Origin of the sequence: Tangfeifania diversioriginum (genome assembly GCF_900141875.1) — a bacterium.
Lineage (GTDB): Bacteria > Bacteroidota > Bacteroidia > Bacteroidales > Prolixibacteraceae > Tangfeifania > Tangfeifania diversioriginum.
In genome coordinates, this window is the sequence record NZ_FQZE01000008.1 from 1 (window position 1) to 115,343 (window position 115,343).

A 115,343-nucleotide genomic window follows, 5' to 3' on the forward strand; every position below is an offset into this window, starting at 1 on the left:
CAACTTTCGAAAGTTAGCAATGAGTCTTTTATAGGCAAACCCGTAAAACGACTCTGACCACGTTCAGAGAACGTGGGTTTCTAATTTGAACTAAAATATTAATCACAAACAATCCTGCAGATTTCAGCAAGCCCATCCAGCGTTAACAGCAGCTCCACGTGTTTAATGTTTTTAGTTAGCGGAGCTATTACCGAGCTTAATCCGCCGGTGGCCACGACGGTAAGCTTTTCATCCAGTTCGTCCTGTGTGCGTTCAATCATGGAATCGACCAGACCGGTAAACCCGTAAACAATACCCGATTGGATGGCATGTACCGTATTTTCGCCCAAAACCGAGGGTGGCGGCGTTAAATGAATCTGCGGCAACTGGGCAGTTCCGCCAGACAAAGCCGCAACGGCAGTTTGCAAACCGGGTGCAATGGCAACTCCTTTAATCTCAGCATTTTTGCCGATTGTAGTAAACGTGAGCGCAGTGCCAAAATCAATGATCGTGGTTAGTTTTCCAAATTTTTGAAAGGCTGCAACCGCGTTGGCTACCAAGTCGGCACCAATCTCGTAGGGATTCAAAATTTTGATGGGTAGTTGCGGGTAAATATCGGGATCAACAACTGTAATTTTTGTTCCGTCGAACAATCCCGGAAGCATTTCGGTGAACGGACGAACCAGCGACGGAACCACGCTGCTCAAAATAATGTCATTCACATGAGCGCGGCAAATTTTACCTGCCGAAAGCAACGAACGAAAAATAACTTCATACTCATCGGCCGTTTTTTTATGGTCGGTTTGAATGCGCCAGTGGTTTTGCCACTTCCCGTTTTCATTCACTCCAAAAACGATGTTGGTGTTGCCTATGTCAATTGCCAGTAACATGCTGCTTTTATTAAATCTCAAATATCAAGTGACAAAATTCAAATAAATTTCAATATCCAAACTACAATTATCAAAAAAATCCAAGCTGTAAATTTTTAAAATCAAACAAATAACAATATCGTACGTATTCAAATCTCTAACAAATAGGAAGGTTTAGAAAATTGAGGCTTTGAAGTTTGATTATTATTTGTTTTTTGGAATTTGATTGTTGGAATTTTCATTATTCGTCAAAACAAACTTAACTGATTATCCTTCTCCTCCGGCTTTTTATGTGGTTTATTTTTTATTTGCTGAATAAGCTCCTGCTGAATTGAACCAAGAAATGGGCTTTTAGGCAAATTGAACTTCCGTCCGCGCAGGGTTCGGCTCCGGGCATGAGTGAGGTACAACAGTTTTTTGGCGCGGGTCATTCCCACGTAAAGCAGGCGCTTTTCTTCCTCCTCATCCACTTCAGTTTTATACAAATTGTAGGGCAGCAGGCCCTTTTCGCAACCGGGAATAAAAACACATTCAAATTCCAGTCCTTTGGATGCATGCAGCGTCATCAGCGAAACAGCTTCGAGGTTTTTCCGGTGAATATCTGCGCCGGAACCCAGCTTCACATAATTGAGAAATTCACCCCAATTTTGCATATTGCCGGCCATACCGGTAAACCGCTCCCAGTTTTGGTTATCAAATTTTTGACCAGCGAAAAACGAATCTTTCAGGTAATTCAAAAATGAAACAGCATCCAACTTTTTGGTCTCCTCCTTTGCCATTTCAAACTGCAGTTTTGAAAATGCTCTTTTCTTCAGGTTAAAAACAGGGGCAGCTTTTTCAAAATTGCCGGATAAAAAAACACTCAGCAAATCGACGAAACTTTGAAACGGTTCTTCCCTGAAAAACGGCACTGTTCCCACATCCTGATAAGGAATATGATGGTCATTCAATGCTTTGGCGATGGCCTCAAACTGGTTGCGGGTGCGGCACAACACGGCCAAATCGGAAAGGCTGGAAATACCTTCGTTTTTTTCGCCGCGGGTAACAGAGCTGTCGATGGAAAAAAAGCTGACCCCACCCACCAGTTCCACAATTTGCCGGGCAATGAATTCAGCTTCAGCAGCACCTGTAGGTTGTTCCGAAACAGAAACCTGAACGCCTTCTGTGAGGCCCTGCAAAAATCCGGAAGATTGCGAAAGCACATCTGACGAAGCAGATAAAATGGTTTGCGAGCACCGATACGATTGTTTCAGCCTGAAAACTTTTGCACCGGGATAGTCGTCGGTGAATCGTTGAATGTAGCCGGCATTCGCGCCACGAAATCCGTATATCGACTGATTGGCATCGCCTACCACACAAAGATTCGAAGATGGATCCGGGGCAAGTTGCCGCAACAAGCGGTACTGTGCATCGTTGGTGTCCTGATATTCATCCACAAAAATGTACCGAAATCGCTTTTGATAAACGGCTTTCGCTTTTTCATTTTTATTGAAAAGCAGCAAAGGTTTGGCAATCAAATCATCCAAATCGAAAGCATCGAGCTTCTGCAATTCTTTTTCATATTTGGTGAAACTGGAAGTTTCCGGTTTGGTGCCATTTTTTATTTCCGAAATTTCGGCGCTCAATTTTTTGGCTTCTCCGGATTTCAATTCTGAAAAGGATTTGATAATTTCCAGTTTCAATCCCTCATCGGCCAAAATAAAATCTTCACTTCGGCTAAATTCCGTGTGGTATTCTTTTAAAACCGAAAGACCGAATGCATGAAAAGTAGCCACAGTAACCTGACTGGCTTTCGTTTTATTTTTCAGCAGAACCTCCAGTCGCTCCCTGAGCTCGCCGGCAGCTTTGTTGGTAAATGTGATGGCCAGGATTTCTTCGGGTTCTGCCTTATGATTGCCCACCAGCCAGGCAATTTTGCTGGTAAGGGTTTTGGTTTTGCCCGTTCCGGGGCCGGCAATAATAAGTGATGGTCCTTCATTGTTTTGAACTGCGGAAAATTGCTCAGGATTTAAATTGTTGAAAACCGGCTTTTCTGTCGTTTCTGCTTTGTATTGCTCTTGCTTTTCCGCAGCCAGGTTTTCAATCTGCTCTTTTTGATGCAGCAACTTTTGAATGCCTTTTAAATCGAATTGAATCAGTGCCCGTTTTTCAGGCGGTGCCGGTTTTTCCATCTGGAAAAGAGAGCCCGTTGCCTCGAAATTTTTTACTTCGCCGGGCCTAAAAACACTGATAATTCCGTATTCCCCGTCGTATCCTTCCTGAATGTAAATCTCGCGGTTGCGCATCCGGCGAACCGCTTCAGCGAGTGTTTCCGATGTTTTTGATTTAATTTCTTCCAACGGAATTTCAAGTAAAATATCCAGTTCTTTTCCCAGTTTTTCCAGGGTTTGTTTGTATCCGGCTTCCACCTTTTTCGATTTCGCACCAACGCCTTCAATTTCTGCAAGCATTTCCTTTAGCGGAATAATGGAACGGAATGGCAATTTATTGGGACGACTTTCAATATTTTCCCTGTCGGATAATTGAATCACGCGGTTCATCACGCCAATTGTCACCGGCTTCCCGCAAACCGGACAAATAGACTTGTTGCGCAGGGTTTCGGCCGGATCCCAGCACACATTGCATTTGCGGTGACCGTCGTAATGGTACTTTCCTTCCTGCGGAAACATGTCGATTGTTCCGAGGTATTTTTCCGGATTACCGGTTCGAAGTGCTTCTGTGATACTCTGATAACTAAGTTCGGTATTAAAAATATTTGCATTTCGTCCCAGCCGGTCGGGCGAGTGAGCATCGGAGTTGGAAACCAGCGTGACCTTGTCGAGAAACGAGCAAAGCCAGTTCATGGGCGGATCGGTGGAGAGCCCGGTTTCAATGGTGTGGATGTGTGGCGACAAGTCGGCAAAACACTCTCCCAGCGAATTGAAACCCGATTTGGAACCCAGCATGGAAAACCATGGTGTCCAGATATGTGCCGGGATAAAATAGTTTTTTTCGCTGCAATCGAGCACAATTTCGAGCAGATCGCGGGAGTCTTGCCCGAGGATTGGCCGCCCGTCGGAGGTGAGGTTTCCGCCCAGATTTACCAGTTTTTGGTTTATTTTTTCGGCTTCCTCAAATCCGGGAGCCAGTACCACATTGTGTACTTTACGAACTTTGTCTCCGCGTTTGTAAATATTGCTGATTTCAGCGGTGAGCAAAAACCGCGAATCATTATCGCAAAAAGGTGAATCGAGCCGGTACTCCTTTTTCAATTTAAACAACCCGTTGCCGTCGGGTTCGGTTTTTTCTTTCAGCTCGGCCAGCCACCCGGGATGTGTAAAATCGCCGGTTCCAACTACTTTAATCCCTTTCAGCCCAGCGTAATAATCAAGGTATTCTGGTATGAGCGTTTTACTGGTTGCCCGTGAAAAATGCGAATGAATATGTAAATCGGCTATAAATTTCATGATTAATTTTATTCCTTAAAAGATAACAGATTTAAACTGCGCCAAAGAAAAATCCGGTAATTATTTTCAAATTTAGTCATACCCTCACTTTAAATGGGAGTATGACTACCTGAACCAGATATGATTTTGATGAATTATAAAACTGAAAAAATTGCTATCTTGCAGGTTCAAAGAAATCTAATTCAAAACAGATTATGGCAAGTATTAAAGATTTGAAGAAAGACATTGACCTGCTGATGTCGTTGGTATTAAACGATTGTTTTTACGTATTGGAATATAATCAGAAAGTAAATCAGGACGCTGTAATGAATATTGCCACGGAAGTGGTGGAGAAGCATCGCGATTTTCGCAAACGGGCCAACCATCCTGACGGGAAAGACAATCCCAAACTTGTAAAGAAATATTACAAAGAGCTCAATACCGAATTGCTTGCTACAGCCGACAAGGAGCTCGAAAAGCTTTCAGCCGAAGTTAAAAAAGTGAGTTAATTTTCTTTCTTAACCACTTTAAACAGTTTTTTTGCTACTGCTTTTCCGTTGTGGTAGGTGGTTAACTCCCAATCGCCCAGTTTATCTTCCAGCGGTTCCCAAATGCAATCGCCCAGGTAAAACCGGTAGTCGTTAGTTCGGATAAACTCCCAACCTTCAAAAGGTGGCACAATTTCTCCGTTTTCATTTTTGAAAGGTGGGTGTTCAATCTTATATTTTATATTTTCACTTTTCCCATTCTTAATGTGCAAAACGTATCCAAACTCAGTTCCGATTTCAGCCTCAATGGTGGTAGTAAAATTCAGAATTTTCGGGATTTCCTTGCTCTCCCGGTTCCACCTGGAATATTCACCGTAACTATAAATTTTAAATATTGGGTTTTTTCGTCTCATGGTTAATTATTAATTCAAATGTTTAAATTGTTGTTTCTATTTACCTCAACAATATTATTTTTACGAAACTTAAACCAAGAAGTGATTTTTATCCGAAAAAATATCAATTTTTTGTTTGTTTTCATTTTGCCGATATATTTTTATATCGTTCAGAATTCCATTCAAAACAAACATACCCACTTTTATTCCAACGGAATTGTGGTTACCCACTCTCATCCGTTAAATTCAGAAAATGAAAATCCGGTTGAGAACCACCAACACACCAAAACTGAAATCTGTTTATTCAGCCAGTTAAATTTCGATTATTATAACTTCTCGCAGGAATTGCAAATACTGGCTGTTGAGCCACCAGAATTCATTCTACCTTTTCTCCCAAAAGAAGGTAACTACAATTCAGTCTCACTTTTTCAACCCGCCCCCCGTGGGCCACCTCCCCAAAAATCCCACCCAATTCTCCGGGCAGCATAAATTGGTCAATGGTAGAACAAAATCACCACAAATGGGGATTTTACACCTGGAGCCTGACACCTAATTTTGCCCGCAATTCAAATTAATTTTTTAAAAGGGGTTAAGACCACCTCTGGCAAAGTTTAAATAACCAAAATGAGACTGATTTCTGTAATTATTTTAAGTGCACTATTTATTTGCGCCAGCAATTCTGTATATTCTGATGAACCCTTAAAAAGGCCTAAAACCGATGCCATGCTCTTCGGGCACGTAACATCGGGCGAAGAACACATTCCGTTTGCAACCATTGTTATTGAAGGAACTACAATTGCATCGGCAGCTGATGCTACAGGACATTTTAAAATGGCCAACCTGCCGGAAGGCAAACAAACAATTGTGGTTTCAGCCGTTGGATACAAAACACTTAAGGAAGAAGTAATGTTGGAAGCCAACAAAAGTACAACATTTTTTGCTGAGCTTGAACCTGACAACATTGGCATTGAGCAGGTTGTGGTGTCGGCCGACAGGAATGAAAAGAACCGGAAAGAAACGCCCACCATTGTAAACAGTATTAACCCAAAGCTATTTCAGCGTACACAAAATGTAACACTAAGCGAAGGATTAAACTTTTCGCCGGGGTTGCGCATGGAAAACAATTGCCAGAACTGCGGTTTTTCGCAGGTCAGAATGAACGGGCTCGAAGGGCCTTACTCCCAAATACTGATTAATTCGCGTCCTATATTCAGCGGGCTGGCAGGCGTTTACGGGCTGGAACTTATTCCTTCAAATATGATTGAACGCGTTGAAGTTATTCGTGGTGGTGGTTCATCGATGTATGGCAGCAACGCCATTGCCGGAACCATTAACCTGATTACAAAGGATCCGATCACCAACCGGTTTTCAGCAGGTGTTTCGCAGAGTTTTACCGGCGTGGCTAATAATTATGAAGCTTCAGACGACTACAATATAAAGTTAAACGGATCGCTGATTAGTGACGATTTTAAAACGGGGTTGAGCATCTTCGGATTTCACAGGAAACGCGATCCGTTCGATGCCAATGACGACGGATTTTCGGAATTGTCATCCATCGAAAATGTAACCCTGGGGGCACGTATATTTCAGCGTGTTTCCTCCCGCGGAAAAATCACCTTCGATTATTTTCATATCAATGAATTCAGAAGAGGAGGGAATAAATTCGACATGCCCCTGCATGAAGCTGACATTGCCGAAAGTGTTGAACACAAGATTAATTCGGGGGCACTAAATTTCGATTTACTCTTGCGCGAACACGACAAATTTTCGGCATTTCTCTCGGCACAAGGCGTAAACCGCGACTCCTATTATGGCGCTGAACAGGATCCTTCTGCGTATGGTTTAACAGATGATTTAACTTATTCCACCGGAATACAGTATATCAGACACCTGCACAACTTAGTTTTTTCGGAAGCTGCAATCACTGCCGGCCTGGAAGCGAACGGCAGTGTGCTCACCGACGAAAAACCGGGCTACTACGATCCGGAAGAAAACCTTCAGCACAGCAGCACGCTGGTTGCTGACCAAAAAATGGAAACACAAGCCGGGTTCCTGCAATCGGAATGGGAAATAGACAAAGTAGTGGTTAGTGCCGGAGTGCGGTTCGATCATTATAAAATTGAAGACCAGACCCGCGACAGCCAGTCAATCACGGGTGATGTATTAAGTCCGCGGATTAATTTCATGTATAATATATTTGATAATTTCCAATTCAGGGCTGGCTATGCACGCGGTTTTCGTGCCCCGCAAATTTTTGACGAAGACCTGCATATTGAAACCTCCGGATCGCGCCAGGTGCTGCACCGAAATGCAAACGACTTGAAACAGGAATCTTCAAACAGTTTTACTGCTTCGCTCGATTTTTCCAATTTTAATGGTGGATGGCAATACCAACTTTTAGTGGAAGGTTTCTACACCCACCTCAACAATCCGTTTGCCAACGAATACGGCACTCCGGATGAAAACGGGGTGGTAATTTATACCCGTGTGAATGCTGAAAAAGGGGCAAAAGTTCAGGGTGTTAACCTTGAATTCAATGCCTCTCCCTCCAACTGGTTCCAGCTGCAGTCGGGGTTCACTTTTCAGAAAAGCCGGTATGAAGAGCCGCAGGAATTTAACGAAACACGTTTTTTCCGCACACCAGACACTTACGGCTACATCAGTTTAAATTACAGCCCGGCACCCTATTTTAATGCTGCAATTACCGGAAATTATACAGGCCCGATGCTCATCCCCTATTTTGGGCCGCAGCTTGAAAATCCGGAAGAAGGAAAGCTGAATAAATCCGGTTCGTTTTTCGATGCGGGAATTAAATTAAGCTACGACATAAAAATTACCGAAAACGTAATCGTTCAGTTAAACAGCGGGATAAAAAACATTACCAACAGCTATCAGAACGATTTCGACTCAGGAATTAATCGCGATCCGGCTTATATTTACGGGCCACTCAATCCACGCACATTTTATTTTGGGGTAAAAATCGGAAATATGTAATTCAAAATAATAATTATCTCCTGCTGAGGTTGCTATAAAAAAGGCAACCTCTTTTTATTTGTGGCACACAAAAGATTTGTAATTTTACGCCGTTCTTGAATAAAAGACAGGCTCTTATATATAAAATATCGAAAATGAATGATTTGGATGCCCAAAAAAAAGTGAATGCAAAAGACCGTAGGAACAATATTATTGTAATTGCTCTTTCGGTTCTCCTTGTGGTGGTTGTGGTTCTCTACTTTTTACAAAACCGAGAGCATAAATCAATTTTAAATGAATTGAATGCCGAAAAAGACTCCATACGACTTGAATTAAATCATTTAGTTACCAGTTACGACTCGCTTGAAACTGCCAGCGACACGCTAAGTGAACAACTTTTTGTGGCACAAACCAAAGTAAAAGACCTTTTGGTGGAAGTGGAACAAACCAAGAAAGTCAGCCTTGAAAAAATTAATGCCTATCAAAAACAGGTAACTACGTTAAGAGGAATCATGCGCGATTTTGTGGTTCAGATTGATTCATTAAACCGCCGCAATGAAGAACTGATGGCCGAAAACCTTGAAGTAAAAGAGCAGTACAAGCAGGCTGAATCAGAAAAACAACAACTGAGTAAAGAAAAACAACAACTGGAACAAAACCTTCAGCGTGCCTCCAGGTTGCAGGTAAGAGAATTAAGAGCCGAGCCGCTTAACACAAGAAGCCAGACTACCCGGTTTGCCCGGCGGACTGATAAAATCAGGATTTATTTTATTTTGGGCGAAAACGTGGCAGCCAAACGCGGGCCAAAAAATATTTACGCACGCATAATGCGTCCCGATGAGCTTTTAATGAGCAAATCGGAAAACAACCTGTTCAGGTACGAGGACCTGGAAATTCAATATTCCGCCATGCGCGAAGTAGTTTACGAAGGACATGACCTGCCTGTTGCTATTTTCTGGGACAATTCCAACGAGCCCGAGTTAATGACAGGCGAATACACCGTGGACATTTTTGCCGACGGTTACAACATTGGAACCACCACCTTTGAATTGAGATGACACACCGCTTAAGCGTGCATAAAAACAGGTTCGGTTACTTTCGACAGCGATAAAAGCTTGTCGGTTTCAGCCCCGGAAATTGGCTCGTAGTTGTTCATAAATTCGAGCGCTTTCAAAAACAAAGTATTTTTTCCCGGAGGAATGGCAGCAGTAATATTTTTCGACAACGTATATTTTAACGCCATCTTCATAATTTCCTCATCTTCAATGGGGCGGTACCACACATTTTTGTATAATTTTTCTTCTCCGTCTTTCAGCCGGGTGAGTGCCATTGATTTAAGGGCCAAAACGCCCATTCCACGTTTTTCGGCTTCGGCATATACCTGCGGCCCAAAATCGCCGCCATGCCAGCAGGCAAAATTAATGGGGAACAATACTGAATCGAAATCATAACTATTCATTGCCATGAGTGCTGACTCAACCGAGTGTGCTGAAAAGCCGAGGTTCCTGACTTTCCCATCGCGTTTGGCTTTTACAAACGTTTCCATTGCACCGCCGGGAGCAAACACTTTTTCAGTTTCTTCAACAGAGGTAATTGCATGTAGCTGGTACAAATCGAAATGATCGGTTTGCAAAAGTTTTAAAGAATTTTCCAGTTCCTCCTGGGCACCTTTGGCATCACGCTGGGTTGTTTTGCAGGCCAGGAAGCAATTTTTCCGATAAGGCTTCAGTGCCGGCCCCATGCGTTCTTCGGCATTCCCGTAAGTGGGCGCAACATCGTAATAATTTACACCCAACTCGTATGCTTTGGCCACCAGCTCGTTGGCAAAGTCCTGCGGGTTATCGTTCAGCATAATTCCGCCAAACCCGATAACCGAAAGTTTATCGCCTGTTTTTCCTAAAACCCGTTTAGGGATATGGTAATCGGCCGAAAAATCGTTGCCAAAACTGCGAATACCGGGAATGGTAAGCGCCAGTCCCCCGAGGGTACTGTTACGTATAAAATTTCTTCTTTTCATTTTATTTTGATTTTTTTGATTTCTACCAAGTTAAGAAAAAATCAAATAACTAAAAAAAATAACAAAGGGCGCTTAAAATTACGCCCTTCAATAAAATCTTAACTACCTGCCATTATTCGTTCCCCTGATATTTAAACGAAACTTTCAGTTTTACGCGGTAAAATTCAATTTTCCCTTCATTCAGGTGTAAGTCCATTTTTTTCACTTCGGCAATTCTCAAATCGCGTATCGATTCAGATACACGGTCAATTGCATTTTGAGCTGCTTTTTCCCATGATTCGGGACTGCTGCCAACCACTTCAATAATTTTATAAACACTGTCTGACATAACTTAAAATTTTATGGTTTTACATTATAACTACTAATATGTACGATAGAATTTTTGTTTTGTTTAATCGGAAGCTGAAAGAATTCAATTAATTTCGGGGTTCAGAAAAATAACATTATGGATTTTCAGGAATTAATCAAATTAAGGCAAAGTGTACGCCGTTATCAAAATAAGCCGGTTGAACGAGAAAAAATTGAAAAACTTATCGAAGCAGTTCATCTGGCGCCGTCGGCTTGCAATTCACAACCCTGGAAATTAATTATTGTTGATGAACCGGAGCTTAAAAACCAGGTGGCCAAAGCCACGTTCAACAAAGCAATTTCGTTTAATAAATTTGCCACCGAAGCACCGGTGATTGCTGTTTTGGTGATGGTAAAAGCCAAACTGATTGCGCAAATTGGCGGCGGGATCAAAAACAAGGAATACCCGCAATACGATATTGGAATTGCCGCCGCCCATTTTTGTTTGCAGGCAGCAGAACTTGGACTGGGAACCTGCATGATGGGCTGGTTCGATGAAAAGAAGATTCAGCAGTTGCTAAATATTCCGAAAAAACGGAAAATCGGATTGTTGATAACGTTGGGTTATCCGCCGGAGGATTATAGTTTGCGCAAAAAAATCCGCAAACCAACGGATGAGATTTGCGGATTTAATTCCTACTGACTTAGACTGGTTTTTGAGGTAAATTAGATGACTTACTCAAAATTTATTTCGGCCAGAATGGCACTTACGAAAAACACCAGCAGTCCCAAATTATGATTGGACTGCTGGTTAGCAATCATGGCTATCCTATCGGATATCAAATATATTCTGGGCAGACAGCTTAGAAATGAAACCGAGGCAATAAAGCCAAAAGTGATTAAACTTGGTGTTGAAGAAGGTAGTCCCCGGGAACTAAAAAGCAGAAACGGCCGGTTAATCGTCAGCTATTCTCAAAAAAGGGCCCGCAATGACAGAAAAAAACCGGGAAAAAGGATTGAAACAATTGGAAAAGAAACTCCGAACTGGGTAACTGACCAAAGATCACATCAACAATCGCGGATACCATTCCTGAATTTTCTCAAGAGTAGCAGGGGCTATATCGGAACCGGGGATGCCGTGGCAGTTTAAACAGGCAGGCATGGCTGTTTTTATGGTTTTGTAATAAACCAGCGCCTCATCGTTCAGTATTAACGTATCACCGGCATTTCCGGATTGCAGCTTCTTCTCGTATAAATTCCACAACACCTTTTCCTGTTCATAGCCAAGGGCATTCCCAGGATTCCGGTTTTTGGAAGAACCCCTTGAAATAGTGCAGTTATTGGCAGTACTCAGGCTGTCAATCAGTGCGGAAGCTTCCAGGTTGCAAAATGCTATGGCATATTCGGGGCCGCCTTTTTGCATGGCGCTGCTCACATTCGCAAGCAAAACACCCTGCGCCTGGTTCAAAATGGTATTCCCTTTTTCTGTAAAATCAGCATAAGTTTCAAAATCAATTCTTTTGATTTTGATTTGAATTGCAGGCAATTAACCCTGAAATAAAATATCAATTCATAACTCATAATTTTGAAAATTTAATAACAAGTTATGAAAATGGTTTGAGATTTGAGGTCTGAGTTAAAATTTTCTATTCAAAGAAACCGAGGCTCCATTCGTCCATCCACTCCAGGTAGGGCATTCCGTTTTCTTTAAACTGAACAGGCAGCCAGACATATCTTCCGTCGATGGCATTTTGCGGCCTCCAGCGATCGGCCATGAAAATGAAGGCATCCTCTTCGCCCTGAACCGGAAAAACATAGGTACTCTGCGAATCGAAAGTAATGTCGGCATCTTCGCCCACACACGGATTTTCAACATATTGCCATTCGCCCATTACGGCATCGGACACCAGCAGGCGTGCGGCATTGGGATCCCAGCCGGTACAGCCGGAGGTAATCATGTAATATTTCCCGTTGCGCTTAAAAATTGAAGGGGCCTCGTTGTGGCCGGTAGGCAGCACCCTGATGTATTTCCCGGTAAAACCCGTGTAATCCTCGTTCAGCTCCGAAATATGCAGCGTCAGGTTTTCTTCTGCCGCGTGAATGTGGTAAGCCGTTCCGTCATTGTCGATGTAAAGTGTCATATCGCGCGACATTTGCCCTTTTTCAAAATCGCGGTGCACAAAAAGCCCGTCTTTTACGGCTTGCAACCACTCCTCCGACCACGACTCCAGATCATCAGAGAACGTTTTATTTTTCAACTCACCGGGATAATTTGCCGGCCAATGGCCTGCATTCGGGTTCAGGGCTTCTAAAAAAGTGTATGGCCCGGTGACATTGTCAGCCACAGCCACACCGGTTTTTGCGGCGGTGTATCCCTGTCCTTTCAACTCGAGATGAAACCATAATACAAACTTACCTGTCTTTTCGTTGTAAATCACTTTCGGCCGTTCGAGCACACAACCTTCCACAATGGGACTTTCCGGGTCGTCGCTCACTTCCAGGGCAATGCCCTCGTCTTTCCAGTCGGTAAGGTTTTCCGATGAATAGCAGTGCACTCCTACCCAGGCAGCATTTCCTCTCCGGCCTTCGGTTTTATGCTCGCCAAACCAGTAATATTTCCCGTTGTGAATAAGCATTCCGCCGCCATGAGCATTGATGTGAACGCCGTTATTGTCGGGCCATATTTTGCCCGGTTTTATGGTTTGCGCCTGGTTTTTAAACGAAAAGAACAGTAACAAAAAAGCAGCTGCGAGGAAAGATGGAGTCTTCATGCGTTAAAATTATTTACGGTTTCCATGGCCAGTTTACACAATCTTTTATTTCGGGGAAAAGCACAAAATCAGCTTTTCCTTTCATGGCAAGGGTTTTCACATTCAATCCTTTCAGCTGGAGGAGTGCGGTTTGCATGGTTTTTCCTGAAACCGAAACATCGTCAACCAACAGAATTCGCTTGCCCTGCAGGTCGCCGCCGGGTTTTTCCAGCACTTTGGGTTCGTTGTAGCGGGGATTGTTTTTTTCGTCGCGGTAATTCAGTACCATTACCCTGAGCTCGGCGTTGAGGTGAAAAGCCACCACGCTGGCCGGTACAATTCCTCCCGAGCCAATTCCAATAACCAGATCGATTTCAGGCAATTCAGTTTGTTTCAGTCGTTCAGAAATTTCGCGAAATGAAAGCGGGACCATAATTCAATTTTTAAGGAACAAAAATTTATTTCAATGCAAGAATAGCAGAAATCGGCGTTTTTTGCAAAAAATTACTCTTCATACACCGGAATTTCAATATAGAAAGTAGTGCCTTTGCCTTGTTGGGTTTCAAACCATAGTTTTCCTGAAAAATTCTCCACAATATTTTTCACAATTGAAAGTCCCAGGCCCATGCCACTGGTTTTTGTTGTGAAGCTGGGACTAAACAGTTTGTCGCGTACTTCAGGTGAAATGCCTTCGCCATTGTCGGATATGGCAATCACTGCCATGTGTTCGCGCCGGCTGAGATTAATTTTTATTTTTCCCTCCTGGTCTTCAGGAATAGCCTGGATGCTGTTTTTCACCAGGTTGATGATAGCCCGCGAAAGCTGTTCCCTGTCGGCGTTTACTTTCACATAATCGAGGCCGTTCGTATTAAAATCGATGGTTACCCGGCTGTGGGTTTCAAATAGATCGAGCACTTTTTGCAGCTGCTCACCCAGTTTAAAAACCTGGTTGCGTGCATTGGGAATTTTGGCGAAGTTGGAAAACTCGGTAGCAATATTCGAGAGGTTCTCAATTTGCTCAATCAGCGTCGATGTGACCCTTTCAATGTATTCGTTGTACTCTTTCCCCTCGCCTTTGGCCCGCTGCAGGTGCTGAATATTCAGCTTCATGGGGGTAAGCGGGTTTTTAATTTCGTGGGCAATTTGTTTGGCCATTTCGCGCCATGCCGACTCGCGTTCCGAGCGGGCAAGCAGTTCGGCACTAACGGCCAGCTCCTCTACCTTTTTGTTGTACTCTTTTACCAGGCTGCCAATTTCGTCGTTCCGCTTGTAAAAAATGGGTTCGTTCCGTTTCCCCAGCTGCATTTTTTTCAGGTTTTCATGAATCAGCACCAGTGGGTGGGTAATTTGATTGGCAATAAATATTGCCACAATAACACTGGCCAGCAACAGCAACACATACAGGTTAATGAAAGCCACAATTATTGTGGAAAGCTCCTGGCTGTATCTGTCCTGCTTCACAAAATAGGGCAGGTTGATAACCCCGAGGTAACTTCCCCGGTTATTGATAATAGGCTTATAAGCTGAAAGGTAGGACATTTCGCCAATTTGCTCGGGCTGGAAATAACTGATCTGGAAATTATTCAGGATTTCGTTATAGGCTCGCGCATTGATGCGGTCGGAAACCAGCCCCCGCTCGAAAACTTCGGGGCGCGAGGAAGCGACCAGGTTGCCATTGGTTCCGTAAACATTAATATCGGTACGGAAAATATTTGAAAGTTTGGACAGTTCGCGCTGCAGCCAGTCAGCCAGATCGTACGATATTTCATCTACATTTTCTAACCGCATGTCAATTTCCTCGGCAATTGAAATCATTTTTTCATTCAGGTCGTTCTGATGCTTTTCTTTGTATTCTTTTACATTGTACCAGATGGTTCCTGTGGCTACCACCAGTAATGAAACAAAAACAATGGAAATAATTGAAGCCTGTATTCTGAATTTAAGATCGAAAGTAACCGGGCGTTTTCGCAACGAAGGATTGATGACAAAAAGAAGGATTAAAACCGAAAGGAAATAAAACACAAACAAGTAGGGGAACGAAATAAGGTAATCAATTGCCGTAAACAGCTCGCGCGAAACAATTACATAGTTGTAATCGCGGGTGTGATAAATGAGGTGTTCCATGCCGTCCCAGCGGTTGAACTCGAACTCTTTATCGCTTGTAATGTAGGAGTTTACATAATTGTTATAATTGTAATCTCCGTGTTTATCGGTAAGCTCTCCCCCAAAATACTTGGCATAATCAAACTTTTTGTAATTGTCGGGTTTGGTCATCGATTTGTCGATGAGCAGTTCCGGAAAGCCAATCCCTTCGAAAAGCAAATCGGAGTTCAATTCAATAAAAATGGAAATACCGCGTTTTTCGGATGAAAGCGGATAATGGAGGCACCCTGTGTATGAAATCCGGCCGTTCATATTATCCATAAAATAAAAACTGGTACCCGGAATTTTCACGCCCTGTGTTTCAATCATATTTTCAAAGAAGTCCATGCAGAGGGCAGTGCGGTTTTCCGATTCAATATCGAGGCTGTCGGTTCCCGAACACACAAAAAAGCGAACTTCGTATTTTCTGAAATAGGTGTTAAAATATTGTTCTTCAATGTATTTCTCCAATCCGTCATCTTCAATCAGCAAATTTGGAATATTCGGGTCAGTATTAATATCTTCCTGAATTTCAGTGAGAAAGACCTCGGCAGCGGGGTCGCGTTCGGCCACCAGTGTAACGGCCATCAGTTTCTGATCGCCGCGCTGTTTTTCTGAAATGGAGGTGTAAAAAACCACCAGCGAATAAAGCGATGCCGCCGAAATAAAAATTATAAGGTAACTGAGTGTGAAATTTTGCAGGTAGTTTTTGCTGAAGAGCGAGGCCAGCACCGATGCTGTAATAAAAAGGACCAGTACAGCAATTGCTACGTACCCAACCGAAATGAATTGTACCACCGCCAAAAACAATGCAATTAAAGTTACAATCCCCGCCAGTTCGCCCAGTCTAAAATCGTTGCGCGAGCATTCCACAATTTTAATGGTAAAATAAAAACCGGCCAGCAAAAACATTCCCACCGAAAAAATACCCCACACGCTTTGAATGGTGACACTGGTTATCTGGTTAAGCGAAAAAGAGATAGTGGAATTAAATATGAGCTCGCGGATGAGAAAATGAATTAAAAGATAAATGCTGCCTGAAAACAAAAACAGCAACACGGCAATTGTTCTTCGGGGCAAAAAAGAATTTTTCTTTATTTCATCAATATCGAGATGCTGCCCAAAATGGTATATCCAGAAAAGGAAAAAGAGCGCCAGCAAAAAGTAATCGCCGAGCGACGGCAGCCAGCTGTTAAGGGCAAAAACCGAAGGGCTGAAAAAGTCGAGATGAAAGAGGACCCTGGGAATATGAAAAATAAGATGCAACCAGTAAACCAGGAACAGCGCAATGGCCAGTCCAAACAATTTGATAAAATAGGGAGCATCTGATTCAATAAATTCACGTCTCAAATACACCAGGAAAATTAACAAGCCTATAAAATAAATTATTCCCGGAAAATAGAGCTGGTGGGTGGTACACAAAAAGTTTCCCCGCGGCTCCAGGGTGAAAAGGTAGTTACCGTTGTTGCTGTGCACAGCATATTCGTCGTCGCTTTCGCCTTCGGAAATCAAATAATCATCGGGTATATCGTAACATTCAAAAAAGTTTTTTTTCAGGTAATTGTTTTCGTAGGTATAACTGCTTTTTATGAGGTGGAACCCGTAAATATGAAAATCGTCAGTTTCTCTTTTTTCGGCAAAATAATGCCCGTTTGGCAATTTTACCAGCCCTTCATTTTGGGGCAACATTTCTTCATAGTTAAAAAATGAGATGGAACGGTTAGACCAGTAAATTAGTTCCCCATTTTCATAGACCAAAAAGCCAAAACCATTTTCCCGGAGCATTTGGCTGTTTGCTGTGATGTAGTTATAAAAACCGGATTCCATGTCGCCTTCAGCCATTGCCGAGGCAATTTCGCCTGTGCATTCAGCCAATTTTTCCTCGTACCCCCACAATTGTTCCCTGAAGTCTTCAACAAGGTGAATTTCAGGATGCTTTTTCAGCAATCCGTTTTCAATGATTGCCGCAACCACAAACAAGCTGATGGCAAAAATGAGGAAAGTGTATTTATTTACTTTTTGCAACACGTTAATCGTGATGATATGGTTCGCCTTTTAAAATTGTAAATGCCCTGTAAATCTGCTCAACACACAAAAGTCGCGCCAATTGATGTGAAAAAGTCATAGGCGACAACGAAATTTTCGAACTGGCTTTTTGGTAAACGGTGTCAGAAAATCCGTAGGGCCCACCAATTACAAATACCAGCTCTTTCAGGCCGCTAAGCATTTTCTTTTCCAAAAACCCTGCAAACTCTCTCGACGAATAATTTTTACCCTTTTCGTCGAACAAATGGAACTCTTTTGACGGGGTCCATTGCGCAAGAATTTTTTCTCCCTCCATTTCTTTTTGCTGTTCCGGGGTGGTTTTCCTGGATTTTTTAATATCCGGAATCACCACAATATCAAAATCAACATAATGCTTTAAACGACTGGAATACTGCTTAATACCTTCCCTCATAAATTGTTTGTCGGTTTTTCCCACTACCAATAAAGTCACTTTCATCCGGCCAAATGAATTTTAATTTTTTAAATTTACAACTAAAATAAAGGTTCAACTTGTTTTTGCATAGTTTTTGCTACTAATTTGGCGCTAAATATTTGAAATTAAAAAAGTATGCCATCAATAAAAAAAATTGTAATTATAGTTTTCCTGTTTTCAGGAATTCTTTTAAGCGCAATAACTACCGGAGCACAGGTTCCCCAGGAAATTACAAAAAGCCTGAAAACCGGTAATTCAAAAGTGTTGTCGGAGTACTTCAACCAAAATGTTGAACTTGTAGTGCTTGAAAACGATAATGTTTACAGTAAAGCTCAGGCCCAACAAATTGTAGATAATTTTTTCAGTGCCAACTCGCCAATAAACTTTACAGTTTCACACGAATTAGGAAGAGAAGGTTCCAAATCGGTTATCGGCAACCTCTCAACCAAAAGCGGGACTTTCAGGGTTTATTTTTTGCTGAAACAAAACGACGGGAAAAATTATATTCACCAACTCCGAATAGAAAAACTGGAAGAGTCTGATGAATAAGGTTTTATTAAACCGCAGAAAATTCAGGACAATCAGGGACAAACTGATTGAGCGGGCGGAAAAAGTTTCACTGCCTTTTTTTGATGGAGTCCCACTCTACGATGTCGCGTTGTTTTTTTGGAGAAGTATTGTTAACGGCTCCATTACCACGCGGGCATCGGCCATTGCATTTTCCTTTTTCATCGCTTTTTTCCCAACCGTGCTGTTTTTGTTCACGCTCATACCTTACATTCCCATCGATAATTTTCAGAACGAACTTTTTCGCATTATTCAGGAGCTGTTGCCTGAAGGAACATTTGTGGTTGTGGAAGATACTATTGCCGATATTTTAAAGAACCCAAGAGGCGGGTTGCTTTCACTGGGTTTTTTAATGGCGTTAATTTTTTCTACCAACGGCCTGGCTTCCATGATGAGTGCCTTCGATGCTACGGTGCACAGTATTCACCGGCGTTCGTGGCTGAGCCAGCGCATTGCGGCCACGTTTCTTTTGGGAATTCTTGCCGTGTTGCTCACCCTGGCCATTACCCTGCTCACCGGCGGCGAAATTGCGTTGAGTTACCTGAAAGAAAACGATATTTTGCGCGACAGTTTTACCATTTTCCTGCTCAATTTCGGAAGGTGGATAGTTATTGTGCTACTTCTTTTCTTTGCCAACTCTTTTTTATACTACATGGCGCCGGCAAAAAAAACAAAATGGCGGTTTATTTCGGCAGGAAGTACTTTATCAACAGTATTAAGTGTAATAGCGTTAGGCGGATTTACTTACTATATCAACAATTTCAGCCAATACAACAAACTCTACGGTTCAATCGGAACCCTGCTGATAATTCTTTTTCTGATGTATATTATGTCGTTGATTCTCCTGATAGGGTTTGAGCTGAATGCCAGCATTTACCAGGCCCGAACCGAAAAGGAGGATTGAAACTGCCACAGAATTACTGTTACTTGCCCTGCTTAAAAAGTATCTCTTTTTCTTTTTTGGAAAGGCTTTCGTACCCCGATTTGGCAATTTTATCCAAAATCCGGTTGATTTCTTCCTGCTTGATATTTTGCTGGCGATTGTATTCATAATCGTCGCGCGGCGGATGCTTGTAGGTAACCCGCATGTTGTTTTTGGGTTTGAACCAATCCTGTCTTTTTATAAACCAGCCTTCCATTTTGTTGAGAAGTGTTACGATTCCGGAGCCCCAGTCTTTTCCACGGCGCAGCTGGTAAATATAAAACCAGCCCCAGGCAGCTCCTCCAAGGTGGGCCAGGTTCCCTCCCGGATTTGAAGCAGAAATGCCAATTATGGAAAGAAGCACATAGAATGCAGCAATGTATTTGAGCGGAAAACGCCCGATAAAAAACAAGTGGATTTCGCGCTGCGGGTCATAAACGGCAACGGCCACCAAAATAGCCAGTACCGAGCCCGATGCCCCCAGCAAAATTGCCCTTACCGAATCGAATACCGGAAAAACATTATAGGCCACCACGTAAAACAGCGCCCCGCTGATACCTCCCAGCAGGTAAACACTCAGCAGTTTATCGCCTTCAAAATGATAGAGAAAAAGTTTGCCGAACCAGTACAAACCCAGAATATTAAAAAGAAGGTGCAAAAAACCTGCATGCATAAACATGTAGCTTACGGGAGTCCAGGGACGACGTACCAGCACATCTAAATCTGAAGGCACCGAAAGCCATTCAACAAGCACTTGCGGCTGGCCTGCAAAGTAAAAAAACAAGCCAATGATTTTCACCACCAGAAAAACCCCGAGGTTAATGTAGATCAACCGGGTTAATACAGAACCTTCTTTGAATGTACGTTTTATGTCGGCTGCAATATCCATTTTCTTAAAATTCCAAATAGCAAAATTCAATTGGCAAACACAAGTCAGGTTCGGTTTTTTTTATCGGGTTAGTAAAATCGGTTGGATGTTTTGTTCCAGTATTTCAAAAGAATATAACCAAACAGCATGCCACCGAGGTGTGCAAAGTGTGCCACATTACTTCCGGGCCGCGAAAATCCGAGATAGAGTTCAATTAATCCGTACCCGATAACAAAATATTTAGCTTTAATTGGGATGGGCGGAAAAAGCAGCATCAGCTGGGTATTGGGAAACAACACACCAAATGCAAGCAACACGCCAAAAACAGCGCCCGATGCCCCAACGGTGGGAATATCCATTTTCATTTGCAGGATCCGTTCCATCAGTTGCTGGCCTTCAGCGGCAAAAGCCGAATTTGTTGGCTCGTCATACCAGGTGTTCACAAAATCGCGCACCTGCACCGATGCATTCGATAAGTGTTTATTCACAAACTGATCGAGAATTTCGGGCGATGGGGTATTCCTGAATGCTTCGATGGTATTTTGCATCGATGAAATTTCAAGGTAATTCACAAACATGTGCAGCGCCACCGCGCCCAGTCCGGTTACAAAATAATAAATGAGAAACCTGCGCGATCCCCAGACGCTTTCCAGCACGCGGCCAAACATCCAAAGTGCAAACATGTTGAAAAAAAGGTGGGCAATTCCGCCATGCATAAACATGTGCGTAACAACCTGGTGCATCATAAACTTATCGGAACCGGGGTAGTGCATCCCTAAATAGTTTACTAAATCAATTCCACTTGCCTGCAAAACCCAGGTGGCCAGCAATAAAATTACATTAATGATAATCAGGTTTTTTACTACCGGCGGAATATTACTCATTACAGGTCGATAATTCATATCAAAATATTTTGGTGGCCTTTCAGCAATTGGCAGGCCAATTTTTTATACGCCTAAAATAACGACAACTTGTCATTTATTAAACATTTTTTCGATGTCTTCCAGCGGCTGAATGGTCAACACCTTTTTTCCTTCGGGAGAGTAGTTGGGCGTTGCACAGGCAAAAAGATTATCGATGAGATGATCGATTTCCACTTTTCCCAAATCAGTTCCGTAGTCGAGTGCTGAGGCTTTGGCCAGCGAAATAGCCACCTGCTCTTTTGCTTTTGCCCGGGCATCAACAGGCGAATTTTTGTATTCTTCCAGCAATTTCTCTACTATAATTTCGGGCGATGAAACATCCAGTACGCCGGGTGTCCCGTTTATAACGAACGTGTTTTTACCAAATTCGCGTATATCGAAACCCAGTGAAAGCAAATCATCCAGAATATTTTTCAGCAGCTCGGCATCGCCTGCATCCAGTTCAATTTTTTGCGGAAACAGTTGTTGCTGGCTGGCCACCGATTCAGATTTCAGCACTTCCATAAACTTTTCAAAAAGAATACGCTCGTGCGCCCGTTTCTGGTCAATAATCATCACACCCGATTTAACCGGAGTAAGAATATACTTTTGTTTAAGCTGAAGTACTTTTTTTCCGGTAAATTTCTCTTCTGTCTGCCTGTTTTCCGGTTCAACTCCTTTAAAACTCAGTTGCGACTGCTCTTCCCTATAATTCGTTTCTGCCCCGGAGTACAAGTCTTCCCAATGTTCCCGGTTTTGGCTGTCGCGACTGCTTTGTCCCCAGTTCCCCGTCGATATTTCTTTTTCCTGATCAAAAGGATTGTAACCGGGGTCAACTTTTATTTCCGGGTAAGAACGGTCACCACCCTCTTTTTCGGGAACCGGAATATCGATGCTGCCACTTTGGTCGAAGTCGATGGAAGGCACCACGTTGTATTTGCCAAGCGATTCGCGAATGGAGGCATGAATGATTTGCCAGATGGTGCGTTCATTCTCAAACTTAATCTCAGTTTTGGTAGGATGTACATTAATATCGATTCCCGACGGGTCGAGATCAAGAAATAAAAAGTAGGATGGAAAAGTTTCGGGAGGCAACACTTTTTCGTAGGCCTGCATTACGGCCCTGTGAAAATAGGGATGCCGCATGTAACGTTTATTAACAAAGAAAAACTGCTCGCCTGTTGTTTTGCGTGCAAATTTTGGCTGACCAATAAATCCTGTAATATTTACCAGGCTGGTTTCTTCTTTCACCGGCACCAGGCTCTGATTTATAGTTTTCCCAAAAACATCGACAATGCGTTTTCTGAAATTGGTTTTAACCAACTCATAAAGTGGCGAGTAATTATGATAAAAGGCAAATTTAATCTCCGGATTTGGCAGTGCAACCCGCTGAATTTCGTTGATAATATGCTTAAGCTCGGTAGTATTGCTTTTTAAAAATTTACGCCGTGCCGGCACATTGTAAAAAAGATTTTTAACTGTTATGGTGGTTCCATTGTTGCAGGCCACGGGTTCCTGCGTTTTAACCTCCGAGCCCACAATGTGGATTAGTGTGCCCACTTCGTCTTCCACCCTTTTGGAGCGCAGCTCCACATCGGCAATTGCCGCCACCGAAGCCAGTGCCTCGCCCCTGAACCCCATGGTGCGGATACAAAACAGATCGTTGGCCGAAAGTATTTTTGACGTGGCATGCCGTTCAAAAGCCATTCGCGCATCGGTGGGCGACATGCCGCAACCATTATCGGTAATTTTAATCAGGGTTTTTCCGGCATCTTTAATATGAATAACAATGTCATCAGCACCGGAATCGAGCGCATTCTCGACCAATTCTTTCACAACAGAGGCCGGCCTTTGAATGACTTCGCCGGCAGCAATCTGGTTGGCAACAGCATCGGGTAATAACTGGATAATATCACTCACTAGCCTAGGAAATCTGAATAAAAAAACAAATAGAAAATTAACACTAAAATCATAACCAATATGATTAACCGGGTATTTGAGGCCCTTCGGGCTTTCTCGGTTGTTTTGGAATACCCGCCCTGTGTTTTGCGAAATTGTCCTTTCACATTGGGTTTGTAAGGTTTTCCATCATCTTTCTTTTCATCAAATATTCCCAGTTCTTCTTTTATTCGCCTTTCTCTCTCCTCACGTTCCTCTTTTTCAGGATCGTAAAACCGCGGAGTAATATTAAATCTTTTTGCTGCAGGTGTATGAAAAAACCTACCAATCATATTTTTAAATTTTTATCTGCTACAAAGGTAACGTTTATTCTGCAAAATTTATTTCAGCCGGAAAGAGAGTGGCTTCAGATCGATTTCTCCAAAATCAGCATCAGGCTCTCATCGCTTAACACCACCGGATTTCCTTTCATGCTACTGGCTTTTTTGGCTTTCTCCACCAGGACCGGAAAATCATCCGGTGTTAACCCAAATGCTGATAATAAAGGAATATTCAGTTTTTCAACCATTTGCTGGGCCCACTGAACTCCTTCTTCTGACCGGGCATTTGATTCACCCGTCAATAGTTGTGCCACTTCATCATATTTTGAAATAATGTACTTCAGATTTTGTGATTTTGCACTTTTCAGGTTGGCCTCCATAACTGCCGGAAGCAAACGGGCACAAACCGCACCGTGTGGTATAGGAATCATGCCGCCCATGGGGCCTGCAAATCCGTGCACTGCACCCAACTTTACGTTGGCCAGCGCCATGCCGCCCAGCAGGGCAGCGTAAGCCATATCTTCACGGGCTTCCAAATTAGAACCGGTTTCGTAAGCCTTTAATAGCGAACGCGAAACACGCTGCATTCCCTCGCGGCCAAAATTGTCGATAAACGGGTTGGCCTGGTTAGAAACAAAAGTTTCGAGCAGGTGGGTCAGGGCATCCATTCCTGTAGTTGCTGTAATCTCAGACGGCATGGAAAGTGTCAGTTCCGGATCAACCACTGCCACATCGGCAAACATGAGCGAACTGCGCAGACTTACTTTCACTTTATGCTTTGCAGAATAGATAACCGAATTTTTACTGGCCTCGGCACCTGTCCCTGCCGTAGTTGGAATGGCAATAAACGGCAAGGGCTTTTCAGTCAGCTTTTTCCCTTTACCAATCACCTCCAGGTAATCTAAAAGCTCTCCTGCATTGGGTGTTAATGCTGCAATGGCTTTTGCGCTGTCGATGACGCTTCCGCCACCAAAACCCACAATGGCTTCGCAATGGTTTTTCCGGGCCAGTTTCACTCCCTCATCAATTACTTCTACAGAAGGCTCCTTTTCAACCCCGAAACGAAAAATTTCAGAAGTTGAAGATAAAAGATCTGTTAACGGTTTTGCCCGTTCCGAATTTTTTCCGGTCACAAGCATAATCTTCCTCCCGTAGGTATTCAGAAGCTCCGGCACTTTTGCAACGGTTCCGTTACCAAAAAGTATTTGTGTTGCTGTTGAAAAATTAAAATTTAATCCCATCCTTCTTCGTTTGGAAAAACGTTTGAAAACTTAATACTGCTCCTGGGTTCAGCCATCATGCCGGCCACGGTGTCACGCCATTTTTTGTAATGTGCCGTTTCTTTGTGCTTTGCCGGATCACCGGGTGTGCGATACACTTCAACCAGCACAAAACGTGTGGGATCATCCTGTTGCTGCACCACATCGAACCGGGCAACTCCGGGTTCCTGAAAACTCTGGCGGGCATTTTCAAGGGTGGCTTTCTTAAATGCTTCAACCTCCTCTTTTTTTACCTGAACAAAAACATGAACAATAAACATAGCTTATCTTTTTCTTCAAAATTAAAAAAATGTGGTTGAAATTTGGAAAAGAGTGATGCATGTTTGAAAATTTTAAACTGGTACTTACTTTTATTTTGATAAAAAAATGCACTTTTACTTTATTTCTGAAAAAATACTCTATTCAGACTTGCAGAATAAAACGCTAAAATTAAACCAATGAACGGCAGAAATTTTCTATACAAAAGTGCGATAGTTGCCTCACTGGCGGGCTTTCTTTTTGGGTTCGACACTGTGGTGATTTCAGGTGCCGAACAAAAAATTCAAACGCTTTGGGGACTGAACAGTTCGTTGCACGGACTGGCCATCAGCATGGCTTTGTGGGGAACAGTGCTGGGTGCGTTAACAGGTGGCTGGCCTGCACAATTTTTTGGCAGAAAAAAAACTTTACTTTGGATTGGCGTACTTTATCTGGTTTCTGCCTTTGGCTCTGCAATGGCGCCCGGTGTTTATTCGTTCATGGTTTTCAGATTTATCGGCGGATTGGGAGTTGGCATTTCAACGGTGGCAGCGCCCATGTTTATTTCCGAAATTGCACCGCCGGCCATGCGTGGCCGCCTGACCGGTATGTTCCAGTTTAATATTGTATTTGGAATTTTGGTGGCTTATCTTTCCAACTCGCTACTTGGCGGAATTGGTGAAAACGCCTGGCGTTGGATGCTGGGCGTGGAAGCCATTCCGGCGTTGCTGTTTACCACATTCTGTTTCGGACTGCCCGAAAGCCCGCGGTGGCTGATTGTGCAGAACAAAAACCGGGAAGCAGGATTAGCCGTTTTAAAAAAGGTAAATCCGGATTTTTCAGAAAAAGAATTGGATTCCCTGGTAAATGAAATTGAAAACTCCGGAAATCAAAAAAGCAAGCACCAAAAATTCTTTACCCGAAAACTGCTAAAACCGGCTTTTCTGGCTTTTTTTATTGCTTTTTTCAACCAGCTTTCGGGCATTAACGCCATTCTCTATTTTGCGCCGCGCATTTTCGAAATGACCGGTCTGGAATCGCAGGCTGCCCTGTTGCAATCGGTGGGCATCGGCATCACCAACCTGATTTTCACTTTCGTGGGATTGTGGCTGATTGACCGGCTGGGCCGCCGGACGCTGCTATATATTGGATCCTTTGGGTACATTGCTTCACTGGGTCTTACCACGTGGGCTTTTGCCTCCGGAAACCCCGGGATTGTGCCGGTATGTATTTTTGCATTCATTGCTGCCCATGCCATTAGCCAGGGAGCCGTCATCTGGGTTTTTATCAGCGAAATATTTCCCAACCGGCAGCGGGCATTCGGACAGTCGCTCGGGAGTTTCACCCACTGGTTTTTTGCCGCGGCACTCACGTTGGTTTTTCCGCTGATGGCCGAAGCCTGGAAACCACAATTCATTTTTGGTCTGTTCCTCGGAATGATGGTGCTGCAACTGGTTTGGGTGCGATTTTTTGTACCCGAAACCAAAGGCGCCTCGCTCGAAGAACTGGAAAGGGAGTTGTAGAAAACAGTTTACTTCTGCCTGAAATACACCTGAATAGGCACGCCCTTAAAATCGAAATTTGCGCGAATCTGGTTTTCGATGTACCGCCGGTAGGGTTCCTTAATGTATTGCGGCAAGTTGGCAAAAAGTGCAAATGACGGTGTTTGAGACGGCAACTGGGTTACATATTTAATTTTAATGAATTTCCCCTTTACCGAGGGTGGCGGATAATTCTCAACAGCTTCCAGCAGCACTTCATTCAGCTTGGAAGTTTTAATCCGGTTTTTGCGGTTTTTATAAACCTGAATGGCAAAATCAAGTGCTTTGTGCACCCGTTGTTTTGTTTTTGCTGAAACAAACAAAATGGGAACATCGGTAAACGGGGCGATTCGTTCGCGGATTTGTTCTTCCACTTTCCGGGTTGAGTAACCATCTTTTTCAATAATGTCCCACTTGTTCACCAAAATCACCACCCCTTTTTTATTTCGTACAATCAGGTTAAACACATTCACATCCTGGGCCTGCATGCCGCGGGTGGCATCAACAAGCAACATGCAAACGTCCGATTTTTCGATGGTACGTACCGAACGCAGCACGGAATAAAATTCGATATCGTCGTGAACTTTCCCTTTTTTGCGCAGGCCGGCGGTATCTACAATCACAAAATCGTGCCCGAACTTATTGAAGCGGGTGTGGATGGAATCGCGAGTGGTGCCTGCCACATCGGTTACAATGTAGCGATCCTCGCCGAGCAGGGTATTGATAAAAGAAGATTTCCCCACATTGGGGCGGCCCACCACTGATAAATAGGGTAATTCATGCTCTTCTTCCTCTTCTCCGGAAAAATCGAAAGCTTCAATTACCTGATCGAGCAAATCGCCGGTGCCGCTGCCGGTCATGGATGAAATGCAAAATATTTCGCCCAGACCGAAACCATAAAATTCCTGTGCATCTAAAATGCGCTGGTTGTTGTCCACCTTGTTGACAGCAACAATTATTTTTTTCCTGCTTTTCCGAAGAATAGCTGCAATGGCATCGTCGAGGTCGGTAATTCCCGATTCCACGTCCACCACAAAAAGAATTACATCGGCTTCATCGATAGCCAGGTGGACCTGTTTGTTAATTTCAGCTTCAAATACATCGTCGGAATTCACCACATAACCGCCGGTATCGATTACCGAAAACACTTTGCCGTTCCACTCGGCCTTGCCGTAATTGCGGTCGCGGGTAACGCCCGACATCTCATCTACAATAGCTTCTCTCGATTCGGTCAACCGGTTAAAAAATGTGGATTTGCCCACGTTGGGGCGGCCTACTATCGCTAATATTTTGTTGCTCATTTTTCTTAAAATTAGCACCGTGCTTTAGCGCGGTGTCATGATATTCAACTCAGTTGCTTTATCCATTTTTGAAAAAATGGATTCGCATAAACATTGATGTTTTATTTTCACCGCGCTGAAGCACGGTGCTATATTTAATACGCATCGTACCCAAAATTTTTCAGGGCACGGTCTTTATTTCGCCAGTCTTTGGCCACTTTCACAAAAAGTTTCAAAAATATCTTTTTGCCGAAGAATTCCTCGGCATCGGCACGGGCTTCGGAACCCACTCTTTTCAGCATTTTGCCTTCTTTGCCAATTATAATTCCTTTCTGGCTTTCGCGCGACACATAAATTACGGCTTCAATATGAATAATTTCCTCCATCTCTTTAAATGACTCCACCTCAATTTCAACCGAATAAGGGACTTCTTTCTGATAGGCCAGCAATATTTTTTCGCGGATAAATTCCTGCATAAAAAACCGCTCGCTGCGGTCGGTGAACTGGTCTTTTCCGAAAAACGGGGGATTTTCGGGCAGCAGTTCCAGGATGCGGGCTAACACGGGTTCCAGGTTAAATTTTTCGCGGGCAGAAACAGGAAAAATATCGGCTCCGGGAAATACCTCGCTCCAGTAGTCAAACAGGCGGGTTACCTCATTCTGGTCCGACAAATCAATTTTGTTGATGAGCACAATTACCGGCATATTCGATTTGCGGATGCGTGCAATGTACTCCGGATTTTTATCGGGCTGTTCCACCACATCGGTCACAAACAAAATCACATCGGCATCGGTAAGTGCCGAATCCACAAATTTCATCATGGTTTCCTGCAGCTTGTAACCGGGCTTCAAAATTCCGGGTGTATCGGAATATACAATCTGAAAATCATCGCCGTTTACAATTCCTTTTATGCGGTGCCTTGTGGTCTGCATTTTTTTGGTAATAATCGACAATTTTTCTCCCACCAATTCATTCATTATAGTGGATTTACCCACGTTTGGATTCCCGATTATATTTACAAAACCAGCTTTATGTGCCATATTTTTATTGTATCAAATTTCTGTTTCAAATCAATTTTAACCGCTCCCCTGTTTTCTTTTTCCCTTTGTTGAAGGTGTAGTTTGGATGGGATGTCACAATTCACTAAAAATCAGCGCAAAGATAATTGAATTGTGTTACCTGTAAAGAATTTCAATAACCGATTTTAAAAAACGAAGCAGTTATTAATGTTAGTGTGCTATTTTTCTTGTTAAAAGTATTTAAAAAACATGCCTCAACGCCCTTGTGGTTTGACGCTTCCCATTTTTTTGCTATTTTCAAAACAAACGTTTGATTAAAAAATTCGGTAATGGATACAAAACACCTTGATAAAATAGCAATTAATGTTCATGCTCGCAGAATTCTACTTTCAATTCTGAAAGAAAACCCGGTACTGGAAAAAATTCTGCGCAGTTCGGCTAACGAAACAGAGGCTATGGAAGCCATAAAAGAGTGGGTGCGTCCGATGTTGAAAAAAAACCCGGCAGCAGAGGCATTCTACAAAAAAAAGGACCATAGCCATGAGCTTTTTCAGCAATTGAACTGGGAAGATTTTGCAGCCATCCGTTTGCTGGATTATATTGAACATGCCGGAGAAGCTTATCCCGACCAGAATATTCACGGTGAAATGGCGGTTACCAACCCCATAAAAATGATGTGGCTGGCTACCAATTTCGGAATTGGGGGCGCCAAACCCGATTTTTTTCACGATATGCTTCGCCTGTTCCGCCAGCTGAATGGTAAATTAAAACCTGAAATTCCGCAACGCGCGGAAATTGAAAAGTGGATGAAACGCTACCCCGCCGGAACGGATAAAAACATTGCCGAGCTGAGAAGACAAAACCGCGACCGGATTATAAAAATATTAATTGAAAAAATTGACAATGGCGAGATAACTACAGGCCGCTACAAGTTTGATCCCAATCTTTCGCCGAAAGAAAAAAAGGAACAGATGCTGGAGTGGTGGAACGAAAGCCGCTTTCACCTGAAATTTGCAGTTCGCTCACCCGGGCTGCTGAACGAAATGCTCGATTACTCCCTCGACCCCGACACAATGGACATTTTATACGAAGCTGAGAAAAAAGGCATTCCGTTTTTTGTTAATCCATATTATCTGTCGCTTTTAAATGTTCAAACCCCTGGGTTTGCGGTGGGCGGTGATTTGGCTATTCGCTGTTACATTGTTTACAGCAAACAGCTGGTTGAGGAATTTGGCCTCATCGAAGCCTGGGAGAAAGAGGACAAAGTGCAACCCGGCAAACCCAACGCAGCGGGCTGGCTGCTGCCGTCGTCACATAACATTCACCGGCGCTACCCCGAGGTGGCCATTTTTGTACCCGATACCGTGGGCCGCGCGTGTGGCGGGTTGTGTGCCAGCTGCCAGCGGATGTACGAGTTCCAGAACGGCCACTACAACTTCAACCTGAAAAACCTGAAGCCTGAAAAATCGTGGAGCGAACGGATGCCCAATCTGCTTGACTATTTTAAAGACGATGCCCAGTTGCGCGATATCCTGATTACCGGCGGCGACGCGCTGATGAGTTCTGACAAAAGCCTGAAAAATATTCTGGATGAAGTGTATAACATGGCCCTCCGGAAAAAAGAAGAAAACAAACAGCGGCCTGACCGCGAAAAATATGCAGAGATTGTACGAATACGAATTGGCACACGGCTGCCTGTTTACATTCCGCAACGGATTACTCCCGAGTTGGTGGATATTCTGGCCGATTTCAAACACAAAGCTGCTGAAATAGGAATAAAACAGTTCGTTATTCAAACCCATTTTGAATCGCCAATGGAAGTAACACCCGAAGCAAAAAAGGCTGTTGAAATGTTGCTCAGCGCTGGCTGGTCGGTAACCAACCAGCTGGTTTTTACAGCACCTGCCTCACGAAGGGGTCATTCAGCAAAATTGCGTAAAGTACTGAACGATATTGGCGTTCTCACCTATTATACATTTACGGTGAAAGGATTTAAGGAAAACAGCGCCAACTTTACTCCTAATGCACGTGCTGTGCAGGAAGAGCTGGAAGAAAAATACATTGGACAGCTTCCGCAGGACGAAATGGAAACACTGCGCACACTTACCCACGACGCTGAAAAATTAACCGAAAATATCGATGCTTTGCGCCAAAAACACGCAATACCTTTCCTTGCCACCGACCGCAACATTATGAACCTCCCTGGTGTTGGGAAAAGTCTTACATTCCGTACCATTGGAATCACCCGTTACGGGAGGCGCATCCTGGAGTTCGATCACGACCGCACACGTAACCACAGCCCGATTATCGACGATATGGGAAAAGTTATTGTTATCGAGTCGAAATCAATATCGGAATACCTGCGGCAGTTGTACGATATGGGTGAAAAAACAAAAGAATATGAAGGCGTTTATGGTTACTCACTGGGCGAAACGGAACCGCGCATGCCCATGTACGAATACCCGGAATACGATTTCGAAATTTCAGATGAATTAACTCATTTGGAACTGGAGGTATAAGCAAAAGTCCGGTTTTCATTTCCGTCAATCGCTTTCAGCAAAGTGCTTGCTGTTCTCAATTCGGTCAGCAATTGGTCAATGGTGTATTTATTCAGATCAAATTCAGGTTTTACCCAATCAAACTGTTCCCCGTTACATGGATGAAAAAGCGTGTGGTTGCCCAGCTCGTAGCCGTTTAGGGCAATTTTGCGCCAGTTATCCGTCCGGTTGTACAAACTTTGGGAATTGCCGGTGCAGTAAAACGTTCCTTTAAACCCGAATTCATCCAGTTGCGGAACAGCCACATCAAGGTGGCAGTCCAGCCCGTCGTCGTAAGTAAAAACAACCGCAGCTTTGGCGTTGGGCCAGGAGAACTGGGCAACAGTCATTTTCGAAACAGAAATTATCAGAAGAATAAAAAATGCAAAATGACAAAATTTCTTCATCGTGTTTTTATTTGATCTTCAAAAATAAGAAGTTTTAGCCCAAACCACTCACCAGCTGAAGTTGATTTATTGTAGGTGATAGAAAATAACCTGTAAGTCAGGTTTGACAGAATGGTCAGGAATACAAACATGAACCTGTGACTGTTATGAATCTTATATTTCATCAAAAGGTTTTACCTCTTCCAGTTTATTGGAAATTCCCACATTTTCATGAGCCGAAGCAACTCTTAACGCAATTACCTTGGCATTTTTCTTCCAACGTATTTCAGCGTTCATTTCTATAAGAGCAAAAACTTTATCTTCTAAATCTTTTTGGCTACTACGTTGTTCTATTATTTCTCTAATCTTATTTTCTTTATAAAGGTCAATTACAGAAGCATAAATTTTCTTGTCAGGTATTATTTGTTCCCTTTCTTCAAATTCTTCTTTTAAATCGTGAATTGGCTCATTAAAGACTAACTGAGGTAAATCCGATTTTCTAAGAATAAAAAATGTATTTCCAACCAAGTCTGAATTACATGGCCAGTAATGCTGAATCTTTACTTTTCGATAATTTCCAAAAGTCAGATGAGAGATTTTTAACACTTCAATGTAGTAGTTTAGATTTATTTTGAATGGAACAATAATAAAATCAGATGACTCTTTGAAAATATTAAGTCTGTCGATAGCAGGAAATAAATCGTTTTCATCTAATAAGTATTTTTGAGTAGTTACAAAAGCAAAACTTTCTGATATCCTGATTTGGATTTTTCTTTTCATTTTTTGTGGAAGGAAAGTATCATAATTCAAATTTGTATATTCTTGGTCATCTGCAAAATCACTTTTTTCAAACAATTGTGATTCTCCATTAATTAAAACGGAATTAAAAGAATCCTTAATGTCTAAATTATTTAGAATTGAACTGTACTCCTTAAAGGTTTTATTAATAGTATTTCTGCTGCTTTCTAAAAATGCTTTTTTCTTTTCAGGTGAAATTTGTTGTTGCTTTTTCGCTCTATTAAAATCATGTTCCAATTTTTGTTTCAATGTGTCTAAAAATTCAATGGGATAAAGATTTTTGTGTTTTTCGCACCATTCAGGATTAATATGGTCCAATCTTAATATTTTTAATTGCTCTGTATTATCCAAAATATCTCTTAAGCTATTTTTAAAATTCTGAATATTATCTAACCAATGTTTTTTTTCTGCTTGTGTTTCTGGCAAATCTGGTATTCTTAAAAATTCCTCATAGACATAATACCGAGGTAAAGTATATTGCCTAAGGAAAAGCAAAATTAAGTATTTGCGAGTCCAGCTATGAATAATCCAATCAAAGTTTACTGAATCAACTCTGGGAAATCTGAACCTTAAGGCTTTTTCCCATAATTTCTGATCAAACGTTTTGCAAAATTCAAAATAACGGTTAAAAATTTCATCCATTGTCGATGGCAATAAAGGATATCTTGGAGGTTGACTGTTTGTATGGTCCCAGATTTTTCGGATACATTCAATCCGGTTTTCGTAAAGTAATAAACCACCCAGATAATAATGAAAATTAATAAACTCAACTCTTTCCTTGTCTCTATTATCTATTTCTTCCTGATTTGCGTGCTTAAAACTTCCCTGAATGTAGGTGGGACTGATTCTACGGAGATTGTATTCAAAATGGCGAAATGCACGTTTCCAATAATAAAAAATCATTTCATCTTCCCCATTTTCGACAATTGTTATTAAATTTTGCCATAGCCAATCATAAGTAGTATCATCTAAATTGTCAAATAACCAAAGATAATCTATCGTAAATTTTTTAAATAAAATGAAATCTCTATCCTTTTCTGTTGCTAATACTTTCGTGATTTTATATCCGGTTTCATAAAACTTTTCGGGTATTTGCCTTTGTGCAATGAAGGTCTTATTATAAACATCAATAAAATGATTAATCAATTTTTGAAAATTAGGAAAATCTTTCCTCTGAATTGTATTTATGGAAAAGTCTGTAATTAATCCAAAAGAATCTATATCTGCTTTACCAAATAATCTTCGGCGAGTTGTTGTCCTATTTTTAGGATCCAAACTCATAGTATTTATTTCAATAAGTAGTTTTTGCAAAGACGTCGGCCTACTAAACTTTATTGTCGTGAATGTAAAATGAATAAATAAACCCACAAGTACACATGACAAAGTAAAAATCAAATAAGAAAACCATATAATTAAAAGATTTAAAAATTGAACCCTTGAGTAAATAGCAAAAATTGAAATGATTATGTATATACCAATCATTATTACAATCCAAACTAAAATTATTTGAAATACTTTTTTCTTACTCTTAAATTCAAAAAAATCAAGAATTTCTTCTGAGCGATATTTATCATCAAATTTTGAAATTGCATCAAATACCAAAGGTGTTCCAATACTCACAATGGCAACTATAAACGCAATACAGATTTCAATAAGATTCATTAGGATAACTGTTAAATTTTATAAAACTACAAAATTTATAATAAGAAATATCTTTCATTTATTTGGTAGTTCCTGCAAACCCCATTGCCGCTTTAATCCCATCCGCAGCACTCGAAATAATTCCGCCTGCGTAACCGCTTCCCTCGCCAATAAAGAACAGATTTTCAAATCCGGTGCACAACCCATTTTTTTCGCGCAATACCTGGATGGGCGATGATGTTTTGCTTTCCAATCCGATTAAATTACCGGTTTCAAAACCACGCATTTTCCGGATAAAATCAGTTAACCCAGTCTGCATCGATTTCACAACCGTTTCTGGCAGCAGTTCCCACAACGGCGCTGCCACCAATCCCAGCGGGTAACTGCTCTCGAACGACGATTGTTTGTTCTGGTTTTTCAAAAAACCGGAAATGCTACAGGCCGGGGCGCGGTAACTTCCGGTGTGCCGGTAAAAAGCCGTTTCCAGATTCTCAACAATTTCAAGCGCTTCCAAAGGCGAAACGGTTTTTCCGGCCAGTTCGTCTGGATGCACACCGGCTACGCAGGCGGCATTGGCAAATTGCCCGCCTCGGCGGTAGTAACTCATGCCGTTTACTATGTTGGTTTCGGGGTAGGCAGCAGCCGGTACCACGGTTCCGCCGGGGCACATGCAAAACGAAAAAACCGGGTGGTTGCCGTCGGCCTGTGATGTGAGCCGGTATTCCGCCGCTTTTACACCGGGCAATTTTTCTTTGCCCCATTGCGCCAAATTAATAATCTCCTGCCGGTGTTCCATCCGGCTACCTATCGCAAAATTTTTGGTTCGAAACTGAATGCCACGCTGCATTAGCATTCGGTAAGTTTCATAAGCCGAATGACCCGGAGCAACAAACAGTGCATCTGCAGACAAATTCCCCTTTGTTGTGCTGACTTCAGTAACGTTGGAATTTTTAATGACGATATCCTCGAACAGCGTTTCAAAAAGAATTTTACCTCCAAGATTTTCAAATTTCACCCGCAGGTTTTTAACTATTTTTCTTAGATTGTCGGTTCCGAGGTGGGGGTGCGCCATGTAAGCAATTTCTGCCGGTGCGCCGGCTTCAATATAATTGTCTGTAATAAATTTTTTCTCTTTTGAAATACGTTTGGAACGGGAAGTGAGTTTCCCGTCGGAGAATGTGCCGGCACCGCCTTCGCCAAAAGCATAATTGTTTTGAGCATCGAACTTTCCGTTTTTTTCGAAAGCAGCAATAGATTTCGCACGTTTACCCACTTCCGAACCACGCTCAATTATGGTTACATTGAAACCTGCTTTCTGTAAAACCAGGGCAGCAAAAAACCCGGCCGGGCCGCTTCCGGTTACAACTACCTGTTCTCTTCTTTTCCGGAACGGAATTTCTAATTTTTCATCTGCCGGTGCATCACCTCCTTTTATTTCGGGCGAATTAACAACTACTCTTACCTGCCAGAAAATGTTCGATTTTTTGCGTGCATCCAGGCTTTTATGCTCCATCTGAAAAGAAAAATCACGAATACGTAATTGCCTTCCGATTTTTTCCCTCAGTTGCTCTGGTGTAAAATTAGTTGGCAGTTTTAAAGAAAGTGTTTTAAATCCCATCTTGAAAAAGTTTCAACTCAAAAGTAAATAATCAAACTGTTTTACAAAAAGAAGAATTTTTTATTCCCTGAAAAAATGAATCGTTTTACCTTCGTTAGGCAAAAACACCTGTCTATCAGGCAAATATTACTACTCACTCTTTTATTGTTGATTTATCATTTTATTCAGGCAATTTACTTCCGAAGCAGAAAATTTGTAACTGTTCGCAATATAGCACGTCTCACAAATTAATTAAGGAAAATTGCTTCAAAGCCATAAAAAGAAATTGCTTCAATTTGAAAAACTGATAAAACCTGTTTTTCACATAAAAGAACAGGTTGTTTGTCGAATAAATTAAGCCAATTGACAGGAAATTAGGAATTTTAAAACAGAAAACAGAACCTGTTTAGCCGCAGGAAAAAGCCACGAAGGAAATCTTCAGTGAAAGAGCTCCTTCAGAAAAACAAAAAACAATTAAAGCTATGATTAGTCTTAACAATGTTCACAAGTCTTATGTCACCGGCAACAGCCCGCTGCATGTACTAAAAGGCATCGACCTTGAAATCGGGCGGGGAGAGTTTGTATCGATCATGGGTTCGTCGGGTTCGGGGAAATCAACCCTGCTGAATATTCTTGGCATCCTCGACAATTACGAAGAGGGTTCGTATTATCTGAATGGGACGCTGATTCGGGACATGTCGGAAAAAAAGGCGGCAAAATTGCGGAACGATCTGCTGGGTTTCGTATTTCAGTCGTTTAACCTGATTTCGTTTAAAAACGCCATGGAAAACGTAGCACTTCCCCTTTACTACCAGGGAGTTAACCGGAAAAAACGAAACAAAATTGCGCTGGAATACCTCGAAAAAATGGGATTGCTGCAGTGGGCAACCCACATGCCCAACGAACTTTCGGGCGGCCAGAAACAGCGGGTAGCCATTGCACGCTCGCTGATTACCCGGCCCAAAATTATTGTGGCCGACGAGCCCACCGGCGCGCTCGACACCACTACGTCCTACGAAGTGATGGATATTCTGAAAGAAATTAATGAAGATGGAATAACGGTGGTGATTGTTACGCACGAGCACGACATTGCTGCCATGACCCATAAAATCGTCCGCCTAAAAGACGGAGTTATTTCCGAAATCATTAAAAATGGTGACCTGAAAGAGTGGAAACATCAGTACAGGAAAGAACTGGAAATTGCATGAAGAAGCGGGAAGCGGGAAGATGGAAGCAGGAAGAAAGAAGACCGGTGGCTGTCAACCTTGTTCAGGGATCTTCAACCTGAAACCTGAAACTCGGAATTCGAAACGCGTGCCGAAGGCATTCCTTCGGGAAAACTTGAAACTTGAAACAACATGTTCGATTTAGATATTTGGCAGGAAATTATTGCCACCATCAAAAAAAATAAAATGCGGACCTTCCTCACCGGATTTTCCGTGGCATGGGGGATTTTCATGCTGATGATTTTGCTGGGAGCCGGAAACGGACTGAGCAATGGAGTGGCTGAAAATTTTATGCGAGATGCCGTAAATGCCATGTGGTTGTGGAGCGGGCGGACAAGCGTGCCGTACCAGGGGATGAAAGAGAACCGCGAAATCAGGTTCACCAACGCCGACTATGATGTTATCAGCGACCTGGAAGGCATCGACAAAGCGTCGGGCAGGTATTTTATTTCGGGCAACCTTTTTTCGTACAACAACGAATTTGGAGAATACACCGCAGTTACCTGCCACCCCGATTTAAAAGATGTGGAATCGATAGAAATAACCAACGGACGGTTCATCAACCCGGTAGATATCAACCAGGCCCGCAAGTCGGTAGTGCTTGGAAAAGACATTTACGATGCGCTGTTCAAAGGGAAGGAAGCCATTGGCGAATATGTAAAAATTAATAACATCCCTTTCAAAGTGGTTGGCATTTGCCGCGAAGGTGGCAGCACACGCCACCGCAACGCGTATCTTCCGGTAACCACCGGGCAAAAAGTGTTTAACGGTGCCAACCGGCTGCACAATTTTGCACTTACCATCAATGCCGGTTCAATTGAGGAAAGTAAGGTTATTGAAGAAAAAGTGCGGACTGCCATGGCACGCAAACATAAATTCGATCCGGAAGATCGTTCAGCGCTTGGCTCCTACAACAAACTTGAAAACTACCTGGAGACAATGAAAATTTTCCAGGCCATTAAAATATTCATCTGGATTATTGGCACCGGAACTTTGATTGCCGGAGTGGTAGGCGTGAGCAACATTATGCTGATTGTGGTAAAAGAACGCACCAAGGAAATTGGCATCCGCAAGGCAATAGGTGCCAGCCCCCGGTCGGTAGTGGGTTTAATTCTGCTCGAATCGATCCTGATTACCACCATCGCCGGATACATTGGACTGGTGCTGGGAACCGGACTAATGGAAGGAATCAATTTTTTGGTTGAACAGCAATTTGCAGCCTCGGCAGGCACCAACGGCGGAAACGGCGATATCATTTTCCGCAATCCGACTGTCGATTTGAATGTGGCTGTTTCAGCCACGTTACTGCTGATATTTTCAGGCGCACTGGCAGGGTACATTCCCGCCAAACGGGCTGCCCGAATAAAACCGATTGAAGCACTGCGTGATGAATAGAGGAGTGGAGCCTCCCCTAACCTCCGCCGCTGGCGGAAGGAGAACTGGAGAAAAAGAATGATTAAGATTAATTAGTCACATCGGGAACCTGAACCCGAAACTTGAAACATGGAACTTGAAACTTAAAGATATGTTCGATTTAGATCTTTGGAAAGAAATAATAAGCGCCTTAAAGAAAAACCGGCTGCGCAGTTTTATGACTGCATTCGGGGTGTTTTGGGGAATCTTTATGCTTATCATCATGTCGGGGGCAGGCAAAGCCCTCGAAAACGGAATTATGGACGGCATCAAATCATTTGCCACCAATTCGGCATTTTTCTGGACCGAGCGTACCAGCAAACCTCACAAAGGATTTCAGCGCGGCAGAAACTGGAATTACGAAAATTCGGATATGGAATACATAAAAGCCCATATAAATGATGTGGAATATTTGTCGCCCCGGCTTTTTGGCCCCAACACTTACAGCGGCGACAATACCATCAGGGACGAAAAAAGCGGAGCGTTCAATATTACTGGCGATTACCCCGATTATTTTAAAATTGATCCGTGGACCCCGGTGAAAGGCCGGTTGCTGAATGAAATCGATATTTTGCAAAACCGCAAAGTGTGCATTATTGGTAAACGGGTGGAAGAAGTGCTTTTTGAAAAAGAAGAAGACCCGATTGGGGAGTATATCAAAATCAATGGCGTTTATTTTCAGGTAGTGGGTGTGGTGCATCCCGAAACCCGGATCACATTCAACGGCGGCCAAAAAAACGAAGCCATTATGATTCCGTTTTCAACCATGCAGCGCACTTACAATATGGGAGATGTGGTTCATTTCTTTTCGGTTACCTCGCAATCCGGCGTACCCGTGAGCGGGCTCGAAAACCGGTTGAAAGAATTGCTGAAAGCCCGTCACCATGTGGCACCCGACGACATGCAAGCGATCGGGTCGTTTAACCTCGAAGTGGAATATATAAAATACAAAGGCTTGTTTAGCGGCATCCAGATTTTAACCTGGATTGTGGGAATCGGGACCCTGCTTGCAGGAGTTATTGGCGTTAGCAACATCATGATGGTCATTATCCGCGAACGTACCCAGGAAATTGGTATCCAACGCGCCATAGGGGCCACTCCCGGCAAAGTGATGCTGCACATTGTAACCGAAAGTGTCTTCCTGACCGTAATGGCAGGTTATGTGGGCCTTACGCTGGGAGTAGGTTTGCTCGAACTGCTGAACATGGCGCTCGAGTCGGGCGGCGATGAGATATTTTTCCGCCGTCCTGAAATCAGTTTCAAAATGGCCGTTTCAGCGCTTACCGTATTGGTTTTCTCAGGTATTTTTGCCGGATTTATTCCTGCCCGGCGGGCCGTAAGAATTAAACCAATCGATGCCATTCGTGAAGAGAAAACGTAAAAAAATCAGAATAAAGAATTCAGAAAACAATTAAACTACAAGGAGATGAAAAAAGTATTCAAAATTATCGGAATTGTGCTGTTGATAGGCGCATTTGGAGGAACGCTGTTTTTCCTCTATACAAAATCGAAAAAGAAACCGGAAGTTTACGAAACAAAAAATCCGTTTGTGAGCGATGTCGTAATGAAAACCGTGGCAACCGGCTCGGTAGTGCCACGTTTCGAAATTGAAATTAAACCGCAGGTTTCGGGCATTATCGATGAACTGTTTGTTGTGCCCGGCGAACGGGTAAAAAAAGACCAGGTAATTGCCCGCATCAAAATTATACCCGACATGGTAACACTCAATTCGGCCGAAACACGCCTGAACAGGGCAAAAATTAGTTTTGAAGATGCCAAAACCGATTATGAACGTCAGCAAAAACTTTTCGACCAGGATGTAATTTCTTACGAAGAGCTCCGAAATGCAAAGGTGACGTACGATTCAGCCAGAGAAGAACTGACTGCTGCGGAAAATAACCTCGAATTAATTAAAAACGGTGTAACAAAAAAGGCTGCCGAATCGACTAATACGCTGGTGCGTTCAACAATTAACGGAATGGTGCTCGATGTTCCGGTAGAGGAAGGCAATTCGGTTATCCAGTCGAACACGTTTAACGACGGCACAACCATTGCCACCGTGGCCGACATGAGCGATATGATTTTTGAAGGCAAAGTGGATGAAACCGAAGTGGGAAAAATCAGTGAAGGAATGCCCATTGAAATGGAAATTGGCGCCATCGAGAAAGAAAAATTTCAGGCCATTCTGGAATACATTTCGCCCAAAGGTGTGGAAGAAAACGGCGCCATTCAGTTTGAAATTAAAGCGCGCGTTCAGCTGAAAGACAATCAGTTTATCCGCGCCGGGTACAGTGCCAATGCCAACATTGTTCTCGATCAGAAAGACGATGTGCTGGTGATACCGGAAGGATTGCTGAAATTTGAAAACGACTCATCGTTTGTTGAAGTTCAAAACGGCGAGGAACAGCAATTTGAAAAACGATATGTACAAACCGGCTTGTCTGATGGCATTAACATTGAAATTAAAAGCGGCCTGACAAAAGACGACAAAGTAAAAGGAGAAAAAATAGATCCGGCAAAGGCAACAGAAGAAGAAACCAGCCAGGGTTAACGTAGGTAGTTCAGTTTGATTTATTTAAATTAGCTCAAAATTACGAAAGAAGTACTGCAAAACATATTTTTGAAATCATCGGAAAAAATCGATAGAAAAATGAACAGGATTATAATACTTTTTACCGCCGTACTGTTTTTCGGCGCTTCAACTGTTTCGGAAGCCCAGGAAGAGTGGACGCTCCAAAAGTGCATCGATTATGCACTGGAAAATAACATTCAAATAAAACGGCAGGAACTGAATACCCAATACAGCCGCAACCAGGTTAACCAGGCACGGGCCGACAGGCTACCCAACCTGAATGCCGGTGCGTCAAACAATTTCAGTTACGGGCGTTCGCTGAATAACGACAACGTATATGAGAATGTAAACTCAACACAATTAACCGGTTATGTGAACTCAAACATCACGCTGTTTAACGGGTTTACGTTGCAAAAAACCATTGAACAAAGCCGGCTCGATTTACAGGCTGCCATTCAGGATTTGGAAAAAACCAAAGACGATATTATCCTGAATATTGCCGCTGCCTACCTCGAAATATTATTTGCCGAAGAGTTGGCACAGATTGCCGAGGCACAAATTGAAGTGACCAGTCAACAAATTGACCGCACTCAAAAACTGATTGAAGCCGGAAGCCTGGCTCGCGGCGCCCTGCTCGAAATTGAAGCCCAGCTGGCCCGCGAAGAGCTGCAACTGGTAAACGACAAAAACCGGGTGAAGCTCGCTTACCTGAATTTGTACCAACTGCTTGAACTGCCTGTTGAAAAAAGTTTTGAAATTAAAGCGCCCGTTTTGCCTGAGGTAAAAGCCAATGTTACCATGGCCCATTCGTTCGATGTATTTTCGGAAGCAGTGAAAATACGCCCCGAAATAGAAGCCGCACGGCTCAGGGTTGAAAGCGCCAAACGCCAGCTCGATATTGTGAAAGGAAATCGGTACCCCAGCCTGAGTTTTGGGGCAAATTACAACAACCAGTATTACAATATTATGAACAGCGACTTTGAACAGCTGCCATTTGGCGAACAACTAAAAAGTAACAGCCGGTATGGATTTGGATTCACCCTGAACATCCCAATTTTCAATCGCTTTCAGGTAAAAAACGGCGTCTCCAATGCCAAACTGCAAATTACCGATTACGAATACCAGCTGCAAACTTCCCGAAATTTATTGCGAAAAGATATTGAACAGGCTTATACCAATGCGCTGGCAGCACTCAACCGCTATGTGTCGAGTGAAAAAGCCGTTGAATCAACCCGCGAAGCATTTCGTTATACCGAAGAAAAATTTAACGTGGGAATGGTTAATTCCGTGGAATACAACCAGAGTAAAAATAACCTCACCACAGCGCAGTCGGAACTGTTGCAAGCCAGGTACGAGTATATTTTCCGCGCCAAAATCCTGGACTTCTACAACGGCGTGCCTATCGAATTGTAAACGAAAGCCCGGTGGTTTTCTGAAATGAATAATTTTATAGACCCGTGCAGAAAGTGCGGGTTTTTATTTTTCTTCAACTGCTTTTGCTTCGCGTCTCGAATAAATATCAGCCGCCACAATCATGGCGGTAAACCCCCAAAACGGAACCGACAATTTATCGGTATCCAGGAAGTTATTTAAGAATCCATGCACGTAATAAGTAACTAACCCGATAATGGCTGCCAGCACAATTCCTTTCAGTCTTGGATCCTTTAACCGGCCATAGGCATGAATTCCGGTGTAAAGGACAGTAATCAAAATAATCAGGAAAGTGACCAGCCCCAGCACCCCCGATTCTGAAAGCGGCCCGAGGTATTCGCTGTGGGCATTTCCTCTATCGCCGGCATTGGTACTTATTATTGTACGTTCTTTTTTCAGCTGAAAAGGGGCATACTGAAACATGTAAGTGCCCGGTCCGAAACCAAACACCGGCTTTTCTTTGAACATTCTGATGGCGCATCCCCAGCGGTTGAGCCGTTCCAGGTTTGAGGCATCGGATGAAATATTTGATATGGAAGAAAAATGCTCGGTTAAATTGGACGACGATTCATCGGAATTGCGTTCGAGATGCATTACAATCTGGTGTTGAAATGAAAAAACCAGCGCAATCACAATAATGGCAGTAATAAAAATGGGCTGAAACCGGATTTTCAGCTTAATAAAACCCCAAACCATAAGGGCTGCAATCATACTCACCCAGGCTGCACGGCTGTAGGATAAAATGAAAGCCATAAATAATATTCCCAACACTACCAGTGCTGCATTTCGTATTTTTTTGGAATACTGTTTACTAAAGGCAAACAACATGGCAAATGGCAGGTACATGGCAATTGCAGCGCCGTATGAAGTATGATCGTTATAAAACGGTGAAACCACATAATGTGCGGCCTGCTTGTCCCACAATCCGTAACCCCAGTGCCGGTAGGTTGCGTAAAAAATAACCACTAAAAATGCAATAATATACAACCAAACATATTGTTCCATTTTTTTGCCACCCTTAAAAATTTTGGCTGTTAAAAGGTAAAGGCAAACCACAAACCAGATTCTGGCCAGCAAAAACTTAATGGAAACAACCGGCATAGTGCTGGTCAGGCTGGTGAGCAATATCCATATCAAATTAATATAAATGGCCAATGAAACCGGATGTGTAAGGATATCGCGGTCGAAATTTCGTTCATGAATAATTTTCAGCAGAAAAAGAATCAGCAAGCCAAACAAAATAGGTTCGGTTGGGAGAAACATATCGAAACTCAACCCGGGCATTACTTCGCTAAGCGGGAGCGAAAGCGGGGCAAAAAATACAACGAGATAAATCAGTTTATCGAATGAAAAGATTACCAGCAAAAAAACAGCAAGCAATGCCGGAAGTGCATTGATTATCAGCGAATCTCTTTTTACCACAAAATAGATATTCAACAAGATAAAACTTATTGAGATGAGGTAAAAAAGGGTAATTTTTATGGCATTACTGCGAAACAAAAGTTAGTCTTTTTTGCGGTAATCGAGAACAAGAAAAACCAGCAAGGCAACAAATACGGCCGAAAACGCAGAAAAAGCCACAATCAGCCAACGCACCGGGTACGATTTTTTGTCGGACGGAACAGGGTATTCAACCACATGAGCGTAGGTAATATCTTTTTCATATTCACTCAGGTGCGTTTCATATTGGGTGGTCAGCGAATCGATGGCATTTATTAAAAATTCATGCCTGTTCTCCAGCCATTCAGCTTCACTTCCCTGTTCAGCCAGATTATCATACAAATCTCTGATTTCCCGGGTATTTGAACTGGAAGTCCGTCCGCTGGCAAGCGCTTCCATATAGCCTTCAGTCACTTTTTCTACCTGGCTTTTATAATCCAGTATTCCGTATTCTTTACGTACCAGGTTAAGTTGAGCTGTCAGTGTATCTAACTCGTTATATTTTTTCTCCAGGCCGTTTTTTGAAATTTTCACCATTTCCCAGTCTTTGGCCTTATGTATTTCCCTCACTTTCTTGTTGTAAAACGCGACAATAGAATCACACATATCACTGGCTCTTTGTGGGTTATAATCCAGTACCTGTATTTCAATTGTCTCAAATTTGGTTTTGGCTGCACTCACATTCTTGTTGTAAATGTCGAGCATATACGTAAGGTAATGCGGGTCGTCGCGGTTAATTTTATACACCTCATCCAGCTGAAAAGCATCGAACATTTTCAGCTTGATATCGCGCGAGTTGATAATTTCAAGCATTTGCTCCGATTCCGACTCTTCGCTCAGCACCCAAAGATTGGTGGGGTAAATTCGCGCGGTGGATTTATACTTGGGTTTGATAAATGCCGGGCCCGAAAAAATGGCCGCCAATACAATGGCAACAACTCCAACAATTACAAAATGAAATTTCCGCCTCCAAATCAGTTGAAGGATACGCTGATTATCAAAAAAATTATTCATAAATGTGGTTTCTATTTGATAGCAATTATGGAACGAACCGGAGCCATTTTTAGTATTGTTTAACGCATTATTCGGCAATTAGGAGGAAATAATTCTTTTTCCCTTTTTGAGCTAGGATATATTTATCGCCAATCAGAAACTCTTTCCCAATAACCACTTCGGCATCGGTTACTTTTTCTTTGTTGATACTGAGGCCGTTCCCTTTAATTGTCCGGCGCAATTCGCCTTTCGATGGGAAAACCTGTGTTTTTTCGGCCAGCAAATCAATCACATTTGCTCCGGCCTCGATTTCGCTTTTAGAAACTGAAAACTGTGGAACTCCCTCAAAAACCGAAAGGAATGTACTCTCATTCAGTTTGCGGAGCTGTTCGGCAGTGCCTTTCCCAAAAAGAATTTGCGAAGCTTCCACGGCCATTTCATAATCCTCTTTCGAATGCACCATGATGGTAATTTCCTCGGCCAGTTTCTTCTGAAGCAGCCGGCGGTGGGGCTCTTCGCGGTGTTCCCTGGCCAAGGATTCAATTTCTTCCTGATTTAGCAGCGTAAAAATTTTAATGTAGCGTTCGGCATCCTCATCGGAAGTATTGAGCCAGAACTGGTAAAATTTATAGGGTGACGTCCGCTCCGGATCGAGCCACACGTTGCCCGATTCGGTTTTGCCAAATTTGGTGCCGTCGGCTTTGGTAATCAGCGGGCAGGTCATGGCAAAAGCTTCGCCACCGGTTTTACGGCGAATCAGCTCTGTTCCCGTGGTAATATTCCCCCACTGGTCGGAACCGCCCATTTGTAGTTTGCAACCCTGGGTTTGGTACAAATGCAGAAAATCGTATCCCTGAACCAGCTGATAGGTAAATTCAGTAAACGACATTCCCGATTTCGACTCCTCGCCCAGCCGTTTTTTTACACTGTCTTTGGCCATCATGTAATTCACCGTAATGTGCTTGCCAATATCGCGGATGAATTCCAGAAATGAAAACTCTTTCATCCAGTCGTAATTATTCACCAAAGCTGCGGCATTAGGCGCATCGCTTTTAAAATCGAGAAATTTTTCGAGTTGATTTTGAATACATTGCTGATTGTGCCGCAGTGTGGGTTCATCCAAAAGATTGCGCTCCTGCGATTTTCCCGACGGGTCGCCAATCATTCCCGTAGCACCGCCAACCAGTGCAATGGGCCTATGGCCCGCCAGCTGGAAATGTTTCAGCATCATTACACTTACCAGGTGCCCAATATGCAGCGAATCGGCAGTGGGGTCGATTCCCACGTAGGCTGCCGTCATTTCTTTGGAAAGTTGTTCTTCGGTCCTGGGCATCATGCCTTGCAACATCCCGCGCCATTCCAGCTCTTTAACAAAATTCATTCAACTATTTTTTTGCAAAATTTGCGCAAAGATATAAAATGTCGCCCTTTTACAGGTTACTTTATTTACAAAATAAGAAGGAGACTAAATAAGATTCAGGGCATTGAGAAAAACCAACCCCACAGCTGCCCAGAATATAAAATTGTAGATTACTGAAATACCGGCAAATTTGAGTAGCAGTTTTCCAACTCCCTGTCCGTAAAACCGTTTAAGAGCCAGTAATAAATAAACCGGAATGGTAAAGAGCAAAATGAGACTTATCAACCCTGTGTTTCGCTCAAAAATCATATAAATGATGGTCAGCAGAATAAAAATGATAAAAATGAAGGAGTGCACGTGGATGGAAAAAATCAGGTGCCGGATGTAATACTGGTTTCGCCGGAAATAGAAAAGCCACAAAATAAGCGCAAAAACCGGCAGCAGCAGGAAAAATGCCCACGACATGTACTTCAGCCCGCGGGCCAGGAACTGTTCCGGCGAGCGGCACAATCGGATATAGTTTATGAGCCTTGCCCTTTTTTCAGGATTTTCTTCTGTTTCCAGTTGTTTTTCAAACTGAAGCGCCAGGTTATTGAGTGCGGTTCTTAAATCGGGAGACTGAAGAACTTCATCAAAATTAACGGACGATAAAATATGGTTGGAAGAATCGGAAAAGGTGAAATTTCCCAACACAGCCGGATCGACTTCTTCTCCCAAATCAGAAAAAACTGAATCGGCCACAACAACCGAAGCAGAGTCGAGTCCGAAAACAGAACCGCCTCCTTTAACAGGGCTATTTAGTGCAGAATTAAGGCCTCTGCCCGTATGAATCTGAAGCAGCAAAAAAAGAATAAAACTGGCAAAAATGAAAAACCGGATAGGTGTGGCATACCTGACACGGTGACCCGCAAAAAACTCTTTGGTCAGAAATCCGGGGCGGATAATCAAATTCAAAAAAGTTTTCCAGAAACGGGTGTCGAACGCAAAAACATTGCCCAGAAAATCGTAAAAAATGATGGAAAAAGGTTGGTCAACTTCTTTTACCGACTGACCACACATCGGGCAATAATGGCCGCTAAACCGGGTGCCACAGTTCCTGCATTCAATATTCTGTGCAGGTTCTTCACGTTTTTTATCCATTAACCGCTTTCTTAACGCTTTCAAAAATATTTTCATCTTTCTTGCCGGGTTCATCAGAATCATCCCAAATATTTATGAACGGGAAAAGCGCGGGGGCAAAATTTCGAACTGGTTCATATAGCTGTGATTTGGCTTTTGCTTCCTGCGAAAGGATTTCAACATCTTCATCAATTTTTTCTAAAACAATTAATATGATGCTGAGAATGAGTGCCGAGCGCAAAATGCCAAATGCCAGGCCGGCCAGCTTATTAATAAACCCGAGCATGGCGGCTTCAATGAATTTATTTACTGCACTGCCCACAATGTGAACCAAAATAACAATTACTATAAATGTGATTATAAACGAAATGATATTGAGGTACTCCGTTTCAAAATTGAAATTTTCGGTCAGAAAATCGGTGGTAATGTATGAAAATTCAATGGCACCCCAAATGCCAAGAATCAATGCAGCCAGCGAAGCCAGTTCGGCCACCAGTCCTTTCCGGAATCCCGAAATGGCGGCAAATAACAATAACAGCCCGAGGATGATGTCGATGTAGTTCATCGTTTTAGTTTGTTAAATTGGTAAAATGTAAAAGTAGAAATAATTTTTTTGAAGTACAGCAAATAAATATTTCTACCTTTGAATAAAAATAATAATTGACAGGAATGCCACTACTCAACACTGTTATAAACTGGATTAACTACAAACGAAATTACCAGATAGAGTTATTTCGCGAACATCCGAATGACATTCAGAAAGAAACATTGCTGAACCTGCTCAGTAAATCGAAAAACACCGAGTGGGGGAAACTGCACAAATACAACGAAATACGCTCAGTTCATGATTTTCAGGAAGCTGTACCGCTTCAAACGTACGATGAAATTCGTCCGTATGTGGACCGGCTGCGCGACGGGGAAAACGATCTTCTCTGGCCGGGCGAGGTAAAATGGTTTGCCAAGTCGTCGGGAACCACCAGCGACAAAAGCAAGTTTATCCCAGTAACCAAAGAGGCGCTCGAAGACTGCCACCTGCGCGGGCCAAAAGATGTGTTTGCCATTTACATCAACAACTATCCCGAAACAAATGTACTTTGGGGCAAAACGCTCACCCTGGGCGGCAGCCACGAAATCAACAACTTCAGCAATAATTCGTATTACGGCGATTTGTCGGCCATTTTAATTGAAAACGTCCCTTTCTGGACTGATATCATCCGCATCCCCCCGGCCAAAATTGCGCTCATCCCTGAGTTTGAAAAAAAGATTGACCACATCATCGAAAATTCACTCGATCAGAATGTTACTTCGCTGGCAGGTGTTCCGTCGTGGTACCTGGTACTGTTGAAAAAAGTGCTTGAAAAAACCGGCAAAAGCAACATCCTGGAAGTGTGGCCCAACCTGGAAGTTTTTATCCACGGGGGTGTGAAATTTGAGCCCTACCACGAGCAGTACCGGAAACTCATTCCTTCGGACCAAATGCATTACATGGAAACTTACAATGCATCGGAAGGTTTTTTTGCCATTCAGAATAATCCTGAAACCAAGGATATGCTACTGATGCTCGACTATGGAGTTTATTATGAATTTATACCCATGGAAGAGTTCGGAAAAGAGAACCCGAAAGTGTTAACGCTCGAGGAGGTGGAGCTGAATAAAAACTATGCGCTGGTTATTTCAACCAATGCAGGTTTGTGGCGGTACGTTATCGGCGACACCATTCAGTTTACTTCAAAATATCCTTACAAATTAAAAATTACAGGGCGCACCAAACATTTCATTAATGCATTTGGCGAAGAAGTAATAATTGACAATGCCGAAAAAGCACTTCAAACAGCCTGCAATGAAACCGGTGCAATTGTTAATGAATACACCGCGGGCCCGGTTTTTATGGGCGACAACCAAAAAGGGGCGCACCAGTGGATTATTGAATTTGAAAACGAACCTGCCAACAAAGAACAGTTTACCAAAATACTGGATGAAACGCTCCAATCGCTCAACTCCGATTATGAGGCCAAGCGCTACAAAGACATCACCCTTGAAATGATTCATCTGGTTGCGGCTCCAAAAGGAACATTTTACAACTGGATGAAAAAACGAGGTAAAATTGGCGGCCAGAATAAAATACCACGTCTGGCAAACGATCGCAAATACCTGGATGAAGTTTTGGAAATACTCCAGAAATAAATTTTTTATATTTACTTTTTAATTCATAAAACAGATTAAAATGCATATTGCAGTAGCCGGAAATATTGGCGCCGGAAAAACAACCCTTGCTCAGTTGCTGGCGAAACACTACAACTGGACGCCCCACTACGAAGATGTGGACGAAAACCCCTACCTGAACGATTTTTACAACGACATGCAACGATGGTCGTTTAACCTGCAAATATATTTTCTGAACTCCCGTTTTCAGCAAATACTGGACATCCGTAAATCGGGGAAAACGATTATTCAGGACCGTACCATTTACGAAGATGCCGAAATATTTGCACCCAACCTGCACAGCATGGGACTCATGAGTACCCGCGACTTTAAAAACTACAAGGCGCTGTTCGATTTAATGGTGAGCCTCATCCAGCCGCCCGATTTATTAATCTACCTCCGATCTTCAATCCCCACGCTGGTGAACCAGATTCAGAAACGCGGCCGAGAGTACGAAAATTCGATCCGGCTCGATTACCTGAAACAGCTGAACGAGCGCTACGAAGCCTGGATCGGGGGCTACAAAATGGGACAACTGCTGGTAATAAATGTGGACAACCTCGATTTTACCGAAAACAAAGAGGATTTAAGTTCCATTATCGACAAAATCGACGCACAAATTCACGGGTTGTTTTAATCCATTTCGCTGATTTGTTTCAAAATACCGGGCCACTGTTCATCTGATAGTTTGGCGCCAATTACTTCCACCACTTTTCCGGAAACCAGGGTGGCAATCCGTCCGCATTTTTCGAGGCTGAAATTATTGGCCAGCCCGTAAAAGAAACCTGCGGAATAATTATCGCCGGCGCCGGTTGTATCGATTGGGTTGGCCTCAATAGTGGCTACATTTACCCGTTCATTGCCGCGTTGAATGATTGACCCTGCCTTGCCAATTTTAACCACAGCAATGTCGCAAACTTTTGCGATTTCGGCTATGGCTTGCTGCGGCTCTCTGCCGGTAAAAGCCAGGGCTTCTTCTTCGTTGGCGAAAACAATATCTACCTTCCCGGTAATCAGTTTTTGCAGAAAGCCAAGGTTTTCTTCCACGATGTTGAAACTGGAGAGGTCAATCGCAATTTTCAGCCCTTCGGCACGCGCCAAATCAATGGCTGTTTCAATTAATTCATGATCCTGAACCAGGTAACCTTCAATGTATAAAATGGAATAGCTGCTGAAAATCTCGCGGGTAAGCTCCGTGGGTTTCAAATCGGCTGCCGCGCCAAGGTAAGTGGCCATGGTGCGTTCCGAATCGGGGCTGACCAAACTCATCACCCGGCCGGTGTCTTTGTCACTTTTCAGCAGGTGCGTGCCAATATTTTTTTGTTCAAATTCTTCCCTGAAAATCTTTCCCAGTTTATCGTCGCCGATTTTTCCGAGGTAACCACAACTCCCGCCAAGACTGGCAAGTGAATATATGGTATTGGCTGCCGAGCCACCGGTGGTAATTTCGCGTTTGTTGAAACGGGTAGTTTCATATATTTTCCGCGACAACTCCGCATCCACCAGGGTCATGCTGCCCCGGGGCAATCCAAACTCTGTGAGCACAGCATCGTTTTCCAATACATTAATTACGTCAACCAGGGCATTTCCAATCCCCAAAACTGCAGTTGTTTTTTCTTTATTATCCATGAATTATCTCTGTTTTTCTGAAATTAAACCGCAAAGATAAACGAAAACTTATTTTTTATTCAGCCATTAATAAACTTACTTTGCCCGGTGAAGCCGGAGTAGCTTCAATTTAAAAGCAGGACTGAAAGTACAAGCGCCAACTCCTGTTGGTGCTTTCCCGTAAGTTGCAGTACCGCTTAACACGGATCGGCAACTTACTCCACATATAACAAACCGCTTTTGTACGCAAGGGCGGTTTTTTTACCTCTAATATTTGTGGGGAAATTTATCTGTAAAATGGTATGATTTTGCAAAGATTTAATTCGACCCCGGCCGGTGTCACAGGCTTATAGAAAACAATATTTCTATAAACATATGACTCCGGAGTCATATAAAATCTTATTTATGCAATTACAAGTACAATTACCAGCAGTAACAGCAACATAAACAGCACAAACTGGTTGCGGACAAACAACCCGAGCAAAATCAGCACTTCCACCTCTTCGCTGAGGGTGGTGTAAAGTTCGATTTCGCCTTTGTCTTTCGAAAGGAATTCACTGGAAGTGTACGTAATGATTTCGGCGCCGTTGAATTTCCACGACCAACGCGACTGCCAGAAGTTCTGAATTTCCAGCTCGAAACGTTTGCCGTTAACAATTACGTCGGTGCGCGGATTAAACAGGTTCACCATTACCATTCCCAGCAACGACTGGTCGTTGGCATCGTAAATTTCCAGTTTCGAGAGGAAAAATTCGCGGTTGAGCGCGAACAGCCGGCCATTTATCATGGCCTGCGCTTTGGAGCTGAACATGTTCTCCCACCGGATATTCCCGATGAGCTCACTCCCCCGCCGAATCTCCAGTTTCGAACCAAAAACCTGTTTTGTCCACTGCAGTTTATCCATCGTCACATTTTTCAAAATCCGCGATGCAAGTTATGAAAATCTGAACCGAAGTAAAAGAGGAGAAAACCGATTTTAGAAACTTTAACGAATCGTAAAGCAAGTCATAACCTCACTCAGAGTGAGGCTATGACTAACAGTTATCAATTTAAATTCTATTTTATCGATCCTGAATTATTCACAATATCAATAAAGCCTTATATTTGTTAAAAAGATTGATTATGAGTTTAATATTAACAAATAGTACCATTGATAAGTATTTTGGTTTTTTAACCAGATTAGATAATATCTCCAAGAAAAAGTTAATTGTAAAACTAACTGAATCAATTGAAGTTAAAGAGGAAACAGATTTTGATTTGGCAAGTTTGTACGGAGCATGGGAAGACTCTAGAAGTTCGGATGAAATAATTAAGGGTATTAGAGATTCGAGAGTTGAAAAAAATAACATACTCAATTTCTGATGGAATATTTACTCGACACAAATATTTGCATTCACTTTTTTCGTGGAAAATTTGGAGTGATTTACAAGTTAAACTCAGTGGGATTAAGAAATTGTGCTATTTCAGAAATAACTCTGGCTGAGCTGGTATATGGAGCAGAAAATAGTGACAACCCGGAAAAGAACTATGGAATAATTGAAAAATTCATTAATCAGTTGACGATAATACCCATTTTAGATTCTGTTCGAATTTACGGCAAAGAGAAATCCAGGCTTCGAAAAAGGGGCAAAATGATAAGTGACTTTGACCTGCTAATCGGATGTACGGCCGTTGAAAAAGACCTGATTTTGGTAACCGAAAATGTAAAGGAATTTAAAAGGATTTTAAATCTTAAAATCGAAAACTGGATCAAGAGATGAATTTTGATCCTCAAAAAGTCAAAGCCTCACTTTGAGTGAGGCTTTGACTGGCGATGAGAACAACTTTTTTATTCAGACTAATTTCAAATTATCCCCCTCCATAAATTTTATTGAAATCCGGAGTTACCTTTTCCTGTTTTAACCGAATAGTATTATAAACACCTGGGCATTGCCCAAATGCAAATAAATCATGAAAAATACTTTAACCAGCAAAAACAAATTCATTGGGTAAGCCTCCCCGGAATCAGTTCCACGTCTTACTTTGTTCCCTTCCGGGGATGTTTATCCCGTGAAATGCAAAACAAATTTCACAGGGGCAGGTAGTTTTGCAACTACCCGTGCAAAACTACTAAACCGGGAGCGACTTATGCAATGTAAAAGTGATCTATGGACATTAAAGTCGTTTTAAAAATTAATCATAAAAATGAAAACAAAAAATTTAAAAAAAGTTATAAGCGTTACCACTGGATTAATCCTATTATTTTCAGTTGTGACTTTTGGTCAAGATCAGTCTCTTATCGAAATTTCAAATGAAGCAGAGCTTTCTTTGAAGAATGAACACTCTAAAAAAGTTGAAAAACTTAAGTACAGAAGCGTGGAATTAATTAAATTAGGAAATGTGTCAAAACTTTCAAAAACAAATAATGGAACGCTTCCGGTTAAAATACCCGGCACAAATAAATTTTATGTAGCACGACCGGTTGATATTGTAACTTCTTCCGACGGGCAAACAGATGTTGATTATCATTCCGTAATTAACATGGATGCAGGATTTGGTTTAAAATCAGTTGAGATTACAACTGATAGCGAAGAGATGAAAGTCATCGCACAGAACCAAAACATAGAAATATTTGAACTTTCACCGGATTTGACAATTTATCCGAATCCTGTTCAAAATAATGCAACAATCAGTTACTATGTGAAAGAAAAATGTAAGGTGTCAATAGAAGTATTTGATACTAATGGAAGAAAAGTGGAAACTGTTATAAATAGCATTCAGGATAAAGGTAAATATTTCGCTCAGATTAATATTTCAATTTATAAAAGTGGTGTATATTTTTGTAAATTGTCATTAAAAGGCCAATCTTTTTCACAAAAAATTGTTATAGAATAATAACCAGAAGCCGTCCTTCAACAAGGGCAGCTTTTCTAAACTCATATAATCATGAAATCATATTGTACTTTTTTCCTAATTGTTTTATTTCTCCAAAGGAAAACATTGAAAGACAAGTCCCGGAATGGTCGAAAGTAAAGGCACAAAAGGATGGGCAGTACTGGGAAGCGGAAGCAATTGCATATCGTGTTGAAATTGGAAGCAGCTATAAAATAGGTGAAATACAGGCAAATATATTCAATGAATATGGATTCCTTAGAGAAAATTTATCTACAGGAAATATTGATCCTTTGATAGGGAAACAAAAAATACCAGGTTCCCGGACTGATACTTTGTATTCCAGATATATAACCATCATGGCAGATGGCGATGTGACCGAAGACCAGTTTATTGTGCTTGAAGATGAAGATAATTTCATCGATATTCAACAGTTAGATATGGATAAAATGGAAATGTCAGGAATTTTTCAGGTAACTTTTGTAAGGGATGCAAATGACCGGATAACCAACCCAAGCCTGCCTGATACAATCCGCTTTACTGAAGGTGAATTTCACCTGAAAATAGTTAACAGAAACTAAGTACTATATATTTTACTTAGGGCAGTACATCGGGATTGATTAAAAAGTTGATTCGCCAAAAACTGTTTATTACACATAAAACAAGCAGGGGTGGAATGATTCGTTTTGGCGAAGCTGAACCACTGTTAAAAGGCAAGGCTTCTTGGGAATTTGGTGTATTCTAAATATTGAAATTGAATAAAATGCCGGCTCCTTTCGGGCCGGCATTTTCATAGCGTATATTTTGAGTCAAGTCATAGCCTCACTTTGAGTGAGACTATGACGAACAAGCTATGGAATCAATACTTTGTCGATAACATGTACCACACCGTTTGCGCCCTGAATATCGGCAGCAACTACTGAACTCTCGTTAATTTTCACACCTGAGCTCAAATCAACAGTCAGGTTTTTATCGGCGTTCAATGTTCCCACTTCTCCTGATGTGAGTTCAGTTGAAACAACATTGCCGGGAACCACATGGTATAAAAGAATCGGAGTAAGTTGTTCGGCTGTCAGGTCATTGATTCCCGACACACCCAACTGGGCAAAAAGCGCATCAAAAGCATCGTTGGTGGGAGCAAAAACCGTAAACGGACCTTCGCTGCTCAGCGCATCAACCAACCCGGCTTTTACAACCGCCTGAACCAGCGTGGTAAAATTTTCGTTGGCCAGCGCAATATTCACAACCGTTGGCGGAAGTATCACTTTATCAACTACGTGAATCACGCCGTTGCTGGCTTCAATGTCGGCGGTGGTTACCAAAACTGAGTTGTTAATCATTACTCCCGATTCAGTTTCGATGTACATGGTAATGTTGTTGTTGTCGTAACTCGAAAGCGTTGACACATAACCTGTACTCAAATCTGACGACATGGCTTTAGTGCCAATCACGTGATAGGTAAGAATACTTGCGAGGTCAGCCGTGGGAATATCATCCAGCGATGAAAGACCGAGGTCGCTCAGCAATGCAGCAAAGGCATCATCGGTGGGAGCAAAAACTGTGAGATTGTTTTCAGTGCTTAAAAACTCAGCAAGACCCGCTTTTTGGGCGGCTTCGATTAAAATACTGAAACTTCCTGCATCAACAGCTACTTCCACAATGTTTTTTTCGTCCACTTGCGGTGCGTCTTCGTCATCGTTGCACCCTGTAAATAGTACAACACCAAATAGTAAGAGTAACCCCGGAATAAATTTCAATTTTGTTTTCATAATTCTGTTTTTAATAATTGTTTCTAAAGTTTTCTGAACTGTTTAATTGTTTTCAAAATGTTTAACACAAACACTAAAAGGATTAAACATTAATTTTGTTTAGAGTTAATTAAATTATTTTATTCAAAATAAATATTTTTAGATTAATATAGTTGTAAATCAATTAATTAAATTAATTGTTAAAATTTGTTAATTAAATTAAAGTTGAGTCATTAGTGCCCGGGAGCTAATGAATTTGTGCAAATTACCAAAGATTTGATTTTTAATTTTTTATGCCATAGAACAGGTTTTTAATCCACTTTAAAACATTGGCTTAACATTACCCGAAAACTGATGATTTCTAATGTTCAATCTTTTAATTCAACTAATTTTGTACCTCCAATTACTTATAAAACAATTTTCAACATGGTAGAAAAAGATAAAAAGCTTTTCACCGATTTTGCCCCGGTTACAACAAACGACTGGGAGGCAAAAATCAATGCTGATTTAAAGGGAAAAGACTACAACAAAGCACTGGTATGGAGGACGTACGAAGGATTTGAAGTGCAGCCATACTACCGAAAAGAAAACCTGGAAGAACTCGATTTCCTCAAAAGCCTGCCCGGCGAATTTCCGTTTGTGCGCGGCAATAAAAAAGCCGGAAACGATTGGTTTATCCGCCAGGACATTTATGTGAAAGATTTCAAGGAAGCCAACAAAAAAGCGCTGGAGGTTTTAGGCAAAGGCGTTACTTCGCTCGGGTTTTATTTCGATTGCCAAAACAAAATTACCCGCGCCGATCTGGATGTTCTTTTAAAAGACATCTGTCTCGAAGCCATTGAAACCAATTTTGTTTGCCCTTGCGAAAACTGCAACGGGGCGCTGGCTTTTGCCGAATATGCTTCTGAAAGCAAAACGGAAAACAACAGCATCCTGGGATCATCTCCCATCGATCCAATCGGTTCGTTTGCTTTGAAAGGGAAACTCGACGATGCCGCTTTTGACGAACTGAAAGACATTGTGGAGAAAACCGCCGGACTTCCCTATTTCAAAGTCATCGGCGTTCACGGAAAATTCTTTGCCAACAGCGGCGCTTCGCTGGTTCAGGAAGTGGCTTTTTCGCTGGCACAGGGAGTGGAATACCTCACCCTCCTAACCGAAATGGGATTGACCATCGACCAGGTGGCCGGCAAAATGAAATTCAACTTCGGAATTGGCAACAACTACTTCATGGAAATTGCCAAACTCCGCGCTGCCCGACTGCTTTGGGCACAAATTGTAAAAGCTTACGGCCCGAAAAACGAGGAGTCACTGAAAATGATTACCCACAGCGAAACCAATTCCTTCAACAAAACTTTTTACGACCCGTATGTAAACATGCTGCGCACACAAACCGAAGCCATGTCGGCTGCGTTGGGTGGTGCCGATTCGATTACAGTTCAGCCGTTCAATACCATTTTTGGCGAAACCAATAAAATGGCCGAGCGCGTTGCACGCAACCAGCAGATTTTACTGAAAGAAGAGTCGCACCTCGATAAAATTGCCGACCCGGCAGGCGGCGCTTATTACATCGAAAACCTGACTGCCTCGCTGGCCGAACATGCATGGAAGCTGTTCCTCGAAGTGCAGGACAAAGGTGGTTTTGTGAAAGCTTTCCGTGATGGATTCATCCAGTCGGAAATAAAAGCAATGGCCGCCAAACGCGACCAGAAAATTGCCATGCGCCGCGAAAATATTTTGGGAACAAATCAGTTTCCAAATTTCACTGAAAAAGCGGAAAAGGAATTTGACGAATCGATTTTCTATCCCACCGATTTAACCAAAGAAGGTGCGGAAGCGGAAACACTAAAAATGTACCGCGGTGCCCAGCCATTTGAAAGACTTCGCTATAGAACTGACCAGTACGCGAAAAACAACAAGCGCCCGGTGGCATTTATGTTGCCCATGGGAAATCTTAATTTCCGAAAAGCACGGGCCCAGTTTAGTACCAACTTTTTTGCCGTGGCCGGTTTCGACGTTATCGACAACAACGGATTTAAAACCGTTGAAGATGGCGTTGCAGCCGCCAAAGCCAAAGATGCCGATATTGTTGTGGTGTGCAGCTCCGACGATGAATATGCTGAAATTGTTCCACAGGTTGCCGAACAACTCGATAACGAAATTCTGGTAGTTGCCGGACACCCGGCCTGCAAACCGGAACTGGAAGAAAAAGGAATTACCAATTTCATTCATGTGAAAAGTAATATTCTGGAAGATTTGAAAATGTATCAGGAAAAACTGGGAATTAAATAATTCTGAGATACAATCAGAAGCTGTCATTTCGAATCCGCCAAAAGGCGGATGAGAAATCTGCCAATTTAAGATGGAGATTTCTCCTCGGATACTCGTCGAAATGACATCAAAAACAAAAAGTTAATATACTGAAAAACAATAGATATGAAACCTGATTTCAAAAACATCAACATAAAAGACATCCGGGCCAAACAAACGCCCGGAAGCGTTGCTAACAACGCACAAAACTGGCTGACTCCGGAGCAAATTCCGGTGAAACCGGTTTACACGAAAGACGATTTGGAAGGACTGGAGCACCTCGATTTTGCAGCAGGTCTGCCACCATTCCTCCGCGGACCTTATTCGGCGATGTACGCTATGCGCCCGTGGACAATCCGCCAGTATGCAGGTTTTTCAACGGCCGAGGAATCGAACGCATTCTACCGCCGCAACCTGGCCGCGGGCCAAAAAGGTTTATCGGTGGCATTCGACCTGGCCACTCACCGCGGCTACGACTCCGACCACCCTCGTGTAGAAGGGGATGTGGGAAAAGCCGGCGTGGCCATCGACTCCATTCTCGACATGAAAATTCTGTTCGACGAAATTCCGCTCGACAAAATGTCGGTTTCAATGACCATGAACGGCGCTGTGTTGCCCGTGATGGCCTTTTACATTGTAACAGGACTCGAGCAGGGTGCCACACTCGAACAGCTTTCGGGAACCATTCAGAACGATATTCTGAAAGAATTCATGGTGCGGAACACCTACATTTACCCACCTGATTTTTCAATGAAAATTATTGCCGATATTTTCGAGTTCACTTCGAAATACATGCCGAAGTTCAACTCCATTTCCATTTCGGGCTACCACATGCAGGAAGCCGGTGCTACTGCCGATATTGAGATGGCCTACACTCTGGCCGACGGACTGGATTACATCCGAACCGGAATGAAAGCCGGTCTCGATATCGACGCTTTTGCTCCCCGGTTGTCATTCTTCTGGGGAATTGGCATGAACCATTTCATGGAAATTGCCAAAATGCGCGCAGCACGAATGTTGTGGGCGAAAATTGTGAAAGAATTTGGTCCGAAAAACCCAAAATCGATGGCGTTGCGTACGCACTCGCAAACTTCGGGCTGGTCGCTCACCGAGCAGGATCCGTTTAACAATGTGGGAAGAACTGCAATCGAAGCCATGGCCGCAGCGCTGGGACACACCCAGAGTTTGCATACCAACGCGCTGGATGAGGCGATTGCATTGCCAACCGACTTCTCGGCACGAATCGCTCGTAACACGCAGCTGCACCTGCAAATGGAAACTGAAATTACCCGCTCGCTCGATCCCTGGGCAGGTTCCTACTATGTAGAATCGCTGACCAACGACCTGGTACACAAAGCATGGGAACGCATCGAGGAGGTGGAAAAACTGGGGGGTATGGCCAAAGCCATCGAAACCGGCGTGCCGAAAATGCGCATTGAAGAAGCAGCGGCGCGCGCACAGGGAAAAATCGACAGTGGTTCACAAACCATCGTGGGTATCAACAAATACCGCCTCGACAAGGAAGACCCGATAGACATTCTCGACATCGACAATACCGCAGTGCGTAAATCGCAGGTTGAACGACTTAAAAAACTGCGTGCCGAACGCAACGAAGATGAAGTGCAGGCTGCACTAACTGCCATCACAAAGGCAGCAGAAACCGGCAAAGGAAATTTACTTGAATTGTCGATTGAGGCAGCCAAAAAACGTGCATCTTTGGGAGAGATTTCAGATGCCTGCGAAAAAGTCGCAGGAAGATATAAAGCAGTAATCAGAACAATTGAAGGCGTGTATAAATCAGAAGCACAAGGAAGAGACGAGTTTAAAGAAGCGCAGGAGCTGGCCAAACAGTTTGCCGAAATGCAAGGCCGCCAGCCGCGTATTATGGTAGCTAAAATGGGCCAGGACGGACACGACCGCGGTGCCAAAGTAGTGGCTACCGGTTACGCCGACCTCGGATTCGACGTGGATGTGGGTCCGCTTTTCCAGACTCCGGAAGAAGCAGCCAAACAAGCCGTTGAAAACGACGTGCATGTGTTAGGCGTTTCTTCGCTGGCAGCCGGGCATAAATACCTGGTTCCCGCCGTGGTAGAAGAACTGAAAAAGCTCGGCCGCGACGATATCATGGTGATTTGCGGGGGAGTAATTCCATCGCAGGATTACAAATTCCTGTACGACTCAGGTGCAGTTGCTATCTTTGGCCCCGGAACCAGCGTTGCCGCTGCCGGAAAAAAGATTCTGAGCATTTTGATTGAAGCGTATAAAGAAGATTAAAGGTGAAGCGATTTCTAAATCGCTTTTCGGCGAATTGGAATTCGCCGAACCACATTATAAAATACAGAAGCCGGTTCCGGGAAGAGCCGGCTTTTTGTTTGAAAAATTCAAATTCACTATAATACATCCCTTTAAATTACTGTCAGGAAAAAAATTACCCCCTGTATTTACGCAGCGCTTTTCTCGAAGCCCGGTCAACCAAAGTAAAAAGCCGGTGGATTTTATCTTTTCCCCTCGTGGGCTGGTGTCCAGTCACTTTTACAAATTCGCATTCGAATTCATCGATTACCCGAAAAAATTCCCGGTATAAATCGTGGTTGTTCATCAGCCGGTTGTTTTTCGATCGAAAGTCGTTTTTTTCGAGTCTTTCACGACGGCGAAGCAGTCCGGTTATATTTTGTGAATCAGTATAAACAATGATTGCATTTTCGGAGGAAGCCATTTCGCCAAGTGCCCACAATAAGGTTTCCAGCTCCAGGCGCGTGGAAGAAGTATTTTCAAACTGTTTGATTTTTACCTCTTTTTTAAGTTTTTCAGACGAAATTTCAGAATTTTCAACAGCCAGGCATGCACCAATTCCAATTTTGGTTTTGGTGTTTACGCTCCCATCGGTAAAAAGTAACAGTTCTTTCATTAGAATAAGATTACAGCAAATATCTGATTTTTTCAGGATATTGTAGAATAGTGAAAAGTCGTTTCTCTATTAGTAGAATTATCAGTTATCAACTCTGTTATTTATTCGTTTTAAAATAATTTCAGGTAACCGTTAAAAAACATATAGCTTATTTCATTGTGCTCCTGTAATTTCTTTCAAAACATTCATCTTTTTCAAGCTCATTGAGTAGCATGTAGTGGGTAACTCTCTATTTCATATTTCCTTATTGTTGAATTTTGAGTTAATTTAAGAATAAAATGTGGCTAAGTTTAGATTTTGGCATAAAAACTAAATTAAGGTATTCTTTTGCGGCATGACTAAGTGTATGACCAAACAAAAAGGCCGCTGGTAACCAGCGGATTTTGTAGCCCCAACCGGGTTAGTATCGAACTTTTTGAAAGAGGATTTTGATGCTTTGTTAGAATTTATGGATGCTGAGAAATCGAAGAAGAAACTCAAATTATCACAGATTAAGCGATAAGTTTTTCTAACGTAAGGCGATAGAATTTTTTTTGCAAATTTGGTTATGGAATTTGATATGGCTTATACAAATAGGGGGGCAATAGGGGGGCAAGGAGAGGGTACAAACCACGCAATCCGAATAAAATATCCCATCGCCCGGACATGACTTTTGTAGCCGATCTGAAGCAAACCAATTTTAAATTTTTATAATTTAAAGTATTGATACTTTTTTATCGACGAAATTATGGTGTGAAGGGAACCGTTCTTCTTTTGGAGAAAACGGTTCCTTTTATTTTTAAAACGCATCATCCAGTGTTCGCACTGTAAGCACCTCGTTGAGATCTATTTCTGAAATTTCAGTTTTGAGATGAATGGTTTTAGTTTCGCCGGGCAGCATGTCGAAATAGTTATCCGAGAAGAATCCCCCTTCACTTCCCATCTGGAAGTAAACATTTTTTGCCAGCTTGTCGGTGCTGACTTCAATATTAAAACCATCGCTGGTTTTTGTAACAGAATAGTCAACTTCGGGCGAAGGTACATTCAACTCTTTAAACGGGCGGAAAAAGAAAATATTCCGCGAAATAGTTTCGCCGTTTTCAACCAGTTCGGCGGATAAAAGCAAGTTTCTCGTATCTTTTCTATACAAAAATTCGTGGCGATTTTCATTGAAATAATTATCGCTAGTATTGGCAGGAACTTCCACCAGCGAGGCTTTTTCCCAAATTACGCGGCCATCAAAATCCATCAATTTCAGTTTAAGTTGCGCATTAACATTTTCAAGCCGGTCATTCACGATTCCCACCTTCAGTTTTACCCCGTCGATGTAAGGACTTACCAATACCTGCTCAAAACCTTTTTTCACGTAATACTGCAATGCTTTCCACTTCTGGTAATAGTCGGTTGAACTCCATGATGCTACCGGCCACACATCATTCAACTGCCAGTAAAGGCTGCCCATGGTAAATGGCATGGCGCGGCGGTGACCTTCCAGTCCAAACTTAATTCCTTCGGCCTGCAACACATGATTTACATACAAAAACGACTCAAAATCCTTTGGTTGGTCGTACTCTTTCAGCATGTAATATTCAATGGTTTCATTTCCGATGGATGAACGCTGGTGCGACTTCATCACTTCCGAATAGATATCGTAATCCTGCGGTTCGGCATATTTTTTCACCGTGCTCATTTCAGGGAACGACTGGAACCCGTACTCACTCATAAACCGTGCGAGGTGTGTGGCGTAAGTTTCAAAGGGTTCTTTGCCCCACCAAACGCCCCAGTAATGTTCGTCGCCGTTCACCAAATCAGCCTGTACGCCCAACCCTGACGACGGGCTCGATCCCCAATAGCTGCGCTGCGGGTCGAATTCTTCCACCACTTCGGGCAGTGTTTCATGGAAAATATCGACGTAGGCCTGCCACACTTTTTCAGGAACATCTTCGCCCTGTTTTTCAGCAATTCCTTTCCAGCCCCAGGTATTCCAGGCGGTGAGGATTTCGTTATTGCCACACCACAATGCTATGCTCGGATGATTGTGCAATCTTTTCACATTGTCGATGGCCTCCTGCCGGATGTTCTCGAGGAACGGTTCGTCGTTGGGGAACATGGCACAGGCGAACATAAAATCCTGCCACACCAGGATGCCGTTTTCGTCGCACAATTCATAAAACAGATCATCTTCGTAAACACCGCCACCCCAAACACGCAACATGTTCATGTTCGATTTTTTGGCGGTTTCAATCATGGTGTGGTAATTTTGGTCGGTAACCCGCGGCAGAAACATATCGTTTGGAATGTTGTTGGCACCTTTCATAAATACAGGGTGCCCGTTCAGTTTGAAATAAAACGACGTGCCATGTTCGTCTTCTTCGCGAACCAGCTCGAGCGTGCGAATTCCGATGCGGGTATCTTCAGAAAATGTTTGCTGACCAATTTTCATTTTCCCGGTGATGTTATACAAATGCGCTTCGCCCAATCCGTTTGTCCACCACAATTCAGGGTTTTCAATTTCAAAATCCACGGAGTATTTATTTACGCCTTCCTTTATCTGAACTTTATTGCTGGCAAGCGTTGTTCCGTCGTTCAAAACCGAAAGAGTGGCTTTCTCGTTTCCTTCGGCTTCCACTTCAAAAATAGCGGTGAATGTGGCTTTTTCGTCCGAAACTTCGTGCTGCACAATTTGCAGGTTTTCAATGCGGGCTTCGTCCCAGGCTTTTAAAAAAACCGGCCGCCATATTCCGCTGGTCACCAGTCGAGGGCCCCAGTCCCAGCCGTAATGATAACCTGCTTTCCGGGTGTAAATGCTCACACGTTTTCCATCTTCCACTTCGCCCCTTTCGGCCTGGTCGTTTTCGGCACCGGGGTAAACAAATTCATTGGCATCGTATTTTTCCAGACCAATTTTTATGGGTGATTTGAATAGTATCCGCAGTTCGTTTTCGCCTTCTTTCAGAAATTCTTTTGCATCCACCTGCCACTCGCGAAACATGTTGTTGGCAGCCAAAATCTGCTCTCCGTTCACAAAAACATCGGCATACGTGTCGAGTCCTTTAAAATCGAGTTCCACACGGTCGTGGCTGAGCATGTTTTCATGCACGGTAAAAGTGGTTTTGTATTCCCAGTCTTCTTTGTCAATCCACTGTATATTGAGCTCATTTAGCCGGTAATACGGGTCGTCGATTACGCCATTGTCCATTAAATCGGTGTGGACTGTTCCCGGAACGGTGGCATCCATCCAATCCGCTTCACCTGCTTGGCGGAATTGCCAGTTTTCGTTAATTTCGTTTTGCACCATGAGGTTGGGATTTTTCTCTTTTGGCTGACAACCAAAGGCAAAGGCAATCACCATATTCAAAAACAGCACTTTTTTAATTGACATTTTTTGGATTTTTAGAGGGGCTAAATTTCGAAAAATAGCTGCATTAATCAAATATTTCCACAAAAAAAGCGGCAGGGGTTCAGTCTCTGCCGCTTTCCTTCGTTTCATTGTAAACTACTCTTCTTTTTTTGCGGTTGAAATATTGAATGGCATGTACAGCAAACAACATTTAAACAAACCGGTTGCAATGAGTGGGATTCCAAGAAGCCCCCACCAGCTGTTAAATACTACTCCAACTATGGCAATTATTAAACCTAAAATAATTCTGATTAACCTGTCAACCGAACCTACATTACATTTCATATACTATTGATTTTTTGATTCTAATTTGTTGAACGTAAATTTCCAGTATAGGTTTAGAATTCATCTTGCAAAATATCGCATGCTGTTTTGATGAATGCCGTGCATTTCGTTTGAAAAACCGCATCCTCATGAGCTGCTGAAGCTCCTTCAGGCGTTGAAATATCGTAGCCGGTGAGTTTTTTGCAGATGAGCGAACCATGTTCCTTTTTAAATTTTTCGTTGAATCGCTGAATGGCCTGTTTTGTACGGGCTTTTGCATCGGGGTGGCTGGAATCGTGCCCGTGTTTCATGCCAATTACCATGTAGGAACCGGTAACTGCCCCGCAGGTTTCGGCACAGGCCATGCCGCCGCCAAATCCACTGGCAATTTTCAGGGCTGTTTTTTTATCGAGCCCCACCTCTTCAGCAAACAGGCTGAAAACGGTTTGGGCACAGTTGTAACGAGAAAATTGTTGTTCGACAAGTACTAATTTTCGTGTCATTTTTTTCTTTTAAAAGTACTTGATTTTTGGGAAAAAATAAAACCCGGAATCCAAAAACTCCGGGCTTCAATTATATTATGTCCTCTTTTCTTCAAGTCTCCCCCTTTGGGAAGATTTAGAGGGGCTTCTATTCTCCTCTCACCGCAGCCACACCCGGAAGCGTTCTTCCTTCGAGGTATTCGAGCAGTGCACCGCCGGCAGTTGAAATGTACGACATACCGTCGGCCATGTTGAATTTATTGACACATGCCACTGAGTCGCCACCGCCAACCAGCGAGAAAGCACCTTTTTCTGTGGCTTTTACAATAGCTTCGCCAACTGCTTTTGAGCCATCGGCAAATTTATCCATTTCAAACACACCCACGGGACCATTCCAAAGGATGGTAGCCGAGTTTTCAATCACTTCTTTAAATTTGGCAATGCTGTTGGGTCCGGCATCCAGTCCCTGCCAGCCTTCGGGAATTTCGTTGGCCTGCATAATTTTAGTATTGGCATTTTCGTCGAAGGCATCGGCAGCAAGTACATCGGTAGCCATAATCAGGTTCACCCCTTTTTCTTTGGCCAGCTTTTCAATATTTTTTGCAGTTTCCAGGTAATCGTTTTCGCAAATTGAATCACCCACTTCGCCGCCGTTGGCTTTCACAAAAGTGTAGGTCATTCCACCGCCCAAAATCAGGTTGTCCACTTTGCTGAGCAGGTTTTCAATAATGGTAATTTTTGACGATACTTTGGCACCGCCCATAATAGCTGTCAGCGGGCGTTTGGGTTCTTTTACCACTTTGTCGAGGCTTTTTACTTCGCTCTCGATGAGGTAGCCGAACATTTTATCGTTGGGGAAGAATTTTGCGATAACTGCTGTTGAAGCGTGCGCACGGTGAGCGGTTCCAAATGCATCGTTTATCCAGCAGTCCCCAAGTTCGGACAGTTTTTTGGCAAATTCTTCGTCGCCGCCTTTTTCTTCGTTATGAAAACGCAGGTTCTCGAGCAACAAAACTTCTCCCGGTTTCAATTCATCGGCTATTTTTTTCACTTCATCGCCAATGCAATCCGGTGCTATTTTCACAGTGGCTCCATCTAACAGTTTCGAAAGATGATCAACCAAATGGCGCATTGAAAATTTATCTTCCGGCCCGTTTTTCGGACGTCCGAGGTGAGACATAACCAGCGGAGAGCCGCCGCCTTCAATCACTTTTCGGATTGTAGGAAGCGCTTTCTGCATGCGGGTATCGTCTGTGATTTCAAATTTATCATTTAAAGGCACGTTGAAATCGACGCGAATCAATGCCTTCTTTCCTGAAAAATCGTAGTTGTGAATTGTTTGCATAGTATTTTATTTTTTTGGTTTTCTAAAAAGTAATCAAAGATAAAAAATTAATTCCGCAAGAAACAGTCCCATTTTCAACCACCTGATAATTTAATGTTCGGGTAAAATAAAAACACACCAATTCATCATCAAATTACAGTCCTGAATTTTTCGAATCGTAAATTCGATTATCAATTGCAGAAAGCTTATTTTTGGGGAATGTTTTTCAACGATGTAATAGGCCAGGAGGAGATCAAAAAGCGGTTGATCCGCTCGGTAAAAGAACAACGGATAAGCCATGCACAACTGTTTACCGGCCCCGCAGGAACCGGCAAGCTGGCTTTGGCGCTGGCATTTGCACAGTATGTTTCGTGCCGTAACCGTGGCGAAACCGATTCGTGTGGGGAATGCCCCTCGTGCCGTAAATACCAAAAAATGGCGCACCCCGACCTGCATTTTGTCTTCCCGGTTTTTCCCACCAAAGAATTCAAAAAACCTGTGAGCGATGATTTTTTGCCCCGCTGGCGCGAAATGGTTAAGAAGAATCCCTATTTCACCCTTAGCCAGTGGCTGGGTTTTATTGAAAATGAAAATGCGCAGGGATTGATTTACGAGCGGGAGAGCGATTCCATTATGCGCAAACTCAACCTGAAATCATTCGAGTCGGAATACAAAGTTATGATTATCTGGCTGCCCGAAAAAATGCACCAGGCTTGTTCCAACAAGCTGCTCAAACTGATTGAAGAACCGCCCAACAAAACACTTTTTCTGCTGGTTTCCGAAGATGAAGAGTCGATTATCACCACCATCCGCTCGCGGGCCCAGTTGTTAAAGGTTCCGTTTATCGATAAAAACTCGATGAAAAGCGCGCTCGAAAAAATCGAGGGAATCGATAAAGAACAAATACCAGAAGCCGTGCACCTGGCCAGCGGAAATTACATCAAGGCGCTGGAATACCTGAACCCGGACGAAGACACGCAGTTTTATTTCACTAAATTTCAGGAAATGATGCGTTTTGCTTATAAACGTGAGGTGAAAGAGCTGGTGGATTGGGCCGAGGAAATGGGCCGTATTGGCCGCGACCGCCAAAAATCGTTCTTCAGTTTTGCACTGCGGCTGGTGCGCGAATATTTTGTGATGAACATGAAAAAACCCAACCTCGTTTACCTGAACAACAAAGAACGAAATTGGGGAAAAAATTTCGCGCCTTTCATTAACGAACGAAACATCGTGCCGTTTGCCAAAGAGTTTGAGCGGGGCATCAAACACATTTCCATGAACGGAAATGCCCGCATTATTTTTCTCGATACCGCGCTGAGAATGGTGCGGTTAATAAAAAGATAATCAGCGCATCGTTTATTTTTAATAGACTACAAATCAATACTTCGTTAAATAATTAAGCGGCAATAGTGCCATAATATATAAGTTCATTGACAAGGTTTCGATTTTTAGCAGAGTATGCATAATAACTTTCCCGGCATATTTACATGGTCGTCCCTTCTTCCCGGTTGAAGGCCAGGTATAAATACTTCAGGTCGGCATCATCGCGCAAACGGCTTATCAGGTGCATGTCCATTTCTATGATTTGATCCACAAAAGGCTTTTTGGAAAACCAGGCATCGGCAACAAGGTATTTTGAAATGGAGCAAAGTGTTTCTTTGCGTTCTTTTATAATGTTTGCATACCAATCAGTCAGACTGGTTACCTTTATCTTCAAACAGGGTTTGAACAGCCTCAAGGTGGAACGCAGTGTGGTTGTCCAAATCGATGGCTGCAAGGCCGCCAATTTCAAGGCCCCATTTTGCCTGTCCTGCACAACCAGACCAATACCAACCCAGTCCTGGTGTTTTCTTCCCTGATTTATTGATGTAGCTCGAGTCAAATGCGATTACAAACCGGCTGCCACCATGCGAAAGGGCAAGTTCTATGTTAAAATCGAGCCAGGGAAAGGTTTTTTAAATTGTTGTCGGTATCTTTGTTCTTTGAAATTTCCATAGCGGCCAAGCTGTAAGAAGTTGACACGCCCTTTAATGGAAAGCAAAAGGATAACGACTTCGCAGAAAAAGTCTTTCCTGCATTTGTTAAAAACTGATATTCTATTTAATATTCTGATAATTAATAAATTGTAGTTATTATATCCCCTGATAGTCATTCTGTAACAGATTTGTGGCAAAATCCATTAAGATACTGATTGCCATGGGGTTTGTGCAAGCACTTTAATAGTTTCGAACTTGCAGTTCTGCAGCCTGTTTTCATCGAAACCAAAATTAAAATATATGAATGCCTGCATATATACCTAAAAAGTAAATCTCCCGCTACTGCCAGACGCAGGCTGGGATTACACAGATTTTCACAGAAATTTTATAAAAAATCAGCGTTTATTTGCGGAATCTGCGGGAATACAATATAATACTTGATACATACGGATAACCATTTTAAAATAAAACCTTACTGAGACCGGGAAGCTCCGAATATATGAGGAGATCACCCAGCCGAAGTTAAGTTTTGTGAAAATGGAGGTTGAAGATGAAAATCAGCCTCGAATTTTCTGCTTCGTCTTTGCTTCCCCGCCTGACCAGACGGGCAGGAAGGCAAAGATGAAGGCTCCCGGCAGGGAAAAGCGAATCATTATTAAAATTCATGATTTCTTTTTTACTCCACCTACTTTTTGAAGCCTTCCACAAAGGAGCGCAAAAAAAGAGTGGAGCCGAAATCGTGTCGAAAATCACACTCCACTCGTAAGTGTTTGGCTATCAATAGCCTAGTAGCCCCACCAGGAATCGAACCTGGATCTACGGTTTAGGAAACCGCTATTCTATCCGTTGAACTATGGGGCCATCCTTTTTTCAGGTCTGCAAAAATAGACAAAAACCTATTCTCCGACAAATCATTCAAAAAATTATCTCAACAACAGCAGGCTGCATTTTTAACGAGGTTAAAATAACGGTGGATTTTTTTCATTCAACTGCAACAAAATCCCTTCCTGCGATTCAAAAAACCAAAAAAACATTAAATTTTCATTCCCGTATTAATTTTAAAATTTGAACTGTTTGATTCAAGAAAAAATAGTATTAGTTTTACCACCCTGAAAAAAAGAAAGATATGTACACCATGCCATCATACGGAAAAGAGTGGAACTGGCGCAACGTGAAAATGGAAGCGCGGGAAATAAATAATAGTAAACGGATATAATACCGAAAAGGGATTTATTGTTAAAGCAGTAAATCCCTTTTTTCGTATAAAATAAACTTCAAAAAAATAAAAATCATGACTCATCAAAAGAAAATTTATCTCGAAGAATCGGAAATGCCCAAACAGTGGTACAACCTGGCACCCGACCTGCCCACTCCTATGAATCCGCCGCTGGGGCCCGACGGGAAACCTGTTACACCCGAAATGCTGGCACCGGTATTCCCCATGAACCTGATTGAACAGGAAGTAAGCCAGGAACGCTGGATCGACATCCCGGAACCCATCCGTGAAATTCTGGTGCAGTGGAGGCCAAGTCCGCTCGTCCGAGCTTACGAACTGGAAAAAGCACTGGATACACCGGCCAAAATTTATTACAAAAACGAAGGCGTTTCGCCGGCGGGAAGCCACAAACCAAACACGGCAGTTGCCCAGGCCTGGTACAACAAGGAGTTTGGAATTAAAAAATTAACCACTGAAACCGGTGCCGGGCAATGGGGCTCGGCCCTTTCGTTTGCCTGCGCACAATTGGGTGGCATTGAATGCAAGGTTTTTATGGTGAAAGTGAGTTTCGACCAAAAACCTTTCCGTAAAATGATGATGGAGACCTGGGGTGGCAAATGCATTTCCAGTCCAAGCAACGAAACTCAGGCAGGGCGTGATATTCTGGCTAAATACCCCGATACTCCGGGAAGTCTGGGTATTGCCATTTCGGAAGCCATTGAAGAAGCTGTAACTGACCCAAAAAAAGAGACCCGTTATTCACTGGGGTCGGTACTGAACCATGTGATGCTGCATCAAACCATCATCGGGCTGGAATCACAAAAGCAACTGGCAAAAGTGGGCATTAAAAATCCGGATGTGGTAATCGGATGTTGCGGCGGCGGCAGTAATTTTGCCGGTATTTCATTTCCGTACATGTATGAAAAAATTCATGGTGCCAACATACAAATTATTGGGGTGGAACCTTTTAGCTGTCCAACCTTAACAAAAGCGCCATTTATTTACGACCACGGCGATGTGGCTAAAATGACACCTCTTCTGGCTATGAACAGCTTGGGACACAATTTTGTGCCGGAACCTATTCACGCGGGCGGATTGCGTTACCACGGAATGTCGCCCCTGGTAAGTGCCGCGCTGAGAGACGGATTGATGGAGGCACAGGCCATCCACCAAAGCGAGTGTTTTGAAGCCGGATTGCTGTTTTCAAAAACCGAAGGAATTATTCCTGCCCCGGAAACCACTCATGCCATTGCATCAACCATTAGGGAAGCTAAAAAGGCGAAAGAAGAAGGCAAGGAAAAAGTCATCTTATTTAACTTTAGCGGACACGGACTGATGGATTTGGTTGGATACAACAAATACTTAAACGGCAATTTACACGATCATGAATATCCGGAATCGGAAATCGCGAAAAACCTGAAGGAACTGGAAGATTATCCGATGCCGAAATAAGGGCCCCCTCCGGCTCCCCCAAGGGGGAGAGGTTGGAAAATATAAAATTTACCCGTGATATTACTCAGAGTGTTATCACGGGTATTTTTTTTAAAAGAAAGCAAATACCAACTCATCCGGAACATCGGGTTGAACTTCATTCAGCATCTCTTTTATGTCTTCAAAACAGTGCCGTTTGCCGGAAATTTTTTGATTCAAAAAATCAGCTTTTTGTTCAGAAAAGAAATCGCCCGAAACAGCGGCTTCAGTAATCCGGCCCTTTTCGGCATTCAATGCTATTTTTATAGTTCTGTCTCCCAATTTAGCTTCATTCTGAAACGCATATTTGGGTGAATATCCGAAATTCCACTCCCAGGTTTTAAACTTTTCATCGGCAAGTTTTTGAATTGCCAGGTTATCTACTTCGGTCAATTCATACACTGAATTTTCTTCATTTTCGAGTTGAACACCAAGCAGAAACCTTCTGAATTCTTCAGTCGTAATTTTATTCTTCAGAAAAGGTTGAATGTTGGCAACAAAACTCCGGTTCGACTGCACAGCTTTGCCGGTGTACTTTCCGGGAGCCACTTTTATAGAATGCCCCAGACTGCTTAAGTCAGAATCAAAAAGTAGGGTTCCGTGGTGCAGCACCCTCTTTTTGAAAACGTGCTCGGCATTCCCCGAAATTTTTTTATCGTTCACCAGCAAATCGTTCCGCCCTGAATTTACAGCGGTTACACCGAGCTCTGCCAGCGCCTCAACTACAAATTTTGTAAATTTTTTGAAATTGATTTCAGCAGTGTCGTTTACATTTTTGATGTAAGCAAAATTTACATTCCCGGCATCGTGGAAAACAGTTCCGCCACCGGAAATACGACGGGCAACAGTAATATTATTCTCCCGTACAAATGGGTAATTGATTTCCGCCAGGGCATTTTGGTGCTTGCCCACAACCACTGTGTCGTAACTTTGCCAGAGCATAAAAATATCCTTACTGAAATTTTTCAGCAGGTACTCTTCGGCAGCCAGGCAAAAATACGGGTCGCTATTTTCAAGCTGAATACAAAGCATTGTTCTGGTTCGTTTTTCAACGTGCGATTTACAAATTGTAATTCAAAAATTATCACAAATCACCTAAATTTTTAGTGCCTCGTGCTTCTGAAATCACATCCTTTTAAAATTCACGGGTTTTCATTTACTTTAACTCAAAATACTTGTAATGAACTGGCTCAAAATTTTTCCATTTCTCGGATTCATGATTCTCACTGCTTTAATTTCGGGAAAAATATTCCTGCTGCAAAAAAGAGGTGTAAAAGTTAGCTCCGGCAATGAAAATCCTCCCCGGTTTATGTTCATCCTTTACCCGGTCTTTTTTATTCTGCTGCTGGCCTGGGTTTTTGAGCTGGCAAAACCGGTGTTTCACTTTCAGTTTTCCATTTTGAACAGCCTTTTAACCACGCCGCTTGCCGATTATCTTTTTCTTGAAATTGCCGGCGCTTTGCTGATTTTTATTTCACTGATTTTCATGGGTCTAACACTGCATAATTTTAAAGCCTCGCTGCGTTTTGGACTGAATGAAAACAACCGCGGTGAATTGATTACCAACGGTATTTTTTCATTTTCGCGCAACCCGTTTTTTTTGTCCATCATGATTTATTTCCTGGGCACAGCGCTCGTTTTCCCCAGCTGGTTTTTCATCGGATTTGCCGTGTTAGCCATTTTCAGCATCCATCTTTTCATTCTGAAAGAAGAGAAATTTATGGATGAACATTTTGGCGAAAGCTACCGTGAATACCGGAAAAAAGTAAGGCGGTATTTTTAATTTTAGTTCGACTAGTTTTGAAATTTAGCACCGTCCTTCAGGGCGGTGTTTTAAAATCATTTTACATCACGGGAATTTTTGTAAAATATTGTAATTTATTATTTTACAATATTTTACAAAAATTCTTCATAAAATAAAGTCATCTACTTTTCACCGCCCTAAAGGACGGTGCTGTTTTTAAATAAAAAAATTTGGTAAAGCAAAATTACTCGAACTATTTAATTCGCACCAGCCGTTTGCCTTCGTATGTAAACCAGTCGTCGGCCGATTTTATCTGAATATGATAAACACCCGGCTCAATGTTCTGATTCACTTCGGCTTCCCAAATGTGCTGCGAATCGGCATCACCTCCCATTTTTCGCCAAGGTACTTCGCCCAGCTGGTTTTCCCGTTCTTTTTCGGTCAGTCGCACCGGATCTTTCTGAGGAACCCGTTTCATCTCCATCCACGAGCCGTCCTCCCCTATTTTCATTTTTACATCGGCATCGGGCAGGGCGTTGTAAATGTTGGCAATTACTTTAAAAGCGTCGTCTTCAGCAGAAACCACATCGGGTGCAGCAATGTGCATCTGCACATTTTCAGGCACGCCGGCGGTTTTCCATTTCAGGTTCCAGCTGTTTCCATCGATGTTTAAAAACGCATAACCGTTGGGGGTTCCGTCCGACATCATGGTGTGCGGAATTCCATATTCATCGGGAGCTCCAGTCCACCAGGCTCCGCAAACGGTTCCCATACTTATCATGTGGTGCGGTTCATTTCCCGGAAATCCCTGTTCTTTATCTATAAAATGATGATAGTGCCGGTGCGTGTGCGCCGCCAGCGAAACGGTATTGGGATGGGTGGCAATCAATTCGTAAAACGCCTGTTTTTCGGCCTCGTCATACCAGGGCGTTGAACCTTCGTAAGGAATATGCGCCATTAATACAAGCAGTTGGTTGTCATCCAGCCGTTCCATTTCATTTTTCAGAAATTCCATCTGTGCTTCACCAAGGCCGGTGCGGTAGTAGCGGTCGTCGTCTTCAACAATCCAGCGGATATTATCGAGCACCACAAAATGTGCCGGACCATGGGTAAAAGAGTAATAAGAAGGTCCGAACTTGTTAAACCATGTACCGCGGGCTTCGGTGCTGTTGTTTCCTGTATAATCGTTATCGTGATTACCGGCCACGTACCACATTGGCGTTCCTACATTTGAAAGGCTTCCAATAAGATGGTCGTAGATACTTAAATCATCAAAGACCACATCGCCGAGGGTAACGCCAAAATCGGCATCCACACCAACCAGTTCGGAAATTACCTCCTCCGACATGTAATAAATTTCCTTATCGTCGCGAGGCTGGGTGTCGCCAAACACAAGCACTTTCAGCTTATCCGGCTCCTCAGATGGGGAAAGCGAAAAATCAACTGATTCGGGCAAAAGACCGGTGGCTTCCAGTCCTTCGTATTTTGTTCCCGAAATACCGGTTGCGCTAAACATTTTGTAAAACTGCGGAACATTTTCATCATCCACCGGAACAGCCCAGTTGCGGGGCTTGATCACAAAAATGGCCGCATCGTTGCGCAGCGGAAGCTCATATTCGCCTTTGCGGTTGGTTACCGCCACTTCGCGGCCGTTGGACACGGCAACTCCTTCGAGTGGGTCGTCTTCTTTGGAATCATAAACGGCATTCCCGTTTTTATCGTGATATACAATGCCTTCAACCGTGGTGCGGGCCTGCGCTTTTACTTCTGAATAATTACTTAAAACGGGCAGCAGAAAAAATGCTGCTGCAAGCAAAACCGGTAATTTTATCTTCATAATTCTTCTATTTTATAACTGAAATTTTTCTGTATTTTCAAAAATATAAAATAAAATTCAGGCTAAAGGATATCTGCCATAAAATTAACTTCTGCAAACGGTTTGTCATCGAGATGTCCGGACTTGGTTTTGAGGATTAAAATTTTACCATAACCGCCGGAGTTTGTTTTTACCAGCCAGATTTGATTGGGTTTTACATTCACTGCCGTAAAATAAAGATTCCCTCATCGGAGCAAAACCAGATGTTATTTTGATGGTCCACACTTACTCCTTTTATAAAGACTTCCGGGATTTGTCCTTCTGCAGAGCGGAGCCAATTCTGGCCGTCGTAAACAAAATAGCCGGGATAATCGCCCTCAACAGATCCATATCCGTAAACCCAGACATAATCACGTTTGTCGATAGACATTCGGGGTAATATTGAAAAATAAAAATCCGCTTCAATTTTTTCCCATTTCTTTCCATCGAAAAAAGCCAGATAATTTTCATAACCAGAGTAAGATGACAAAGAGTAATCTACAACCACAAACGCCTCACTCTCAGAGTTTACGACAAGACTTGAAATCCAGTAAAAACTCGCATCTCCCCCGAGTTGTTTCCATTTGTTTTGGTTGTCAATACTGTAAACTGCTGCATTTCCAACGGTGCTCAGGGTCACAAAATAAACCCGGCTGTCATGGTCAATTTTCAGGTTCTGAACGACATGCTGATTCAGCATAGAGTTTTCTGGAGTATAAAGGCTGAATGTGCCGTTATCGTAACACATCAGTCCACCCAGATTGTGAGCGCAACTGCCAAACCAGACTTTTCCGTTGGGGGCAACTTCCACTTCATTTACATAATCCCTCGGCAGCCCGGCATTTTCAGATGTATAAAACGTGAATTCGCCTTTTGAAAAACGCGCCAGGCCTTTTTCTTTGGTTCCCAGCCACACTTTGCCGTCGGGCGCAACCGAAACATCCTGAATGACCGTACCGGCTGAATAGGATTGCGTATTCAAACCATCGTAAAAAATCAAATTGTTTCCCGAAGCAACCCAGGCATTGCCATCGCTGTCAAAATCAACGCAAGTAATATTTTCGCCCTTCAACACCCATTCCGAAACATCGAAATTAATTTCCTCTGAAAAAGGATTTAGTGCAACTTCGTCGTCTTTGTTGCAGGAGAAAAGAAACAATAACGGGATAAAGAATATAGGTAGCGTTTTCATGATGAGTGATAAATATAACTTTGATTTTTACTTATTGATTCAAAACATAAATACCGTTACTGGTTCCCAACCAAATGTTGTTATTTTCATCTACATCAATCCAGTTTGGTGGTCCAAACGCTAAATCAGTTTCAGGCTCGTGCCATTTTTCACCATCAAAAACTGATAAATTTCCACCTTCGCCAAGTCTTGGGAATTTACACATCCACATATAACCTCTTTTATCGGGTGTAAACTGGGTGTAAATATATTCTACTCCATCCGGTTCGGGTGTAATTGTCTTTGTTTCACCATTTTTGAAAAGAATCATTATTTCTGATGCAAAATGGCCGAAAAGCAAATATACATTCTCGTTTAAATCAACCCCAATATCATAAAAATAGCCTTCACTTATAATTTCTTCCCAGGTATAATTATTCCCAAATTCCTTTTCTATTTTAAAAACTTTATGTGTTGCCTCTGTTCCGCCTGTAACAATAAATATGGCTGAATTCCTGCAACAAATTCCCCGGATTAAATCGTGATGCAAGGGAGAATTTTCTGTTGAAAAATGAATAAATTCATTCCCATTGAACCGATACAACCCACCAGCCCCATCATTTGATGAAGCTATCCACAAATTTCCATCGCTATCGATATCCATCTTTGCGATAACAAAACGTGGAAGCATTGAGTTATCGGGAGAAAAATAATTTATAGTGTTCCCCTTTAGTACACCCAGACCGGAGGATTTTGTCCCGATATACAGTTTTCGAAACCTTCGATCGTAAACCAAAGCTTTTACATCTGATTCTGTTTGTATTGACATGGTATCGCCTGAAAAAGTGGAAAAGTAAATCCGTGGTTCTTCATAGCCGGAATAATAAAAACCGTTGGGCGTTAATTCAAAATTAAAAACCGGGATTTGTGTTTCAATAAATTGTGAAACTTCAAAACTAATTTCGGGAGAAAGTTCTTCCGGGATTTCATTACGGTCACACGAAACAAATGCGATAAACAGAAATACAAACGGGATTAGCGTTTTCATTTTTTTTCTTTAAAGGTATTGAATCTCAATAAGAAAAAAAAACTAGAAAACCTTCTCTCCCCCAACCCAGGTACCTTCAATTTTTGCATCCAGCACTTCCTGTGGAGAGGCGGTCATCAAATCGGTATCGAGGATGACAAAATCCGCCCACTTGCCGGGCTCGAGGCTGCCTTTTTCATTTTCTTCGAACGAGGCTTTTGCCGGCCAGATAGTAATGGAACGCAGCGCCTGCTCGCGCGAAAGTGCTTCATCTGTCAGAAATCCACCTTCGGGCCAGCCGTCGTGGTCGGTGCGAAAAACCGAAGCGTAAAACGTAAACAGCGGTTCGATGTGTTCCACCGGAAAATCGGTGCCGTTGGGCAGCCAACCGTTTTGCTGCAGCAACGTTTGATAAGCGTACGAACCATTGCTGAGCCGTTTTTCGCCCAGCCGCTCATCGGCCCAGTACATATCGGAAGTAGCGTGGGTTGCCTGCACCGAGGGAACTACAGAATACCGGGCAAATTTTTCCATATCATCCGGATGAATAATCTGCGCATGTTCAATGCGCCAGCGCCGGTCGTTTTTACCTTTAAGAAATTTCCCGTAGGTATCCAAAATCAGCCGGTTGGCACCATCGCCAATGCAGTGGGTGGCCAGGGCAAAATTATTGTCGTACGCCAGCTGGCAAATGCTGTCGTAATACGCCTGGCTTTCAATCTGAATTCCTTTGTTGCCGGGGTCGTCTGAATAATTGTCAATCAGCAGCGCACCGCGTGATCCCAAAGCACCGTCGGCATAAACTTTTATGGTATTTATTGAAAGGCGACTGGTTTGAACCGGGCCCTTTTTGACAAAATAGTCAAAATTCTCTTCGGTGGGGTTCAGCACAGCGTTGATACGCATTTTCAGTTCATTTGCCTGTTGCATCTCTTCCATCAGCCCGATGGTATTTTTATTGAGACCGGCATCCGTTACTGAAGTGAGGCCCACGGCAAAACAGTTTTTCTGGGCTTCCAGTAACCCGAGATGTTGCTGCTCTTTTGTAATTTCAGGAATTAGTTGCGAAACCAGTTCCATGGTTTTATCGATTAAAATTCCTGTGGGTTCCCCGTTTTTCATCACCACCTGGCCGCCGGCAGTTTTCGTTTCAGCTGTAATTCCGGCCATTTCCAGAGCTTTTGAGTTGCACCAGCCCGCGTGCCCATCCACACGAACCAGGTAAACCGGTGTGTCCGGAAACATTTCGTCGAGCTTCGTCTTATCCGGAAATTCAGTCCCTTCCCAGTCGTTTTGATCCCAGCCGCGACCAAGTACCCAGTCGCCGCCAAATTTTTTATGGTGTTCTTCCAGAATGGCATAAATCTCATCTGGTCCCGATGTTCCGCGTAATTCGGCATATTGCATCAGGTTTTCTCCGTAGCCGTTAAAGTGCGCGTGGGCATCGTTAAATCCGGGATAAATAAATTTCCCTTCGGCATCCACACTATTTTCAGCCGAATATTTCGACCTGATTTCTTCACTGCTTCCGGTGGCCACAATTTTTCCATTGGTCACGGCCATACTCTCAGTTTCCGAAAAAGTGGTGTCAACAGTATATATTTTGGCGTTGGTTACAATTAAATCAACCGTTTCTTTTTTCATACATGAACTCATTATCAGGGAAAATAATAATACTAGAACTCCATTTATTTTCATTGTAAGTAGTTTAAGTTTAGGAAAAAGTAAACCCAAAAAAATTAAGCTGAAGCCCTGGGTGAAATGACAGAAGCTTCCAAGTGTTCGAGCATTTCGTTGATTGCCACAGTTTGAATAAATCCCTTCATGGAAAGATTTTCATTCAAATTTTCCCAGGAAATACCTACACCATTCCCAATCAGGTTCCATTTTTGGAGATCCTTTTCTGTAGCATTTTTTAAACGCGGATAAAGAGAAATTTTTGTTTCCAGTATTTTCCCAGTATTTAAAATTATACCTATAAGGTCCAACTCTTCATCAATAATTACATTTTTAATCCGCAACCCTTTTTCAAAAATTAATTTATCCAGAGGGTCATCTGATCCAATATCTGCTATTTTATTCTTCGAAGTATTCATCCCATGCTTTTTTGAGAAAATCCAAATTTTCAATTACAATCTCATTTACCTCTTTCTGCTCTTTTGTTATAAATCCATAAAAATACACCGTTTCAATCAAACGGTTCCAACCAAATTTTTCCATTCGCATCTGCTTTATTTACATGGATGTGTTTTGGTTCTCCACTTTCATTGCTAAAGAAATAAAACCGGTATCCTTTAATCCTTAACACAACTGGCATAACAAATTCAAAGTTAATGATAAAATTTTTATATTGTTTTGAACACAGCATATTCCTCCATAAATAAGCGACAATACAAACTGAACCCATTCCCCTGACGAAAATTGACATATCTCAATACACGGGTTGATGTTTAACTGCAATCTTGTTATAAATAAAAGCGTTAAACAATTATCAGTTATATTTTTTGTATTTTAGCGGTTTGAAAAGCAAATAATCGAGATGTTTACAATAGGCATATTTTCCACACATATTCCCTACATAGCACTGGTAGCGTTCTATGCCTACTTTTTGCTTTTCGGAATGGAAAAAGCATCGAAAGGAGAAATTGTTGCAGAAAATGCAACTTCTTCCCTTTACGAGGTTCAGGTTGCTGACCACTTCGATGCTAAAAATACATGTTGCTTTTATTACCAAACTACTGATTCATTTGCAGCGCAGGAAAAATTCGAAGAATTTATTTTTAAAAGAAAAATCAGCCGAAAGGCGTTGACAGATAATCTTTATTATCGGTTTCATTTCATTCCCGGCACATCAAACAGACCGCCACCAACTTTATGTTAATATTCCTTTCTTCCGGAAGGAGTCTAATGCGAAGGACTTTTCGTTTTCTCATCTTTTTATTCAACAAAACAGAAATAACAGGTGTTGTGGATGCGAGGAGATAACCTTTAAGTTAAAAATCTCAGTTAACCAATTCGAAAAAAAAATTTATGATAGGCTTGATTGGCATCAGCCATAAAACATCTCCCCTGGAAATAAGGGAAAAATTCGCAGTGGCACAGGATGAAATTGTTCCTTTTTCTGAAATGTTGCAGAAAGAAACTGACATTTCAGATATAGTTGTACTGTCAACCTGCAACCGCACCGAAATTTATTTTTCGCAAAACAAGTACGATTTTCACCTGGCAGCAAAACTGGTTTACAAAACGCTGAAGCAATTTAAAGGAATTCAGGAAAAATACTGGCACACGTTTTACAGTTACACCAAATCAGATGCAGTGCGACATTTATTTGAAGTGGCATCAGGTGTCGATTCCATGATTATTGGTGAGGATCAAATCATCGGGCAAATAAAAGATGCCTACGTTTTTTGCACCGAAGAAGCCCTGACTGACGCGGTGCTGATGCGACTATTTCAAAAATCATTCGAAACCAGCAAAAAAGTACGCAGCGAAACGGAAATCAAAATGGGAAACGCTTCAATTAGCAGCGCTGCCGTGCAAAAATGCATCACACTTTTTGAGAAGCTGTCGGACAAGCGCGTGTTGCTGATAGGTGCCGGCGAAACCGGAAGCCTCGTTTTGCAAAACCTGCATAAAAACGGCGTTTACCGGATTGCTTTAACCAACCGTACACAGGAAAAAGCCGAAAAACTGGCAAAAAAACACAAATGCACTCCACTGCCATTTGAACACATGCCTTCCCATTTATACTTATATGATATTGTGATTGTTGCCACCGGTTCCAAAATTCCGCTGGTAACCACCGAAATGGCCCGCGAAGCAGCCGAAAGGAGGGAAGGCCGGAAACAGGTTTACATCGATATTTCAGTGCCGCACAACATTGAAACAGACATTGGAAAATTGGGAAATGTCAATTTATACACCATCGATGATCTGGACAAAATTGTGAACACCACCATGAAAAAACGCAAAGGATGCATCGATTCAGCAACCCAAATTATCGATGATATGGTGGCCGATTTTGATGAATGGATGGCCAGTCGTTCGCTGCGGCCTGCTATAAAAGCCATTACATACAACATGCAAAAAGTGACCAAAGAAGAACTTTCGGGCTACAACAAAGTGAATTCAGAAGACATGCAACTGGCCATCCGCGATTTTTCGAAACACCTCACCCAAAAATATACCCGGATGTTCATTAAAAACCTGAAAGAACTGACAGCCAACGGGAAAAACACCGAGGCGCTCGACATTGTAAACGAACTTTTTAATATCAGCGAAGAGTAACAAGACATGGACAAAAACACCATCCGCATCGGCACACGGGGCAGCCAGCTGGCCTTGTATCAGGCCGAAAGAACTAAAAAAGAACTGTCTGAAAAATTCTCCAACCTCTCAGTTGAAATTGAAATTATAAAAACCCGGGGCGATAAAATTCTTGATGTGGCGCTGTCAAAAATTGGCGACAAAGGATTGTTTACCAAAGAAATTGAAAATGCCCTGCTCGACGAAACTGTGGACATTGCCGTGCACAGTTTGAAAGACCTGCCCACCGTTTTGCCCGAAGGCTTAAAACTGGGAGCCGTTTTAGAAAGAGGTGAATATCGGGATGCACTGGTGAGCAAAGACGGACGCAAACTCAGCGAACTCACTCCCGGTGATACAATCGCCACCTCGAGCCTGCGGAGAAAAGCAGCTTTGCTCAAAATCAACAAAAATTTTAACATTGTGGATATCCGCGGAAATGTGAACACCCGCCTCCGCAAAATGGAAGAAGGCCACTGCGATGCCATGATTATGGCCGCAGCGGGTTTGCAGCGCCTGGAACTCGACAATTACATCACCGAAATTCTGGATCCCGATGTGTTGATTCCGGCCACCAGCCAGGGAGTAATTGCCATAGAATCGCGCGAGAATGATACCCGGATAGATGAAATCCTAAAAAAAATAAACCACAATAAAACCTGGAATGCCATTGAAGCCGAACGCGCATTTTTGCATACCATTGAGGGTGGCTGCCAGGTGCCGGTGGGGTGTTTTACCCGTTTTGAAAAAGAAAAATTTACCATTACCGGATTTGTGGCCTCGGTTGACGGAACGCAATTCCTGATTGATGAAGAAATCGGAACAGTTGAGAATGCGCATGAAACAGGCAAAAGGCTGGCGCAGAAACTTCGTAAAAAAGGAGCCGCCGAAATTCTGGCAAACATCAGAAAGTAACCATGGATCTTCCGCTGAAAAATAAGCTGTTTATTTCCACCCGTCCGGCAGGCCGCTCCGACGAGATGAAAAACCTTTTTGAAAGTGCGGGAGCAGAATTACTGGAAATGCCGCTGATAAAAATTGAACCGCTTTCTATTTCAGCAGAAGAAAAAATGTTGGTGAAAAACATTGAAATGTTTGATTGGCTGATTTTGACCAGCGCCAACGGAGTACACTACTTTTTTGAAACTTACAATAATATAACAGACAAACAAAAACTCCCCGGCCATCTTAAAATTGCAGTCATCGGCAATAAAACCCAACAAAAGCTGGAAGAATACGGTTATTCGCCCGATTTTGTAAATCCCGGAAACACAGCCGAAGATTTTTCGGAAGCATTTTTAAAACACCTTCAAAAAGAAAAACAACACCCGGATATTTTGCTGGCGCTCGGAAAACTGGCGCGCACGGTTATTCAGGATGCGCTGACAGACATCGCCAACTGTACCCGCATCGATTTTTACACCACGGTTATTCCTGAAAAAGTTGACCCAAATATTTTGAAACGAATTGAGGAAGACCGTTACGAAATGCTTATTTTTACAAGTCCTTCAGGAATTAAAAACTTCCTGAAAATTAGCGGTACCCAACAACCGGAAAAACTGCGTGTGGCCTGTATCGGAGAAATTACGGCCCGCACGGCAATAGAGAATAAAATTGAACCGTTTGTGGTTGCTGAAAAAGCAACGGCAAATGGTTTGGCAGATGCGATAATTAATTATTACAACTAAAAATCAAAAAAATATACAACTATGCAATTTCCTGTTACACGACTTCGCAGATTACGCAAAAACGCCGCCATCCGCAACATGGTGCGCGAGACGATACTAACCCGCAACGACCTAATTATGCCGCTGTTTGTTTGCCCGGGAGAAGGAGTTGAAAACAAAATCTCGTCCATGCCGGGAAATTCGCAGTTCTCGGTGGATTTGCTCGTGAAAAAATGCCGTGAATTGTACAACAAAGGAGTGCAGTCGGTTTTGCTTTTCGGGATTCCTGAAACAAAAGATGAAACCGGCGATGTGGCCTGTCAGCACAATGGAATTGTACAACAGGCCGTACGCGCACTGAAAAAGGAAGTGCCCGAGTTGTACCTGATTGCCGACGTTTGCAATTGCGAATACACCACGCACGGACATTGCGGAACCATTGTGGATGGCGATGTGGACAACGACCTGACACTCGATACGCTGGCCCGGCAGTCGGTTTCGCTCGCCGAAGCCGGTGTGGACATGGTGGCGCCAAGTGATATGATGGACGGCCGCGTGGGAGCCATTCGCACTGCGCTCGACGAAAACGGGTTCAAAAACACCCCAATTATGGCTTATTCCGCAAAATATGCGTCCGCTTTTTACGGTCCGTTCCGCGAGGCTGCCGAAAGCGCTCCGCAATTTGGCGACCGCAAAACTTACCAGATGGACCCTGCCAACGGCGACGAAGCGCTGCGTGAAGTGGAGCTCGACATCCAGGAAGGTGCCGACATCGTGATGGTAAAACCGGCACTCAACTACATGGATGTCATTCAAAGCGTGAAAGCCAACTTCAATGTTCCGGTGGCAGCTTACAACGTGAGCGGCGAATTTTCGATGGTAAAAGCCGCTGCCGAAAAAGGCTGGATCGATGAAAAACGAATCGTACTTGAACTACTCACCGGCCTGAAACGCGCCGGCGCGGATATAATTATCTCGTACCATACGCAAGATATTATTGAAGAATTGTAAATAGCTCTAATATCATTTTAAATATATATTGTCATTTCGACGAAGAATGAGGAGAAATCTGTTTCAAAGTTCTGGATTTCTCACCCGGAATACCGGGATTCGAAATGACAATTCACAATTGACTTACTTCATATTAAATTGACAAAAAAGACGATTGAGTTATGAATTACGAAAAAAGTATAAAAGCATTTGCAGAAGCACAAAAACACATTCCGGGCGGGGTGAATTCGCCGGCACGTTCGTTTAAAAGCGTGGGCGGCGACCCGCTGTTTTTCGCCAGAGCCAAAGGCTCGAAAGTGAGAGACATCGACGGCAATGAATTTATCGACTACGTAGGTTCGTGGGGCCCGATGATCCTGGGGCATTCACATCCGAAAGTGGTGGAAGCCATTCAAAAAACTGCCGAATCGGGAGCCAGTTTTGGCGCCCCCACGCTGGTAGAAACCGAAATGGCGGAACAGATCAAAAAAATGGTTCCTTCCATCGACACGGTGCGGATGGTGAATTCAGGAACCGAAGCCACCATGAGTGCCCTGCGCCTGGCACGTGGCTACACACAACGCGACCTGGTCATCAAATTTGAAGGCTGCTACCACGGCCACAACGATAGTTTCCTGATTGAAGCCGGCTCGGGCGCGCTGACACTCGGAGTGCCCAACACACCCGGAGTAACCAAAGGAACTGCCCGCGATACGCTCACTGCAAAATTCAATGATCTTTCTTCAGTAGAAAACCTTTTTAAACAGCATAAAAATGAGATTGCCGCCGTAATTGTGGAGCCGGTTACCGGAAACATGGGCGTTATTCAGCCTCAGAAAGCATTCATTGAAGGGCTGCGGAAACTTTGCGACGAGAACAAAACAGTACTGATTTTTGACGAAGTGATGACCGGTTTTCGACTGGCAAAAGGCGGCGCGCAGGAAATCCTGGGAATCACGCCCGATTTGACCACGTTCGGAAAAATAATCGGCGGCGGCCTGCCCGTGGGTGCTTACGGTGGAAAGCAGGAAATTATGGACATGCTGGCACCGGCCGGTCCGGTTTACCAGGCAGGAACACTTTCCGGAAATCCGCTGGCCATGGCTGCCGGGTTAACAACATTGCGTTTGCTCGATGAAACCGAAAACTTCTACGAAGAACTTGAAAAATCTTCGGCCTATTTGGAAGAGGGATTAAAAAACAACCTGAAAGAATTAAATCTCAACGGCGTAATTAACCGGGTTGGCTCCATGCTCACGCTGTTCTTTACTGACGCTGAAAAAGTGCAGTCGTTTGCCGATGTAAATACTTGCGATACTGGTTTGTTTGGCCGCTATTTTAAAACAGCACTCGATAAAGGCGTATATTTTGCACCCTCGCAGTTTGAAGCCTGTTTTGTTTCGGCAGCGCATTCCAAAGCCGATTTGGAAAAAACAGTTGAAGTAAGTTACCAGGCGTTGAAAGCGTTGAAATAGAGGCCCCTCCTAACCTCCCCAAGGGGAGGAAAAAGGAGTGAATGCGCTAAAGCCAGTTCTATCATTGATAACCTTAGGCAAGAGGATGAGAAATCTGTTTTAAAAAATTGAGATTTCTCCTCCTACGTCGTCGAAATGACAATTAACATGAAATAAAAATTAATCAGGATAAAATAATGCAGGAACCCATTTTATTAGAAACGTTGAGAGGAAAAGCCACCAGCCGGCCGCCGGTGTGGTTTATGCGGCAGGCGGGCCGGGTGTTGCCCAATTACCTGAAGCTGAAAGAAAATTACACGTTCTGGCAGATGATGCAGCAACCCAAAGTGGCAGCCGAAGTCACGCTGATGCCGGTTTACGATTTGGGCGTGGATGCGGCCATTCTGTTCAGCGACATCCTGGTAGTTCCTTACGCTATGGGAATGGGCCTCGATTTTACCGATAACGGCCCCGTGTTTGAAAAACCGCTGGCTTTTCGCGATAATCCGCTGGAAGGATTGAATCCTGATCCCTCCAAACTCAACTACATTTACGATGTGGTGGATGAAATCATCAAAACCCGGCCGGCTAACACACCGCTCATCGGATTCTGCGGTGCGCCGCTCACCGTGCTGCTTTTTATGCTGCAGGGGCTGGGCCGCAAAGGCGATTTCCCCGATGCCACCAAATTTATTTATCAGCACAAAAAAGAGGTGAAAGCCCTGGTAAATGAATTGACCGACCTTTCCATTATTTATGCTGAAGAACAAATTAACCATGGCGTGGAAGTATTCCAGCTTTTCGATACCCATGCCGGGTTGCTGCCGTTCGATCTTTACAACGAACTGTTTCTGGAACCGGTGAAAAAAATGGCCGATGCCGTCCGGGCGAAAAATGTGCCGTTTATTTTCTTTCCGAAAGGACTGGGAACCGGCATCAAAAATATTACACCGGAATACTGCGACTTCTTAAGCATCGACTGGCAAACTTCGTTGCCCACTGCGCGTGAACTTGTTCACGACGATATTGGATTGCAGGGAAATATCGACCCGCGATTGCTGTATGCCCCGCAGGAAGAGATGGAAAGAGTGCTGGAAAAGTACATCGATTTTGGCAGCAAAAACACCAACTGGATTTTTAACCTCGGCCACGGCTTTTTGCCGGGACTACCTTACGAAAATGCAAAGTTTCTGGCCGACTGGGTGAAAAACACCGACTGGAAACGATGACAGATTAAATATTGCTGTCATTTCCCGCGAAGCCCACGAAGTGATGCCTATGGCAGATGCCTTTGGCAGAAGATGAGGTACGAAGATGAGAAATCTGTTATTAAAGGAAAAGATTTCTCCTCCTGCGTCGTCGAAATGACATTTCATAGATGATGATATTTCAATAAATGATTAAATGGGGAAATAGCCAATTAAAAGGCAAAAAATGGACAGAATCGAGCGAATAGCAGACACCTTCAGCAAGCTTCAGCAGGAAATTTGCCAACAGTTGGAAGAAGCTGACGGAAAAGGAAATTTCAATCACAACAGTTGGGAGAAAAACCTTGGCAACGGCGTAACTTCTGTATTGGAAAACGGTGAGGTGATTGAAAAGGGGGCTGTTAATTTCTCATTTGTGAAGGGTGATTTTTCCGAGCGCATGGAACGGATTCTGGGCGAAAAAGGTACAAAATATGCCGCCACCGGAATTTCTTCCATCCTGCATCCCGAAAACCCGTGGATGCCGATTATTCACATGAATGTGCGCTATTTCACGTTAGACAGTGGAGTTTCGTGGTTTGGCGGCGGTATTGATCTCACGCCTCATATCATTGTTCCACGTGAAGCCGCCAAATTTCACCAATCGTTAAAAGAAGCCTGCGACACTTTTGACAACCAGTTTTACCCGGATTTCAAACAGTGGGCCGACGATTACTTTTATTTGACCCATCGCAAAGAAACACGTGGTGTGGGCGGGATTTTCTTCGACCGACAACGTCCCGGAAATCCGGAAGAACAGGAAAGGTTATTCGGTTTTTGCGTGGCACTGGCCAAAAAATACCCGGAAATCTATATTGAATTTATGAACAAAAACGGTCGGAAAAAATACACTGAACGTGAAAAGAAATGGCAACAACTGCGTCGTGGCCGGTACGTGGAATTCAATTTAATTCACGACCGCGGAACCAAATTCGGTTTGGAATCGGGGGGAAATACCGAATCGATACTGGTGAGCATGCCGGCAAACGCTGGCTGGGCATACAATTACCAACCCGAAGCGGGCGGTTTTGAAGCAGAAACACTCAGCCTGCTCAAAAAAGGAATCGACTGGATAAATTTTAAAGCTGATTCCCAATGATATTTTCATCGCACATACCGCTGTTTTTCACCAACCTGCTCAGCTTAGAGTGGCGTATTTTTTACACCTGCCTGGCCACGATCATCATCAACCTGCCGTTTGGCTACCTGCGTGGCGCACTGCAAAAATTTTCGCCCTGCTGGTTTCTCGCCATTCATGCACCGGTGCCACTCGTTATTCTAATTCGCGATTTTCATGGGTTGGAATTAACCTGGTCGCTGGCCCCGTTTCTGCTGGGCAGTTTTTTCATCGGACAGCTTGCCGGCCGAAAAATCTGGGCAGCCTGGCCTTTGCGTGAGAAAAAATATTCGTGCGCGCTGAGCAGGTTTAAGGGTTGAAGTTAATGGCTATTTACCAGCTGAACTTAGAGTCAGCAGGTGAATCTACACAAATTGAGCAGGTGGACTTTAAGCCACCAGCTCAATGGAACCTGCATAAATTTCAAACTTTTGTTTTCAATAATAAATATTGTACCTTCAAAACATCAACTAAAAAAAAACAAATATTATGGAAGCTATTGGTGGAATTATTGCATTTGTAAGTGCTGTTTGGGTGATTTACCATGTGTGGACGGTAAACAAAGGATTGAGTACCGGCTCAAAAATAATCTGGACCATTTTTGCTGTGCTCTTCAGTATTATTACTGCTATTGTTTACCTGATAGTGAAGAAAAAGTAATTTCCGGGTAATTAGGGTAGCATCTTTGAAGTCATACTATCAATTTAAGCCCGTTTGAAATTCACAAGAATGTATTTGAATTATGCCGGGCAAATCCAAATGCCTGGCACAGTTTATTTCACTGCCACGGTTTTCACGTTCATAAATTCTTTGATACCGTGCGATGAAAGTTCGCGGCCAAACCCGCTCTCTTTAATTCCACCAAACGGGATGCGCGGATCGGATTTCACAAAATCGTTCACAAAACAGCAACCGGCCTGTAATTGCGTTTCGGCAATTCTTTCTCCTTTTTTCAGGTCGCGGGTAAAAACAGCAGCTCCGAGCCCAAATACAGAGTCGTTGGCTACGCGAATGGCTTCTGTTTCATTTTTCACCCGGATGACCGAAGCCACGGGACCGAACAGCTCCTCATCGTAGGCGGGCATGCCTGGGTTCACATTTTCAAGAATGGTTGGCGGGTAGAATGCCCCTTTCATGTTGGGTTTTTCGCCACCAATAATTACTTCGGCACCCATTTTCACTGAATCGGTAACCTGACGGTGAAGTTCGTCGCGTAAATCAATCCTTGCCAGCGGCCCCATTGTAATTTCGGGTTCGCACGGATCGCCATATTCTGCTTTCATCATTTCCTGGGTAAAATATTCCAGAAATTCGGGATAAACCGTTTCGGTTACAATAAACCGTTTAGCACCAATACAACTCTGTCCGGCATTTACCAGCCTTCCGGTGGCGCAGGTTTTTGCAGCCGAAACCAAGTCGGCATCTTCCAGAATGAGGTACGGATCGCTGCCGCCCAGTTCGAGCACGCATTTTTTCATTACGCTTCCGGCAACCGAAGCCACACTTTTACCGGCAGGAGTGCTCCCGGTAAGGCTAACCGCTTTTATTGCATGATGTTTAATTACGGACTCCACCTGCTTGCTTCCAATCAACAGTGTACGGAACACATTTTCGGGGAAACCGGCTTCGCGAAACAGATCTTCAATGGCCAGGGCACAACCGGGTACGTTACTGGCGTGTTTTAACACCGCAGTGTTGCCGGCCATTACAGTTGGTGCCGCAAACCTGAAAACCTGCCAGAACGGAAAATTCCAGGGCATCACAGCGAGAATAGTCCCAATAGGCTGGTAACTCACATACGATGAAGAAAAATCGGAATCGATGATTTCATTCTCAAGAAAACTTTCGGCATTTTCAGCATAATACTCGCACACCCAGGCGCACTTTTCAATTTCAGCTATTCCTTCGTGCAAAACCTTCCCCATTTCGTGGGCCATCAGGCGGGCCAATTCTTCTTTTTTACTTTTTAAAAGGCTGGCCAGGTTTTGCATCATCTGGCTGCGGTGAAAGAACGATGTTTTGCGCCAGCTATGCCAGCTTTTATCCACCGAGTTAATTATTTTTTCAACTCCTTTTTCTGAAAAAATCTCGTAGTTCTGAAAAGATTCACCCGTAACGGGATTTACTGATTTCATCATATTTTGGTAGTCATTTATTTGATAAACGAATTTATAAAAATTACTACGAAAAAAATGGAATCAGGTTTTTGAAAATTTCAATTAATGCATGGGAACTTCTATGGCGAGCAGCTTTGAGTTTTCACTCATTGCAATTTTAAGCGGTCCGTTGACTGGCCCGAAACCGGCGGCATCGCGCTTTTCGAGCTTGGTGCCTTCAATTTCTGCCTGTCCTTCAATCACCATGAAATAAACTCCGTTTTTTTCTGATTTCGGTTTATATTCGGTTACTCCTTCCCTTTTAAAATCGATTACCGATATAAAAGCATCCTGGTGAATCCACAGCGATTCGTTGCGACCATCGGGTGAAACCAGCAGCTGCCATTTCTTTTGGCGGCCTTCCGGGCTGAATTTTTTCTGATCGTAGCGCGGTTCATGGCCTTTTTCATCGGTGAAAATCCAGATTTGAAACAGGTTGACCGGCTCTGAGTCGGAGGCATTAAATTCGGAATGAAGTACTCCTGTGCCAGCCGACATTACCTGCACTTCGCCGGTGGTAATCACGCCTTCGTTTCCCATATTGTCGCTGTGTTTTAATGCCCCCGAAAGCGGAATGGTAATGATTTCCATGTCTTCGTGCGGGTGCATTCCAAATCCTTTGGAAGGGGCTACAATATCGTCGTTCAGCACTCTGAGTTTGCCGAAATGAATTTTTTCGGGATTGTAGTAATTGGCAAAACTGAAGGAATGGGCTGCTTTTAGCCATCCGTGGTCGGCAATTCCTCTGTCGGAAGCCTTATGAATTAATTTTTCCATTGTAAATAATTTTAAAAGAAAAAGGGTATCCAAAAAAGATTGAAATCTGCTAAATGCCATTGTCCTGAACTTGTTTCAGAATGACATCACAGATTACTTTTTTTGGACACCCTCCTTCAGGGTTATCAATTTTATTCCATTACTTCGTTTCCAACATAGCGGTACCAGATGTTTCAGTAGCCACTACATTAAAATCGAGCGTAAAAGTGTCGTAAATCATGTTATCACCCAAATTATCGAAGAATTTACCAGAGCCATAACGAACATCGTACAAGGTGCGATCGACTTCAATTACTCCCCCTGACACCAACCTGTCGTTACCTATGGTTACTTCAGCAGTAAAACTAACGGGGTGGGTTACTCCTTTTATGGTTAAATCGCCGGTAAATGAATAATCATTCCCGCTTTTATGCTGAACCTTTTTCACCACCAGGGTAGAAACGGGATATTTATCCACCGAAAAGAAGTCATCGGATTTCAGGTGGCCCTCCAGTTTCTGCTTTGAAGATTCATCTTTTATATCTGCGTTCTCAATTGTAGTCATATCAATTTTGAAAGTACCTCCCTCTATTTTATTATCTTTTACTTCGAGCGATCCGCTTTTAAAATCGATTGTACCGTTGTGTTGCCCGGTTACTTTTTTGCCGGTCCATTTCACTGTGCTTTTGCTATTGTCCACCTCATAGTTTCCGGCAAATAACTGAACTCCCAAGAAGGTGCTTAATAAAATTGTTGCTAATAATTTCCCTGTTGTTTTCATGTCTTTTTAATTTTTTATTCTACTTTTTTCTATCTGTAATTATATTTTCGACAATTAAAGACAAATTTGTCTTTAATTTGTTCAAGGCCAAAAAAAAGCAACAAATTTTGTTGCTTTATCTATCAGTAAATAATAGAATTATCGATTTACTCCACAATTCTGATTTCACTTTTTATATCCATCGCCTTTTCATAAACAGCGGTAACCCCGCAGTATTTTTCCTCGGAAAGTTTAACTGCTTTTTCGAGTTTCGCTTTGGGTAAATCTTTCCCTTTAAACTGGTAAATCACCTTCATTTTGTTGTAATGCTTTGGATGTTCGTCGGTCACATCGGCTTCCACAATTACATTAAATGCTTCGGGTTCCACTTTCATTTTTTTCAGGATCATAATCACATCAACGCCTGTACAGCCGGCAAGTGCGGTAAGCATTAATTTTTTGGGACGAGGGCCCAAATCGCTGCCACCTGCTTCTTTTGTGGCATCAATAACTACTTTGTGGCCATCCATATCCGTTTCAAACGCAACTTTGTCGGTCCACGATAAATCAACTACATGTTTCATATTCATTTCTTTTACTTGTGTTTCAATTCATTCCGCTGCAAATATACAACATCGAAATATCTATATAAATAGTTTTTCAAATATTCATTGAAATTGTATCTTTAACTATTTTTGAACAAAGTTGTTATTTAAGGTAATTAACAGAGCAATAGGAAATGAGAAGTGTTATAAAAAGACCCACGGAAGCGGAAACTGATTTAAGCGGATTTCATTTGTTTAAAAAGCTGGACGAGAACGAATTTAACCGGTTGAATTATGAGAAAACCTGCTCGCTTTACAAAAAGGGAACCATTATTTACCGTGAAGGCAGCAGGCTGACGGGTTTCTTCTGTGTTACCCGCGGTATTGTAAAAGTATTAAAAACCGGTATCGACGGGAAGGAACAGATTATACGCTTTGCCAAAAAGGGTGAAATAATTGCCTACCGCTCGCTTTTAAGCCAGGAACTGGCCTGCACAACTGCAAAAGTAATAGACGAAGCCGTGTTGTGCCACGTTCCGTATCAAACATTACTTTTCCTGATTAAAAACAACTGGCAATTTTCGCACCACATGCTGCAGATAGTTTGCCGCGAGCTGCGCGAAGCCAACGATTACATTACCGATATTGCACAAAAAACAGTGCGCGAAAGACTGGCTGAAGTGCTGCTTCTTTTAAAAGAAAATTTTGAAGTGGACAACCAGAATACCCTGCAGATTTCGTTAACCCGCGAGGAGCTTGCCAACATGGTGGGAACTGCCACAGAATCGGTTATTCGCTTGCTCTCGGAATTTAAACAGGATGGGCTAATCGAATTGCAGGGAAGAAAGATTAAGTTTTTGGATATACCCAGTTTAAGGCGAGTGGCCAATATTTAAAACCCGATGCAGGAACGTCATAAAAACAAAAAACGCTACTTTTCTGAACAGGCAAACACTACCCGGAAATATGTAATCCCCTATATTTCGGACCAGGTAAAAATTGATCCGCAAACCACAGTTTTGGAAATTGGGTGTGCCGAGGCCGGCAATCTGAAACCATTTCTGGATTTGGGTTGTAAAGCCACCGGCATCGATATTTCGTGCGGACGCATTGAGCTGGCAAGGGAATTTTATTCCAATCATCCCAAAAAGAACAACCTCACCCTGATTTGCGAAGACATTTACAACGTGAATTTAAAGGGAAAAACCTTCAATATTATCATCATGCGCGATGTGATTGAACACATTCCCGATCAGGAAAAATTTATGCATTACGTGAAAAAATTTCTTAACCCGGAAGGGAAATTTTTCCTGGCTTTTCCGCCCTGGCAAAACCCGTTTGGCGGACACCAGCAGGTTTGCCAAAATAAAATTCTGTCGAAATTGCCTTACTTTCACCTGTTGCCCCGTTTTCTTTACCGGTTTATCCTGAATAGTGGTGAAAGCAACAAAAAGAGGATTGACGAACTGCTTTTCATTAAAGAAACCGGCATTTCCATTGAACGGTTTGAACGAATTCTGAAAAAGGAATTTTACAGCACCGATAAGCGAACCTTCTTTTTTATTAATCCGAACTATGAAACCAAATTCGGACTGAAACCCCGCAAACAATCTAAAATAATTGCTGGTATCCCGTGGTTGCGAAATTTCTTCACTACCGCGGCTTATTACGTCATTTCAAAATAGAAGTCTTTTTTAATTCACCCTGATTTGTTCGTATCTATCGGGGATTCGCAGCGTGAGTTCATCAATTTTATCGGTTGAAAACCCATTCATTCTAAGTTTCAAATTAATGCGTTCTCCGCGCGAAACCATGTTCATTTCAATGGTTCCGGGGTAATCTTTCTTCTTCACCTTTTCAAAATCTTCAAAAACCATTTCCAGTTCCCGGGCATTCAATTCATCGTTAACAATCAACTTTGTTAGCGCATAATTCAGCGGACTGAAATACATTTTTTGTTCTTCGCCTGACTCAAGTAAAAACAGGCCCTCTTCTACCGATGAGTTGAAATGCGTGAAATTTGCTCTGCTCTCGTAATCGTGGTAAGAAAAAGCGTTATTTGAAATGATGGACTGAACGATTTCAAAATTGAGTTTTGTGTTTAAAAAGCGGCTCAAATAGGAGTAATCGTCCACAAAATAGTTGCGATCGATGTAATTCACATATTTCACACTGTCGGGTGTCAGCAGAACGCGGCCAACCGGTATATTTATTTTACTGATGGAAACCAGTATTTTTTCATCTTTTATGGCTTTCAGGTTGACACGAAAATTGGTATTATTTTGATTACCAGAAAACCGACAATTAATCCGTCTGATAGTAAGGAAATCATAATCGAAGGCATTTTGTTCCACCTTTTTTACCAGCCTCCGTGTGCTCAGTGGTTTTATGGAGTCGTCAGTCAAATTGCGGGTTGTCCGGCACGACGATATTCCCAAAGCCGCAATCAGAACAAGAAAAATAACTAACCTTTTTCGTCTCAACACATCTTCTTTCATCTACTCTTCCAGGTATTGCTTTTCGTCAATTTTCCGCTGCAGCAGTTCGGATTCACCACCAAACTCAATGGCTTTTTCCCAGTATTTAAGCGCTTCGTCGGTTTCCTCCATTTTAATCAGAATATCGCCGTAATGCTCCAGCAGAGTTGGATTTTCTTCTCCTCCGTTATCAAGGGCCGATTTCATGTAGAATTTGGCCAGCGAATAGTCGCCTTTCTTAAACAGCACCCAGGCGTGTGTGTCGAGGTAAGTGGGATTTTCGGGGAACCGTTCAATTACTTTTCCGCTCATGCGTTCGGCCTTGTCAAGGTTCTTTCCGTCCAGCGAAAGGTAGTAGGCGAAATTATTCAGGGCGATATGGTTATCAGGATCTAAATCAACCGATTCGTCGAAAATTTCGAATGCCTCCTGCACATTTCCCATTTTATAAAGTGCTTCGCCTTTGAGCATCAAAAACTGGCCTTCCATTTGTTTGTTTTCAACCACATACATTAATCCTTCTTCGGAAACGGAGACTGCTTCTTCAAATTTTTCGAGCTGAACACATGCCACAGCATTTAAAAAATAGGTTTGTGGCTGGTTGGGAAATAAATCTGTTGCTTCGCGGCTGTGCTCGTACAATGCTTGCCAGTCTTGCAAATCGTTGTCGATAAAAAGCAACCGCTCCCAAAGCATATAATCGTTTTTTTCAATTTCAAGCGATTTCAGTAACTCTTCGCGGGCTTCTTCAATCCTGTTGTTTTTAAGCATTTTTTCAGCACGGATTGTGTAAACAAGATGTTCGTCAGGGTGCGTTTCGGCCAGTATTTCAGTTAGCTGATCTTCCTGTTCGGGTGTTAAGTTCGATTCTTCCGGATTGGAAGTAAGCATCATATAAAGCTGCAGTTTGGTCTGAATATCAACCTCTTCGCTTCTGAATCCTTTTTTGGTTTCTTCGAATGATTTTTCCGGCTTCCCGTTTTGCAGGTAATAGTTGGCGAGCGAAAAATGCACGAATCCGTTTTCAGGGTCAATTTCTTTAATTTTCTGATAATATTTCATGGCACTCACCGAATCACCCTGGCTCTGGAATAAATCGGCCATCAACCCGTAATATTTAGGTTCGTCAGGATTGTGTTCAATCAGCTTTTCTATTTCGTTAAAAGCTTTTTCTATCTGCCCGGTTTCTTCGTAAAGCTGTTGTTTGGCCACCGAAATTTGTTCGTTAATCCCGGCTTGTTCTTCCAGTTTGTCGTACGTTTCAATGGCTTGTTCAAATTCTCCCTCGTTCGACAATAAAAGGGCCTTCCGATAAAGAAAATCCAAATTTTCGGGTTCAGCTTCGAGCAGATCATTATAAACCTCTGCAGCTTTGCCATAGCGGCGGGTTTGCTGGTAAATCTGTGCCAGCAAGATTTTATACCACTTGTTTTCGGGATTCAGGCTAATGGCTTTTTCAAGTAAAAGCGATGCACTGGTAAAATCGTTATTGGCCGCATGAATACTGGCCAGCTCGTACATTGCCGCCGAAGAATTAGGATCAAGATCCAAACAACCCGAAAAGAGCTGAATGGCTTTTTGCGGATTTCCAAGTGCTTTTTCCTTCAGGGCCTCCACAAACAAATATTCAAACTTTTTTTGATCTTCCTCGGCTAAATCAACTGTATCCTGAGCGGCACTGTTTGATTGATTTTCTTCCTGTTCTGCAACTTTTTTAACTCCTGAACACGAAAAAATTATTCCGATCAGAAGCAAAAAAGTCAGCCATTTTATAGTAATATTCTTCATTTTTCAATTATTTCCGGTATGTCCAAAACCTCCTGCGCCACGTTGTGTTTCGTTGAGTTGTTCTACCAAATTCCATTCCACTTGTTCGTGCGAGGCAATCACCATCTGGCAAATGCGTTCGCCGTTCTCAATCACAAATTCCTCGTTGGAAAGATTAACAAGAATGACCCTTATTTCCCCCCTGTAATCGGCATCGATGGTTCCGGGTGTGTTTAAAACCGTAATTCCTTTTTTAATGGCCAGCCCGCTGCGTGGCCTAATTTGCGCCTCGTAGCCTTTGGGCAATTCAATGAACAATCCGGTGGGTATCAGTTTTCGTTCCAGTGGTTTCAACACAACCGGTTCATTCAAATAAGCGCGTAAATCTACTCCTGCCGACATTTCTGTGCTGTATTCCGGCAGCGGATGATTGGATTGATTAACTATTCTAACCTGCATTTATTCCTGTTTTTTAAAAGACCGCTAAGATAAAGTTTTTCACAGAGACGGCACATGCGATTAACATTATTTATTAATTCGGCTGTTGATTCAACCATTTGGTTAACAATCAAATAATCATCAGGTTCGCCATTATGTCATCTGAAACAAATAAACCTGCACGTGTTAGAGTGAAAATCCCGTTTTGCTCAGTTATCTTCTTGTTCTGAATGTATTTTTCAATTTCGCGGGTAAAAAAATCAGCCCTGCTTTTACCAAACCGCTCGCTGATAGTTTCCTGAGAAAGGCCCCACTTAGTGCGAATATTTGTTAAAATATACTCGTTGAACTTGTCATTTTCTGATAACTGTTCTTCCTGAAAATACGACGTTTTATTTTCGATGGCATTGCAGTAAGCTTCAACATGAGCAACATTCCAGCGGCGTTTTTCACCATCAAACGAATGGGCCGACGGGCCCAGTCCGAGGTATTTACCACCCGTCCAGTAGGCTGTATTGTGTTTCGAGTATTTTTTATCCCGGGTAAAATTGGAGATTTCGTATTGCTCGAATCCTGCATCTAAACAACTGTCCAACAAAATATTAAACTGTTCAACACTTTTATCTTCCGAAAGTTCAGTCAGCGTACCTTTCTTCAGCCAGGTATAAAAAGGCGTTCCTTCGTGGTAGGTTAAATGGTAGGCCGAAAGGTGTTCTGCCGGAAGTTGAAATGCATCGTCAAGGTTTTGTTTCCATTGTTGGGAAGTGAGTCCGGGCAAGCCATAAATCAAATCAATGCTGATGTTATTGAAACCTGCCTTCACTGCATTTCCAACGGAATTTACCGCCTGTTTTGCGGTATGCCGGCGATTCATTTTTTTCAGGTGTTCGTCATTAAACGACTGAATTCCAATACTGAGACGGTTTACTCCGGAACTAAAAAGTGAATTAAGGTAAGCCGGATTTAAATCATCGGGATTGGCTTCGAAAGTGATTTCGGCATCTGATGTAACTGTAAATTCTTTGTGCAACAGATTCAGAATTTCTACCAGTTCATTTTCTGTTAAAACCGAAGGAGTACCGCCACCAAAATAAATAGTTTCAACAGGTTCGCTGGACAAAAAATATTTTCCGGAAACAATTTCGTTGGCTAAAGCATTGAGAAATATAGACGTAAAGTTTTGATTTACAGTTTTATAAAAATTGCAATAGTAACATTTTTGGCGGCAAAAGGGGATATGAATATAAATTCCTGCCATACTTTTTGTTACTTTGCTTCCGTTACAAATTCAGAAAATTAATGAAAATAAAACTTTTTATAAAGCCTTTGGTCTGGCTTGCTCTCATTTGTTATGGTCTGTTTATTCCGGCCAGCGATCTGCCAACCAAACCATTTTTAAACATTCCGTATTTTGACAAAATCGTTCATTTTGGATTGTTTTTTGTATTTTGTCTCCTGCTCTTCAGACCTTTCCGCAGATTAAATGTTAACCCTTATATTTTTGCACCGGCCGTTTCAATTATTTTAGGTGCTTTGCTCGAAATTACACAACACATCCTGTCTTCAACACGAAGCAGCAATTTATACGACTTTATGGCAAATACCGCCGGAATAGTAGCTTCCATCTTCTTTTTCCATTTTTTTGTTTCAGGAAAAAAATGGGAACCAATGTTTTAGCGGACTGTTGAAGCTAATAGCTTCTAAAGCTTTATAAGATCGTCATATTTTTCGATATCCTTCCCAATTATTTCCAGCGATGTTTCCTTGTAAAATTTGGCAATTTCGGAACGCAGTTTATCGTATTGAGAATGAACAGGGCACAACGGTTTTGAAGGATCGTGGGTACGGCAGGGTTCCAGCCTGATTAAGCAGTTGGTAAAAAACTCTTCACCATCAACTTTGGTTACAATATCCCAAAGCGAAATGTCCTGTGTTTTTTTGGCCAAAGCAAATCCTCCGTTTGGCCCTTTTGTTGAAACCAGCAGTTTTTGTTTCACCAGATTTTGCAAAATTTTACCCAAAAAAGGAGAAGACAAACCCAAATCTTCGGATATTTTTTTGATCCCAATCATTTGATCTTCCTTTGAAAATTTCGCGAGATAAATCAATGCCCTTAAAGCGTATTTACATGTATTAGACAGCATAATTCCTGTGTTTTAATTTAACTTCTTTTATTTCTTATATTCTATTTTAGCGGAATTTTTGCAATTCTCCGGGCATGGCGTCCGCCTTCAAATTCGGCATTTAAATAAGCCTCTGCAATATCGATAGCTTCCTGGTTTGTAACAAACCTGCCGGGAATAGAACAAATGTTAGCATCGTTGTGTTGTTTTGCCAAAGCTCCAATTTCGGCATTCCAACAAATAGCCGACCGGATATTCTGATGCTTATTGGCAGCTATACTAATTCCCTGGCCACTTCCGCAAAACGTTATCCCTTTTTCATACTCACCTTTTTCAATGGCCTCGGCTATTGCATGAGCAAAATCAGGATAATCGCAACTCTCAGGGGAATAGCAACCAAAATCTTTGTAAGGAATTCCTTTCTCCTGAAAATATTTTATAATGACTTGTTTTTTTTCAAACCCCGCATGGTCGCTTGCAAGTGCTATTACAGTATCATCTAACTTCTTCATATCTGCAAAATTAATACTTTTTGATATTTATTTCATTTTTTCTTTTTGTTAATTTAAAACTGTGAGGAGAAAAAAATTAAATTCTTGATATTCAAATAATTAAAAATAAAAATACTTTTAATTCTTATTTCGTCTTAATAAATTTTTTAGGTCTCTTTTTTCAATTTTATATACAGTAAAAACAAAAATGGCCAAAAATAAAGTGTGAAACGGATATTTTACTGCCGGTTGCAAATTATTGGTAAACTGAGAACTACCAAAAAGCAGGACGGCAACCAAAAAATAAATTCCTATTCGTTTTAAATTGTAAGGAACAGGGTAATACTTCTGCCCCAGAAAATAGGAAATCACCATCATAATAAAAAAGCTGATTAACAAGGTTGCTGCCGAACCTTTGTAGCCATATAACGGAATCAAAATAAAATTGAGGGTGATGGTAATTACTGCCCCGGTTATTGAAATATAGGCTCCGTAGCGCGTCATATCGGTGAGTTTATACCACAACGAAAGCGTGAAATAAATACCGAAAAACAGGTTGGCCAGCATAATAACCGGAACAATTGAAAAACCTTCTTCGTAATCAATTGGAATGATAAGTTTTATGATATCGATATAGAACATCATTCCCAAAAAAATCAGCAAGCCGAAAATCACAAAATACTTCATGATGTCAGCATTAATTTTTTTATCGTTTTTGCTTTCGGCCTGCGAAAAAAAGAAGGGTTCAAAAGCATAACGGAAAGCCTGGATAAACATGTTCATTAAAACGGCAATTTTTACTCCTGCCCCGTAAATTCCCAACTGCTCCATCGGATTTTGATCTTCCGGAATCAGAAAAGGAATCAGAATTTTATCGATTTGCTGAATTAAAATACCAGTCATTCCTACTACCAGAATGGGAAAAGAATAACTCAGCATTTTTTGAAGCAGTGCCCTGTCGAAAAAGAATGAAAATTTGAATATCTCGGGCAGCAACAGCAAAAGTGTTACAATGGATGCCAGCAGATTTGAAATAAAAACATAGCCCACGCCAATGTCTGCGGAATACACCAACTGCACAACCGAATCGGGATTGTTCTCCATCAACCTGGGACAAAGCAGCAGAAAAAACAGGTTAAACGCAATGTTAAAACCAATGTTAATCAATTTAATCACTGCAAATTTCACAGGCCGGTTGTTTAGCCGCAGCCGGGCAAATGGAATAGCGGTAAAAGCATCAATAGCCAGTATAAAACCGAACCATAAAATATACTCCGGGTGTTCAGGATATTGGATGAGCGCCGCCAGTTCGTTATTAAAAAGCAGGATTAAAACCAAAAACAGCGACGAGGAAAAAAACAGCGATATCAATGCGGTGGAATAAACCTTTTCGGATTCGGAATTTTTGGAGGCAAACCTGAAAAAACCCGTTTCCATTCCGTAGGTTAAAAACACCATTAAAAAAGCAACGTAGGCGTATAAATTGGTTACAATTCCGTATTCACCGGGCACAAACAAATTGACATAGAGCGGCATCAGCCACCAGTTTAAAAACCGGCCGATTATACTGCTCATGCCATAAATTACTGTTTCGCCTGCTAATTTTTTAAATGGATTCAATACTGATAAATTTTAAAACAAAGATAGTATTCATCTTTGAAATGATTTACTTTTAATGAGGTAATAAGGTTTTAAAGTTGATACGGTTTCTTATTGTTACTAAGGTTGTTAATTAAAATAAGGTTGATTTTTACCGGAATTTGTTATTTGCTTTTTAAACTCCCAAAACCTTATTTCTCTATACAACCTTAGTAACAAAACCAAACGTGAAACTTCTCGAACCTTATTACCTCATTTATTTTGGATGAAAGCGTACTAGTAATTCTTGTATATTAATTTTCAATCATTTACTTTTATTGTGTAAAAAATCAATATAAACTTTAACCTCATGGTTTTCAACATTTCCAAAATCCAATATCCTCATTTTATCACCTCATTTTTTATCATTGTGATTTTTTCGTTTCACGGATGCCAAAAAGAAAATGATAAACCGGAAACTATAAATAATCCCCCTGTGGCAACAATTTTGGCAAGTCCGTATCAAGGAGAAGCGCCTTTAGAATCAAGAATTAAAGTTGATGGAACAGACAAGGATGGAAAATCAGATATTGCAAGGTATTCTCTAGAAATAAAAGAGTTAGGGATTGATTTTGATAAAAAGAATCCAATAGATACAACTTTTACTTTTTCAACTCCTGGAGAATATACTATTAAAGGGACTGTAAGAGATAAGGCAGGAGATAGTGATAATAAGAGTGTTGGAATGAACATTTCTTGAAAGCCTCAACATTCTGTTAACCAATCTGTTAGTTTAGAAGATAGTATTGATGTTTTATATAATGTTAATTTTGAAAATATTGATGTTGTTCAACTTAATTTGGTTAAAGATGGGGAGAAGATTTTATCTGAAAATATCTCTAATTCAGGATATTCTAAAACATTTAGTTACAGCTCAAATGAGAAAATAACTAAAGGTAATTATGATTTTATTACAAAATTCAAGAATAAGGATGGAAAAGATACAAGCATAGTTTCAAGAATAAAAATTCCCAATTATAACCCCACAGTTAATTGGGATAATTTGGATATGAATTTTGAAGAAGATTCTGAAATTAGTATCAATCTTCCTATTCCAAAAGATAAAAACCCTGAAGATAATCCAGTTAATTATATTCCTGAGAGTTTTAGTTCTGATAAAGCAGATTTGGAGTTTGATTCAGAAGAGAATTCCTTAAAAATTAAAGGGATTGAGGATATATTTGGAAATTACAATGTTAATGCAGAGTTTGGTTCTGGAGAAAGGGGAATTGGTTCTGTTTCTAAAGAAGGGATGATTTATGAACTTGCAAAATTGTCTGGAGTTATAGAAAGTAATGAATCTCATGAAGGTATTAGATCTACTTTAATTCCATATGAAGTGATTGGAAATGATACAATTAGATTATTCTCTAAAACTGCTGATGAACAAGGTAGGAATTTAACTGATGCTTCGGGTTACTTTAATTTCAAACTAAATAAGAGACATGAGGAGTTAGAAGATGTTTTGTTGATGGCTAGACAAGGAATTCCAGAAGATTATAAAGGATGGGTCAGGGTTCAGAATATTCCCAAAGAAAAGTTTAAAAATGTTTTAGTTAGGATTGTTCCGTATGCTCCTTATGAGGATAGAAAAGATGAATTTAAGAAATATGCTGCCGAAACAACAATAATGCCTCCTCCTTTTCCTAATCCGGAATTTCCTTTCCTAAATACAAGATTTGATTTTGATGGAAGCATTCTAGAAGGATTGCCTGGTTTTGAAGATTATACTGGATTGAAAAGAATTAGAATATTAGATGAAGACCCTTATACTGGAGGAACATTTACAAGAGAAGAGCAAGAAGTGTTTAAACAGAAATTATTGGATAAAGAAAATATTAATGGGATAATTGGGAATTATGAAATAAAACCTGAACAAATTGTTTTTGGAAATGATGAGACTTTTAAAGATTATGTTTGGAATGAAAACCACAAACCTGCAAGAGTTAATACTTCTGAAGGAATTATTGTGGTTATTCCAAGAAAAGATCTTTATGCAACTGGAGTTACTAATACTGGAGGTTTTGAACAGTTTAGTCCGATTATTTCACGTGGAACGGTTTATCTTAAAGCTGGAAGATATGGAATTACTACTTTTCCTCACGAGATGGGTCATTTGTTTATTAGCGCAAATCATCCTGAATCATTGTATGGAGAGACAATGATGAGTTCTCCATTTCCCTCTGAATTTGGAGGTCCAGGATCTGCAGATAAAAAGTTAGGAAGTATTGTTTATGAAGATAGTTATTTGGTAAAGCCTGAAGATAAACTTTACAAAAGACCTGATTACTTAAAGAACATTCTTAGAGATGATTTTAAATAAGGGTTTTATTGATTAAAAAAACTTAACCTCATTTTCACACCCAAATATATTTCTCATTCAGTTTTTCAAGCATTAAATTTGTACAGTTTAAAAGCTTCTACTTGAAACTCAAACTGTAATAAATTTTATCTTTGAAAAGAAATTTTGTTGAAAATGAATAGAACTTTTTTTCCGACAGTACTGATTATCTTTTTGTTCGTAACATTTATTTCCTGTTCGAACAAGCCCAAACGTTCGCGAAAACCGGTAAGCAGCATTACAATTGAACCAAACGCCCGCAATTATATTTACGGAAATTCAGTTGCAGTTGATGTAAAAACCAAACTGCGCAATGGCGAAATTGACAACATTAAACTCTATTATGAAGACGAACTGATAAAAGAGAGCAGCGACCTCGAATTCAGGGCCGAAAATGTGGTGCTTAAAAATGTTGGCCGAAATACTTTCAGGGCAGTGGCCATGAAAACGGACAGTGTGAGCAACACGCGTGTTATTTCGGTAAATGTGGTTTCCGAAATTGAACCGCAACAATTCACCTACAAAACCATAAATAATTTCCCGCACAATAATAGTTTTTACACCCAGGGGCTCGAATTTCACCAGGGCTTTTTATACGAAGGAACAGGCGAAAACGGATCTTCAGGTTTATTTAAAATCGACCTGAAATCGGGAAATAGTTTACAGGAGTATCTTTTAGACGAAAAATATTTTGGTGAAGGAATTACCATTCTTAACGATAAAATTTACCAACTCACCTACCGCGCCCAAAAAGGTTTTGTTTACAATTTAATCGATTTTGCGTTAATTGACTCTTTTGAGTATAAATCGCAACAAGGCTGGGGACTGACAAACGACGGACAAAACCTGATTATGAGCAACGGATCGCACGAAATTATTTGGCTCGACCCTGAAAATTATTCTGAAATAAAACGCATTCAGGTGGCCAATAACAAAGGAATAATCAACAATATAAATGAGTTGGAATATATTGACGGTAAACTTTTTGCCAATATATATACCACCGAAATGATTATTGAAATTGACCCGGAAACCGGAAAAGTATTTTCCGAAATAAATATGAACGGCATTCTGAACCTGTATCAGAAACCAGGTGAAAAAATCGATTACATGAACGGAATTGCCTGGGATGCTGAAAATGACCGGCTCTTTGTAACCGGTAAATGGTGGCCGCGTGTTTTTGAGATTGAGTTGGTCCCTTCAGAATAGTGTGGGATTATCGCCATATTTCACTCTTCCTAAATGTTTATATGCCAGTTCGGTAGCCTCTCTTCCGCGAGGTGTCCGTTTAATAAATCCTTCTTTTATCAGAAATGGTTCATACACCTCTTCAATGGTTCCGCTGTCCTCTCCCACTGCAGTTGAAATGGTTGTAATTCCTACCGGTCCGCCTTTGAATTTATCGATAATGCAAAGTAAAATCCGGTTGTCCATTTCATCCAGTCCATATTTATCGATATTCATTGCCTTCAAAGCCATTTTTGTAATATCGATATCAATTTTTCCGGTTCCCTTTACCTGGGCAAAATCGCGCACACGGCGCAGCAACGAGTTTACAATTCGCGGTGTTCCGCGGCTCCGTCCGGCAATTTCTTCAGCAGCATCTTCACTAATTTCTACCTCAAGAATTTGTGCCGAACGTTTTACAATTCCTTTTAAAACGGTATTGTCGTAATATTCGAGGTGCGAATTAATGCCAAACCGGGCCCGCAGCGGCGATGTCAGCAACCCGGAACGGGTAGTTGCCCCAATTAAAGTAAAAGGCTGTAATTCGAGCTGTACGGACCTTGCACTGGGTCCCTTGTCAATCATGATATCGATACGGAAATCTTCCATGGCCGAATAAAGATATTCTTCCACAATGGGTGACAACCGGTGAATTTCGTCGATAAAAAGTACGTCCCTTTCTTCAAGGTTGGTAAGCAAACCAGCCAGGTCTCCGGGTTTATCTAAAACGGGGCCGGAAGTAATTTTAATGCCCACATTCATTTCGTTGGCAATTATATGCGACAAGGTGGTTTTTCCCAGCCCGGGCGGGCCGTGCAATAATACATGGTCGAGCGCTTCATTACGCAACGAAGCTGCTTTTACAAAAATTTTCAGGTTTTCAACAATCTGGTATTGTCCGCTGAAATCATCGAACTGCAGCGGCCTGAGTTTCCGGTCGAGTTCCCGGTCACTTTCCGGATAATTTTCACCTCTGATATCAATTTCTTCACTCATTCCCTTTACCTGTAAGTTGTTCAATTACAGTGTATAATTCTTCTGCCGAAAATGGTTTTGGCAAATAATCGTTCATTCCTGCATTCAAACATTTCTCTTTGTCGTTATCAAGCGTATTGGCAGTCAGCGCCACTATCGGCACCCCTTCATTAATTCCTTTTTCTGCCTCCCACTTCCTGATTTCATCAGTAATTTCGAAACCATTTTTTTCGGGGAGCATAATGTCCATTAGAATTAAATCGAACGAATTACTTTTTACTTTTTCCAGGGCATCGCGCCAGTTGGTTACATTTAAAACCTCATAATTTTTTTTCTTCAAATGAAAACCAACTACTTTTTGATTTAATAAATTGTCTTCTACTAAAAGTATTTTCAAGGTTTCTATATTATATTAATTAAAACAAATGTAATAGATTAATACTAATAATTATAGTCTGTTCATAACTGTTAATTACTATTTCTAATAACTTTTAAATATACATTACACATAATACTTAACAAATTATAAACACACTTTTTAGTAATAATTTGTTGTTTCATAAATAATTAATTATTTTTTTCACAACCTGTTAATACAAATCATACAATTTCAAAATAAGTTATGAGTGGTTTATTATTTGTGAAGAAATTGGCCGAAAAAATTAAAAAATATTGAACTGAATTTGCAGAATATTTTTACCGGGTAAAAAAGTTTACGAATGCAAATTTTATTATAAAAGATTAATTTTGTTTTTTCACCATGTGTTAAAACAATTGTTAATAGTGGCTGTTTTTTAAAATACTGGTGGTAAATAAATTAGAATAAATGACTGAAAATTTCAACATACTTGTTAATAAACTAAACTCCTTTCGGGTTAAATACTATTCGTATAAACTTATGAAGGGGGTTTTGCTTACTTTATTTCTGCTATTGGTTTTATACACAGCCTTTTCACTTGTTGAATATTTTGTTTATCTGCCTGCTGGAATACGAAAAATACTTTTTTACGGTTTTGTGATTTTTGGCGGTTTGCTCACATTGCAGTTTATAATAGTACCGGTTTTAAAGTTACTGCATGTTTTTAAGCCCATGGACATTAGAAAAAGTTCAGAGCTGGTTCAGAAACATTTTGGTGATATTAAAGATAGATTACTGAATATTATTGAGTTGTCAAGTATTTCAGATTCAAATTATTCCAACGAAATTGTGCTGGCCAGTATCGATCAGAAAATAGATGAGCTCCGTATTTTCAATTTTAACGACGCAGTTCAGTTTAAAAATCTGCGGCTGGTTCTATACTATTTTTTGTTTAGCCTGGTGGTCACTTTAACCATTTTTGTAGTTGACAGATCAATTTTTACCACCGCTACCAACCGGCTTGTGCATTTTAATACCGAATTTGTAAAACCTGCGCCTTTTTCGTTCAACCTGTTAACTACCGATTTAAAAGTGCAAAAAGGCAATGCGCATAAAATTAAGGTTGAATGCAGTGGAAATGAACTACCACAAGTAGTTTACATTAATATTGAAGGAAATAATTACCTGATGAAAAACACTTCAACAGGAGTGTTTGAATATGAAATTGCTTCGGTTATTAATCCGGTTCAGTTTTATTTTACTGATTTGAAATACCAATCGGATGTGCACCAGTTACAGTTGTTGCCAAAACCGGGAATTACAAATTTTAATGTTTCAGTTTTTCCACCAAAATATACCGGCCTGCCAAACCGGGAGCACCAAAACACAGGCGATTTACAAGTGCCCAACGGAACAAAAGTAGAATGGAACTTTCAGGGAATTGACATCGATACAGTTTATTTATCGCTCAACGATTCAACAACCATTGGTGCCCAAAAAACGGATAATGGTTTCACGGTTGAAAAGCAGTTTTTCAATTCATCAAACTACAATGTGTATATAAAAAATGATGTGACAGAACCCGAGCTTGCACTTTCTTATGGAATTGACGTGGTTCCGGACCTTTTCCCGGAGATTCAAATTGTACGCATTCAGGATTCGCTGCAAATGACCCGTTTCTTTTTTAAAGGTGTTATTGGCGATGATTATGGGTTTTCTGATCTGAAATTTCATTACAATATTAATAATACTGATTCGGCAGTTTCAATACCAATAGTTAAAAAATTAACCGATCAGGATTTTTATTTCAGTTATAATTTTGCCAACCTCGCAGATGAATCGGGCACGGTATCGTACTATTTTTCGGTTACCGACAATGATGTTATAAATAATTATAAAACAACGACTTCAGATAATTTTGTTTTTAAAATTCCGGAGAAGGAAGAATTATTAGCCAGCGAAAAAGAGCAGTTTGAAGACATTGAAAATAAGCTGCAGCAAAGCCAGGAACTGGCTAAAGAAATTCAGAACGATTTACAAAACCTGCGCGTTAAAAATATGGACTCCAATATTTCGGAATGGGAAAAATCGCAGATGGTTAACGAAATGATGTCGAAACAAAATAAGCTGGAACAGTTGTACGATCAGATTAAAAAAGATAATGAGGAGCTGAATAATTACCTCAATTCATTTAATAAACAAAACGATGATATTCGCGAAAAACAGCAGCAGATTGAAGAATTGCTGGAAGATGTTTTTACGGATGAACTGAAAGAATTACTTGAAGAATTCAATAAACTGGCCGAGGAGTTCGACAGTAAAAAACTCAACCAGCTGTCGGACCAAATGGATTTGAGCTACGAAGATTTGCAAAAACAACTTGACCGCAACCTTGAGATGTTGCGCAAAATGAAAGTGGAACAAAAACTTCAGAGTGTAATTGATGATACTAACGAGATGGCAGGTGAGGAGGAAAATCTTGCTGAAGAGGTTTCTGAAAATAGCAATTTTGAAGAGGTTAGTGAAAAAGTGAGCGAACATGAAGAGGATTTGAACAACCTCGAGCAGGAAATAAATGATGCCCTGCAAATGAACGAGGAACTCGAAAAACCAATGAATTTTGATGATTTTCAGGAAGAACTGGATGATATAAAAAACAGCATGCAGGAAAGCCAGGATCAGCTTCAGAAAAAGAACAAGAAAAAATCCGGTTCGAGTATTAAAAACACTTCTGAAAAATTAAAAAATGCGGCTTTTGCAATGCAGCAAATGCTCAATTCAAACACCATGCAGCAAAACATGGAGAACATTGAAAACCTGCGGCAAATTTTAAGCAATTTGATGTACCTTTCTTTTACACAAGAAGAAGTTTTGGATGGACTAACAAGCATAACCCCCAATGATCCGGTACTGAATGAATTGAACCAGCAACAACGAAAAATAAAAAATCAAAGTCAGATTGTGAAAGATTCGTTGTATGCGCTGGCCAAACGAACTCCTGCCCTCGGCAGCATGGTTAATAACGAGTTGCTTTCAATGGAAATGAACCTGGATAAAGCACGGGAACAATTAGATGAAGCGCAATTTCCAAATGCACGTGCAAGCCAGCAATATGTAATTACAGCTACCAACAATCTGGCGCTCATGTTAAACGAGGCATTGCAAAATCTGGAAGAGCAAATGGCCAATGCACAACCGGGCGATCAGCAATGTGAAAATCCCGGGCAGGGCAAACCCGGAATGAATCTGCTTAAACAACAATCGGAAAATATTAAACAACAGCTGCAGCAAATGATTGATCAGATGAAAAACGGCCAGGGAAAGCCAATGAACCAGCAAATGGGCCAGTCGCTGATGCAACACGAAATGATGCAGCAAATGTTGCGGGAAATTATGAATAACGGAGAAGTAGGCAGCGGTGCACGAAAGGCGCTACAGCAAATTGACGATATTCTTGAACAAAACCGCAAACAATTGATGAACAAGAATGTGAATGCGGATATGATTGCCCGCCAAAACCAGATTACAACACGTTTACTGGAGGCTGAAAAAGCAGAACTCGAACGTGAATTTGAGGACAAACGCGAAAGCCGGACAGCCGAAGATTTTTACAGTAACCCTGCTGAATTTTTCGAGTATAAGGAAGATGAAAACTTTTCAATTGAGTATCTAAACAGGAATTCCCACAAACTGAATAATTTTTACAATAATAAGTACAAACAATATTTAAATAACATTGATAATTAAATTGACTGAAGCTCCTGAAATACTGGTTATTAAATCTGATTTAAGTGAATTAAAAAAGACTGAGGATTTTTTACTTTCATTTTTCAGAAAAAATAATTTATCGGATGAACATTTTAACCGTGTGTTTTTGTGTTTGTCAGAGGCTGTAGTTAATTCCATTCAGCACGGTAACGGAAACGACAGCAATAAACAGGTTTCCATTCAGGCTGATTGCAAAAAAGAGTTTATTACTATTAAGATCAGTGATGAAGGTGATGGATTTGATTACAATAATATTGAAAATCCGACATTAAAACAGAATATTAAGAAGGAGTCCGGAAGAGGAATTCACATCATTAAATCGTTGAGCAACGAACTTGAGTTTAAAAATAGAGGAAATTGTGTTCAGTTTAAAATTGCATGTAAGTGAGTGATATAGCGTTTTTTTTTGAAGATATTACATCTTTTGAAACCAATCAGGATTTCATTAAAAATCAGTTACAACAGTTAATTATCGAAGAAGAAAAAGAGCCGGGAGATATTTCGGTAATTTTTTGTTCTGATGAATATTTGTTGGAAATGAACAAAAAACATCTTCAACATGATTATTATACAGATATAATTACCTTTAACTATGTTGACGATTTATTAATATCGGGCGATTTATTTATTAGTGCTGACAGAATTAAAGATAATGCCGTTAAATTTGGCGTCGCCTTTTTAGAGGAGTTGTACCGGGTGATTTTTCATGGTGTTTTACATTTGATTGGATATAATGATAAAACCGAAGCAGAACAAAAGGTGATGCGCCAAAAGGAAAATTATTACCTGGCGAAGGTAGATTTTAGGAGATTGGAAGAATGAATTTAAAATATGATGTTATAGTTGTTGGGGGTGGTCATTCCGGTTGCGAAGCAGCAGCGGCAGCCGCCAATCTGGGATCGAAAACATTACTGATTACCATGGACATGACAAAGTACGCTCAGATGTCCTGTAATCCGGCAATGGGTGGCATTGCCAAAGGTCAGATTGTTCGCGAAATTGATGCGCTGGGTGGGTACTCCGGTATTGTTGCAGATAAAAGTACCATTCAGTTTCGCATGTTAAATTTATCCAAGGGACCGGCAATGTGGAGCCCGCGTTCACAAAACGACCGTTTCAGGTTTACTGAATTTTGGAGAGACACCCTCGAAAATATTCCAAACCTCGATTTGTGGCAGGATGCGGTTACCTCATTGCTGTTAAAAGATAATAAAGTAACGGGAGTGCGTACTAAAATTGGCGTTGAATTTCAATCCAATACAGTAATTCTTACCAATGGTACATTTCTGAATGGGCTGATTCATGTGGGGTCATCGCAAATGAAAGGGGGGCGAATTGGTGAAGCCGCTTCGTATGATATTTCTGAACAATTACTGGGAGTTGGCTTTAAAACCGGCAGGTTAAAAACCGGAACCCCGGTCCGAATCGATGGACGTACAATTGATTTTTCAGAATTAATTGAACAGAAAGGTGATGAGGACAACTTTAAATTTTCTTATTTGCCGGGTACGCAGTCGAAATTAAAGCAACGTTCCTGCTGGATTACCTACACCAACCCGGTTGTACATAAAGAGCTTGAAACCGGATTCGAGGTTTCACCTATGTTTGATGGAACGATTCAAAGCACCGGGCCCCGATATTGTCCAAGTATTGAATCGAAATTGGTAACTTTTGCTGAAAAAGAGAAACACCAGTTGTTTTTGGAGCCCGAGGGTGAAAATACAGTGGAATATTATCTGAATGGTTTCTCCTCTTCCCTGCCCTGGGATGTGCAGTATAAAGCCATGCAAAAAGTTCCCGGGCTGGAAAATGCCAAAATTTTCCGACCGGGTTATGCCATTGAGTACGATTATTTTGAACCTACTCAACTTCATCACACGCTCGAAACAAAACTTATCAGCAATTTATATTTTGCCGGACAAATTAATGGTACAACCGGTTATGAAGAAGCTGGTGCCCAGGGAATTGTTGCGGGAATAAATGCACACTTGAGGTGTCATGATTCCGGCAATGATTTTATTCTGAAACGCGATGAAGCATACATTGGGGTTTTAATTGACGATCTGGTTACAAAAGGTGTTGATGAACCTTATCGTATGTTTACCAGCCGGGCCGAATTTAGAATTTTGCTCCGTCAGGACAATGCCGATATTCGTTTAACCGAAAAATCCTATAAATTGGGTCTTGCTTCTCCAGAACGCTTGAAATTATTGAAGCAAAAAACCGAACTAATTGCACAAATTATTGACTTTACTAAAAATTTTAGTGTTAAGCCAATGTTTGTTAATCAGTTACTTACAGAAAAAGGAACATCAGAATTAAAACAAGGCGTTAAACTTCACGATATAATTTTACGCCCTCAGATTTCCATATTTGATTTGGCAAATACCCTCTCCCCGTTCCAGGAGTTTCTGGAAAGGGTTCCGGTGGAGCGAAAACAGGAAATTATTGAGGGAGCTGAGATTTCAATAAAATATGAAGGGTACATTAACCGCGAAAAATTACTGGCCGAAAAGTTAGACAAATTCGAAAATATTTATATTGAGAATAAGTTTAATTATGGTGAATTAAATTCTTTATCAACCGAGGCACGCCAAAAATTAGAAAAAAATAATCCGAAAACCATTGGTCAAGCCAAACGAATTTCAGGTGTTTCTCCTTCCGATATAAATGTTTTATTAATTTTGCTGGGCAGATAAATTAATGTTTCACGTGGAACAAAAAACCAAATCAATTATGGATTTAAAAAGTAAAATCAGGGAGATTCCTGATTTTCCAACTAAAGGAATAAGTTTTAAAGATATTACTACGCTTTTAAAAGACAAGCAGGCTTTTCGGTTTGTTACTGATGAGATAGTAACAGAATTTAAGGATAAACACATATCAAAGGTTTTGGGAATTGAATCACGTGGATTTATTTTTGGCGGTGCATTAGCCCTCGAATTAGATGCAGGTTTTGTTCCAGTTAGAAAGAAAGGGAAATTACCCGCTGAAGTAATATCTGAAATCTACGAACTGGAGTATGGAACTGATACTATTGAAATGCATAGCGACGCCATTTCCAAAGAAGATGTAGTTCTTATTCACGACGATTTGCTGGCCACCGGTGGCACAGCCAATGCAGTATATAATATATTGAAAAGAATTGGTGTGAAGAATATTTATTTCAGTTTTGTTTGTGATCTTGAATTTATTCTAACACCACAAAAAGAAGTAATCCAAAAATTCAATCCGCATATTTTGGTAAAATATTAGGCTTTTGTGAAATACCAGTCAAAAAATGGAGATATTGATTATTTAAAGAACCTGATTTCCGTGCTGCCCGGAAAACCGGGGATCTACCAGTTTTTTGACAATACTGGTAAAATTATTTATATCGGTAAGGCCAAAAACCTCAAAAAGCGTGTTTCCAGCTATTTTTCAAAACAGCACGATAACCGAAAAACAGCACTGTTGGTACGTAATATAGCAGATATTAAACACCTGGTTGTGGAAACCGAACAGGATGCCCTGCTGCTTGAGAATAACCTTATAAAAAAGTATCAACCGCGCTATAATATTCGACTAAAGGACGACAAAAGTTATCCATGGATTTGTATTAAAAATGAGCCATTTCCAAGGGTGTTTAAAACCCGAAATTTGATTAAAGACGGCTCAAAATATTTTGGTCCCTACACCTCTATCTATACGGTACGCACGCTTCTGGAACTGTTTAAATCAGAGTATAAATTGCGTACCTGCAACTATCAGCTAACTAACGAAAATATCCAATCCGGCAAATATAAAGTTTGCCTTGAATATCACATCGGTAATTGCAAAGGGCCCTGCGAAGGGCTTGTTTCGGCTGAAAAGTATAACGAGGGAATTGAGGATATTACCAATATTTTAAAAGGAAATATTTCCGGGGTTATTAAGCATTTGGAGCAACGTATGGATGAAATGGCTTCTGAAATGAATTTTGAGGAAGCACATGAGATTAAAGAAAAATATGAATCCCTTAAACGTTATCAAAGTAAATCAACTGTTGTTTCTCCAACTATTTCTGATGTTGATGTTTTTACTATCGATCAGGATGACAAGTTTGCGTATATTAACTATTTGAAGGTTATAAAGGGGGCTATTATTCAAACATTTACACTGGAAATTAAAAAGAGCCTTGATGAATCGTCCGAAGAGCTATTGCTTGCCGGAATTGTAGATATTCGGCAGAAAATATTCAGTAATGCCAATGAAATTTTAGTACCATTTTTACCTGATCAACAATTGAAAGATGTTGTGTTCAAAGTTCCCCAGCGTGGTGATAAAAAGAAATTACTGGATTTGTCCTACCGGAATGCCAGGTATTTCAGGCTTGAAAAAGATAAACAACTGGTACAAAAGAACCCAAAAATCAGGGAAGAGCGTATTTTAAATACAATAAAAACTGACCTTCATTTGGCTGAACTTCCACGGAGAATTGAATGCTTTGATAACAGTAACTTGCAGGGTTCCAATCCCGTGGCCGCATGTGTGGTTTTTAAGAATGCCAAACCACGTAAAAAGGAATACCGTCATTACAACATTAAAACAGTAACAGGTCCAAATGATTATGCTTCAATGGAGGAGGTTGTTTATCGTCGCTATAAACGTCTGTTAAATGAAAATCAACCACTTCCTCAACTTGTTGTTATAGATGGCGGAAAAGGTCAGTTGTCGTCTGCTGTAAAAGCATTGGAAAAGCTTAATTTAAAAGGAGTTATTTCAATTATAGGTATCGCAAAACGGTTAGAGGAAATTTATTTTCCCGGCGATTCTGTTCCGTTGTATATCAATAAAAATTCAGAAACATTAAAAATAATTCAACAGCTTCGTGACGAAGCGCACAGATTTGGTATTACTTTTCACCGGCAAAAGCGGTCCAAAAGTATGACTGATTCTGAATTGTTGCATATTCCCGGAATTGGAGAAAAGACAGCACAGAAATTATTGCGCGATTTTAAATCGGTAAAGAATATTAAAGACGCTCCACAAGAATCTCTTATTAAGTCAGTTGGAAATCAAAAAGCAACTATTTTATTTCAATATTTTCATCCTGAGAAACAGAAATGAACAAAAAAGTTTTACTTGGAATGAGCGGGGGAATCGACAGTTCTGTTGCTGCAATGATTCTCCAGGAGAAAGGATTTGTTGTCATTGGAATAACATTTCTGTTTTCAGGGAACAGCGCTATTGAACATCATCCCACATCCATAAAAGCGAAACGTTTAGCTCAAAAATTAGGAATTGACCATCATACAATTGATTTAAGAAATGAGTTTAAGGAGTTGATTATCAGTTATTTTATTGATAGTTATAAGCACGGAAACACTCCTTTTCCCTGTGCAGTCTGCAATCCGCAAGTCAAGTTTCATAATTTGAAAAAGTATGCTGATGAATTCTCCTGTGATTATATTTCTACCGGACATTATGTAAATATTGTGGAAAATATGGGTGGAAAATATATTTCAGTCGGTAAGGATAATGAAAAGGATCAATCATTTTTTCTGTGGGGCCTGTCAGAAAATATAATTCAGCGCCTGGTTTTTCCTTTAGGAAATATGTTAAAGGATGATGTTCGTATATTCGCTGAAAATAAAGGATTTAACTCTCTTTCGGGACAAAGTGAGAGTATGGGCATCTGTTTTATTGAAGGGAATGATTATCGCAAATACCTCACTGAATTGGGGGTAAAATCTGAACCTGGTAATTTCATTAACAAAAATGGAGAAGTAGTAGGAAAACACAAAGGCATTTTTCATTACACCATAGGACAGCGCAGAGGACTGGGAATTCATCTGAATAAACCAGTTTTTGTTCGGGAACTTAGACCCAAAACCAATGAAGTGGTGTTAGCTGATTTTGATGAATTGTATCGTTCTGAATTGTACCTGCAAAACACTCATTTTGTTAATGTTGAAGCATTAAATATTGGTAAACTTTATACGGTAAAAATCAGGTATCGATTACAGGAAACACCTTGCCGGATTCGTATTTTACCACAGCAAAAAGCTGTGGTT

The 115,343-nt window shown here is 41.8% G+C and carries 105 protein-coding genes and 1 tRNA gene (1 of these 106 running past the window's edge); 48 read left to right on the plus strand and 58 right to left on the minus strand.

Features of this window, described 5'->3' with window-relative positions:
- Positions 1 to 98: 98 nt before the first annotated feature.
- A complete protein-coding gene (locus BUC07_RS06575) occupies positions 99 to 869 on the minus strand; it encodes a type III pantothenate kinase (protein ID WP_073167557.1) in 771 nt (256 codons plus the stop codon).
- 227 nt (positions 870 to 1,096) lie between these two features.
- Positions 1,097 to 4,294, minus strand: a complete 3,198-nt coding sequence (locus BUC07_RS06580; protein ID WP_073167560.1) for a UvrD-helicase domain-containing protein — start codon at positions 4,292 to 4,294, stop codon at positions 1,097 to 1,099.
- 194 nt (positions 4,295 to 4,488) lie between these two features.
- Between BUC07_RS06580 and BUC07_RS06585 the strand changes: the two genes are divergently transcribed.
- Complete coding sequence (locus BUC07_RS06585) at positions 4,489 to 4,782, plus strand: hypothetical protein (RefSeq protein ID WP_073167564.1); 294 nt, start codon at positions 4,489 to 4,491, stop codon at positions 4,780 to 4,782.
- Here the strand turns inward: BUC07_RS06585 and BUC07_RS06590 are convergent.
- Positions 4,779 to 5,174, minus strand: a complete 396-nt coding sequence (locus BUC07_RS06590) for a DUF3859 domain-containing protein (RefSeq protein ID WP_073167568.1) — start codon at positions 5,172 to 5,174, stop codon at positions 4,779 to 4,781. The two genes, BUC07_RS06585 and BUC07_RS06590, sit on opposite strands and share 4 nt — an antisense overlap.
- Positions 5,175 to 5,285: 111 nt before the next feature.
- Between BUC07_RS06590 and BUC07_RS06595 the strand changes: the two genes are divergently transcribed.
- The 3 genes from BUC07_RS06595 (at position 5,286) to BUC07_RS06605 (ending at position 9,184) form a co-directional block, all read left to right on the plus strand.
- Positions 5,286 to 5,642: a hypothetical protein gene (locus BUC07_RS06595; protein ID WP_139279496.1), complete on the plus strand. Its 357-nt coding sequence runs from the start codon at positions 5,286 to 5,288 to the stop codon at positions 5,640 to 5,642.
- Positions 5,643 to 5,777: 135 nt separating this feature from the next.
- Positions 5,778 to 8,147: a TonB-dependent receptor gene (locus tag BUC07_RS06600; protein ID WP_073167574.1), complete on the plus strand. Its 2,370-nt coding sequence runs from the start codon at positions 5,778 to 5,780 to the stop codon at positions 8,145 to 8,147.
- 134 nt (positions 8,148 to 8,281) lie between these two features.
- A complete protein-coding gene (locus BUC07_RS06605; RefSeq protein WP_073167578.1) occupies positions 8,282 to 9,184 on the plus strand; it encodes a hypothetical protein in 903 nt (300 codons plus the stop codon).
- A gap of 8 nt (positions 9,185 to 9,192) precedes the next feature.
- On the opposite strand, the gene BUC07_RS06610 is transcribed toward BUC07_RS06605, so the two are convergent.
- Positions 9,193 to 10,143, minus strand: coding sequence for an aldo/keto reductase (locus tag BUC07_RS06610; protein ID WP_083578141.1), 951 nt, complete (start codon positions 10,141 to 10,143; stop codon positions 9,193 to 9,195).
- A 112-nt stretch (positions 10,144 to 10,255) separates the two neighbouring features.
- Positions 10,256 to 10,471: a dodecin family protein gene (locus BUC07_RS06615; RefSeq protein ID WP_073167581.1), complete on the minus strand. Its 216-nt coding sequence runs from the start codon at positions 10,469 to 10,471 to the stop codon at positions 10,256 to 10,258.
- 117 nt (positions 10,472 to 10,588) lie between these two features.
- Between BUC07_RS06615 and BUC07_RS06620 the strand changes: the two genes are divergently transcribed.
- Positions 10,589 to 11,134 carry a nitroreductase family protein gene (locus BUC07_RS06620; protein WP_073167584.1) on the plus strand — a complete coding sequence of 182 codons (546 nt, stop codon included), beginning with the start codon at positions 10,589 to 10,591 and terminating at the stop codon, positions 11,132 to 11,134.
- Between the two features lie 360 nt (positions 11,135 to 11,494).
- On the opposite strand, the gene BUC07_RS06625 is transcribed toward BUC07_RS06620, so the two are convergent.
- From BUC07_RS06625 to rlmH, 5 genes are all read right to left on the minus strand, one after another.
- Positions 11,495 to 11,977, minus strand: coding sequence for a c-type heme family protein (locus BUC07_RS06625; protein ID WP_073167588.1), 483 nt, complete (start codon positions 11,975 to 11,977; stop codon positions 11,495 to 11,497).
- A gap of 100 nt (positions 11,978 to 12,077) precedes the next feature.
- Complete coding sequence (locus BUC07_RS06630) at positions 12,078 to 13,202, minus strand: glycoside hydrolase family 43 protein (protein ID WP_073167591.1); 1,125 nt, start codon at positions 13,200 to 13,202, stop codon at positions 12,078 to 12,080.
- Positions 13,203 to 13,215: 13 nt separating this feature from the next.
- Entirely contained in the window at positions 13,216 to 13,614 is a 399-nt protein-coding gene (locus tag BUC07_RS06635) for a phosphoribosyltransferase (RefSeq protein WP_073167594.1), read from the minus strand.
- A 71-nt stretch (positions 13,615 to 13,685) separates the two neighbouring features.
- The gene (locus tag BUC07_RS06640; protein ID WP_073167596.1) at positions 13,686 to 17,351 is read right to left on the minus strand and encodes a sensor histidine kinase; all 3,666 of its coding nucleotides are present in this window, start codon (positions 17,349 to 17,351) and stop codon (positions 13,686 to 13,688) included.
- A gap of 1 nt (position 17,352) precedes the next feature.
- Positions 17,353 to 17,826, minus strand: a complete 474-nt coding sequence (gene rlmH, locus BUC07_RS06645) for a 23S rRNA (pseudouridine(1915)-N(3))-methyltransferase RlmH (RefSeq protein WP_073167599.1) — start codon at positions 17,824 to 17,826, stop codon at positions 17,353 to 17,355.
- Positions 17,827 to 17,937: 111 nt separating this feature from the next.
- Between rlmH and BUC07_RS06650 the strand changes: the two genes are divergently transcribed.
- Both BUC07_RS06650 and BUC07_RS06655 read left to right on the plus strand, forming a co-directional pair.
- On the plus strand, positions 17,938 to 18,351 hold the full coding sequence (locus tag BUC07_RS06650) for a DUF4783 domain-containing protein (protein WP_073167602.1): 414 nt from the start codon (positions 17,938 to 17,940) through the stop codon (positions 18,349 to 18,351).
- The gene (locus BUC07_RS06655) at positions 18,344 to 19,273 is read left to right on the plus strand and encodes a YihY/virulence factor BrkB family protein (RefSeq protein ID WP_073167605.1); all 930 of its coding nucleotides are present in this window, start codon (positions 18,344 to 18,346) and stop codon (positions 19,271 to 19,273) included. The genes BUC07_RS06650 and BUC07_RS06655 overlap by 8 nt, the downstream gene beginning before the upstream one ends.
- Before the next feature lie 19 nt (positions 19,274 to 19,292).
- Here the strand turns inward: BUC07_RS06655 and BUC07_RS06660 are convergent, their stop codons facing one another.
- The 6 genes from BUC07_RS06660 to BUC07_RS06685 all read right to left on the minus strand — a co-directional run bounded on the left by BUC07_RS06660 (position 19,293) and on the right by BUC07_RS06685 (position 24,820).
- Positions 19,293 to 20,180, minus strand: coding sequence for a rhomboid family protein (locus tag BUC07_RS06660; protein WP_073167608.1), 888 nt, complete (start codon positions 20,178 to 20,180; stop codon positions 19,293 to 19,295).
- Between the two features lie 68 nt (positions 20,181 to 20,248).
- Entirely contained in the window at positions 20,249 to 21,061 is an 813-nt protein-coding gene (locus tag BUC07_RS06665) for a rhomboid family intramembrane serine protease (protein WP_073167611.1), read from the minus strand.
- Positions 21,062 to 21,133: 72 nt separating this feature from the next.
- Positions 21,134 to 22,981 carry a DNA mismatch repair endonuclease MutL gene (mutL, locus tag BUC07_RS06670; RefSeq protein ID WP_073167615.1) on the minus strand — a complete coding sequence of 616 codons (1,848 nt, stop codon included), beginning with the start codon at positions 22,979 to 22,981 and terminating at the stop codon, positions 21,134 to 21,136.
- Positions 22,981 to 23,292: a hypothetical protein gene (locus BUC07_RS06675; RefSeq protein ID WP_073167618.1), complete on the minus strand. Its 312-nt coding sequence runs from the start codon at positions 23,290 to 23,292 to the stop codon at positions 22,981 to 22,983. The genes mutL and BUC07_RS06675 overlap by 1 nt, the downstream gene beginning before the upstream one ends.
- Before the next feature lie 74 nt (positions 23,293 to 23,366).
- A complete protein-coding gene (locus tag BUC07_RS06680; protein WP_073167622.1) occupies positions 23,367 to 24,521 on the minus strand; it encodes an iron-containing alcohol dehydrogenase in 1,155 nt (384 codons plus the stop codon).
- Entirely contained in the window at positions 24,512 to 24,820 is a 309-nt protein-coding gene (locus tag BUC07_RS06685) for a putative quinol monooxygenase (RefSeq protein WP_073167626.1), read from the minus strand. Before BUC07_RS06685 ends, BUC07_RS06680 begins: the two co-directional genes overlap by 10 nt.
- 177 nt (positions 24,821 to 24,997) lie before the next feature.
- Here BUC07_RS06685 and BUC07_RS06690 point away from each other — a divergent pair, with 177 nt between their 5' ends.
- On the plus strand, positions 24,998 to 26,320 hold the full coding sequence (locus BUC07_RS06690) for a sugar porter family MFS transporter (protein WP_073167630.1): 1,323 nt from the start codon (positions 24,998 to 25,000) through the stop codon (positions 26,318 to 26,320).
- An 8-nt stretch (positions 26,321 to 26,328) separates the two neighbouring features.
- Here the strand turns inward: BUC07_RS06690 and der are convergent, their stop codons facing one another.
- Entirely contained in the window at positions 26,329 to 27,639 is a 1,311-nt protein-coding gene (der, locus tag BUC07_RS06695; RefSeq protein ID WP_073167633.1) for a ribosome biogenesis GTPase Der, read from the minus strand.
- 134 nt (positions 27,640 to 27,773) lie between these two features.
- Positions 27,774 to 28,658 carry a GTPase Era gene (era, locus tag BUC07_RS06700; RefSeq protein WP_073167636.1) on the minus strand — a complete coding sequence of 295 codons (885 nt, stop codon included), beginning with the start codon at positions 28,656 to 28,658 and terminating at the stop codon, positions 27,774 to 27,776.
- 308 nt (positions 28,659 to 28,966) lie between these two features.
- Here era and BUC07_RS06705 point away from each other — a divergent pair, with 308 nt between their 5' ends.
- Positions 28,967 to 31,156 carry a KamA family radical SAM protein gene (locus BUC07_RS06705; protein ID WP_073167639.1) on the plus strand — a complete coding sequence of 730 codons (2,190 nt, stop codon included), beginning with the start codon at positions 28,967 to 28,969 and terminating at the stop codon, positions 31,154 to 31,156.
- Here the strand turns inward: BUC07_RS06705 and BUC07_RS06710 are convergent.
- The 3 genes from BUC07_RS06710 to BUC07_RS06720 form a co-directional block, all read right to left on the minus strand.
- The gene (locus BUC07_RS06710; protein ID WP_073167643.1) at positions 31,135 to 31,581 is read right to left on the minus strand and encodes a polysaccharide deacetylase family protein; all 447 of its coding nucleotides are present in this window, start codon (positions 31,579 to 31,581) and stop codon (positions 31,135 to 31,137) included. The genes BUC07_RS06705 and BUC07_RS06710 overlap by 22 nt on opposite strands.
- Before the next feature lie 153 nt (positions 31,582 to 31,734).
- Positions 31,735 to 34,020, minus strand: a complete 2,286-nt coding sequence (locus BUC07_RS06715; RefSeq protein ID WP_073167646.1) for a hypothetical protein — start codon at positions 34,018 to 34,020, stop codon at positions 31,735 to 31,737.
- Positions 34,021 to 34,078: 58 nt separating this feature from the next.
- The gene (locus BUC07_RS06720; RefSeq protein ID WP_073167649.1) at positions 34,079 to 35,617 is read right to left on the minus strand and encodes an NAD(P)/FAD-dependent oxidoreductase; all 1,539 of its coding nucleotides are present in this window, start codon (positions 35,615 to 35,617) and stop codon (positions 34,079 to 34,081) included.
- Between the two features lie 461 nt (positions 35,618 to 36,078).
- On the opposite strand from BUC07_RS06720, the gene BUC07_RS06725 reads away from it, so the two are divergent.
- The 5 genes from BUC07_RS06725 (at position 36,079) to BUC07_RS06745 (ending at position 42,220) form a co-directional block, all read left to right on the plus strand.
- Complete coding sequence (locus tag BUC07_RS06725) at positions 36,079 to 36,804, plus strand: ABC transporter ATP-binding protein (RefSeq protein ID WP_073167651.1); 726 nt, start codon at positions 36,079 to 36,081, stop codon at positions 36,802 to 36,804.
- 150 nt (positions 36,805 to 36,954) lie between these two features.
- Positions 36,955 to 38,217, plus strand: coding sequence for an ABC transporter permease (locus BUC07_RS06730; RefSeq protein ID WP_073167655.1), 1,263 nt, complete (start codon positions 36,955 to 36,957; stop codon positions 38,215 to 38,217).
- A 130-nt stretch (positions 38,218 to 38,347) separates the two neighbouring features.
- The gene (locus tag BUC07_RS06735) at positions 38,348 to 39,616 is read left to right on the plus strand and encodes an ABC transporter permease (RefSeq protein ID WP_073167658.1); all 1,269 of its coding nucleotides are present in this window, start codon (positions 38,348 to 38,350) and stop codon (positions 39,614 to 39,616) included.
- Positions 39,617 to 39,661: 45 nt separating this feature from the next.
- Positions 39,662 to 40,786 (plus strand): efflux RND transporter periplasmic adaptor subunit, encoded by a 1,125-nt coding sequence (locus BUC07_RS06740; protein ID WP_073167662.1) that lies wholly within the window; start codon positions 39,662 to 39,664, stop codon positions 40,784 to 40,786.
- A 99-nt stretch (positions 40,787 to 40,885) separates the two neighbouring features.
- Positions 40,886 to 42,220 (plus strand): TolC family protein, encoded by a 1,335-nt coding sequence (locus BUC07_RS06745; RefSeq protein WP_073167665.1) that lies wholly within the window; start codon positions 40,886 to 40,888, stop codon positions 42,218 to 42,220.
- 63 nt (positions 42,221 to 42,283) lie between these two features.
- On the opposite strand, the gene BUC07_RS06750 is transcribed toward BUC07_RS06745, so the two are convergent.
- The 5 genes from BUC07_RS06750 to BUC07_RS06770 all read right to left on the minus strand — a co-directional run bounded on the left by BUC07_RS06750 (position 42,284) and on the right by BUC07_RS06770 (position 47,715).
- Positions 42,284 to 43,738 carry an O-antigen ligase family protein gene (locus tag BUC07_RS06750; protein WP_073167668.1) on the minus strand — a complete coding sequence of 485 codons (1,455 nt, stop codon included), beginning with the start codon at positions 43,736 to 43,738 and terminating at the stop codon, positions 42,284 to 42,286.
- Positions 43,739 to 43,741: 3 nt separating this feature from the next.
- Positions 43,742 to 44,692, minus strand: coding sequence for a Wzz/FepE/Etk N-terminal domain-containing protein (locus tag BUC07_RS06755; RefSeq protein ID WP_073167670.1), 951 nt, complete (start codon positions 44,690 to 44,692; stop codon positions 43,742 to 43,744).
- A gap of 67 nt (positions 44,693 to 44,759) precedes the next feature.
- On the minus strand, positions 44,760 to 46,052 hold the full coding sequence (gene tyrS, locus BUC07_RS06760; RefSeq protein ID WP_073167673.1) for a tyrosine--tRNA ligase: 1,293 nt from the start codon (positions 46,050 to 46,052) through the stop codon (positions 44,760 to 44,762).
- A gap of 84 nt (positions 46,053 to 46,136) precedes the next feature.
- Complete coding sequence (locus tag BUC07_RS06765; RefSeq protein ID WP_073167676.1) at positions 46,137 to 47,171, minus strand: DUF3667 domain-containing protein; 1,035 nt, start codon at positions 47,169 to 47,171, stop codon at positions 46,137 to 46,139.
- Positions 47,164 to 47,715 (minus strand): CvpA family protein, encoded by a 552-nt coding sequence (locus BUC07_RS06770; protein WP_073167680.1) that lies wholly within the window; start codon positions 47,713 to 47,715, stop codon positions 47,164 to 47,166. The genes BUC07_RS06765 and BUC07_RS06770 overlap by 8 nt, the downstream gene beginning before the upstream one ends.
- Positions 47,716 to 47,819: 104 nt before the next feature.
- Here BUC07_RS06770 and BUC07_RS06775 point away from each other — a divergent pair, with 104 nt between their 5' ends.
- Together BUC07_RS06775 and BUC07_RS06780 are read left to right on the plus strand one after the other, a co-directional pair.
- Positions 47,820 to 49,334: a GH3 auxin-responsive promoter family protein gene (locus tag BUC07_RS06775; RefSeq protein ID WP_073167683.1), complete on the plus strand. Its 1,515-nt coding sequence runs from the start codon at positions 47,820 to 47,822 to the stop codon at positions 49,332 to 49,334.
- 40 nt (positions 49,335 to 49,374) lie between these two features.
- Complete coding sequence (locus tag BUC07_RS06780; RefSeq protein WP_073167686.1) at positions 49,375 to 49,989, plus strand: deoxynucleoside kinase; 615 nt, start codon at positions 49,375 to 49,377, stop codon at positions 49,987 to 49,989.
- On the opposite strand, the gene BUC07_RS06785 is transcribed toward BUC07_RS06780, so the two are convergent.
- Positions 49,986 to 50,981: an adenosine kinase gene (locus BUC07_RS06785; protein ID WP_073167689.1), complete on the minus strand. Its 996-nt coding sequence runs from the start codon at positions 50,979 to 50,981 to the stop codon at positions 49,986 to 49,988. The two genes, BUC07_RS06780 and BUC07_RS06785, sit on opposite strands and share 4 nt — an antisense overlap.
- Before the next feature lie 382 nt (positions 50,982 to 51,363).
- The gene (locus BUC07_RS06790) at positions 51,364 to 51,864 is read right to left on the minus strand and encodes a hypothetical protein (protein ID WP_073167692.1); all 501 of its coding nucleotides are present in this window, start codon (positions 51,862 to 51,864) and stop codon (positions 51,364 to 51,366) included.
- 218 nt (positions 51,865 to 52,082) lie between these two features.
- Between BUC07_RS06790 and BUC07_RS06795 the strand changes: the two genes are divergently transcribed.
- From BUC07_RS06795 to BUC07_RS06810, 4 genes are all read left to right on the plus strand, one after another.
- A complete protein-coding gene (locus BUC07_RS06795; RefSeq protein WP_217652657.1) occupies positions 52,083 to 52,322 on the plus strand; it encodes a hypothetical protein in 240 nt (79 codons plus the stop codon).
- Entirely contained in the window at positions 52,322 to 52,720 is a 399-nt protein-coding gene (gene vapC / locus BUC07_RS06800; RefSeq protein ID WP_073167695.1) for a type II toxin-antitoxin system tRNA(fMet)-specific endonuclease VapC, read from the plus strand. Before BUC07_RS06795 ends, vapC begins: the two co-directional genes overlap by 1 nt.
- Before the next feature lie 424 nt (positions 52,721 to 53,144).
- Entirely contained in the window at positions 53,145 to 53,834 is a 690-nt protein-coding gene (locus BUC07_RS06805) for a T9SS type A sorting domain-containing protein (protein WP_073167698.1), read from the plus strand.
- A 62-nt stretch (positions 53,835 to 53,896) separates the two neighbouring features.
- On the plus strand, positions 53,897 to 54,412 hold the full coding sequence (locus BUC07_RS06810; RefSeq protein WP_073167700.1) for a hypothetical protein: 516 nt from the start codon (positions 53,897 to 53,899) through the stop codon (positions 54,410 to 54,412).
- Positions 54,413 to 54,682: 270 nt separating this feature from the next.
- On the opposite strand, the gene BUC07_RS06815 is transcribed toward BUC07_RS06810, so the two are convergent.
- Positions 54,683 to 55,600, minus strand: a complete 918-nt coding sequence (locus BUC07_RS06815; protein WP_073167703.1) for a fasciclin domain-containing protein — start codon at positions 55,598 to 55,600, stop codon at positions 54,683 to 54,685.
- A 405-nt stretch (positions 55,601 to 56,005) separates the two neighbouring features.
- On the opposite strand from BUC07_RS06815, the gene BUC07_RS06820 reads away from it, so the two are divergent.
- Together BUC07_RS06820 and scpA are read left to right on the plus strand one after the other, a co-directional pair.
- A complete protein-coding gene (locus tag BUC07_RS06820; protein WP_073167706.1) occupies positions 56,006 to 57,871 on the plus strand; it encodes a methylmalonyl-CoA mutase family protein in 1,866 nt (621 codons plus the stop codon).
- 144 nt (positions 57,872 to 58,015) lie between these two features.
- Positions 58,016 to 60,163, plus strand: coding sequence for a methylmalonyl-CoA mutase (gene scpA / locus BUC07_RS06825; RefSeq protein ID WP_073167708.1), 2,148 nt, complete (start codon positions 58,016 to 58,018; stop codon positions 60,161 to 60,163).
- A gap of 154 nt (positions 60,164 to 60,317) precedes the next feature.
- Here the strand turns inward: scpA and BUC07_RS06830 are convergent, their stop codons facing one another.
- The 5 genes from BUC07_RS06830 to BUC07_RS06850 all read right to left on the minus strand — a co-directional run bounded on the left by BUC07_RS06830 (position 60,318) and on the right by BUC07_RS06850 (position 66,267).
- Positions 60,318 to 60,797: a ribonuclease HI gene (locus tag BUC07_RS06830; protein ID WP_073167711.1), complete on the minus strand. Its 480-nt coding sequence runs from the start codon at positions 60,795 to 60,797 to the stop codon at positions 60,318 to 60,320.
- A gap of 778 nt (positions 60,798 to 61,575) precedes the next feature.
- Positions 61,576 to 64,158, minus strand: a complete 2,583-nt coding sequence (locus tag BUC07_RS06835) for a beta-mannosidase (RefSeq protein ID WP_083578148.1) — start codon at positions 64,156 to 64,158, stop codon at positions 61,576 to 61,578.
- Positions 64,159 to 64,272: 114 nt separating this feature from the next.
- Positions 64,273 to 64,461 carry a YgaP family membrane protein gene (locus tag BUC07_RS06840; protein ID WP_073167713.1) on the minus strand — a complete coding sequence of 63 codons (189 nt, stop codon included), beginning with the start codon at positions 64,459 to 64,461 and terminating at the stop codon, positions 64,273 to 64,275.
- A gap of 53 nt (positions 64,462 to 64,514) precedes the next feature.
- Positions 64,515 to 64,943: a C-GCAxxG-C-C family protein gene (locus BUC07_RS06845; RefSeq protein ID WP_073167716.1), complete on the minus strand. Its 429-nt coding sequence runs from the start codon at positions 64,941 to 64,943 to the stop codon at positions 64,515 to 64,517.
- 127 nt (positions 64,944 to 65,070) lie between these two features.
- Positions 65,071 to 66,267: a phosphoglycerate kinase gene (locus BUC07_RS06850; protein ID WP_073167720.1), complete on the minus strand. Its 1,197-nt coding sequence runs from the start codon at positions 66,265 to 66,267 to the stop codon at positions 65,071 to 65,073.
- Positions 66,268 to 66,441: 174 nt separating this feature from the next.
- Between BUC07_RS06850 and BUC07_RS06855 the strand changes: the two genes are divergently transcribed.
- Positions 66,442 to 67,590, plus strand: coding sequence for a DNA polymerase III subunit (locus BUC07_RS06855; RefSeq protein ID WP_217652658.1), 1,149 nt, complete (start codon positions 66,442 to 66,444; stop codon positions 67,588 to 67,590).
- A gap of 139 nt (positions 67,591 to 67,729) precedes the next feature.
- Here the strand turns inward: BUC07_RS06855 and BUC07_RS06860 are convergent, their stop codons facing one another.
- The 3 genes from BUC07_RS06860 to BUC07_RS06865 form a co-directional block, all read right to left on the minus strand.
- Positions 67,730 to 68,023: a transposase gene (locus tag BUC07_RS06860; protein ID WP_139279498.1), complete on the minus strand. Its 294-nt coding sequence runs from the start codon at positions 68,021 to 68,023 to the stop codon at positions 67,730 to 67,732.
- Between the two features lie 721 nt (positions 68,024 to 68,744).
- Positions 68,745 to 68,888, minus strand: a complete 144-nt coding sequence (locus BUC07_RS20890; protein ID WP_175552480.1) for a hypothetical protein — start codon at positions 68,886 to 68,888, stop codon at positions 68,745 to 68,747.
- Positions 68,889 to 69,011: 123 nt separating this feature from the next.
- Positions 69,012 to 69,083, minus strand: a tRNA-Arg gene (locus BUC07_RS06865).
- A 430-nt stretch (positions 69,084 to 69,513) separates the two neighbouring features.
- Here BUC07_RS06865 and BUC07_RS06875 point away from each other — a divergent pair.
- Positions 69,514 to 70,890 (plus strand): TrpB-like pyridoxal phosphate-dependent enzyme, encoded by a 1,377-nt coding sequence (locus tag BUC07_RS06875; protein ID WP_073167730.1) that lies wholly within the window; start codon positions 69,514 to 69,516, stop codon positions 70,888 to 70,890.
- A 90-nt stretch (positions 70,891 to 70,980) separates the two neighbouring features.
- Here BUC07_RS06875 and BUC07_RS06880 read toward each other — a convergent pair whose 3' ends face one another.
- On the minus strand, positions 70,981 to 71,940 hold the full coding sequence (locus BUC07_RS06880) for a lipoate--protein ligase (protein ID WP_073167733.1): 960 nt from the start codon (positions 71,938 to 71,940) through the stop codon (positions 70,981 to 70,983).
- A 148-nt stretch (positions 71,941 to 72,088) separates the two neighbouring features.
- On the opposite strand from BUC07_RS06880, the gene BUC07_RS06885 reads away from it, so the two are divergent.
- Positions 72,089 to 72,691: a methyltransferase family protein gene (locus BUC07_RS06885; RefSeq protein WP_073167736.1), complete on the plus strand. Its 603-nt coding sequence runs from the start codon at positions 72,089 to 72,091 to the stop codon at positions 72,689 to 72,691.
- Between the two features lie 214 nt (positions 72,692 to 72,905).
- Here the strand turns inward: BUC07_RS06885 and BUC07_RS06890 are convergent, their stop codons facing one another.
- The 7 genes from BUC07_RS06890 to BUC07_RS21520 form a co-directional block, all read right to left on the minus strand.
- Positions 72,906 to 74,489 (minus strand): calcineurin-like phosphoesterase C-terminal domain-containing protein, encoded by a 1,584-nt coding sequence (locus BUC07_RS06890; protein ID WP_073167739.1) that lies wholly within the window; start codon positions 74,487 to 74,489, stop codon positions 72,906 to 72,908.
- Between the two features lie 199 nt (positions 74,490 to 74,688).
- Positions 74,689 to 75,699 carry a ligand-binding sensor domain-containing protein gene (locus BUC07_RS06895; RefSeq protein ID WP_139279499.1) on the minus strand — a complete coding sequence of 337 codons (1,011 nt, stop codon included), beginning with the start codon at positions 75,697 to 75,699 and terminating at the stop codon, positions 74,689 to 74,691.
- 31 nt (positions 75,700 to 75,730) lie between these two features.
- Positions 75,731 to 76,726, minus strand: coding sequence for a ligand-binding sensor domain-containing protein (locus BUC07_RS06900; RefSeq protein WP_073167746.1), 996 nt, complete (start codon positions 76,724 to 76,726; stop codon positions 75,731 to 75,733).
- A gap of 42 nt (positions 76,727 to 76,768) precedes the next feature.
- The gene (locus BUC07_RS06905) at positions 76,769 to 78,349 is read right to left on the minus strand and encodes an amidohydrolase (RefSeq protein ID WP_217652659.1); all 1,581 of its coding nucleotides are present in this window, start codon (positions 78,347 to 78,349) and stop codon (positions 76,769 to 76,771) included.
- A gap of 95 nt (positions 78,350 to 78,444) precedes the next feature.
- Positions 78,445 to 78,834 (minus strand): DUF2442 domain-containing protein, encoded by a 390-nt coding sequence (locus BUC07_RS06910; protein ID WP_139279500.1) that lies wholly within the window; start codon positions 78,832 to 78,834, stop codon positions 78,445 to 78,447.
- The gene (locus BUC07_RS20895; protein WP_175552479.1) at positions 78,782 to 78,925 is read right to left on the minus strand and encodes a hypothetical protein; all 144 of its coding nucleotides are present in this window, start codon (positions 78,923 to 78,925) and stop codon (positions 78,782 to 78,784) included. Before BUC07_RS20895 ends, BUC07_RS06910 begins: the two co-directional genes overlap by 53 nt.
- Entirely contained in the window at positions 78,894 to 79,133 is a 240-nt protein-coding gene (locus tag BUC07_RS21520; RefSeq protein ID WP_317039646.1) for a DUF4160 domain-containing protein, read from the minus strand. Before BUC07_RS21520 ends, BUC07_RS20895 begins: the two co-directional genes overlap by 32 nt.
- Before the next feature lie 111 nt (positions 79,134 to 79,244).
- Between BUC07_RS21520 and BUC07_RS06920 the strand changes: the two genes are divergently transcribed.
- The 10 genes from BUC07_RS06920 to BUC07_RS06965 all read left to right on the plus strand — a co-directional run bounded on the left by BUC07_RS06920 (position 79,245) and on the right by BUC07_RS06965 (position 88,148).
- Positions 79,245 to 79,586 (plus strand): hypothetical protein, encoded by a 342-nt coding sequence (locus BUC07_RS06920; RefSeq protein ID WP_073167756.1) that lies wholly within the window; start codon positions 79,245 to 79,247, stop codon positions 79,584 to 79,586.
- Positions 79,587 to 79,735: 149 nt separating this feature from the next.
- Positions 79,736 to 80,995, plus strand: a complete 1,260-nt coding sequence (gene hemA, locus BUC07_RS06925) for a glutamyl-tRNA reductase (RefSeq protein ID WP_073167759.1) — start codon at positions 79,736 to 79,738, stop codon at positions 80,993 to 80,995.
- Positions 80,996 to 81,001: 6 nt separating this feature from the next.
- On the plus strand, positions 81,002 to 81,928 hold the full coding sequence (gene hemC, locus BUC07_RS06930) for a hydroxymethylbilane synthase (RefSeq protein ID WP_073167762.1): 927 nt from the start codon (positions 81,002 to 81,004) through the stop codon (positions 81,926 to 81,928).
- A gap of 2 nt (positions 81,929 to 81,930) precedes the next feature.
- Positions 81,931 to 82,701, plus strand: a complete 771-nt coding sequence (locus BUC07_RS06935; RefSeq protein ID WP_073167765.1) for a uroporphyrinogen-III synthase — start codon at positions 81,931 to 81,933, stop codon at positions 82,699 to 82,701.
- 21 nt (positions 82,702 to 82,722) lie between these two features.
- Positions 82,723 to 83,691 (plus strand): porphobilinogen synthase, encoded by a 969-nt coding sequence (hemB, locus tag BUC07_RS06940; protein WP_073167768.1) that lies wholly within the window; start codon positions 82,723 to 82,725, stop codon positions 83,689 to 83,691.
- Positions 83,692 to 83,852: 161 nt separating this feature from the next.
- A complete protein-coding gene (gene hemL / locus BUC07_RS06945) occupies positions 83,853 to 85,145 on the plus strand; it encodes a glutamate-1-semialdehyde 2,1-aminomutase (RefSeq protein ID WP_073167772.1) in 1,293 nt (430 codons plus the stop codon).
- A gap of 176 nt (positions 85,146 to 85,321) precedes the next feature.
- A complete protein-coding gene (gene hemE / locus BUC07_RS06950; protein WP_073167775.1) occupies positions 85,322 to 86,353 on the plus strand; it encodes a uroporphyrinogen decarboxylase in 1,032 nt (343 codons plus the stop codon).
- Positions 86,354 to 86,558: 205 nt separating this feature from the next.
- Positions 86,559 to 87,470 (plus strand): oxygen-dependent coproporphyrinogen oxidase, encoded by a 912-nt coding sequence (gene hemF / locus BUC07_RS06955; protein ID WP_073167778.1) that lies wholly within the window; start codon positions 86,559 to 86,561, stop codon positions 87,468 to 87,470.
- Positions 87,467 to 87,808, plus strand: a complete 342-nt coding sequence (locus BUC07_RS06960; RefSeq protein WP_073167780.1) for a hypothetical protein — start codon at positions 87,467 to 87,469, stop codon at positions 87,806 to 87,808. The genes hemF and BUC07_RS06960 overlap by 4 nt, the downstream gene beginning before the upstream one ends.
- Before the next feature lie 169 nt (positions 87,809 to 87,977).
- Entirely contained in the window at positions 87,978 to 88,148 is a 171-nt protein-coding gene (locus tag BUC07_RS06965) for a PLDc N-terminal domain-containing protein (protein ID WP_083578143.1), read from the plus strand.
- Positions 88,149 to 88,261: 113 nt separating this feature from the next.
- On the opposite strand, the gene BUC07_RS06970 is transcribed toward BUC07_RS06965, so the two are convergent.
- From BUC07_RS06970 to BUC07_RS06985, 4 genes are all read right to left on the minus strand, one after another.
- Positions 88,262 to 89,626 carry an NAD-dependent succinate-semialdehyde dehydrogenase gene (locus tag BUC07_RS06970; protein WP_217652660.1) on the minus strand — a complete coding sequence of 455 codons (1,365 nt, stop codon included), beginning with the start codon at positions 89,624 to 89,626 and terminating at the stop codon, positions 88,262 to 88,264.
- A gap of 81 nt (positions 89,627 to 89,707) precedes the next feature.
- Entirely contained in the window at positions 89,708 to 90,421 is a 714-nt protein-coding gene (locus BUC07_RS06975; RefSeq protein ID WP_073167786.1) for a pirin family protein, read from the minus strand.
- Positions 90,422 to 90,560: 139 nt separating this feature from the next.
- Positions 90,561 to 91,181, minus strand: a complete 621-nt coding sequence (locus BUC07_RS06980; protein ID WP_073167789.1) for a YceI family protein — start codon at positions 91,179 to 91,181, stop codon at positions 90,561 to 90,563.
- A 146-nt stretch (positions 91,182 to 91,327) separates the two neighbouring features.
- A complete protein-coding gene (locus tag BUC07_RS06985) occupies positions 91,328 to 91,744 on the minus strand; it encodes an OsmC family protein (RefSeq protein WP_073167923.1) in 417 nt (138 codons plus the stop codon).
- A gap of 155 nt (positions 91,745 to 91,899) precedes the next feature.
- Between BUC07_RS06985 and BUC07_RS06990 the strand changes: the two genes are divergently transcribed.
- Together BUC07_RS06990 and BUC07_RS06995 are read left to right on the plus strand one after the other, a co-directional pair.
- Positions 91,900 to 92,601 (plus strand): Crp/Fnr family transcriptional regulator, encoded by a 702-nt coding sequence (locus BUC07_RS06990; RefSeq protein WP_139279501.1) that lies wholly within the window; start codon positions 91,900 to 91,902, stop codon positions 92,599 to 92,601.
- A 6-nt stretch (positions 92,602 to 92,607) separates the two neighbouring features.
- Positions 92,608 to 93,390, plus strand: a complete 783-nt coding sequence (locus BUC07_RS06995) for a class I SAM-dependent methyltransferase (protein WP_073167792.1) — start codon at positions 92,608 to 92,610, stop codon at positions 93,388 to 93,390.
- 9 nt (positions 93,391 to 93,399) lie between these two features.
- On the opposite strand, the gene BUC07_RS07000 is transcribed toward BUC07_RS06995, so the two are convergent.
- From BUC07_RS07000 to hemW, 4 genes are all read right to left on the minus strand, one after another.
- The gene (locus BUC07_RS07000) at positions 93,400 to 94,188 is read right to left on the minus strand and encodes a lipoprotein insertase outer membrane protein LolB1 (protein ID WP_175552481.1); all 789 of its coding nucleotides are present in this window, start codon (positions 94,186 to 94,188) and stop codon (positions 93,400 to 93,402) included.
- Positions 94,189 to 94,203: 15 nt separating this feature from the next.
- On the minus strand, positions 94,204 to 95,970 hold the full coding sequence (locus tag BUC07_RS07005) for a tetratricopeptide repeat protein (RefSeq protein WP_073167796.1): 1,767 nt from the start codon (positions 95,968 to 95,970) through the stop codon (positions 94,204 to 94,206).
- A 3-nt stretch (positions 95,971 to 95,973) separates the two neighbouring features.
- Positions 95,974 to 96,408, minus strand: a complete 435-nt coding sequence (gene dut / locus BUC07_RS07010) for a dUTP diphosphatase (RefSeq protein WP_073167799.1) — start codon at positions 96,406 to 96,408, stop codon at positions 95,974 to 95,976.
- Positions 96,409 to 96,517: 109 nt separating this feature from the next.
- Positions 96,518 to 97,645, minus strand: a complete 1,128-nt coding sequence (hemW, locus tag BUC07_RS07015; protein ID WP_073167801.1) for a radical SAM family heme chaperone HemW — start codon at positions 97,643 to 97,645, stop codon at positions 96,518 to 96,520.
- A gap of 41 nt (positions 97,646 to 97,686) precedes the next feature.
- Here hemW and BUC07_RS07020 point away from each other — a divergent pair, with 41 nt between their 5' ends.
- Positions 97,687 to 98,064, plus strand: a complete 378-nt coding sequence (locus BUC07_RS07020) for a VanZ family protein (RefSeq protein ID WP_073167803.1) — start codon at positions 97,687 to 97,689, stop codon at positions 98,062 to 98,064.
- Between the two features lie 23 nt (positions 98,065 to 98,087).
- Here BUC07_RS07020 and BUC07_RS07025 read toward each other — a convergent pair whose 3' ends face one another.
- From BUC07_RS07025 to BUC07_RS07035, 3 genes are all read right to left on the minus strand, one after another.
- A complete protein-coding gene (locus BUC07_RS07025; protein ID WP_073167805.1) occupies positions 98,088 to 98,531 on the minus strand; it encodes an RrF2 family transcriptional regulator in 444 nt (147 codons plus the stop codon).
- Between the two features lie 41 nt (positions 98,532 to 98,572).
- On the minus strand, positions 98,573 to 99,022 hold the full coding sequence (locus tag BUC07_RS07030) for an RpiB/LacA/LacB family sugar-phosphate isomerase (RefSeq protein WP_073167807.1): 450 nt from the start codon (positions 99,020 to 99,022) through the stop codon (positions 98,573 to 98,575).
- A gap of 117 nt (positions 99,023 to 99,139) precedes the next feature.
- Complete coding sequence (locus BUC07_RS07035; RefSeq protein ID WP_083578144.1) at positions 99,140 to 100,621, minus strand: lipopolysaccharide biosynthesis protein; 1,482 nt, start codon at positions 100,619 to 100,621, stop codon at positions 99,140 to 99,142.
- Between the two features lie 328 nt (positions 100,622 to 100,949).
- Between BUC07_RS07035 and BUC07_RS07040 the strand changes: the two genes are divergently transcribed.
- The 3 genes from BUC07_RS07040 (at position 100,950) to BUC07_RS07050 (ending at position 104,189) form a co-directional block, all read left to right on the plus strand.
- Complete coding sequence (locus BUC07_RS07040) at positions 100,950 to 101,339, plus strand: hypothetical protein (protein WP_073167809.1); 390 nt, start codon at positions 100,950 to 100,952, stop codon at positions 101,337 to 101,339.
- A 99-nt stretch (positions 101,340 to 101,438) separates the two neighbouring features.
- The gene (locus BUC07_RS07045; protein ID WP_073167811.1) at positions 101,439 to 102,962 is read left to right on the plus strand and encodes a hypothetical protein; all 1,524 of its coding nucleotides are present in this window, start codon (positions 101,439 to 101,441) and stop codon (positions 102,960 to 102,962) included.
- A gap of 153 nt (positions 102,963 to 103,115) precedes the next feature.
- Positions 103,116 to 104,189, plus strand: coding sequence for a glutaminyl-peptide cyclotransferase (locus BUC07_RS07050; RefSeq protein WP_073167813.1), 1,074 nt, complete (start codon positions 103,116 to 103,118; stop codon positions 104,187 to 104,189).
- On the opposite strand, the gene ruvB is transcribed toward BUC07_RS07050, so the two are convergent.
- Positions 104,181 to 105,203: a Holliday junction branch migration DNA helicase RuvB gene (gene ruvB / locus BUC07_RS07055; RefSeq protein ID WP_073167815.1), complete on the minus strand. Its 1,023-nt coding sequence runs from the start codon at positions 105,201 to 105,203 to the stop codon at positions 104,181 to 104,183. The genes BUC07_RS07050 and ruvB overlap by 9 nt on opposite strands.
- Positions 105,196 to 105,579: a response regulator gene (locus BUC07_RS07060; RefSeq protein ID WP_073167817.1), complete on the minus strand. Its 384-nt coding sequence runs from the start codon at positions 105,577 to 105,579 to the stop codon at positions 105,196 to 105,198. Before BUC07_RS07060 ends, ruvB begins: the two co-directional genes overlap by 8 nt.
- 501 nt (positions 105,580 to 106,080) lie before the next feature.
- On the opposite strand from BUC07_RS07060, the gene BUC07_RS07065 reads away from it, so the two are divergent.
- The 7 genes in view from BUC07_RS07065 to mnmA are tightly spaced (at most 37 nt apart) and all read left to right on the plus strand, a layout consistent with a single transcriptional unit that may run on beyond the window.
- Positions 106,081 to 109,287 carry a DUF4175 family protein gene (locus BUC07_RS07065; protein WP_175552482.1) on the plus strand — a complete coding sequence of 1,069 codons (3,207 nt, stop codon included), beginning with the start codon at positions 106,081 to 106,083 and terminating at the stop codon, positions 109,285 to 109,287.
- Complete coding sequence (locus BUC07_RS07070) at positions 109,277 to 109,696, plus strand: ATP-binding protein (RefSeq protein ID WP_175552483.1); 420 nt, start codon at positions 109,277 to 109,279, stop codon at positions 109,694 to 109,696. The genes BUC07_RS07065 and BUC07_RS07070 overlap by 11 nt, the downstream gene beginning before the upstream one ends.
- Positions 109,693 to 110,130 carry an rRNA maturation RNase YbeY gene (gene ybeY, locus BUC07_RS07075; RefSeq protein ID WP_245792658.1) on the plus strand — a complete coding sequence of 146 codons (438 nt, stop codon included), beginning with the start codon at positions 109,693 to 109,695 and terminating at the stop codon, positions 110,128 to 110,130. Before BUC07_RS07070 ends, ybeY begins: the two co-directional genes overlap by 4 nt.
- A complete protein-coding gene (gene mnmG, locus BUC07_RS07080; RefSeq protein WP_073167822.1) occupies positions 110,127 to 112,007 on the plus strand; it encodes a tRNA uridine-5-carboxymethylaminomethyl(34) synthesis enzyme MnmG in 1,881 nt (626 codons plus the stop codon). The genes ybeY and mnmG overlap by 4 nt, the downstream gene beginning before the upstream one ends.
- 37 nt (positions 112,008 to 112,044) lie before the next feature.
- A complete protein-coding gene (locus tag BUC07_RS07085; RefSeq protein WP_073167933.1) occupies positions 112,045 to 112,563 on the plus strand; it encodes an adenine phosphoribosyltransferase in 519 nt (172 codons plus the stop codon).
- 6 nt (positions 112,564 to 112,569) lie between these two features.
- Entirely contained in the window at positions 112,570 to 114,396 is a 1,827-nt protein-coding gene (gene uvrC, locus BUC07_RS07090; RefSeq protein ID WP_073167824.1) for an excinuclease ABC subunit UvrC, read from the plus strand.
- Positions 114,393 to 115,343, plus strand: the 5' portion of a protein-coding gene (mnmA, locus tag BUC07_RS07095) for a tRNA 2-thiouridine(34) synthase MnmA (protein ID WP_073167826.1). Its footprint extends 102 nt past the window's final position; 951 of the gene's 1,053 nt are visible here — the first part of the coding sequence; it begins with the start codon at positions 114,393 to 114,395; the stop codon falls past the right edge of the window. Before uvrC ends, mnmA begins: the two co-directional genes overlap by 4 nt.

What these genes read in the sequence shown, in the direction of transcription:
- BUC07_RS06720 (WP_073167649.1), bottom strand. Translation starts at nt 35,617, where the DNA reads ATGGGATTTAAAACACTTTCTTTAAAACTGCCAACTAATTTTACACCA.
- BUC07_RS06875 (WP_073167730.1), top strand. Translation starts at nt 69,514, where the DNA reads ATGACTCATCAAAAGAAAATTTATCTCGAAGAATCGGAAATGCCCAAA.
- BUC07_RS06830 (WP_073167711.1), bottom strand. Translation starts at nt 60,797, where the DNA reads ATGAAAGAACTGTTACTTTTTACCGATGGGAGCGTAAACACCAAAACC.
- BUC07_RS06845 (WP_073167716.1), bottom strand. Translation starts at nt 64,943, where the DNA reads ATGACACGAAAATTAGTACTTGTCGAACAACAATTTTCTCGTTACAAC.
- BUC07_RS06895 (WP_139279499.1), bottom strand. Translation starts at nt 75,699, where the DNA reads ATGAAAACGCTACCTATATTCTTTATCCCGTTATTGTTTCTTTTCTCC.
- BUC07_RS06905 (WP_217652659.1), bottom strand. Translation starts at nt 78,349, where the DNA reads ATGAAAAAAGAAACGGTTGATTTAATTGTAACCAACGCCAAAATATAT.
- BUC07_RS06745 (WP_073167665.1), top strand. Translation starts at nt 40,886, where the DNA reads ATGAACAGGATTATAATACTTTTTACCGCCGTACTGTTTTTCGGCGCT.
- BUC07_RS06765 (WP_073167676.1), bottom strand. Translation starts at nt 47,171, where the DNA reads ATGGATAAAAAACGTGAAGAACCTGCACAGAATATTGAATGCAGGAAC.
- BUC07_RS06755 (WP_073167670.1), bottom strand. Translation starts at nt 44,692, where the DNA reads ATGAATAATTTTTTTGATAATCAGCGTATCCTTCAACTGATTTGGAGG.
- BUC07_RS06965 (WP_083578143.1), top strand. Translation starts at nt 87,978, where the DNA reads ATGGAAGCTATTGGTGGAATTATTGCATTTGTAAGTGCTGTTTGGGTG.
- BUC07_RS06650 (WP_073167602.1), top strand. Translation starts at nt 17,938, where the DNA reads ATGCCATCAATAAAAAAAATTGTAATTATAGTTTTCCTGTTTTCAGGA.
- BUC07_RS06620 (WP_073167584.1), top strand. Translation starts at nt 10,589, where the DNA reads ATGGATTTTCAGGAATTAATCAAATTAAGGCAAAGTGTACGCCGTTAT.
- BUC07_RS06785 (WP_073167689.1), bottom strand. Translation starts at nt 50,981, where the DNA reads ATGGATAATAAAGAAAAAACAACTGCAGTTTTGGGGATTGGAAATGCC.
- BUC07_RS06770 (WP_073167680.1), bottom strand. Translation starts at nt 47,715, where the DNA reads ATGAACTACATCGACATCATCCTCGGGCTGTTATTGTTATTTGCCGCC.
- BUC07_RS06600 (WP_073167574.1), top strand. Translation starts at nt 5,778, where the DNA reads ATGAGACTGATTTCTGTAATTATTTTAAGTGCACTATTTATTTGCGCC.
- BUC07_RS06980 (WP_073167789.1), bottom strand. Translation starts at nt 91,181, where the DNA reads ATGAAAACAACAGGGAAATTATTAGCAACAATTTTATTAAGCACCTTC.
- BUC07_RS06615 (WP_073167581.1), bottom strand. Translation starts at nt 10,471, where the DNA reads ATGTCAGACAGTGTTTATAAAATTATTGAAGTGGTTGGCAGCAGTCCC.
- era (WP_073167636.1), bottom strand. Translation starts at nt 28,658, where the DNA reads ATGGCACATAAAGCTGGTTTTGTAAATATAATCGGGAATCCAAACGTG.
- BUC07_RS06880 (WP_073167733.1), bottom strand. Translation starts at nt 71,940, where the DNA reads ATGCTTTGTATTCAGCTTGAAAATAGCGACCCGTATTTTTGCCTGGCT.
- hemC (WP_073167762.1), top strand. Translation starts at nt 81,002, where the DNA reads ATGGACAAAAACACCATCCGCATCGGCACACGGGGCAGCCAGCTGGCC.
- BUC07_RS06635 (WP_073167594.1), bottom strand. Translation starts at nt 13,614, where the DNA reads ATGGTCCCGCTTTCATTTCGCGAAATTTCTGAACGACTGAAACAAACT.
- BUC07_RS06680 (WP_073167622.1), bottom strand. Translation starts at nt 24,521, where the DNA reads ATGGGATTAAATTTTAATTTTTCAACAGCAACACAAATACTTTTTGGT.
- BUC07_RS06705 (WP_073167639.1), top strand. Translation starts at nt 28,967, where the DNA reads ATGGATACAAAACACCTTGATAAAATAGCAATTAATGTTCATGCTCGC.
- BUC07_RS06740 (WP_073167662.1), top strand. Translation starts at nt 39,662, where the DNA reads ATGAAAAAAGTATTCAAAATTATCGGAATTGTGCTGTTGATAGGCGCA.
- mnmG (WP_073167822.1), top strand. Translation starts at nt 110,127, where the DNA reads ATGAATTTAAAATATGATGTTATAGTTGTTGGGGGTGGTCATTCCGGT.
- BUC07_RS07020 (WP_073167803.1), top strand. Translation starts at nt 97,687, where the DNA reads ATGAAAATAAAACTTTTTATAAAGCCTTTGGTCTGGCTTGCTCTCATT.
- BUC07_RS06820 (WP_073167706.1), top strand. Translation starts at nt 56,006, where the DNA reads ATGGTAGAAAAAGATAAAAAGCTTTTCACCGATTTTGCCCCGGTTACA.
- BUC07_RS06835 (WP_083578148.1), bottom strand. Translation starts at nt 64,158, where the DNA reads ATGTCAATTAAAAAAGTGCTGTTTTTGAATATGGTGATTGCCTTTGCC.
- BUC07_RS06590 (WP_073167568.1), bottom strand. Translation starts at nt 5,174, where the DNA reads ATGAGACGAAAAAACCCAATATTTAAAATTTATAGTTACGGTGAATAT.
- dut (WP_073167799.1), bottom strand. Translation starts at nt 96,408, where the DNA reads ATGCAGGTTAGAATAGTTAATCAATCCAATCATCCGCTGCCGGAATAC.
- BUC07_RS06920 (WP_073167756.1), top strand. Translation starts at nt 79,245, where the DNA reads ATGTTTACAATAGGCATATTTTCCACACATATTCCCTACATAGCACTG.
- BUC07_RS06585 (WP_073167564.1), top strand. Translation starts at nt 4,489, where the DNA reads ATGGCAAGTATTAAAGATTTGAAGAAAGACATTGACCTGCTGATGTCG.
- BUC07_RS06660 (WP_073167608.1), bottom strand. Translation starts at nt 20,180, where the DNA reads ATGGATATTGCAGCCGACATAAAACGTACATTCAAAGAAGGTTCTGTA.
- BUC07_RS06575 (WP_073167557.1), bottom strand. Translation starts at nt 869, where the DNA reads ATGTTACTGGCAATTGACATAGGCAACACCAACATCGTTTTTGGAGTG.
- BUC07_RS06900 (WP_073167746.1), bottom strand. Translation starts at nt 76,726, where the DNA reads ATGAAAACGCTAATCCCGTTTGTATTTCTGTTTATCGCATTTGTTTCG.
- hemB (WP_073167768.1), top strand. Translation starts at nt 82,723, where the DNA reads ATGCAATTTCCTGTTACACGACTTCGCAGATTACGCAAAAACGCCGCC.
- BUC07_RS06605 (WP_073167578.1), top strand. Translation starts at nt 8,282, where the DNA reads ATGAATGATTTGGATGCCCAAAAAAAAGTGAATGCAAAAGACCGTAGG.
- BUC07_RS06935 (WP_073167765.1), top strand. Translation starts at nt 81,931, where the DNA reads ATGGATCTTCCGCTGAAAAATAAGCTGTTTATTTCCACCCGTCCGGCA.
- BUC07_RS06630 (WP_073167591.1), bottom strand. Translation starts at nt 13,202, where the DNA reads ATGAAGACTCCATCTTTCCTCGCAGCTGCTTTTTTGTTACTGTTCTTT.
- BUC07_RS06970 (WP_217652660.1), bottom strand. Translation starts at nt 89,626, where the DNA reads ATGATGAAATCAGTAAATCCCGTTACGGGTGAATCTTTTCAGAACTAC.
- hemW (WP_073167801.1), bottom strand. Translation starts at nt 97,645, where the DNA reads ATGGCAGGAATTTATATTCATATCCCCTTTTGCCGCCAAAAATGTTAC.
- hemA (WP_073167759.1), top strand. Translation starts at nt 79,736, where the DNA reads ATGATAGGCTTGATTGGCATCAGCCATAAAACATCTCCCCTGGAAATA.
- scpA (WP_073167708.1), top strand. Translation starts at nt 58,016, where the DNA reads ATGAAACCTGATTTCAAAAACATCAACATAAAAGACATCCGGGCCAAA.
- BUC07_RS06715 (WP_073167646.1), bottom strand. Translation starts at nt 34,020, where the DNA reads ATGAATCTTATTGAAATCTGTATTGCGTTTATAGTTGCCATTGTGAGT.
- BUC07_RS07025 (WP_073167805.1), bottom strand. Translation starts at nt 98,531, where the DNA reads ATGCTGTCTAATACATGTAAATACGCTTTAAGGGCATTGATTTATCTC.
- ruvB (WP_073167815.1), bottom strand. Translation starts at nt 105,203, where the DNA reads ATGAGTGAAGAAATTGATATCAGAGGTGAAAATTATCCGGAAAGTGAC.
- hemE (WP_073167775.1), top strand. Translation starts at nt 85,322, where the DNA reads ATGCAGGAACCCATTTTATTAGAAACGTTGAGAGGAAAAGCCACCAGC.
- BUC07_RS06990 (WP_139279501.1), top strand. Translation starts at nt 91,900, where the DNA reads ATGAGAAGTGTTATAAAAAGACCCACGGAAGCGGAAACTGATTTAAGC.
- BUC07_RS06840 (WP_073167713.1), bottom strand. Translation starts at nt 64,461, where the DNA reads ATGAAATGTAATGTAGGTTCGGTTGACAGGTTAATCAGAATTATTTTA.
- der (WP_073167633.1), bottom strand. Translation starts at nt 27,639, where the DNA reads ATGAGCAACAAAATATTAGCGATAGTAGGCCGCCCCAACGTGGGCAAA.
- vapC (WP_073167695.1), top strand. Translation starts at nt 52,322, where the DNA reads ATGGAATATTTACTCGACACAAATATTTGCATTCACTTTTTTCGTGGA.
- BUC07_RS06725 (WP_073167651.1), top strand. Translation starts at nt 36,079, where the DNA reads ATGATTAGTCTTAACAATGTTCACAAGTCTTATGTCACCGGCAACAGC.
- BUC07_RS07050 (WP_073167813.1), top strand. Translation starts at nt 103,116, where the DNA reads ATGAATAGAACTTTTTTTCCGACAGTACTGATTATCTTTTTGTTCGTA.
- BUC07_RS06805 (WP_073167698.1), top strand. Translation starts at nt 53,145, where the DNA reads ATGAAAACAAAAAATTTAAAAAAAGTTATAAGCGTTACCACTGGATTA.
- BUC07_RS07030 (WP_073167807.1), bottom strand. Translation starts at nt 99,022, where the DNA reads ATGAAGAAGTTAGATGATACTGTAATAGCACTTGCAAGCGACCATGCG.
- BUC07_RS07065 (WP_175552482.1), top strand. Translation starts at nt 106,081, where the DNA reads ATGAAGGGGGTTTTGCTTACTTTATTTCTGCTATTGGTTTTATACACA.
- BUC07_RS20890 (WP_175552480.1), bottom strand. Translation starts at nt 68,888, where the DNA reads ATGAATTTTAATAATGATTCGCTTTTCCCTGCCGGGAGCCTTCATCTT.
- BUC07_RS06775 (WP_073167683.1), top strand. Translation starts at nt 47,820, where the DNA reads ATGCCACTACTCAACACTGTTATAAACTGGATTAACTACAAACGAAAT.
- BUC07_RS07005 (WP_073167796.1), bottom strand. Translation starts at nt 95,970, where the DNA reads ATGAAGAATATTACTATAAAATGGCTGACTTTTTTGCTTCTGATCGGA.
- BUC07_RS06690 (WP_073167630.1), top strand. Translation starts at nt 24,998, where the DNA reads ATGAACGGCAGAAATTTTCTATACAAAAGTGCGATAGTTGCCTCACTG.
- BUC07_RS06675 (WP_073167618.1), bottom strand. Translation starts at nt 23,292, where the DNA reads ATGATTGGTAGGTTTTTTCATACACCTGCAGCAAAAAGATTTAATATT.
- hemL (WP_073167772.1), top strand. Translation starts at nt 83,853, where the DNA reads ATGAATTACGAAAAAAGTATAAAAGCATTTGCAGAAGCACAAAAACAC.
- BUC07_RS06780 (WP_073167686.1), top strand. Translation starts at nt 49,375, where the DNA reads ATGCATATTGCAGTAGCCGGAAATATTGGCGCCGGAAAAACAACCCTT.
- BUC07_RS21520 (WP_317039646.1), bottom strand. Translation starts at nt 79,133, where the DNA reads ATGTCAATTTTCGTCAGGGGAATGGGTTCAGTTTGTATTGTCGCTTAT.
- BUC07_RS07085 (WP_073167933.1), top strand. Translation starts at nt 112,045, where the DNA reads ATGGATTTAAAAAGTAAAATCAGGGAGATTCCTGATTTTCCAACTAAA.
- BUC07_RS06885 (WP_073167736.1), top strand. Translation starts at nt 72,089, where the DNA reads ATGAACTGGCTCAAAATTTTTCCATTTCTCGGATTCATGATTCTCACT.
- BUC07_RS06655 (WP_073167605.1), top strand. Translation starts at nt 18,344, where the DNA reads ATGAATAAGGTTTTATTAAACCGCAGAAAATTCAGGACAATCAGGGAC.
- tyrS (WP_073167673.1), bottom strand. Translation starts at nt 46,052, where the DNA reads ATGAATTTTGTTAAAGAGCTGGAATGGCGCGGGATGTTGCAAGGCATG.
- BUC07_RS06795 (WP_217652657.1), top strand. Translation starts at nt 52,083, where the DNA reads ATGAGTTTAATATTAACAAATAGTACCATTGATAAGTATTTTGGTTTT.
- BUC07_RS06580 (WP_073167560.1), bottom strand. Translation starts at nt 4,294, where the DNA reads ATGAAATTTATAGCCGATTTACATATTCATTCGCATTTTTCACGGGCA.
- BUC07_RS06790 (WP_073167692.1), bottom strand. Translation starts at nt 51,864, where the DNA reads ATGGATAAACTGCAGTGGACAAAACAGGTTTTTGGTTCGAAACTGGAG.
- BUC07_RS06890 (WP_073167739.1), bottom strand. Translation starts at nt 74,489, where the DNA reads ATGAAGATAAAATTACCGGTTTTGCTTGCAGCAGCATTTTTTCTGCTG.
- BUC07_RS06685 (WP_073167626.1), bottom strand. Translation starts at nt 24,820, where the DNA reads ATGTTTATTGTTCATGTTTTTGTTCAGGTAAAAAAAGAGGAGGTTGAA.
- BUC07_RS06985 (WP_073167923.1), bottom strand. Translation starts at nt 91,744, where the DNA reads ATGAAACATGTAGTTGATTTATCGTGGACCGACAAAGTTGCGTTTGAA.
- BUC07_RS07040 (WP_073167809.1), top strand. Translation starts at nt 100,950, where the DNA reads ATGGTTTTCAACATTTCCAAAATCCAATATCCTCATTTTATCACCTCA.
- BUC07_RS06975 (WP_073167786.1), bottom strand. Translation starts at nt 90,421, where the DNA reads ATGGAAAAATTAATTCATAAGGCTTCCGACAGAGGAATTGCCGACCAC.
- BUC07_RS06730 (WP_073167655.1), top strand. Translation starts at nt 36,955, where the DNA reads ATGTTCGATTTAGATATTTGGCAGGAAATTATTGCCACCATCAAAAAA.
- rlmH (WP_073167599.1), bottom strand. Translation starts at nt 17,826, where the DNA reads ATGAAAGTGACTTTATTGGTAGTGGGAAAAACCGACAAACAATTTATG.
- BUC07_RS06995 (WP_073167792.1), top strand. Translation starts at nt 92,608, where the DNA reads ATGCAGGAACGTCATAAAAACAAAAAACGCTACTTTTCTGAACAGGCA.
- BUC07_RS06610 (WP_083578141.1), bottom strand. Translation starts at nt 10,143, where the DNA reads ATGAAAAGAAGAAATTTTATACGTAACAGTACCCTCGGGGGACTGGCG.
- BUC07_RS06960 (WP_073167780.1), top strand. Translation starts at nt 87,467, where the DNA reads ATGATATTTTCATCGCACATACCGCTGTTTTTCACCAACCTGCTCAGC.
- BUC07_RS06665 (WP_073167611.1), bottom strand. Translation starts at nt 21,061, where the DNA reads ATGAATTATCGACCTGTAATGAGTAATATTCCGCCGGTAGTAAAAAAC.
- hemF (WP_073167778.1), top strand. Translation starts at nt 86,559, where the DNA reads ATGGACAGAATCGAGCGAATAGCAGACACCTTCAGCAAGCTTCAGCAG.
- BUC07_RS06815 (WP_073167703.1), bottom strand. Translation starts at nt 55,600, where the DNA reads ATGAAAACAAAATTGAAATTTATTCCGGGGTTACTCTTACTATTTGGT.
- BUC07_RS06735 (WP_073167658.1), top strand. Translation starts at nt 38,348, where the DNA reads ATGTTCGATTTAGATCTTTGGAAAGAAATAATAAGCGCCTTAAAGAAA.
- BUC07_RS06850 (WP_073167720.1), bottom strand. Translation starts at nt 66,267, where the DNA reads ATGCAAACAATTCACAACTACGATTTTTCAGGAAAGAAGGCATTGATT.
- BUC07_RS20895 (WP_175552479.1), bottom strand. Translation starts at nt 78,925, where the DNA reads ATGGAAAAATTTGGTTGGAACCGTTTGATTGAAACGGTGTATTTTTAT.
- BUC07_RS06710 (WP_073167643.1), bottom strand. Translation starts at nt 31,581, where the DNA reads ATGAAGAAATTTTGTCATTTTGCATTTTTTATTCTTCTGATAATTTCT.